This window comes from Frigoribacterium sp. CFBP 8766, from assembly GCF_014841435.1.
In the GTDB taxonomy this organism is placed as follows: domain Bacteria; phylum Actinomycetota; class Actinomycetes; order Actinomycetales; family Microbacteriaceae; genus Frigoribacterium.
Genome location: NZ_JACYTX010000007.1, coordinates 1 through 111,967, shown reverse-complemented (window position 1 = coordinate 111,967; position 111,967 = coordinate 1). Strand labels below are relative to the sequence as shown.

Below are 111,967 nucleotides of genomic sequence, written 5' to 3'. Positions count from 1 at the left end.
GCCGGAGGCGTCGGTCGCGAGGTACCGGAAGTCCGGCAGCACGCTGCTCACGTCGGTGACCTCGATGCCGAGCTCCTGCGACGCGCGCCGGGACACCGCCTCCTCGGGGGTCTCGCCCGGTGCGGGGTGGCCGCAGAAGGAGTTGGTCCAGACGCCGGGCCAGGTCTTCTTCGACAGGGCACGACGGGTGACGAGCACGCGGCCGCGGTCGTCGAGCACGTGGCAGCTGAAGGCGAGGTGCAGCGGGGTCGTCGCCGTGTGCACCGTGGCCTTCAGGTGCGTGCCGCAGGGCTCGCCGGCGTCGTCGAGCAGTACCACGAGCTCGTCGCCGCCGCTCGCGACGGGGCTGCGGAGCGCCTGGGGATGCACGGAGGTCTCGGGTGTCATGAGAGGTAGTCTGCCCTGGTGAGCGGTGAACACCAGCGCGCGGGGACGCACGACCGGCAGGGCCGTGTGGTCGGCGACCTCGCCGACCGCGACGCGCGCGACCAGTCCCGCGTCGAGGCCGTGCTCGACGACTTCTTCCGGCTGGCCAAGCGCCGGGCCGAGTCGGTCGGCTACCGGTACGTCGACCTCTGGAAGGTCCTCGAGCGCAACACGAGCGGCGGCAAGCGCTTCCGCCCTCGCATGGTCTTCACCACGTACACGGCCCTCGGCGGCCGCGACGACGAGGCCGCGGCCCGCGTCGGCGCCGCCTTCGAGCTGCTGCACACCGCGCTGATCGTCCACGACGACGTCATCGACCGCGACTTCTCGCGCCGCGGCATCCCCAACGTCAGCGGCAGCTACCGCGACGAGGCGACCACGGCGGGCATCCCCACGCCGACCGCCGAGCACCGCGGCATGTCGGCCGCGGTCATCGCCGGCGACCTCGCGCTGACGGGTGCGAGCCGCCTCCTGCTGCAGGTGCCCTGCGACGGTCCGGTCCAGGCGCGCCTCCTCGACCTGCTCGACGAGGCCGTGTTCGTCAGCGCCGGCGGCGAGATGATCGACGTCGAGCTCTCGCTCTCGGACGACCTGCCGACCGTCGACGAGATCCTCGACATGGAGCGCGCCAAGACCGCCGTCTACTCGTTCGAGGCCCCGCTGCAGGCCGGCGCCGTGCTGGCCGAGGCACCGGAGGCGGTGGTCAGGGCCCTGGGCGAGTTCGGCCGCGAGGTCGGGGTCGCGTACCAGGTCGTCGACGACCTGCTCGGCGTCTTCGGCACGCAGTCCGACACCGGCAAGACGACGCTCGGTGACCTCCGCGAGGGCAAGCGCACGGTGCTCGTCGCGCATGCGGCCACGACCGACGACTGGTTCGGCATCCGGCCCTTCATCGGCAAGGCCGACCTGTCCGAGGTCGAGGCCGAGGTCGTGCGCGGCCGCCTCGAGGCCTGCGGCGCGCGGCGCTTCGCCGAGCAGCTCGTCGAGGATCATGCTCGTCGCGCGCTCGACGTGCTCGACGGGCCCGACGTCGGCGAGGCCCTGCGCGACGCCCTGGCCCCCCTCGTCCAGGTCGTGCTGGAGCGCGTGCGGTGACCGGTCTCTCCCTCTACGACGCGACGGCCGACGGCACCGCGTCCGGCGTCATCCGCCGCTACTCGACCTCGTTCGGGCTCGCGTCGCGGCTGCTCGGCCCCGCCGTGCGCCAGCACGTCGAGAACGTCTACGCGCTCGTGCGGGTCGCCGACGAGGTCGTCGACGGGCCGGCGACGGAGGCGGGCCTGACGGCCGACGAGTCGCGTCGCTGCCTCGACGAGCTCGAGGCCGACACCGAGCGCGCGATGGCCCAGGGCTTCAGCGCCAACCTCGTCGTCCACGCCTTCGCGCGCACCGCGCGGGCGACCGGCTTCGGCTCCGAGCTGACCCGCCCGTTCTTCGAGTCGATGCGCGCCGACCTGAGCGCGAGCGAGCACGACCAGGAGTCGTTCGACCGCTACGTGCACGGCTCGGCCGAGGTCGTCGGGCTGATGTGCCTGCGTGCGTTCCTCACCGGCCACAGCTACCCGGAGTCGACGCGGGCGCTGCTCGACGAGGGCGCCACGCGGCTCGGGGCGGCCTTCCAGAAGGTGAACTTCCTCCGCGACCTCGCGGCCGACTTCGAGCACCTCGGCCGCAGCTACTTCCCCGGGGTCGACGTGACGACCTTCGACGAGGCCACGAAGCTGCGCCTCGTCGCCGACATCGACGACGACCTGCGCGTCTCGGGCGAGGTGATCCCCGTGCTGCCCGCCTCGTCGCGCCGCGCGGTGGCGCTCGCCCACGGGCTGTTCGCCGAGCTGAACCGGCGTCTCGAGGCGACCCCCGCCTCCTCGCTCATCCGGGCGCGCGTCCGCGTGCCCGACCCCGTCAAGGTGCGGATCGCGCTGCAGGCCACGGCCGGCCGCGTCGCCTCCGTCCCCGACCACCGACCCCCACCTCCTGGAGCCTCCCTGTGACGACCCCCTGGCTGAAGCGCGCCGTCGGCGACACGAGCGTCGAGCGGCACGGCCGCCGGGTCGTCGTGATCGGCGGCGGCATCTCCGGCCTGGCCAGCGCGGCGCTGCTCGCCCGCGAGGGCCACGACGTCACCGTGCTCGAGAAGAACGACCAGGTCGGCGGTCGCGCCGGCAGCTGGGAGCAGGACGGCTTCCGCTTCGACCTCGGCCCGAGCTGGTACCTGATGCCCGAGGTGTTCGACCACTTCTTCCGGCTGATGGGCACGTCCGCCGACGAGCAGCTCGACCTGGTGCCGCTCGACCCCGGCTACCGCGTCCTGTTCGAGCCCGGTGCCGACGGCACCCGCGAGGAGCCGATCGTCGTGCCGCGCGGCCTCGAGGAGAACATCGCGCTCTTCGACGGCATCGAGCCCGGCAGCGGCGACCGCATGCGCGGCTACCTGCGGTCGGCGCGCGACACCTACGAGCTCGCCAAGCAGCGGTTCCTCTACACGAGCTTCGAGACCGTCGGCCCGCTGCTCCGCGGCGACGTCGTCGTGCGGCTGCCGAAGCTCGGCCGCCTGCTGCTGCAGGACCTGGACGCGTTCGCCTCGCGGGCCGTCAAGGAGCCGCGCCTGCGGCAGATCCTCGGCTACCCCGCCGTGTTCCTCGGGTCGTCGCCGTTCGCGACCCCGAGCATGTACCACCTGATGAGCACGCTCGACCTCGACGACGGTGTGCTCTACCCCCAGGGCGGCTTGACGACCGTGATCCGGCGGATCGCGGCGGTGGCCGAGGAGGCGGGCGTCCGGATCGTCACGGAGGCGCCCGTCACCCGGGTCCTCACGTCGCCCGGGCCCGGACGCTCCGCCGTCGTGCGCGGCGTCGAGCACGGCGACGCCGAGGGCGGGCACCACGTGCTCGAGGCCGACGTGGTCGTCGGGGCGGCCGATCTCGAGCACCTCGAGACGCAGCTGCTGCCCGAGGGCCTGCGCACCTACGACTCCGACTACTGGGCCACCCGCGACCCGGGGCCGAGCGCCCTGCTGCTGTACCTGGGCGTCGAGGGCGAGGTGCCCGAGCTCGAGCACCACACGCTGTTCTTCGCGCGCGACTGGCACGAGAACTTCGACCGCATCTTCGGCGACGACAAGCGGATCCCCGACCCGCCGTCGCTCTACGTCTGCAAGCCGAGCACGGTCGACCCGTCGACGGCGCCCGCCGGGCACACGAACCTCTTCGTGCTCGTGCCGCTGCCCGCCGACCCGTCCCTCGGCGGCGGCGACGTGGGCGGCGACGGCGACCCGCTGATCGAGCGGCTCGCCGACCAGGTCATCGAGCAGATCGCCGACTGGGCCGAGATCCCCGACCTCGCGTCGCGCGTCGTGCTGCGCCGCACCCGCGGCCCGCGCGACTTCGTCGACGACGTCAACGCCTGGAGCGGCAGCATGCTCGGCCCGGCGCACACGCTCTCGCAGAGCGCGATGTTCCGTGCAGGCAACACCTCCGAGCACGTGCAGGGCCTCTTCTACGCGGGCGGCTCGGTGCGCCCGGGCATCGGCCTGCCGATGTGCCTGATCAGCGCCGAGATCCTGCTCAAGAACATGCGCGGCGACACGAGCACGGGGCCGGTGGCCGAGCCGGCCGTCGGCGCGGGCGCGGGCTCCGACGCGGGCTCCGGGGTCGTGCCCGGCGCGAGCGGCGACGCCTGATGGGCTTCGCGTACCTCGTCGCCCTGCTGATCTCGATCTTCGGCATGGCGATGCTCGACCGGCGCTTCGGCCTGTTCTTCTGGCGGGACGGCTGGCGGGCGTTCGTCACGCTGCTCGTCGGCGTCGTGTTCTTCCTCATCTGGGACATCGTCGGCATCGACGCCGGTGTCTTCTTCCGTGGCGAGACGTCGTTCATGACGGGCGTGCAGCTCGCGCCCGAGCTGCCCCTCGAGGAGGTCTTCTTCCTCGTGCTGCTCTGCTGGCTCACGATGAACCTGCTCGCCGGCTCGCGCCTCGTGCTCGACGCGCGGGAGCGCCGCCGGGCCGCGTCGGCCGCCCTCTCGACGGGCGGTGACCGCGCGTGACGTACTGGGCGATCAACGCGGTCTTCCTCGGGCTCGTGGCCGTGACGGCGGGGGCCGCGCTGCTGCTGCGCTGGGCGCGCACCCGGTCGACCCGCGCCTCCTCGACCCGTGCGTCCTCGACCCACGGCTCGCTCGCGGCCGTCGTGCGCGCGGCCGTGCTCTCGACCGCGGTGCTGCTGGTGATGACCGCCGTCTTCGACAACGTCATGATCGGCGTCGGGCTCGTCGGCTACGACGAGTCGCGCATCAGCGGTGCCTTCGTCGGCATCGCACCGCTCGAGGACTTCGCCTACGCGGTCGCGGCGCTCGTGCTGCTGCCGAGCATCTGGACCCTGCTCGGGTCGCGGAGCGAGACGGAGGCCGCGAAGGCCGCGAGGGCGTCGCGTCGCGCCGGCAGCGGCAGCGGCGCCGGCACCAGCACGCCGGACGCCGAGGAGGCGCGGTGACCGCGACCCTGAGGGCCCTGTTCTGGTCCTCCCGGCCCCTCAGCTGGATCAACACGGCGTTCCCGTTCGCGGCGGCGTACGTCCTGACCGCGGCCAGCACGCCGAGCCCGGACGCCGACGCGGGCGGCGCCTACGTCTCGCAGTCGGTCGCCGACGCCGTCGCCGACGGGTCTGCCGCGGTGCTCGTCCTCACCGGGCCGAGCCCTGCCTTCGACTTCTCGCAGGTGGACTGGCTCGTCGCGGTCGTCGGCATCCTGTTCTTCCTGGTGCCCTACAACCTCGCGATGTACGGCATCAACGACGTCTTCGACTACGAGAGCGACCTGCGGAACCCGCGCAAGGGCGGGGTCGAGGGCGCCCTGCTCGACCGGAGCATGCACCGTACGACGCTCTGGGCGGCGGTGCTCACGTGCGTGCCGTTCGTCCTGTTCCTCGTCGCGGTGGGCAGCCCGCTCAGCTGGCTGGTGCTCGCCGTCAGCCTGTTCGCGGTCGTCGCCTACTCGGCGAAGGGCCTGCGCTTCAAGGAGCGTCCGTTCGTCGACTCCGTCACGTCGAGCACGCACTTCGTCAGCCCCGCCGTCTACGGCCTCGTGCTCGCGGGGGCCACCTTCACGCCAGCGCTCTGGGCGCTGCTGGGGGCGTTCTTCCTCTGGGGGGCAGCGAGCCACGCCTTCGGCGCCGTCCAGGACGTGATCGCCGACCGCGAGGGCGGCATCGCCTCGATCGCGACCGTGATCGGTGCCCGCACCACCGTCCGGCTCGCCGTCGTCGCCTACCTGCTCGCGGGCATCCTGCTCACCTTCACCGACGCACCCGGGCCGTTCGCGGCGATCATCCCCGTGGCCTACGCCCTGAACTGCGCGCCCTGGTGGAACATCACCGACGCCGAGGCGGAGGGCGCGAACAAGGGCTGGAAGAGGTTCCTCTGGCTCAACTTCGTGTCGGGGTTCGTCACGACGATGCTGCTCATCGGGTGGGTCGCGCTGGCGTAGCCGGCGCCGCCTCGTCGGCTGCCCAGGTCTCGATCGGAGGGTCAGCCGCCGAGGTTGCCGACGGCCCTCCGCAGCACGCGGAGCGCCGTCTCGCGCTCGTCGGGGCTGACGCCCGCGAAGGCGTCCGCGCCGATGCCGAGCACCACGTCGCGCAGCTTCGCGTGCGCGACCGCACCCCGCTCGGTGAGCGAATGCCGGCTGGCGCCGAGGCCGTCGGTCTCGACCGCCACCCAACCGCTCTCGACGAGCTCGCCGAGGTCGTCGACCAGCGACTGGTCGTCGTCGGCCGGCCCGTCCGACGACGCGGTCGACCCGCTCGCGGCCGCGGAGGACTCCTCGGCGCCCGGCTCGACGCCGCGCTCGAGGGCCTCGAGCACCTGCCACTGGCGGCGCGTGACGCCGTGCTCGTCGAGCGCCTCGGCGAACCGCTGGTCGAGCAGCCGCTCGACCCGGGTCAGCCACCAGCCGACCGGCCTGTCGTCGGCACTGTCGTCGTCGCGCGTCGGCTGGTCGTCCTCGGGCCCGGGCGCAGCCGTGCGCGAGTCGTCGTCGGAGCTCCGTCGGTCCATGCGCGGCATCGTACGCCCGACGTTCACCTCGTCGAAAGGTGCGCGCCCTAGCGTCCGCAGGGTGAGCTCGCGCACGCCCTGGACCACCGCCTCCTCGTCCCGGCGTGCCCGGCGGACCGCGCCCGGTCCCGGCCCCGGTCCCGACGGGGGCGGCGGGCCCGTCGCTCGTCTCCACGACGGCGTGCGGCACCTGCGCCGGGTCCGGGGCCTGTTCCGCCGGCAGCCCCGCGCGATCTGGTGGACCTTCGCGGCCCTGCACGCCGCCGTCTTCGTCGCCCTGACGCCGTTGATGCTGCGAGGAGGCGCGGAGGGCGACCTGCCCCTGTACCGCACCTGGGCCACCGGCGCCCTCAGCGAGGGCCGCTGGCCCGTCATGGACTTCGCCTGGGTCTACCCGGCCGGCGCGCTGCTGCCCGTCGTGCTGCCGAACGTCCTGGGGGAGTCGCTCTACCAGCTCGTCTGGCTCCTCCTCGTGACGGCCGCGAACGCCGCGTCGCTCTGGCTGCTCACCGACCGCGGGCGCCGCACGGTCGACGCCCCGGCGGCGTGGTGGTGGCTGCTCGTGCTGTTCCTGCTGAGCCCGGTGGCGTTCCTCCGGCTGGAGGCCTTCAGCGCGCCTGCCGTGGTCGCGGCCCTCCTCCTGCTCGGCACCCGGCCCCGGGTGGCCGGCGCACTGCTGGCCGCGGCGACGTGGGTCAAGGTCTGGCCGGCGGCCGTCATCGCGGCCGTCGTGGTCGCGAGCCGGGGACGCGCGACGGTCGTGCGGGCGTGCCTCTGGGTGACGCTCGTCGTCGTCGCGGTGGTCGCCGTCGGCGGGGGCCTGTCGTCGGTCGACAGCTTCGTCACGATGCAGTCGGACCGGGCGCTGCAGCTCGAGGCTCCGCTCGCGACCCCGTGGCTGTGGATGGCGATGCTGGGGGTGCCCGGCGCCTCCGTGTACGAGAACGTCGGGCTCGCGACCCGCGAGGTGATGGGGCCGGGCGACACCTGGGCGGTGCACGGCAGCACGCAGGCCATGGGCGTCGTGATGGTCCTGCTCGTCGGGCTGCTGGCGGTCGCGGCGGCCGGGCGCGCCCGGGCCGGGCGTGCGGGTGTGGCGCCTGCGGGGGCCGGTCGTGCGGGGGTCGCGCCTGCGGGGGTCGACGGGACCGCCCACGCCGGGCACGAGTCCCGCCTCGTCCTGCTCGGGGCCCTGACCCTGACGATCACGCTGATCGTCTTCAACAAGGTCGGGTCGCCCCAGTACGTGCTGTGGATCGCCCCGGTCGTCGCGGCGGGACTGTGGGCGGACGCCGCCGCGTTCCGCGCCCCGGCGAGGCTCGTCGCGTGGGCGGCCGGGCTGACGACGCTGGTGTTCCCGGTGCTCTACCTGCCCTTGATCGACCTGAACCCCGTCGCCGTGGCGGTGCTCGGTGCGCGCAACGTCCTGCTCGTCGTGCTCTTCTGCTGGTGCGTGCTGCGCCTGGTCGAGGAGGCGTTGGCCGCGTGGGGCCGCGAGCTCCCGCCCCGCTGGTGGTCGCGACGGGTGCGGTCCGTCCGCGTCCCCGTCCCCGTGGCCGTCCTGGCCGACGCGACCGCCGCCTCCTCCGCGACCGCCGCCTCCTCCGCGACCGCCGCCTCCTCTGCGCCGTCGTCGGCCGTCCACAGCCGGGGCGCTCGCCGCTCCTCCTGACCGGCGTCGCTGTACCCCTGGCCGCGTCGCGGTACTGGGAATCTGGTCTGTGCCCGGGGGTCTGTGCCAGCGTTGGTGTCCTGGGCCGCTGGGGCCCGGTCGACCTCGAACTGAATGGAGCACTCATGAAGGGCAAGATCCTCTTCGTCGCCGGAGCAGCTGTGGGCTACGTGCTGGGAGCACGTGCCGGGCGCGGTGCCTACGTCAAGATCAAGTCGCAGGCCGAGAGCCTGTGGGAGAACCCCTCCGTGCAGAAGACGGTCCACCAGGCCGAGGACTTCGTGAAGGAGAACGCCCCCGTCGTGGGCAAGAAGCTGCAGGGCGCCGCCGGCGACGCGGCCTCGAAGGCCAAGTCCGTCGCCTCGAAGGCGTCCGACAAGGCCGACGACGTCGCGGACTCCGCCAAGAGCGCCGCCTCGAGCGCCGGCTCCGACAGCGAGGGCGCCGCGAAGCTGCCCGGGGTGAACGTCGGTGAGTGACCTCAAGGCACCGGAACAGAGCACCAAGAAGTCGCTCGGCTCGCTGCTCGGCAGCCTGCCCGAGCTCATCTCCCGTCTCATCAGGGGCGAGATCCAGCTCGCGAAGACCGAGCTCATCACCAAGCTGAAGGAGGCGGGGGTCGGCGCAGGACTGCTGGTCGGCGCCGCGCTCTTCGGCTTCTTCCTCCTCGCCGTGCTGATCACCGCCGGCGTGCTGGGGCTCGCCACCGTGGTGGCGCCGTGGCTCGCCGCCCTGATCGTGGCGGCCGTGCTGCTGGTGATCACCGGCGTGCTCGCGCTGCTGGGCGTCAAGGCGCTCAAGAAGGGCGTGCCGCCCGTGCCGCAGCAGGCCGTCGACAGCGTGAAGGCCGACGTGGCCGCGCTGAAGGGGACCAGCACGAAGAGCACGAGCACGAAGGGCGCGAGCGACCGATGAGCGACGACGAGAGCGACCAGAAGCCCGGCCCGCGCGAGGGCGCGAGCATCCCCGAGATCGAGCTGGACATCGCCCGCACCCGCGAGCAGTTCAAGGAGACCCTCGACGCCATCGAGGACAAGCTGAGCGTGCCGGCCCACGCCCGACGCCTCAAGGCGAGCGTCAAGCGTCGCCTCGACGACGACCCGGCACCCGTGATCGCCACGGCGGCCGCAGGCGTGGCCGGCGTCGCCGCGATCGTCGCGGGCGTCGTCAAGATCGCCCGCCGCTGACGCGACGCTGACGGACGGCAGGAGGCGCGCCTCCTGCCGTCTTCTGCATCACCCGCACCGCATCAGGCCGCCCGGCAGCACGCAGCCGGCGACGCACCCCACCCGGCGACACCCCTCTCCGCATCACCTCTCGTCCACAGGACAGGAACACGAGACCCCATGGCACAGACCAGCACACGCCGGGACCAGACGGCGCCCGAGCCGAACGACTCGCGCAAGCCCGACAGTCCCGACGACCTGCACGCGCGGTCGTGGGGCTACGTGCTCAAGAAGACCCTGCGCGAGTTCGGGTCCGACCAGTGCACCGACCTCGCGGCTTCGCTCACCTACTACGCCGTGCTCGCGATCTTCCCCGGCCTGCTGGCGATCGTCGCGCTGCTGGGCGTGGTCGGCCAGGCCGGGCCGACGACCGACGCCGTCCTCCAGCTCCTCACGCAGCTCGGCGGCGCCTCCGTGGCCGACACCCTGCGCGGCCCCATCCAGGAGCTGATCGGCTCGCAGGCGGCCGGCTTCGCCCTCGTCGCCGGTGTGCTCGGTGCCCTCTGGTCGGCCTCGGGCTACGTCGGCGGCTTCGGCCGGGCGATGAACCGCATCTACAACGTCGACGAGGGGCGTCCGATCTGGAAGCTCCGCCCGACGATGCTCGCCATCACCGCGTTCACCGTGGTGCTGATCGTGGTCGCGGGGCTCATCCTCGTGCTGAGCGGCGACGTCGCCCAGACGGTCGGCGACGTGGTCGGCCTCGGCTCGACGACGGTCTTCGTCTGGAGCATCGTCAAGTGGCCCGTGCTGCTGGTCATCGTCGTGGTCGTCGTCGCGGTGCTGTACTACTTCTCGCCGAACATCCGCCAGCCGAAGTTCCGCTGGATGAGCCTCGGCTCGATCACCGCGATCGTCATCTGGGGCCTCGCCAGCGCCGGCTTCGGCTTCTACGTCGCGAACTTCTCGAACTACAACAAGACCTACGGCTCGCTCGGTGCCGTGATCGTGTTCCTGCTGTGGCTCTGGATCACCAACCTGGCGCTGCTGTTCGGCGCCGAGTTCGACGCCGAGATCGAGCGCGGCCGCGAGCTGCAGGCCGGCATGAAGGCCGAGAAGGACATCCTGCTGCCGCCGCGCGACACCGCGCAGAGCGAGAAGAAGCAGGCGGTCGCGGCGCAGGACGAGCTCGACGGCCTCCGGCTCCGCCAGGCCGCCGCCGAGTCGATCGAGCGACAGGAGTCGGAGGAGGAGCACGACGGGAACGGCCGTCGCGGCGACGACCACGCGGACGCCGACTCCGACGACCTCGACCGGGCCAAGGCGGAGGACGACGCCGCCGACGACACCGCGAAGGCGACGGCCAAGGCGAAGCGCAAGGCCGACAAGGCGGAGGCGAAGGCCGCCGCGAAGGATCGCGACTGAGCCCGGCGCCCACGCACGCAGGAGGCCCCGACGACGTGAGTCGCCGGGGCCTCGTGCGTGCGTGGACCGCGTCCTGCTCACGGTCGAGGGACGGGACGGGGGCGGGCGAGTCCTTCGTGCACGGTCCGTCACGACGGACCGGCGGCGACGAACCCGCCCGCCGGCGGCGCGCGCCGCCGGCTAGAAGCTGAAGCCGAGCTCGCGGGGGTAGTCGCCGCGGGCGGTGAGCTGCTCGGCGGCGTCGCGCAGGTGCGACAGCGTCAGGCCCATCGTCATCGGGCCGAAGCTGACGCGCGAGACGCCCAGCTCGGCGAGGCGCGCGAGCGGCACGGAGTCCGGCCCCGAGATGACGCTGACCTTGCCGTGGATCTCGTCGAGCGCGCGCTCGACGAGGTCCTCCGTGCCCAGGCCGAGCACGAACGCGCAGTCGGCGCCGGCGTCGAGGTAGGCGTTCGCGCGACGGACGGCGTCGTCGAAGAGCGAGGGGTCGCCGGCCAGCGCGTCCACACGGGCGTTGATGACGATCGGCACGCCGGCGCGGTCGCCGGCCTGACGGGCGGCCGCGACCTTGGACACCTGGGTGTCGATGTCGTAGAGCTCCGTCTTGGACTTGCCCGTGCTGTCCTCGAGGTTGAGGCCGGCGGCGCCCTCCTCGATCAGGCGCCACACGTTGTCGAGGGTGCCGGCCGCGTCGGTCGCGTAGGCCTTCTCGAAGTCGACGGAGACGGGCAGGTCGACCGCGCGGATCACGAGCCGGACGGCGTCGAGCATCTGGTCGACGTCGAGCCCCTCGCCGTCCTCGACGCCGTGGGCCTCGCTGATCGAGTGCGATGCGGTCGCGAGGGCCCTGACCCCCGGGGCGCCCGCCACGACGCGGGCGGTGATGCTGTCCCACACGTTGGTGACCACGAGCGGGTCGCCGGGCACGTGCAGCGAGCGGAGCAGGTCGGCCTTCGCGGCCGTGGAGGAGATCGACATGGTCCCAGCCAACCGCACCCGCGCCTCCTGCGCCATCAGGGGACGAGGAGGCGCGCGTGCGGTGCGCGCCCCGCCGGGTCAGCGGCGTGCCCCGTCCAGGCCGGCAGCCAGCCGGGTCAGCGGCCGGCCCAGGCCCAGGTGCCGGTGAGGGTCGTCAGCGTGCGCTCGGTCGCTGCGGCACTGGCGGCGGCGGACGCGTCGTTCGTCGAGCCGTAGCCGAGGTCCGCGTCCGTGTCCGTGTCCGGTCCGACGGTCACGAGGGTGAGCGAGGAGGTGCGGGTCGCGTCGGCGGGGGACCACGCGACGACCACGGCGGCGGGCGTGCCGAGGTCGTCCCCGGTCGCGAGCCGGACGAGGGCGGCGGGCTGGCCGTCGAGCGTGGTCTGCTCGGGCGCGCCGACGACCGTGCCGACGCCGGGCAGCCAGCTCGGGCGCAGGGCGGCGACGGCGTCGGCGACACGGTCGGTGCTCGTCGCGGGGACGAGGCCCGCGGCGACGGCGGCGGGCACGGTCACGACCTGGACGGGCGTGACGGCGGTGTCGTCGGCCACGCCGAAGGACGTGGCGCAGGCGTCGGCGTCGCTGTCGTCACCGGACACCCACGCGTCGTCGGGGAGCGAGAACGACCAGCACGGGGTCGTCACGGCGGCGGGGTCGGCGGCGCCGTCGCCGTCGGCGTCGTCGTACCCGTCGCCCTGGCCGGGGCCGTGCGGGTCGCCGTCGAGGCCCTGCCCGGTGTCCCAGCCGTACCAGCTGCTCGCGGCCTCGTCCGCGAGGCGGGCCCCGACGGGCACGGCCACGACGAGCACGGCCACCACGGCGACGTTCGTCACGGCGGCGAGACCCGACAGCGCCAGGCCCGTGACGCCCAGGCCGAGACCTGACTGCACACGGCGGCGGCGCACCAGCGCGACGACCCCGAGGGCGACGCCGACCAGCGCGACCAGCAGGCCGACCACGGGCACGAGCCCGACGAGGAACGCACCGATGCCGACGACGAGGGCCGCGATCGCCCAGCCGCTCGCGCCGCTGCGGGCCGGCGGCTGCGCCGGCCCTGCGGGCTGCGCCGGCCCCACGGGCTGCGCGGGCTGCGCTGACCCTGTGGGCTGCGCGGGCCCTGCGTGCTCCGCGGGCCCTGCGGGCTGCGTAGGCTGCGCCGGCGGTGCGAGGGGTGCGTCAGGTGCGGAGCGGCCGAGCTCCTCGGTCGCGTGTCGATCGGCGTCGGCGGTGCCCTCGGCAGGTGTGCGGTCGTCGGTCATGCTGTCTCCTCGCGTGCGCGGCCGGCGTCCACCGGCCCGTCCTCGACGCTACGGAGCGCCGCCTCCTCGGTCGTCCGTCGCCGGTGGCTCGGGTGCGGTCCTGCAGGATGACCCGCGCCTCCTGCGCCGTCGCCCGTGCGGATGACCTGCGCGGCCGCATCACGACGAGACCCCTCGGACCCGCGCACGCCCTCGCTCGCGCGGAGGGGTGCACGCGGGTCCGAGGGGTCAGGACGCGCAGCGCGCGGGCAGCGGCAGGGCCAGCCGCCGCAGCGGCGGGCTAGTCGCGGCGCAGCACCAGCTCGTCGAGCGACAGGCGGACGCGCGGCGCGGTCTCGCGCTCGGCCAGCGCCTCGATCAGCTTGTCGGCCTCGTCGACGACGCCGACGGCGGTGACGGTGACGGGCTTCAGGTTCGCGGGCAGGTCGAACGCGGCGACCAGCTTGTCCCACTCGACGCCGGCCATCTGGTGGGTGTGGAAGCCCTCCGCGTGCGCCTGGACGCTGAGGTGCGCGACGGCCTGGCCGAGGTCGTACTCGGCGGTCGGGCGGTCGTCGCCCTCGACGGTCGAGGTCTCGGCCAGCGCGACGACCAGCGCGGAGGCGTTGCCGGCCCACATCGCGTTGAAGCTGAGCAGGGCGCCGACGATCGTGTCGAAGGTCTCGGTGCCGCGGCGGGCCACGACGAAGCGGCGGGGCTGGTGGTTCTGGGCCGACGGGGCCCAGCGGGCGGCCTCGAGCAGGGCATCGAGCTGTGCATCGCTGATCGTCGCGGTCGGGTCGAACGAGCGGGGGCTCCAGCGCTCGTCGAGCAGGTCGACGATCGGCACGCTGGTCTCGGCGGTGCGGACGGTGGAGGGGGCTGCGGAGGTGGTCTCGGAGATCGACACGGTGGACCGGCTTTCGTGGTGACGGGGGTGGGGGAGGGGCCGGCGCGACGCCGGGGCCACCGAGGTGAACCGTTGCCCTGTGCGCAAGATTCCCGACGCACGCCTAGGCGTCGCGGGGCACCGAGTGGTCAGGCAGTGTCCCCCTCGGGCCCCGGGAGGACAGCTCCTGACCACTCGCCGGCCCGCGAGACGGAGGGCGACCTAGGAGGCGCCCCGCACCTCCGCGAGGACGGCCGCGATGCGTCCCGGCACCGACGCGTCCTGCAGCGACGTCGTGTCGCCGAGCTCGCGCCCCTCCGACACGTCGCCCAGCAGGCGCCGCATGATCTTGCCCGAGCGGGTCTTCGGCAGGTCGGGGACGACGAGCACGGTCGCGGGCTTCGCCACGGGGCCGATCTGGTCGGCGACGTGGGCGCGCAGCAGGGGCGACAGCGAGCCCGGCGCGGACCCCGAGAGCGCGGCCCAGACCTGCGGTTCGGAGGCGTCGCCGGCGTCGCGCACCGCGCCTCCTGCGGGGCGGGTCGCGGGCACGACGAAGGCGGCGATCGCCTGCCCGGTGCGCGCGTCCGAGACGCCGACGACCGCCGCCTCGGAGACGAGGGGGTGGGCGACGAGCGACGACTCGATCTCGATCGTCGACAGGCGGTGACCCGACACGTTGATGACGTCGTCGACGCGGCCGAGCAGCCAGATGTCGCCGTCGTCGTCGTACTTGGCGCCGTCGCCGGAGAAGAACCAGCCCTGCCGCCAGTACTTCGCCCAGTAGCTGTCGCGGTAGCGCTCGGGGTCGCCCCAGACCGTGCGGGCCAACGACGGCGGCGTCTGCTGCACGACGAGGTAGCCGCCGGAGCCGTTCGGCACGCGCTCGCCGGCCTCGTCGACGACGGCGGTGGAGACGCCGGGCAGTGCGCGCAGCGACGACCCGGGCTTGAGCGTGTCGACGCCGGGCAGCGGCGCCATCACGGCCGCGCCCGTCTCCGACTGCCACCACGTGTCGACGATCGGCAGCTCGCCCCGGCCGAGCTGCTCGCGGAACCAGACCCACGCCTCCGGGTTGATCGCCTCGCCGACGGTGCCGAGGAGGCGCAGCGAGCTCAGGTCGAAGTCGGTCGGCAGGCCGTCGGGGAACCACGACGCGAGCGTCCGCACCAGGGTCGGCGCCGTGTAGTAGGTCGTGACGCCGTAGCGCTCGATGATCTCGAGGTGCCGGGCAGGGTGCGGGGTGTCGGGCGTGCCCTCGTAGATCACCTGCGTGAGGCCGTTCGAGAGCGGGCCGTAGATCTCGTAGGTGTGCGCGGTGACCCAGGCGAGGTCGGCCGTGCACCAGTGCACGTCGTCGGGCTTCGCGTCGAACACGGCCCAGTGCGTCCAGCTCGCGGCCGTGAGGTAGCCGCCGCTCGTGTGCACGAGGCCCTTCGGCTTCCCGGTCGTGCCGCTCGTGTACATGATGAAGAGCGGGGTCTCGGCGTCGAAGGCCTCCGGCTCGTCGGTGTCGGGCTGGGGGTCGACCACGTCGTGCCACCAGAGGTCGCGGCCCTCGGTCCACGGCACGTCGCGGGTGAGGTCGCCGGTGCGCCGCACGACGAGCACGTGCTCGACCTGGTTCTCGCCGCTCACCGCGTGGTCGGCGTTCGCCTTGACCGGCACCGCGGCGCCGCGACGGAACTGCCCGTCGGTGGTGACGAGCAGCTTCGCGCCCGTGTCCTCGACCCGGAACCTGAGCGCCTCGCCCGAGAAGCCGCCGAAGACGAGCGAGTGGATCGCGCCGATCCGCGCGATCGCGAGGGTCACGACGATCGTCTCGGCGATGACGGGCAGGTAGACGACGACGCGGTCGCCCTCGCCGACGCCGAGGCTGCGCAGCCCGTTCGCGGCCTTGACGACCTCACGCTGCAGCTGCGCGTAGGTGACGTCACGCCGGTCGCCGCGCTCGCCCTCGACGTGCAGCGCGACCTTCTCGCCGTTCCCGGCCGCGACGTGGCGGTCGACGCAGTTGACGGCGACGTTGAGGCGGCCGCCGGCGAACCAGGTCGCCTCGGGCACCGTGAGGCTGCCGTCGGCGAGCTCGCGGACCGGCTCCCACGTGTGAGCCGTGTGCCACGGGGTCTCCCACTCGAGCCGGCGGGCCTGCTCCTCCCAGAAGGCGACGGGGTCGGCCGCGGCACGCGCGTGCTCGCCGCTCGTGACGTTCGCGGCGGCGGCCAGCGCAGGAGGTGCGGGGAACGTCCGCCGCTCGTCGAGCAGGTTCGAGATGGTGTCGCGGGCGGTCGTGGTGGTGTCGCTCGGGGCCATCACCCGAGCGTACGGAGGCGCGGGCCGGCCCACCGGGCCTCCCGTCACGTCGCGTAACGGGCCGCGCTCGCCGCGTCTCGTCTCGTCTCGTCTCGTCTTGTCCCGTCTCGTTGCGAGCATCCCGTCCGACCGCGGCGCGACGGGATGCTCGGAACACGACGGGACCTGACGCGGTGGAGCCGGCCCGGGGTCACCGGCTGCACGGCACGCCCGCGCTCTCGAGCAGCGACCGGAGTCGCCGAGGGTCGCCGAGGTGCCAGGCGGTGCACCGCACGAACGCGCGCACCTCGGACTGGCGACGGATCGCGTCCTCCCGGAGCTTCTCCTTCACCACCACCTGCTCGGGCGTCAGCGACCCGCGCCACCGGCTCTGCGTGTACTTGCTCACGCCGTCGAACTCGAGGACGCAGCCCTGGTCGGGGAACCAGAAGTCGACGTGCGGGTCCCACCGGCCGCGTCCGAGCTCGAACCGTCGTTGCAGCACGGGCACGGGCGCGCCCAACCGGTGCAGCAGCACCCGGGTGCGCGACTCGCCCGCCGAGTCGGAGCGGCTGTCCGCGAAGGCCAGGGCTCGGCGGGCCCCGGCCTGGCCGCGCGCCCGCGGCCGGCGGTCCAGCGAGGCGAGCACCGCCTCCTTCGTGGTCAGCTCCCGGTGCAGCAGGTCGTCGAGGACCACGGCGACCTCCTCGAGCGACCGTGTGCCGAGGGCGAGGTCGGCCGCGGTACGGGCGGGCGTCGTGAGCCGGACCCCGCGGAGCGACGACACCTCGTCGTCCTCGAGCGGTCCCTGGTGCTTCACGAGGGCGACCGTGGACTGCGGGCCGAGGGCGTCCGGGTCGGTGACGTGCACCCGGTCGGGCCAGGCTCCGAGCACCGGCGTGCGGAGCAGCGCGGCCGCGGACAGGTGGGACACCACGTGGCGGGCGCCGGTGCGGCCGAGGGCGGACTCGACCAGCAGCACGTGGCGTCGACGGGGCGTCAGCGCGTCCCACTGGTCGGCCCGGACGTACGAGCCAGGATGGAGGCGCCGCCAGCGTCCGGCGGACGCGGCCCGTCGCAGCCTGGTCGCCTCGCGCGAGTCGGCGCCGAGGCTCGGCACCCGGACCAAGAGGGGGAGGGGGTCGTCGTCGATCACCCGACGACCCTGCCCGAACGCGCCCCTCGGCGTCGGATCCTCTCCACAGGCCGCGTCGCCCCGGGTGCGCCGCCCGTCGCGGTCGTTCGCGTCCCGTCTCGTTCCGAGCGTCCCGTCCCGTCCCGTCGAGACGGGATGCTCGGAACGAGACGGGACTCCTCGCGGTGCGGTGCGCGGTGCGGTGAGCGGGGTACGGGCGGGCAGGCCGCTTCGCGCACTCGTCACACGCCGGAAACACGGGGCCCCTAGTCTGGGGGACATCCGGCCTCGGGGGCCGCTCGACCAGGGGGCCGAGCGACCTGGTTCCTCGAGGCTCGCGCCCGTCGCCGTGCGCCCGACATCAGGAGTCACCACGTGATCAGATCCACCCGACGCCGGGGAGCGCGCTGGGCGACCGCCCTGGCGCTCACGAGCGCCCTCGTGCTCGCACCCACCGCCGCGTTCGCCGCCGACCCGGCCGTGTCGCCGGTCGGCGCCGACGGCACCGACGCCGACGCTGCAGCGTCGGGTGCGGCCGACACGGCCGCCGCGGCCGCCGCCCCGACGGAGGCCGAGGCGCCCGCCGCCGAGACGCCCGCGGTCGAGGCGCCGGCCGAGACGCCCGCTGCTGAGGCCCCCGCCCCGGAGGCTCCCGCCGCCGAGACGGAGGACGTGACCGCCGAGGTCCCCGCCGCGTCGGCCCGCGTGGTCGACGGCATCGTCATGAACTACGTCGTCAACACCACCGTGCGCAGCGCGGACGCCGTCGCGGACGCCTCCGACGCGGTCGTCGCCGCCGGCGGCGTGGTCCTCTCCGAGTACCCCGAGATCGGCGTCGTCACGGCGCAGTCCCGAGACGGCGACTTCCTCGCCACGATGCGCGGGACGCTCGGCGTCGAGTCGGCCGGGCCGACCCGCACGGCCGAGGTCGTCGACGACGAGGTCGAGGTGCCGGCAGAGGTGCCCGCGACCTCCGGCGCGACCGCGCCCGCCGCCGGCGCGACCGGCGCCGGCCCCCAGTCCCTCGACCGCCCCCTGGGCACCGAGGTCGCCCCGGTCGACCCGCTCGAGGCCCAGCAGTGGGACATGGCCGCGATCGGCGCCCCCGAGGCGCGGGAGATCGAGGACGGCGACGGCGTCGTCGTCGGCGTGCTCGACAGCGGCATCGACGTCTCGCACCCCGACCTCGCCGGCCAGGTCGACGCCTCCAAGTCGGTCGGCTGCTCCGTCAACGGCCAGCCCGACCGGTCGCAGGCCGCCTGGGTGCCCGTGGACGACTCCGAGTCGCACGGCACGCACGTCGCCGGCACGATCGCCGCGGCCGACAACGGCGTGGGCATCGTCGGCATCGCGCCGGGCGCGACGCTCGCGAGCGTCAAGGTCGTCAACTACGACGGCTTCATCTACCCCGAGTACGCGCTCTGCGGCTTCATGTGGGCCGCCGACCAGGGCTTCGACGTGACGAACAACAGCTACTACGTCGACCCGTGGGAGTTCTGGTGCTCGACCGAGGCCGACCAGGCCCCGGCGCTCGAGTCCGTGACCCGCGCCGTCGAGTTCTCCGAGCAGCAGGGCGTGCTCAACGTCGCCGCCGCGGGCAACTCGAACTACGACCTCGCGAACAAGACGCGCAGCGCCTCCGGGCCGAACGACACGACCCCGGTCGACCGTGACGTCTCGCAGGGCTGCTCCGACATCCCCACCGAGATCCCGGGCGTCGTCACCGTCGCGTCCGTCGCCGAGCAGGCCGACGGCTCGACCGCGAAGTCCTCCTTCTCGAACTACGGCGAGGGCGTCATCGACATCGCCGCCCCCGGCTCGCGCATCCTCAGCACGGTCTTCGGCGGTCTCTACGCGAGCTACAACGGCACCTCGATGGCCTCCCCGCACGTCGCGGGCGTCGCTGCCCTCCTCGCCGCGACCCACCCCGGTGCCTCGCCCGCCGAGCTGCAGGCCCTGCTCGAGCAGCAGGCCACCCCGGTCGCCGGTGCGGGCGGGCTCACCGGCTCGCGCTACTTCGGCGCCGGTCTCGTGAACGCCTTCGCGGCGGTCACCGAGGACCTCGTCCCGGCCCTCGGCCCGGTCGCGGCGGTCGCCGACGGCACGGTCCAGGCGGGTCGTCCCTTCCGCGTCCTCGGCGCGAACTTCGTCCCGGACGAGACCGTGACGGTCACCGGCCCCGACGGGGAGCCCCTCGACGGCGAGTTCATCGCCGACGCCGAGGGCCGCCTCGTCGGTCCCGCGGTGCTCAGCCCCTTCCTCCCGGCCGGTGCGACGACGCTCGAGCTGACCGGCGACGCGGGCAGCCGCGCGACGCTCGACCTGCTGGTCGAGGAGGCGGTGGCCGGGCCTGCGATCACCGCTCCCGTCGCCGGGTCCACCGTCGAGGCCGGCACCGTGACGGTGACCGGCACGGCCCAGCCGGGCGCCCTCGTCACGGTCGTCCTCGCCACGGCCGACCAGTTCGAGGGCTTCGAGCAGATGGTGACGCCCACGTCGCCCTCCGCCAGGCTCGACGTGGCGGGGGAGCCGGTCGCGTTCGACACGGACCTCGGGTTCTCGGTGTCGACGATCCAGACCGACGCGACGGGCGCGTTCACCGCCTCCTTCACCGGGGTCCCGGCTGGCGACTACGGCACCACCGCGCTGCAGGTCCTCGCCGACGGCACCTCGTCGACGTTCACCGACCCGGTGCTGTTCAGCGTCGCCGCGGCGGCCGTCGTGCCGCCGGTCACGGTGCCGGGCACCGGCGTCGTCCCCGTCACGACGCCCGCGGGCACCGGCGTGGTGCCGGTCACCTCGACGCGTGCCGGTGCCCTGGCCTACACCGGCTCGGAGCCGGGCGCGCCCCTGTCGGCCGCTCTGCTCCTCCTCGTCGCCGGTGCCGGCGCGCTCGTCGCGGCTCGTCGCCTGCGCCGTCGCGCCGACACGAGGATCGACGGCTAGGCCGCAGGGTCGCCCTGCGACCCTCGCTCGCGACGGAGCCGCTCGTCCTTCCCGGACGGGCGGCTCCGTCGCGTCGCGCGCCGCTCTGCCCCGCCCTGCCCCCTCGGCCCGAGCGGCACCCCGTGCCTAGGATGGACGCCATGCCCTGCGCCGGACGGACCCCGTGACGAAGGCCCCCACCGTCTACGACGTGGCCGCCCACGCGGGCGTCTCGATCGCCACCGTCTCCCGCGTGCTCCGTCGTCCCGACGACGTGCGTCCCGAGACGCGGGCCCGCGTGCTCGACTCCGTGCGGTCGCTCGGCTACGTGCCGAGCGGCGCCGCGCGCGGCCTCGCGGGTCGTCGCCACGGCGTGCTCGGCCTGTTCCTCCCCGGGCACGACGGCATCGACCTTCCCGAGCCCGACTGGGAGCGCGTCGCGGACGCGAGCCGCATCCCGCTGATCGACGACCGCGAGGGGCGACCGACGCCTCCTGCGCCGACCGGCACCGGCACCGGCACCGGCGCCGGGACCGGCACCGGTGCGGCGACCGACGCCCCCCGCACCGCGTCCAACCCGGCGAACCTCTACTTCGACGAGGTGCTCCGCGGCGCGGAGGTCGAGTCCTGGAGGCGCGGCTTCGCCCTGATGGTCGCCGCCGGTCGGGGCTCCAGCCGGGAGGTCATGCTCAACGACATCGCGGGTCGTGTGGACGGCCTCGCCGTCCTCGCCCAGACCGTGCCCGACGACCTGCTCGCGCACGTGTCGCGCCGCATCCCCGTCGTCGTGCTCGCCGACTCCCGTCCCGGCGACGAGCTCGACCACGTCAGCGTCGACAACGCCGCGGGCATGCGCGCCCTGACCGCGTTCGTCCTCGGGCGCACGACGGGCGAGGCGCGCGAGCCGGGCGACGCCCCTGGCGCGGTCGCCGACCTCGTCTACGTCGCCGGCCCCGGCGACTCTCCCGACGAGGCCGATCGGCACCGCGGCTTCGACCAGGCCGTCGCGGCGGCCACGGCGGCCGCCGCGCGGCAGGGCCACGGCCCGGTCCGCGTGCGCGTCGAGCGCGGCGACTTCTCGCGCGAGGGCGGCAGGCGAGCCGGGGAGGCGCTGGTCGCCTCCTCCGACCCGCTCCCGCAGGCCGTCGTCTGCGCCAACGACCAGTCGGCGCTCGGCGTGCTCGACGCGTTCGTCGCGCACGGGGTGGACGTGCCGGGCCGGGTCGCCGTGACGGGCTTCGACGGCATCGAGGCGGGACGCTTCTCGACCCCGCGCCTCACGACGGTGCGCCAGCCGATGAACGACCTCGGCCGGGTCGCGGTGCGCACCATCGTGACGCGGCTGACCGACCCGACCGCGCCTCCTCAGCGGGTGACCCTGCCGGTCGAGGTCCTGCTGCGCGAGAGCTGCCCCGCCCGCTGACCCGCCGCGGTCGACGTCGCCGCCACCGCCGTTGCGTCGCAGCGATGTATGCGCTTACACTGGCGATGCTCACCTCGACGACGAATGAGAGAACCGTGGCGATGACGCACACGCACAGACACCGCGCCCGAGCGCGCACCGCCGTGGCGGCCCTGGCCGCCGCCACCGCCGTGGTGCTCGTGGCCACCGGCTGCAGCATCCAGATCCGCAGCGAGCCCGACCCGACGATCGGCGCCGACACGATGCTGATCAACGCGGACAAGGGCAACCCGCAGTTCGAGCGGAACTTCAACCCGTTCCTCACGAACAAGCGCACCGCCTCCACGTGGATCTACGAGCCCCTGCTCGAGATCAACCCGCTCGACGGCGAGATCACGCCGTGGCTCGCGAGCGAGACGACGCTGCCCGACGCGCGCACGGTCGACATGACGATCCGCGACGGCGTCGAGTGGTCCGACGGCGAGCCGATGACGCCCGACGACGTCGTGTACACGTTCGACCTGATCAAGGCGAACCCCGCGCTCGACCTCAAGGGCGCCTGGCAGCACATCGACACGGTCGAGCAGCAGGGCGACCACGTCGTCTTCCACCTGCAGACCGACGACGTGCCGGCGATGGAGATCATCGGCCAGACGACGATCGTCCCCGAGCACCTCTGGAGCGAGGTCGACGACCCCGCGACGTACCGCAACCCCGACCCCGTCGGCACCGGCCCGTTCACGCTCGGCAACTACTCGGCGATGCAGTACTCGATGGACAAGAACGAGTCCTACTGGCAGGCCGAGAAGATCGACATCGCGCACCTGATCCTGCCCGCGACGAACAACCAGCTCGACACCGTCACGCGCGGCTACGACTGGGCGTACTCGTTCATCAGCGACGTCGAGGGCACCTGGGGCGCGGCGAGCGACACGAACTCGTACTGGTTCCCGCCGGGCGGCGTGATCGGCCTGATGCCGAACCTCACGAAGGCGCCGTTCGACGACGTCAACGTGCGGAACGGCATCGCGCTGGCGCTCGACCGCGACCAGATCGCCGAGTCGGCGACCGAGGGCTACCTCGAGCCGGCCGGGCAGACCGGGCTCATCCTGCCCAACCAGCAGGACGACCTCGACCCCTCGATCCCCGACGAGGGGGTGATCGGCCAGGACGTCGACGGCGCCCTCGCCGCGTTCGCGCAGGCCGGCTACACGCAGCAGGGTGACCAGCTGGTCGGCCCCGACGGCCAGCAGCTGCGCATGACGATCCTCACCGCCAACGGCTACACCGACTGGCTGAGGGCCGTGCAGGAGGTGCGGGCACAGCTGGGCGCGATCGGCATCGACGTGCAGATCCAGGCTCCCCAGCCTGCCGGCTACCAGTCGGCCATCGCGAACGGCGAGTTCGACATGGCGCTCGGCGGCATGGGCAACGGCAACACGTACCAGGCCTACAACACGCTGCTCAACAGCGGGTTCGCGACGCCGATCGGCGAGACGACGGCCTCGAACTTCGGCCGCTTCAGCGACCCTGCCGTCGACGAGCTGCTCGACGAGTGGAAGGCCGCGATCGACCCCGCCGAGCAGCAGCGGCTGTCGTACGCGCTTCAGAACGTCGTCTACGAGCAGAAGCCGGTCATCGGCCTCTACTACGGCGGCCTCTGGGGCCTGTTCAACGACTCGAAGTTCACCGGCTGGCCCAGCGAGGAGGACCCGTACATGGCCCCGCAGAACTACGACCAGGCGCCGCTGCTAATCTTCACGAAGCTGAAGCGCGTCGACCAGGGCGGTGACGACCAGTGAAGTACGCAGCGCAGAAGCTCGGCCTCTTCGCCCTCACCCTGTGGGCGGCGGTGACGCTCAACTTCATCTTGCCGCGGCTGATGCCCGGCGACCCCACCGACGCCGCGATCGCGAAGCTCTCGCAGAACGGCCCGGTCACCGAGGCCACCCGTGCCGCCATCGAGGCCCAGCTCGGCGTGCCCGACGGCAACGTGCTGCAGCAGTACGTCGCCTACCTCGGCCAGGTCGTCCGGCTCGACTTCGGGACGAGCTACACGTTCTTCCCCGAGACGGTCGGGCACCTCGTCGGGCAGGCGCTGCCGTACACGCTGATCCTCGTCGGCGCGTGCACCGTGATCGCCTTCGTGGTCGGCACCCTGATCGGCGTCGCCGCCGCCTGGAAGCGCGGCACCTGGCTCGACTCGCTGCCCACGCTCTCGGGCAGCTTCATGAGCACGTTCCCGTACTTCTGGACGGCCCTGCTCCTCCTCTTCTTCCTCGGCTACGTGCTGCACTGGTTCCCGACCACGGGGGCCTACGGCGCGACGACCACGCCGGGCTTCACGCCCGCGTTCGTCGGCGACGCCCTGCTGCACGCGGTGCTGCCGGCGGTGACGATCCTCGTCACGAGCCTCGGCGGCTGGATCCTCGGCATGCGGAACGCGATGATCAACACGCTCGGCGACGACTACGTGACCTTCGCGGAGGCGAACGGCCTCAAGGGCCGGACGGTCGCCGTCCGCTACGCCGCCCGCAACGCGATCCTGCCGAACCTCACCGGCTTCGGCCTCGCCCTCGGCGGGGTGGTCGGCGGCTCGATCCTCGTCGAGCAGGTCTTCGGCTACCCCGGGATCGGCTACCTGCTGTTCAACGCCGTCATCGGCCAGGACTACCCGCTGATGCAGGCCCTCTTCCTGATGATCACCGTGAGCGTGCTCGTCGCCAACTTCCTCGTCGACATCTTGTACGGCGTGCTCGACCCAAGGACCCGCCGATGACCTCCACCGTGTCCGTCCGCCTCCCCGAGGGCGGCGACCCTGCCGGCCCCGCCGCCGAGCAGGCCGCGCCCAGCGCCTGGAAGACCGTGCTGCGCACCGCCGGCGTCGTCTGGTCGAACCCCAAGGCCAAGATCGGCATCGTCGTCCTCGGCGTCTTCGTCCTGATGGCCGTGGCCGCCCCGCTGATCGCTCCGTACGGCGGCAGCGAGAACGGGTTCGAGCGCAACCAGGACGCCTCCTGGGCCCACTGGATGGGCACGACCGCCGCCGGTGAGGACGTCCTCAGCCAGCTGATCTGGGGCGCCCGCATCAGCGTGTTCGTCGGCTTCGTCGCCGGCATCGCCGCGACGCTCGTCGCCGTGGCGATCGGCCTCAGCTGGGGCTACATGCGCGGCCCCGCCGCCGAGGTCGTCGGCTTCGTCGTCAACCTGTTCCTCGTCATCCCCGGCCTGCCGCTGATGATCGTCATCGCGGCCTACCTGCAGAACGGCGGCATCGCGGTCATCATCGCGGTGATCGTCGTGACCGGTTGGGCCTGGGGCGCGCGTGTGCTGCGCAGCCAGACGCAGTCGCTGCGGTCGCGCGACTTCGTCGAGGCCGCCCGGTTCTCGGGCGAGGGCGCGACCCGCATCGTGTTCCGCGAGATCCTGCCCAACATGACGTCGCTGATCGTCGGCTCGTTCTTCGGAGCGGCCACCAGCGCGATCCTGGCGGAGGCGGGCCTCGAGTTCCTGGGGCTCGGCGACTCGTCGATCGTCAGCTGGGGCACGATCCTCTACTGGGCGCAGAACTCGAACGCCCTGCTCACCGGGCAGTGGATCCTCCTGTTCGCCCCCGGCCTCTGCATCGCCCTGCTCGCGATGAGCCTCACGCTGATCAACTTCGGCGTCGACGCCGTCAGCAACCCGCGGTTGAGAGAAGGAGGCGCCAAGCCCGTCAGGGGCGCCCGGCGCGCCGAGAAGGAGGTCGCGAAGTGAGCGACGCACGTTCCACGCCCGAATCCGCAGCTCGCTCCTCGGTCGCAGGCTCCCTCGGCGCTGGGGTCGCGGGATCGCTCCGCGATCCTCTGAGCTCCACCGCGCAGCCCGCCGCCTCCTCGACGACGACCGCCGGCGACGCCCCGCTGCTCGACGTGCGCGACCTCAGCGTCGTCTACGAGTCGGCCGCCTCGACGCCGGTGCAGGCCGTCGACCACGTCTCGTTCTCGCTGCGCCGCGGCGAGTTCGTCGGCCTGGTCGGCGAGTCCGGCTCGGGCAAGTCGACCCTCGGCTACGCGCTGACGCGGCTGCAGAAGCCGCCGGCGCGCACCAACGGCGGCAGCATCGTGTTCGACGGCGCCGACATCCGCGACCTCGACGCCGAGGCCCTGCGGCAGCAGCGCCAGGGCGGCTTCGCGATGGTGCTGCAGTCGGGCATGAACGCGCTCAACCCGGTGCGCACGATCCACAAGCACTTCGTCGACATCTTCAAGGCCCACGGCCACGTGCCGCGCGAGCGCTGGGACTCCCGTGCCGCCGAGCTCGTGCAGAAGGTCGAGCTCGACCCGAAGGTGCTCGCGCGGTTCCCCGGCGAGCTGAGCGGCGGCATGCGCCAGCGCGTCTCGATCGCCCTCGCCCTGTCGCTCGAGCCGCAGCTGATGGTCTTCGACGAGCCGACGACGGCGCTCGACGTGCTCGTGCAGCACGCCGTGATGGACACGATCATCTCGCTGCAGCAGAGCGAGGGCTTCACCGCCGTGCTGATCAGCCACGACCTCGGCATCGTGCTCGAGGCGACCGAGCGGGTGCTCGTGATGCACGAGGGCCGCATCGTCGAGGACGGCCGCCCCGCCGACGTGCTCGCCGACCCGCAGCACGAGTACACGCAGATGCTGCTGTCGCACTACGCCGACCCCCGCGCCGAGGTCGTCTCGCTGCCCGGCTTCGAGGACAGGGCGGTGCGTCGAGCCCGGGGCGAGCGCCGCGTCGACACGACCACCAGCACGCCGAGCGTCGGCACGCGCAGCACGAAGGTGGCCCAGAGCGCGATCACCGTGACCGGGGTCAGCAAGACCTACGCGCCTCCTCGTCGCGGCGAGGATCCCGTGCGGGCCGTCCGCGACGTGTCGTTCACCCTCGAGCCGGGCCAGTCGCTCGCGCTCGTCGGGCAGTCGGGCTCGGGCAAGAGCACGATCGCGCGCATGGTCACCGGCGTCGAGAAGCCGAGCGAGGGCACCATCACGTTCGGCGACGTCGACGTCACGAAGGTCCGCGGACGCGGCCTCCGCGACCTGCGCAGCGACGTGCAGATGGTGTTCCAGGACCCGTACTCGGCCCTCAACCCGCTGCACACCGTCGAGTACACGCTGACGCGGCCGGTCGTGAACTACACGGGGCTGCGAGGGCAGGAGGCGCGGCGCCGCGTCCTGGAACTCCTCGAGACGGTCGGCCTGACGCCGGTCGAGCAGTTCGCGGCGAAGCTGCCGCACCAGCTGTCCGGCGGTCAGCGGCAGCGCGTCGTCATCGCCCGGGCGCTCGCGAGCGACCCGCAGGTGATCATCGCGGACGAGCCCGTCTCGATGCTCGACGTGTCGCTGCGGGCCGGCGTGCTCGCCCTGCTCGAGGACCTCCGCGAGCAGTGGGGCGTCTCGATGCTCTACATCACGCACGACCTGCTCAGCGCGCGGCTCATCACCGACGACGTGATGGTGCTGCACGACGGCGCCGTGGTCGAGCGCGGCCGCACCGCCGAGGTGCTGCAGCGGCCGACCGACCCGTACACGGTGCGCCTGCTCGACGCCGTGCCGAACCCGCGGCGCACGCACCGCGCCTCCTAGCTCGCCCGACCACGCACCACCAGAACGGACACCCGATGCTGACCTTCCCCGACGGCTTCCTCTGGGGCGCCGCGACCGCCGCGCACCAGATCGAGGGCAACAACGTCAACTCGAACTGGTGGGTGCACGAGCACGCCCCCGGCACGACCATCGTCGAGCCGAGCGGCGACGCCGCCGACAGCTACCACCGGTTCCGCGACGACATCCGGATCCTCGCCGAGCTCGGCCTCAACAGCTACCGCTTCAGCATCGAGTGGGCGCGCATCGAGCCCGAGCGCGGCGTCGTCTCGAAGGCCGAGATCGCGCACTACCGCCGCATGGTCGAGACCTGCCACGAGTTCGGCGTCGAGCCGATCGTGACGCTGATGCACTTCACCGTGCCGCGCTGGTTCGAGCGCGACGGCTTCTGGCGCGCGCCCGACGCCGCCGACCTCTTCGCGCGGTACACCGAGCTCGCGCTGCCCGTCGTCAGCGAGGGCGTCCGCTACGTCTGCACGATCAACGAGCCGAACATCGCCGCGATGCTGGCCGGGGGAGAGGACGCGTCGAACCTCGTCGCGTACGGCCTGCCGAACCCCGACCTGCAGGTCGCCGACGCGCTGCTCGCCTCGCACCGGCGCAGCCGCGAGGTGCTGTCGCAGGTCGACGGCCTGAAGTCGGGCTGGACCGTCGCCACCCAGGCGTTCAAGGCCGTCGACGAGCCGGGCGCCGCCGAGAAGACGCGCGAGTACGGCTACGTGCGCGACGACTGGTACAGCGAGATGGCGGCGGGCGACGACTTCGTCGGCGTGCAGGCCTACACGCAGACCTTCGTCGGCCCCGAGGGTCCGCGACCGGTCGCCGAGGGGCTCGAGACGACCCTGACCGGCTGGGAGTTCTGGCCCGCCGCGGCCGCCGAGGGCATCCGCAGCGCCTGGGAGCTCAGCGGCCACGTGCCCGTCATGGTCACCGAGAACGGCATCGCGACCGCCGACGACAGCCGTCGCATCGCCTACACGCAGGGCGCGCTCGAGGGCATCCACGCCACGATCGAGGAGGGCATCGAGGTGCTCGGCTACCAGCACTGGAGCGCCCTCGACAACTACGAGTGGGCCAGCGGCTTCCGCCCCACGTTCGGGCTCATCGGCTGGGACAGGGAGACGTTCGAGCGCACGCCGAAGCCCAGCGCCCGCTGGTACGGCGAGGTCGCGCGGGCGAACGGCCTGCCCGCCGCGTCGTAGGGCGGTCACACCGCACCGCAGCGACGGTCGGGCCGCAGCGTCGGCCCGGCCGCGGCGACGGCTGCGCCGCAGCGGCGGTCGGGCCGCCGCCGGCGCCGCTCAGAACGACGTGACGCCGTACAGCGGCCGCTCGGGCCGGAGCATCGCGCGCAGCGTCTGCACGGCACCGGCCCGACGCTCCCGCACGAGCCCCGCGGCGGCGAGCGTCACCGGGTCGACGCCGCCGAGCCACAGCGAGCCGAGGGTCGCGACGTCGACCTCGAGGTCCGCGCGACGGACGGCGGCGCGCTCGACCGTGCCCGCGCCTCCTGCGCTCGTCAGCCGCCAGGTGCCCGCGGCGTGGCCGAGGTCGTCCGAGACGGCGACGGTGACGACGCCGTCGGCGGCCCACGGCCGTGCCGAGAAGGCGGCGGGCACGTCGAGCAGGCGCAGCCAGACGTGGTCCTGCTCGTGCGTCGTGGTGAGGGCCCGTGCGTCGTCCAGCGCGTGGACGAGCGGGTCGTCGAGCGGCGCGGCCGCCCACGTGATCGACGTCACGAGGTCGATCGCGAGCAGCAGCTCCCACAGCGCGAGGTACGCCTCGTCGGTCGCCGTCACGAGGTCGGCGACCTCGAGCACGGTCTCGGTCGACTTCTCGGTCACGCGGTAGACGACGTACCCGTCGACCCGACCCGAGGAGGCGCGGTGCACGGCCCCCCGCAGGCTGCGGTCGGGCTTCTGGTCCTCGCCCGTCGCGAGCCCGAGCCGCCGGTCCCAGCTGCCGACGGGCCGGTCGATCGAGCCGGGCGTGCGGGCGTGGAACCGCGCGAAGACCTCGCGGGCGACGGGCTCGAGGCGGGCGGTCGGGACGAGCTCCACGGTGCCCGTGGTCGGCGCGAGCAGGCGGACCGGACGGCGACGGTCGATCGTCACGGTGCGCTCGCGGGTCGCCGTGCCGAAGCCGAACCGGCGGTAGATGCTCGCCTCGCTCGCGGTGAGCGCCGCGACGGCGAGGCCCGCCTCGGCGGCGCGGGCGAGGTCCTCGGTCATCATGCGCCGCAGGATGCCTCGACGGCGGTGGGTGGGCTGCACCGTCACGCCCGAGATGAGGTGCGCGGGCAGCAGCGTGCCGCCGCCGACGTGCAGGGTGCGCTCGAACGACTCGAAGGTGGCGACGGGCCACTGCTCGTCGTCGAGGGTGCCGGGCCGCGGCTCGCGGGGCCAGGCGCCCGTCAGCACGCGGGCGTCGGCGACCGCGCGTCGGGCGTCGCCGGCCACGCCCTCCGGGGTGTCGATGCCCTCGTGGAACCCCAGTCGGCAGGCGGCGAACCAGGCGGCGGTCGCGTCGTCGTCGATCGCGGCGGGGAAGGTGCGGAGCTCGTAGGCGTCGTCGAAGGAGGTCACCCGTTCACGCTAGGGGGCGAGCGCCTGCCGGGCCACCATCGTGAGGAGGAGGAGCGAGCCCAGGGGCCCGATGTCCCTGGACGGGGCGGACCGCGGGGGTCAGTCGATGGCGCGCTGGACGGTCTTGACCGGCAGCATCAGCACCAGGCCGGCGAGCAGCACCAGCGCGATGCCGATGATCCCGAACCGGGTGTCGCCCGTCAGCCCGACGAACAGCGTGAAGAGCCCCGGCGCCAGGAAGCTCACCGCGCGCCCGGTCGTCGCGTAGAGGCCGAAGATCTCGCCCTCGCGGCCGGGAGGCGTCACGCGCGCCAGGAACGACCGGCTCGCCGACTGGATCGGCCCGACGAACAGGGCGAGCGCGAGCCCGAACACCCAGAACAGGTTCGTGGCCGTGCCGATCGCGAGCACCGCGAACGCGGCGACGACGAGCCCCGCCAGCGCTCCGACGATGATCGTCTTGGCGCCGACCTTGTCGTCGAGCCATCCGCCGACGAAGGTGCCGATGCCGGCGACGAGGTTCGCGCCGACGGCGAAGTAGATCACCATGCTCGGCGTGAAGCCGAACACCTGGGCGGCGATGATCGCGCCGAACGTGAACACGGCCGCGAGCCCGTCGCGGAACACCGCGCTCGCCAGCAGGAACAGCAGCACCTGGCGGTTGGTGCGCCAGAGCTTCGCGATGGTCGAGCCGAGGAGGCGGTACGACCCCACGATCCCGACCCGGGGCCGTCCCGGCGCGGCGGGCAGCTCGGGCACGCTGAGCAGCACCGGCACCGCGAAGACGGCGAACCACACGGCGGAGACGACGATCGACAGGCGGACGTCCCACGAGCCGCCGTCGGCGCCCGTCGCGACGCCGAACAGGCCGCCGCGCCCCTCGACGCCGAAGCTCTGCAGGAAGGCGACCAGGAGGAGCAGGAGCAGGACGATGCCCCCGACGTAGCCGAGTCCCCAGCCGAAGCCGGACACCTTGCCGATCGTCTTCGGCGTCGAGACCTGCACGAGCATCGCGTTGTAGTTGACGCTGGCGAACTCGAAGAAGAGGTTGCCGACGGCGAGCAGCGCGGCACCGAAGACGAGGTAGCCCGGCGCCGGGGCCACGAACACCATCGCCAGCATGGCGAGGACGACGAGTCCGGTGTTGACGGCGAGCCAGAGCTTGCGACGGCCCGAACCGTCGCTGCGCTGCCCGAGCACCGGCGCGAGCAGAGCGATCAGCACGCCGGCGATCGTCAGCGCGGTCGAGATGACGGTGGCGCTCGCGGCCAGCGCCTCGGTCTCGCCCGCCGCCGCGACGATCTCCGGGTCGACGAAGGCGCCGCTCGCGAGGTAGGTGCTGAACACGAACGAGGTGACGACGGCGTTGAACGCGGCGGAGCCCCAGTCCCACAGCGCCCACGAGACGACCCGGCGGCGGGGGATCGGGGTGGCGTCGGCGAGCGTCTGCGCTGCGGTCATGGGGGTCAACCTAGTCGGCGCCGGTGTCGCGGAGGAGGCGGCGCCTCCCTCTGGGGGCACGGCGGGGGCACGGTGCCGGTCGGGCGCGGGTCCTGCAGACCCTCACCGCACCTCCTTGAGTCGTTCTGGCTCAACTTTCAGGTTCACAGCTTGACTCGACCGACACCGTGAGTAAAGTTGATGCCAGCGGACTCAAGGTCCGCGGCAGTCTTCCCGGTCCGCCGGGCCCTCGCCCGGTCAGCCGGGCACCCCCAGACAGCACCGCACCAGAACGAAGGAGCGCCACCCATGGCACGTGCAGTAGGAATCGACCTCGGAACCACCAACTCGGTCGTCAGCGTCCTCGAGGGCGGCGAGCCCACCGTCATCGCGAACGCCGAGGGCCTCCGCACGACCCCCTCGGTCGTCGCCTTCACGAAGGACGGCGAGGTGCTGGTCGGCGAGACCGCGAAGCGCCAGGCCGTCACCAACGTCGACCGCACCATCGCGAGCGTCAAGCGCCACGTCGGCACCGACTGGAAGGTCGAGATCGACGACAAGAAGTACACCCCTCAGGAGATCTCGGCGCGCATCCTCGGCAAGCTGAAGCGCGACGCCGAGCAGTACCTCGGCGAGGACGTGACCGACGCCGTCGTCACCGTGCCCGCGTACTTCAACGACTCCGAGCGCCAGGCCACGAAGGAGGCCGGCGAGATCGCGGGCCTCAACGTGCTCCGCATCATCAACGAGCCCACCGCGGCGGCCCTCGCCTACGGCCTCGACAAGGGCAAGGAGGACGAGCTCATCCTCGTCTTCGACCTCGGCGGCGGCACGTTCGACGTGTCCCTCCTCGAGGTGGGCAAGGACGACGACTTCTCGACGATCCAGGTCCGCAGCACCTCCGGTGACAACCGCCTCGGCGGCGACGACTGGGACAACCGCATCGTCGAGCACCTCATCAAGAAGTTCAAGGACGCCCACGGCGTCGACCTGTCGACCGACAAGATCGCGAAGCAGCGCCTGAAGGAGGCGGCCGAGCAGGCCAAGAAGGAGCTCTCGTCGAGCACCTCCACCTCCATCCAGCTGCCCTACCTGACGCTCACCGCCGACGGCCCGCTCAACCTCGACGAGACCATCTCGCGCTCGCAGTTCGAGCAGTGGACCAGCGACCTGCTCGACCGCACCAAGAAGCCCTTCAACGACGTCATCAAGGAGGCGGGCGTCAAGGTCTCCGACATCGCGCACGTCGTGCTCGTCGGCGGCTCCACCCGCATGCCCGCCGTCACCGAGGTCGTCAAGTCGCTGACCGGCGGCCAGGAGCCCAACAAGGGCGTCAACCCGGACGAGGTCGTCGCCGTCGGCGCCGCGCTGCAGGCCGGCGTGCTGAAGGGCGAGCGCAAGGACGTCCTGCTGATCGACGTCACCCCCCTGAGCCTCGGCATCGAGACCAAGGGCGGCGCGATGACCAAGCTCATCGAGCGCAACACGGCCATCCCGACCAAGCGCAGCGAGACCTTCACGACGGCCGACGACAACCAGCCGTCCGTCGCCATCCAGGTCTTCCAGGGCGAGCGCGAGTTCACCCGCGACAACAAGAACCTCGGCACCTTCGAGCTGACCGGCATCGCGCCGGCCCCCCGCGGCGTGCCGCAGGTCGAGGTCACCTTCGACATCGACGCCAACGGCATCGTGCACGTGTCCGCGAAGGACAAGGGCACGGGCAAGGAGCAGTCGATGGTCATCTCGGGCGGCTCGTCGCTCTCGAAGGACGACATCGAGCGCATGGTCCGCGAGGCCGAGGAGAACGCTGCAGAAGACAAGGCGCGTCGCGAGGCCAACGAGACCCGCAACAACGCCGAGCAGCTCGTCTACTCGATCGAGAAGCTGATCAAGGAGAACGACGACAAGCTGCCCGACGACGTCAAGTCCGAGGTCCAGGCCGACGTCGACGCGCTCAAGACCGCGCTCGCCGGCGACGACGACTCCGCGATCAAGCCCGCCTTCGACAAGCTCAACGAGAGCCAGTCGAAGCTCGGCCAGGCCATCTACTCGCAGAGCCAGGGCGAGCAGGCCGGCGCCGCGGGTGCGGCCGGTGCCGACGGCGCCCCCGCCGACGGCCAGGCCCAGGGCGACGACGAGGACATCGTCGACGCCGAGGTCGTGGACGACGACGACAACGACAAGAAGTAGGACGGTCTCCCCATGGCAGACGAGAACGGCAACACGCCTGACGAGCCGGTGGTGAACGACAAGCGCCGCATCGACCCCGAGACGGGCGAGGTGCGTCCCGAGCCGGCCGCCCCCTCCGAGGACGGCGGCACCGCCGCGGTCACCGACCCCGACGAGCTGATCGAGGCCGAGGCCCCCGACGTCGAGGTGCCCGCGGGCGCCGAGGCGCCGGAGGGCGCGGCCGAGGCGGCCACCGAGATGGCGGCCGAGGGCGCCGAGCCGCTCAGCGCCGACGACGAGGCCATCCTCGACGCCGCCAGCCGCGACCTCGTCGCGGACATGCGCCAGGACATGCTCCGGGCGCAGGCCGAGCTGGTGAACTTCCGGAGGCGCGTCGAGCGCGACCGCGAGGCGAACCGCGAGGCCGTGGTCGCCGAGGTCGTGCGATCGCTCCTCCCCGCGCTCGACGACCTGGCCCGTGCCGAGAAGCACGGCGACCTGGCCGAGGGCCCGATGGTGATCGTGGCGCAGAAGATCCGCGGCGGGCTCGACAAGTTCGGGCTCGTGCAGGTCGGCGAGAAGGGCGAGGTCTTCGACCCCACCATGCACGACGCCCTGGTCCAGCTGCCGAGCGCCGACGTCACGGTGAACACCGTGGCCGACGTGATCGAGCCGGGCTACAAGATCGGCGACCGGGTCATCCGGGCCGCGAAGGTCGCGGTGCACACGCCGCAGTAGCGGCATCCGCGACGCGAGTCGCGACGGGCGGTGGGCTCCTCGAGAAGGGGCCCGCCGCCTCCCCCATTCCCCGGCGGTCGCTCCCGAGCGACGGCACAGAGACAAGAGAGGAGGTGCCGGATGGCCAGCCAGGACTGGTTCGACAAGGACTTCTACGCCGTTCTCGGTGTCTCCAAGGACGTCACGGCGGCAGAGCTCAAGAAGGTCTACCGCAAGCTCGCCCGCAAGTACCACCCCGACTCCAACCCCGGCGACGCGGCCTCGGAGGCGAAGTTCAAAGAGGTGAGCGAGGCAAACTCGGTGCTCTCCGACCCCGAGCAGCGCCGCGAGTACGACCAGATCCGGGCCATGGGCTCGGGCGCGCGCTTCACCGCGGGCAGCGGTGGCCCCGGCGGCGGCGGGGGCGGCTTCGAGGACGTCTTCGGCGGCATGTTCGGCGGCGGCCAGCAGGGCGGCGCTCGCCCGCAGTACCGCCAGCAGGGCGGCGGCGGCTTCGACGACATCTTCGGCGGCATGTTCGGCGGCGGCGGCTTCGGCCAGACGAGCGGCGGCTACCGCGGCTACGGCGGTCCGCAGAAGGGCCGCGACATGACGGCCACGACGACGCTCGACTTCCAGACCGCCGTCGTCGGCGAGACGATCTCGCTGCAGGGCGCCAACGGCCGGCCGATGAAGGTCCGCATCCCCGCGGGCGTGCACGACGGCCAGAAGATCCGGCTGCGCGGCAAGGGCGAGCCCAGCCCCGACGGCGGCGAGGGCGGCGACATGGTCCTCACCATCGCCGTGCGCAAGCACCCGGTGTTCGAGCTCGACGGCCAGAACCTGCGCCTCGACGTGCCGGTCACGTTCGCCGAGGCCGCGCTGGGCGCGACCATCGAGGTCCCGACGCTCGGCGGCGACCCCGTGCGGCTGCGCGTCGCACCCGGTACCCCGTCCGGCCGCGTGCTGCGCGTCAAGGGCCGCGGCGTCGTCACCAAGTCGGGCACCGGCGACCTGCTCGCCACCGTCCAGGTGGCCGTGCCGTCGCACCTCAGCGACAAGGCGAAGGAGGCGGTCGAGGCCCTGGCCGCGGCCCTCCCGGCCGAGAACCCCCGCGACGACCTCATCGTCAGGGCCCGCGCGCAGGCGTGACGACCATGGACGAGAACTCGCCGCTCTTCGCCATCGCGACCGCCGCCGAGCTCGCGGGCATGCACGCCCAGACGCTGCGGCAGTACGACAGGCTCGGCCTCGTCGTCCCGCAGCGGACGGCGGGCAAGTCGCGTCGCTACTCGATGCGCGACGTCGTCCAGCTGCGCGAGATCGGCCGGCTGGGCGGCGAGGGCGTCTCGCTCGAGGGCATCAAGCGGATCCTCGAGCTCGAGAACCAGGTCACGTCGCTGCAGTCGCGAGTGCGCGAGCTCGAGCGTGCCCTGGCCGACGAGCTGGTCAACCGGCCCGGCGCGCGGGTCTTCGCGGCCGGCGAGAGCGGCGTCGTGCCGCTGCGGCAGGGCATGCGCCCCCGGCGGCAGACGGCCGTGGTCGTCTGGCGCCCCGAACGCTGACGCGGCTGCCGCGCGGCCGCTCCCGCCGCCGCCTGCTGACGGCCCGGCGTCGTGGACGGAACACCCCGGAGTGGACGATGCACCCCGTCGTTCGGGGGTGCACCGTCCACTCCGGGGTGTCTCGCCACAGCGTGCCCGGTAGCCTCGTGGCGTGATCGACTTCGACCAGCTCCGCCGGTGGCCCGACGTCGAGGCCCCCGAGCTGGTCGCGCACGACGCGACCGACCGCCTCCTGCTCGACGAGGCCGCGTCACGGCTGTCCGCGGGGTTCGAGGTCGTCGTGGTCGGCGACCGGTACGGAGCCCTGACCCTGGGCACGGTCGCAGGAGGCGCCTCCTCGGTCCGAGTGCACCAGGACTCGCTCTCGGGCGAGCGCGCCCTCGCGGCCAACGCGGCCCGGCTCGACCTGTCGCTCGACTCCGTCGTGCAGCACGACCTCGACCCCGCGCTCGTCGTCGGGGCGCGGCTCGTGCTCGTGCAGCTGCCGCGCTCGCTCGACGCGCTCGACGAGGTCGCGGCCCTCGTGGCGGCCCACGCCGCCCCGGACGTGGTCGTGCTCGCGGGTGGCCGCCTCAAGCACATGACCCGCGCCATGAACGACGTGCTCGGCCGCCACTTCGGCCAGGTGTCCGCGGGGCTGGCCCGGCAGAAGTCGAGGCTGCTGACGGCCTCCGGCCCGCGACCGGGCGGCTCGGCGCCGTGGCCGCGGTCGCAGCGGCACGCCGACCTCGGCCTGACCGTGGTCGCCCACGGCGCCGCGTTCGCCGGGTCGGGGATCGACATCGGCACCCGGCAGCTGCTCGACCTCGTCGACCGGATGCCCGAGGCCGCGTCGGTCGTCGACCTGGGCTGCGGCACCGGGCTGCTCGCGGCGGCCTACGCGCGCCGGGTGCCGGGAGCGCGGGTCGTCGCCACCGACCAGTCGGCCGCGGCCGTCGCCTCCGCCCGGGCGACGATCGCCGCCGCCGGCCTGGCCGACCAGGTGGAGGTGCGGCGCGCGGACGCGGGCGACTCGCTGCCCGAGGGCGGCGCCGACCTGGTGCTGCTCAACCCGCCGTTCCACGTCGGCGCCGCGGTGCACACCGCCATCGCACAGAAGCTGTTCGACGCCGCGGCGCGGCTGCTCCGCCCCGGGGGCGAGCTCTGGACGGTCTACAACTCGTCGCTGTCGTACCGCGGCGCCCTAGAGCGCACCGTGGGGACGACGCGGCAGGTCTCCCGGTCGCCGAAGTTCACGGTCACGGCGAGCACGCGGCGCTGACGACCTGACGACCTGACGACCGACGGCCTGGCGGCGGGACGACCTGGGGCGGCTCAGGCCGTCCTGCCGCGTCAGGCGGGCTCGTCGAGGCGCAGCGACGCGTCGAGGTAGGCGAGCAGCGCCAGGGCGTACGCCGTCTCGGCGTCGTCCGCCACGTGGTGCTCGTGCTCGTCGGCCGTCGACCGCGGGCGGAGCAGCACCGTCCAGCCGAGGTGCTCGTCGCCCTCGGTCTCGTGGGTCAGCGAGACGAACGCCGGGCCGAGCAGCGTCCGCAGCTGGTCCTCCCGCGGCAGCCAGAGCGCCGCGTCGGCCGAGACCGAGTCGAGCGCCCATTCCGTCGTGCCGTTGAAGCCGAGCTCGGTGCCGGTCGGGTAGTGGTGCGCCTCGATGGTCATGTCGCTCAGCGTGAAGACGTCGGGCGCCTCGTCGGCGTCGGCGAGGTGCTCGACGACGAAGCGGTCCCCGGACGCGGGGCGCCAGCGGAGCCCGGCGGTGCGGAGGCGGCGGGCGAGGTCGACGGTGATCATCGACCCATCGTGCCCGTGCCGCCTCCGACCCTGCTCAACGAGGCGCGACCGTGACCACCAGCGCCCCCTCGGCGCGTTCACCGCGCGCGTCGCGCGGCGAGTGCAGGTAGTCGAGGGCGTAGGTCTGCCAGCCGAGCCGCCCGACCGCACGCCAGGTGCCGTCGTCCTTCACCGTGGTGCGCACCACGACCCGGCCGGCCGCGTTGACCAGCTCGACGGTGGCGCGCGCGGCGCCCTGCCCCTCGAACACGACCACGTTGTCGGGAGCCGGGACCGTGCTGCCGTCCGCGGGGGAGTCGATGCGGAACGGCCGCACGACGAGGCCGTCCCGCACGGTGAGGTCGAGGCCGATCGTGACCGGGGCGGTGCCGGGCAGCTCGTGCGTCAGGCGGAGCGACCGGGGCCCGGTGCCGAGGGGCACGGGCACCGTCCAGGTGCCCGTCCAGCCGACCGTGGCGTGGCCGAGGGGTGCGCCGGAGGCGTCGGTCACCACGACGACGGCGCCGACAGCCCCGTCTCCGTCGACGTCCACGACGCCGGCGGGCGCGGTCACGACCGCGCCCTGCGCCGGCGACGTGACGGCGAACGGGCGGGTCGCCGAGGCGCGGACGACCACGCTGACGGTGCCCGTCGTCTCGATGCGCCCGCGGACGACGTGGCGGGTCGTGAGGTCGTACCGCTGGAAGGCCAGCTGGCCGGTGCCGCGCCAGGTGCCGTCGCCGAGCACCGGGACGTTGAGGACCTGGCGGCCGTTGCCGGCGACCACGATCGCCCGCGCCCCGGGGCGGCCGGTGCCCGAGAAGGCGACCCGGCCGTCGTCGGTGACGACCGTGCTGCCGTCGACCGGCCGGTCGACGACCAGCGGGACGGGGGGATCGACGACGACGAGGTCGTAGCTGCCGCGGACGGTCGCCTCGTCGGGCGCGGTGTAGTAGCTCGTCAGCACGTACCTCTGGTGGCCCAGCCACCCGGCCGCCTGCCAGGTGCCGTCCTCGGCGACGCGGGCGTTCACCACGGCCCGCTGGGTGCCCGTCACGAGGACGACGCTGGCGCCCGGCTGGCCGGTCCCTCGGAACAGGACCGTGCCGTCCGCCGACTCGACGGTCGACGACGGCGCGGGCGACACGACCACGAGCGGAGTCGTGGCGGAGGGCTCGGCAGAGGTGGCCACGGCGGCGGCGGGCTCGGCGGTGGCAGCGACGGCAGGCTCGGCGGCAGCGGCAGCGGCAGCGGCAGCGGCATCGGGCTCGGGCTCGGGGGCGTCAGCCGACCCGTCCTCGTCCGAGGTCGTCGGCCCGGGAGGCGCGGGCGACGACGCCGCGTCGCGCGCGGGGTCGTCGGTCGCGTCCCGCTGCTCGCCGACCCGGTCGTGGGCAGGCGCGGTCGCCTCGGAGGTCGGATGCGGCACCGGTGTGGCCGGTGCGGGGCTCGTCGGCGACGCGGCGCCGAGGGTCGCCGTGAGCGTCACCCCCACGGTGGCGAGGGCGAGGGCGAGGACGGTGCGGTGAGCGGGGGCGCGCATGGATCTCCTGTCTCAGGGTGCGGTGCACCGACTGGTCTGTGATGTGCGACATTAGCCATGACACACAGCAGATCGCAAGCTGCGCGGTGCAGGGCGAGGCGACGGCAGGCGGCAGGCGGGAGGAGGGCCGGGGCTGAGGGGCGGTGACGCCGAACGGCCTCGGCCCCCGACTGGTGTGTCGGGGGCCGAGGCGAGGCTGTCGGGGCAGCCCGGGTGGGCGGGGTTAGCGAGCGGTGGTGGTGTTGCCGTCGCCGTCCGTGGTGCCGCCGATCTCGGGGGCGTCGCCGGTGTAGGTGACGGTGTTGCCGGTGCCCTCGAAGAAGAGCTTCGCGACGGGGCCGCCGAGGTCGACGGTGGCGTCGCTGGTGACGACGTAGACGGTGTCGCAGCCGTCGGGCAGGGAGATGTCCTTCTCGGCGCCGGAGAGGACGGCCTGGCCGTCGACGCACTCGTTGACGACGGGCGCGCCGTCGGCCTCGGCCGTGGCGGAGGGGGTCGTGCTCGGCGTCGGGGCCGCGTCGTCGGTGGTGGACGACGTGCAGGCGGCGAGGCCGGCGACGAGGGCGAGGGCGGCGAGGCCGCTGAGGGCGAGGCGGGTGGTGGGGCGAGTGCGCATGGGTCCNGGGTGTCGGCGCCCGGGGTGCGGGCGCCGACGAGGGGGGTGTCAGCGCGGAGGGTTACGCCGCGGCGACGGTGACGGTGGTGGTGCCGGTGGCGGAGGTGCCGCCGAGCTCGCCCGGGGTGTGGACGTAGGCGAGCGGGTAGGTCTGGAACCCGAGGCCGCCGGTGGCGGTCCAGGTGCCGTCGTGGCCGACCGTGGCGCGGGCGACGACGCGCTCCCAGGGGCCGCCGAGGTCGTTGATCAGCTCGACGGTGGCGCCGGCGGCGCCGGTGCCGGTGAAGGTGACCATGTGGTCCGGTGCGACGACGGTGGCGCCGTCAGTCGGGGCCTGGATCGCGAACGGGGCGATCACGGCATCGGTCTTGACGACCGTCACCGTGGTCGTGCCGGTGACGGGGGCGCTCCCGGGGACGGTGTAGCTGGTGCCGAGCTCGTACCACTGGTGCGAGAGGTACCCGGTCGCGGACCAGTTGCCCTCGTCGTCGACGATCGTGTCGACCACATGGCGGCCGGTGCCGGCGGTGAGGACCACGCGAGCGCCGGTCGTGCCGGTGCCGGAGAACGCGACCTGGTTGTCGGGAGCGACGACCGTGGAGGCGTCAGCGGGGGCGACGAGGGTGAAGGGGCCCTCGACTCCAGTGGACGCCTTGACCGTGATGGTCAGCGGGTGGTCGGCGGGGACGCCGGCGTGGGTGACGGTGGCGCGGAGCTCCTGCAGCCCGAAGCCGACGCTGCCGGTGCGGGACCAGGTGCCCTTGCTGTCGACGGTGGTGGTGGCGACGACGCGGCCGTTGAAGGTGTTGACGATCGCGACGGTGTCGCCGGTGGTGCCGGTGCCGGTGAAGGTGACCTGGTTCGTCAGGGCGATGACGGTGTCGCCGTCCTTCGGGTCGGTCAGCGCGAACGGCTGCTCCACGCCGTCGGAGGCCTGCAGGGTGATCGTGAAGGGGTGATCGGTGCGGGCGCCGTCACGGGTGACGACGGCCTCCAGGTTCTGGACCCCGAAGCCGACGCTGCCGGTGCGGGACCAGGTGCCGTCCTCGCCGATCGTGGTGGTCGCGATCACGCGGCCGTTGTAGGCGTTGACGATGTCGACGGTGTCGCCGGTCGTGCCGGTGCCGGTGAAGGCGACCTGGTTGTCGGGGGCGGTGAGGGTGTCGCCGTCCTTCGGGGCGGTCAGCTCGAACGGCTGCGAGACGCCGTCGGCCTCGGGGTTGATCGTGACGGTCGACGTGGTGACGTTGCCGCCCTTGCCGGTCTGGGTGACCTCGAGGACGTGCCTGCGGTCGTCGAGGTCCGTGGTCTTGAGGTTCCAGGTCTGGCTGGCGAGGACGTTCCCGCTGCCGATGACGTCGGGGTGCCCCTGCTCGCGGACGGTCAGCTCGGCGCCGGCCTCTCCGGTGCCCCGCATGGTGAGGGGTCCGCCGGTGTGGTCGGCGTCGGGGACGGGGCGGGTGACCGCGACCGCGGCGCCGTAGGCGATGGTCTCGGTGATCTCGCCGTTCTCCTCGCCGTCGATCAGCTGGTGGATGGTGACGGGGTAGTCGCCGCCGAGGTTCGGGGCGGGGATCTCGAGCTCCCAGGTGCCGTTGGTCGGGGAGGCGGGGGCCCGGTCGATCTCGGTGCCTGCGGCGTTCCCGACGATGACGGTGGCGCCGGGGTGGGCGGTGCCCGAGAGGACGGCGTCCTTCGTCCGGTCGGCGTCGAACGTGGTCGTCGCGGTCACGGGCTGCACGGCGAGGTCGATGTCGACGGTGGCGTCAGCGGTCTTCTCGCCGTCTTCGTACTGCTGGAGGGTGATCGTGTTCATACCCAGGGTCAGGCCGGTGACGGTCTTGGACCAGGTGCCCTCGTCGCTCACGAGAACCTCGACGTCGTCGTTGATGACCACCGTCGAGCCCGGGACGGCCCGTCCGGACAGCTCTGCGGTCCGAGCTGCGAGGTCGATCGAGTCCACTTTGCCCGAGAAAATCTCGATTCCCTCGAACTTCAGCGCCGCGGCAGGTGAAGCGGATACACCGAAGTAGCTGTAGGCCCCCAGCACGACCGGAGACGTGACGAACTTCCCGGAGGAGGCGATGCGAAGGCGCCCCTGCTCGTCGGTGTCGAAGGTGGTGTTCTCTGTCCCACATTCGTAGCTGGAGGTGATCATGTTGTAGCTCTGGTTCGGCAGGCCGATGCACGTCCCCGCGCTGGTCCCGTCCGGGATCCTGATGCTGAAGCCGTCCGCCTGGTCGAGGATCTGCAATTTGCGCGCGTTCGCCGCCGCTGCCTCCCTCGTGGGGTAGGTGGCGATGTTCCAGTACGAGTGCGGGTCGGGCTGGCCGTAGAACGTCGAGGGACCAGCCTGGCCGATGAGCAAGAACTCGTCGGACCCGAGTGTCGCGCCTGCCTCTGCGTCGACCGCGGCCGGGACATTCGATGCGACGGGGGCGGCGGACGCCGCCGCGGGGCCGAAGCTGAGGCCGGTGAGGATCGTGGCTGCTGCCAAGCCGATCGCCCCTGCCTTGGTGAGGGTCTTCTTCATGTGTGCATAGTTCCTTCGAACGAGGTCGGGCCCGAAATGGGTATGCGAAATATTAGACGCACGAGGGTGGCGTCCACAACCTGACGAGTGCTATGCCTTGCACATCGACACGAGCGGCGTAAAGTTGAGCCAGATCAACTCAAGTTCGAGAAAGGCACACCCGTGGCGAACATGCAGGGCGCTCCCGCCTCCACCGAGAAGCAGAAGAGCGCACTCGAGAAGTACGGCGTCGACCTGACGGCGATCGCCCGCAGCGGCAAGCTCGACCCCGTGATCGGGCGCGACGCCGAGATCCGGCGCATCAGCCAGGTGCTCACCCGCCGCACCAAGAACAACCCCGTGCTGATCGGCGAGCCCGGCGTCGGCAAGACGGCCGTCGTCGAGGGGCTCGCCCAGCGCATCGTCGAGGGCGACGTCGCCGACTCCCTGAAGGACAAGCGGCTGATCAGCCTCGACCTCGCCGCCCTCGTGGCCGGCGCGAAGTACCGCGGCGAGTTCGAGGAGCGCCTCAAGGACGTCCTCAAGGAGATCACCCAGAGCGACGGCCAGGTCATCACCTTCATCGACGAGCTGCACACCCTCATGGGCGCAGGCGGCGGCGAGGGCTCGGTCGCCGCCTCCAACATGCTCAAGCCGATGCTCGCCCGCGGCGAGCTTCGGCTGATCGGCGCGACGACGCTCGACGAGTACCGCCAGTACATCGAGAAGGACGCCGCCCTCGAGCGCCGGTTCCAGCAGGTCTACGTGGGCGAGCCGACCGTGGAGGACACGGTCGCGATCCTCCGGGGCCTCAAGGAGAGGTACGAGGCGCACCACGGCGTCACCATCACCGACGGCGCCCTCGTGGCTGCCGCCTCCTTGTCGAACCGGTACATCCCGAGCCGCCAGCTGCCCGACAAGGCCATCGACCTCGTCGACGAGGCAGGCTCCCGGCTCAAGATGGAGATCGACTCGTCGCCGGTCGAGCTCGACCAGCTCTACCGCGGCCTCGTCCGCCTGCAGATCGAGGAACTCGCGCTCAAGAAGGAGAAGGACGACGCCTCGCTCGCCCGGCTCGCGACCCTGCGCGAGACGATCGCCCAGCAGCAGGCCGCGTTCGACGACCTCAACGCCCGGTGGCAGGCCGAGAAGGCGGCGCTGCAGGGCGTCGGCACGCTCCGCAGCGACCTCAACGAGGCCCGCATCGACGCCGACCGCGCCCTCCGCGAGGGCCGCTACGAGGACGCGGCGCGCATCAGCTACGAGCGGATCCCCGACATCGAGAAGCGGCTCGCCGACGCCGAGTCGTTCGAGCAGAGCGACGAGCGCCTCGTCAGCGACAGCGTGACCGACTCCGACATCGCCGAGGTCGTCGCCGCCTGGACGGGCATCCCCGTCGGCCGGCTGCTCAGCGGCGAGACCGAGAAGCTGCTGCACCTCGAGAGCGAGCTCGGGAGGCGCCTGATCGGCCAGCGCGCTGCGGTCCAGGCCGTCAGCGAGGCCGTCCGCCGCACCCGCGCGGGCATCAGCGACCCCGACCGCCCGACCGGCTCGTTCCTCTTCCTCGGCCCGACCGGTGTCGGCAAGACCGAGCTCGCGAAGGCCCTCGCCGACTTCCTGTTCGACGACGAGAAGGCCCTCGTCCGCATCGACATGAGCGAGTACGGCGAGAAGCACAGCGTGTCCCGGCTCGTGGGCGCGCCTCCCGGCTACGTCGGCTACGAGGCCGGCGGCCAGCTCACGGAGGCGGTGCGGCGCCGCCCCTACAGCGTCGTCCTGATGGACGAGGTCGAGAAGGCGCACCCCGAGGTGTTCGACATCCTGCTGCAGGTGCTCGACGACGGGCGGCTGACCGACGGCCAGGGTCGCACGGTCGACTTCCGCAACACGATCCTCGTGCTCACGTCGAACCTCGGCTCGCAGGTCATCACCGACCCCGGCCTCAGCGACCCCGAGAAGGAGGAGCTGGTGCAGGGCATGGTCCGCCAGGCCTTCAAGCCCGAGTTCGTCAACCGGCTCGACGACATCGTCGTCTTCTCGACGCTCTCGACCGACGACCTCGGCCAGATCGTCTCGCTCTACGTCGACCGGCTCGGCCGCCGCCTCACCGACCGGCGGCTGTCGCTCGCGGTGACCCCCGACGCGCGAGCCTGGCTCGCCGAGCGCGGCTACGACCCGATCTACGGCGCCCGGCCGCTGCGCCGGCTCATGCAGCGGCAGATCGACGACCAGCTCGCCATGGCGCTGCTCGGCGGCTCGATCGTCGACGGCGACACGGTGCTCGTCGACATGGCTCCCGACGGGGAGTCGCTGAGCGTGGTGCAGCAGGTCGTGGGGGAGCCCTCGGCCGAGGTGCTGGACGACCTCGACTGAGCGGGTGTGCGCTCGAGCCGCGCGCGCGGGAGCAGGGCCGGCGCAGGAGGCGTCAGTCGGCTCGGACGGACCGCACGGCAGACTGGGGCGCATGAGCACCTGGGTGAAGATCTGCGGCCTGTCCACTCCCGAGACGGTCGACGCCGCCGTGGCGGCGGGCACCGACGCGGTCGGCTTCGTCTTCGCTCCCGGCAGCCCGCGGACGGTCGACGCCGCGACCGCACGCGCGCTGGTCGCTCGCGTGCCGGAGGGCGTGGAGACCGTGGGCGTGTTCCGCGGCCAGGAGGTGGGAGCGGTGCTCGAGCTGGCCCGCGCCTCCGGCGTCTCGACCGTCCAGCTGCACGGCGACGAGGCCCCGGCCGACGTCGCGGCCGTGCAGGCGGCGGGGTTCCGCGTGATCCGCGCGGTCAGCGCGTCGCGCTACGCGAGCGAGACCGAGGAGGAGCGGGTCGCGTTCGGCGAGGACGCCCTACTGCTCGACGCGGTCGAGCCCGGTGCCGGGGCCGTGTTCGACGCGGCGCCCCTGCTCGCCGCCCCGCCCTCGCGCCCCTGGCTGCTCGCCGGCGGGCTCACGCCCGCCACCGTCGCCGAGCTGCTGGCGGCGGCGCGCCCCGCCGGCGCCGTCGGGGTCGACGTCAGCTCGGGCGTCGAGTCGTCCCGCGGCGTCAAGGACGCGGCGCTCATCGCTGACTTCGTCGCCGCGGCCCGCACGCCCTGACCCCCTCGCTCAGCCGAGCAGGGCCCGCAGGTCGGCGACGAGGCGGTCGACGTGCTCCTCGGTCGTGTCGAACGAGCACATCAGGCGCACCTCGCCGGTCGCGCGGTTCCAGTCGTAGAAGTGGTGCACCGCCCGCAGCGGCTCGACGGCCTCGATCGGCAGCACGACGAACACCGCGTTGGCCTCGACCGCCTGGGTGATCGTCACCCCGGGCAGCGAGGCGAGCGCCGCCGCGAGCCGGGTCGCCATCGCGTTGGCACGGGTCGCCGAGCGCAGCCACAGGTCGTCCTCGAACATCGCGAGGAACTGCGCCGACGTGAAGCGCATCTTCGAGGCCAGCTGCGCGTCCATCTTGCGGAGGAAGACCAGGCCGGCCCGCGCCTCCTCGGAGAAGGTCACGACCGACTCGCCGAGGACGAGCCCGTTCTTCGTGCCGCCGAGCGAGACCGAGTCGACGCCGGCGTCGCGCGTGAGCGCCCGCAGCGTGACGCCGAGGGACGCGGCCGCGTTGGCGAGCCGGGCGCCGTCGAGGTGCACGGTCATCCCGTGCGCGTGCGAGCGGTCGGTGATCGCCCGCAGCTCGTCGGGCGTGTAGACCGTGCCGAGCTCGGTGCTCTGCGTGATCGTGACCGCGAGCGGCTGCGGGCGCTGCTGGTCGCCCCAGCCGTAGGCCTGACGGTCGATCAGCTCGGGGGTGAGCTTGCCGTCGGGCGTCGGGACGGTGAGCAGCTTGATGCCGCCGAGGCGCTCGGGCGCCCCGCCCTCGTCGGTGTAGACGTGGGCCGTGGTCGCGCAGATCACCGCGCCCCAGCGGGGCACGAGCGCCTGCAGGGCGGCGACGTTGGCGCCGGTGCCGGTGAGGACCGGGTCGAGGGAGGCGCCCTCGCCGAAGACCTCGGCCACCACCTCGCCGAGACGGCGCGTGTAGGGGTCGGCACCGTAGGAGGCCACGTGGCCGCCGTTGGCCTCGATCATCGCCTGCAGCACCTCGGGGTGGGCGCCGGCGTAGTTGTCGGAGGCGAACGTGTGGGCAGCGGGATCGTGGAGGCGCGTCACGCGTCCATCTTGCCGTGTGCCGCCCGGTCGCCGTCCGCCGCTCGATCACCGTGCGCTGCTCGGTCTTGCAACGTCTGCAGGGACACCTTGTGATATTCGAGATATAGACATAGTGTGACACCGAGCACAGTCGCCCAGCCCCGGCAGCGCTCCCGAGCCTGCCTCACCCGAGAGGTCCGCCATGTTCTTCCTGCACGCTCCCAAGCTCGTCCTCACCGGCTCGTCGTCCTCGCTCCGCGAGACCGGCGACCGAGCGGCCGCCCTCGGTGCCGAGGTCGTCGTCGTCGACTCGACGACGGTCGCCGCCCCCGACGCCGCCGCACCGTGCGTCGCCGAGCTCGACGGCTTCGACGTCGCCGTCGTCGCGGTCCCCGACCCGGCCTCGGCCGACGTCGCCCTCCGCGGCGCCGCGGCCCGGCTCGCCCCCGCCCTGCGGCACGGCGCCCTCGTCATCGTCCGGGGCGCCGCGTGCGCCGAGCCCGAGGGGCGCCGCCTCGCGGACGACCTCGCCGAGCGGTCCGGCCTCGAGATCGGCCGTCACTTCGACGTCGTCGGCCTCGACGGCGACCACGTGACGTGGTCCACGGGCGACGAGGGAGCGCAGACCGCGCGGCACCTCATGTCCCGTCTCGGCTGACGCGTCGCCCCCTGTCGGCCGCCTGCACCAGGATGGTCACATGGGCGGAGTGCTGATCGGGTTCGGGATCATCGGGGTGATCATCGCCGCCGGCTGGCTGGTCGGACGCATCGACCTGCTCGGCCCGACCGGTCACCAGGTGCTCTCGCGCCTCGTCTTCTTCGTCCTCACGCCCTGCCTGCTCTTCTCCACGATCTCGCGGGCCGACGTGCACGTGCTGTTCTCGGACCTCCTCGTGGTCTCGGCCCTCGCCTCCCTCGCCGCCGCCGTGATCTCGGTGGTGCTGCTGAGGTTCGTCCTGCGTCGCTCGGCGGCGGAGACCACCATGGGCACGATGGGCGGCGCCTACGTCAACGCGAACAACATCGGGCTGCCCGTCGCGACCTACGTGCTCGGCAGCGCGACCTTCGTGGCCCCCGTGCTGCTCTACCAGCTGCTCGTCATCACGCCGATCGTGCTGACGGTGATGGACACGGTCACGAACCGCGGCAGCAGCCTCGGGCGAGCGATCGCGCGGCCGCTGCTCAACCCCCTGTTGATCGGCTCGGCGCTCGGGGTCCTGGTCGCCGTGCTCGAGATCGAGATCCCGGACCCCGTCATGCAGCCGCTGCTGCTCGTCGGCGGCGCGGCCGTGCCGGTCGTCCTGATCTCGTTCGGGATGTCGCTCTCGGGCTCGAAGCCGCTGCAGGCGCGCGAGGGCCGGGTCGACATCGCGATCGCGACGGCCCTCAAGCTCGTCGTCATGCCCGTCGTCGCCTGGCTGCTCGGCGCGTTCGTCTTCGACCTCGGGCACGACCAGCTCTTCGTCGCCGTCGTCCTGGCCGGCCTGCCGAGCGCGCAGAACGTCTTCAACTACGCGCAGCGCTACCAGGCCGGGGTCGTGGTCGCCCGCGACACCGTGCTCGTGACGACCATCGGGTCGGTGCCGCTGCTGGTGCTGGTCGCGGCGCTGCTCAAGTAGGAGGCGCCTCCTCGGCAGGCAGGTCGCCTCAGAAGATCATCGGGCGGTCGTCGTCGAGCTCGGTGTCGAGCTCGAGGTCGACCACGACGGGGACGTGGTCGCTCGGGGCGTCGCCCTTGCGCTCGTCGCGGTGGATCGAGGCGTCCGTGACGAGGTCGGCGAACGGCTGCGACCCCATGATGAAGTCGATCCGCATGCCCTCGTTCTTGGGGAACCGCAGCTGCTTGTAGTCCCAGTAGGTGTAGCCCTCGGGCAGGCGCGGGCGGACGACGTCGGTCAGGCCGACGCGCTCGAACGCGGCGAAGGCGTCGCGCTCGGGCTGGCTGACGTGGGTGTGGCCCTCGAAGACCGAGACGTCCCACACGTCGGTGTCGAGCGGGGCGACGTTCCAGTCGCCCATCAGCGCGAGCGGCTGGTCGGGCCGCTCGGCGATCCAGGCCTCCGTCTCGGCGGCGAGAGCGGCGAGCCAGTCGAGCTTGTAGTCGTAGTGCGGGTCGCCCAGCTCGCGGCCGTTCGGCACGTAGAGCGACCACAGGCGGACGCCCTCGACCGTCACGCCGATCGCCCGCGCCTCCTTGGGCTGGTCGGGCCCCTCCTGCCCCTTGGCGAAGCCGGGCTGGGTCGGGAACGTGATCGTGACGTCGTCCATCGGCAGGCGGCTCGCGAAGGCGACGCCGTTCCACTGGCTGAGGCCGTGCAGCTCGACCTCGTAGCCCGCCTCGCGGAACGCGTCGAACGGGAACTGCTCGGGCTTGCACTTGATCTCCTGCAGGCCCACGACGTCGACGTCCTGCCGGACCAGCCAGTCGACCACTCGCCCGACTCGGGCACGGACGGAGTTGACGTTCCAGGTCGCGACGCGCATGCCGCCCACGCTACCGGCAGGAGGCGCACCCGGCCTGGGCGGAGCCTCCTGCCCTACCATTGGTCACCGTGACCGACGCACGCACGCAGCTCATCGACTACATCCGCTCCGAGGCCGTCTTCCACGGCGACTTCACGCTCACGAGCGGCAAGAAGGCGAGCTACTACATCGACCTGCGGAAGGTCAGCCTCGACCACCGCGTCGCCCCCCTGATCGGGCAGGTCGTGGTCGACCTCATCACCGAGGTGCCCGACGTGTTCGCCGTGGGCGGCCTGACGATGGGCGCCGACCCGATCGCCTCCGCCGTGCTGCACCAGGGCGTGGCGATGGGGCGCGACTACGACGCCTTCGTCGTCCGCAAGGAGCCCAAGGACCACGGCCGCGGCAAGCAGGTCGAGGGCCCGGACCTCGAGGGCAAGCGGGTCGTCGTCCTCGAGGACACCTCCACCACCGGGGGCTCGCCCCTCGCCGCCGCGAAGGCGCTGGAGGCGGTGGGCGCGGTGATCGCCGCAGTCGCCGTCGTCGTCGACCGCAGCACCGGCGCCCGCGAGGTCATCGAGGCCGCCGGCTACCCCTACTACGCGGCCATCGGGCTGGACGACCTCGGGCTGCAGCCGTGAACGACGCGCGCGACGGCCGCGGGCCGGACGGCGAGGAGGCGGAGGCGGGCCAGGAGCCGGCGGACGACACGTCGGGGCTCGACGCGGGCGACTGGCTCGCGGCGCAGTTCGCCGACGACGGCGCTGACGACGACGTGGTCGAAGGCGACGACGTGGTCGATGACGACGACGCGGTCGAGGACCGCCCGGCCGCCGACGGCGTGGCCGAGGACGACTCGGCCGAGGGCGACCCTGCCGAGCGCGGCCTGCGGACGGCGGCGACGCCGATCTCGGCCGAGACCGTCCGCTCCGCGCCGTTCACCGTGCCGCCTGCCCCCACCGCCGAGTCCGAGGTCGTGAAGAGCTCGGGCCACCCGATGGCGCTCGACCTCTCGGCGCTGGCCGGGACGATGCCGCCGCCCTCGCCGACCGAGCCGACGCCGTCCGCCGAGCCGACGCCGTCCGCCGACGGGGTCGACGGGCACGAGGCCGACCCCGTCCCGGACGAGACCGTCCGGTCGGAGGCCGTCGCGCCTCCTCGCTACGAGGTCCCGCCGGCGGTCGCGCCGCGTCCTGCGCCGGTGCCGCCCGCCGCGCTGCCGCCCGCCGACCCGTCGGCCGCGGTCGCCGGCGACGAGCCCGACACCTCGGACGGCGCCTCGGTCGAGGAGCCCGAGGCCGACCCTGCGCCGCGGGAGGAGCCCGGCCCCTTCACCGCCCTGATCACGCCTCCCGTCGCTCCGCAGCCCGTCTTCCCGTCGTCCTTCGACTGGAGCGCCCCGGCGGCGCCCGACGACCGGGCCGCGGGCCCGGACCCGGACGGAGGGTCCCGGGACGACGTCGACCTGCCGACCGCCGCGGGCGAGGACGCCGAGGAGGCGCCCGTCCCGTCGGCCGACGCGGCCGACGACGCGCAGACGCGGGCGTTCGACCTCCCGGCTGCTGCGGTCCCTGCTGCGGCTGCTGCGCCTGATCCGTCTCCGGACGCGGACGCGTCCGCGTCGTTCGAGGACGAGGCCCGATCGACACCGGCCGGGCAGGAGCCCACGTCGGCCGGGTCGGAGCCCGAGCTCGCATCCGGGCCCGAGCTCGCATCCGAGCCCGAGGTCGGGTTCGCGCCGGAGGCCGCATCCGAGCCCGAGGTCGGGTTCGCGCCCGGGGCTGAGCCTGAGTCCGAGACCGAGGCCGAACTGCCCCGGGCCTCGACCGAGCCTGCGTCGGCGCCGGAGCCCGCAGTCGACCTGGTCGAGCCCGTGGTCGCGTTCGACTCCGAGTCCACGGTCGAGCAGCCCGAGCCCGAGCCCGAGCTCGAGCTCGAGCCCGAGTCCGAGCCCGCAGCGGAGCAGACCGAGACCGCGACCGAGGTGGCGAGCGAGCCTGAGCCTTCGTTCGAGCGGACCGAGCCCGCTACCGAGTTCGCCTCGGAGCAGGAGCCCGAGCCCTCGACGGAGCTCGCCTCGGAGCCCGCGACCGCGAACGAGCCCGAGCCGGGCACGGCCGAGTCCGCGCCCGCCGAGCCCTGGTGGATCGCCGAGCACCACGAGATGACCCGGCGAGAGCGCCGCGAGGCCGAGGCCGCCGGGGTCGTCGTGCCGCCCGCGGTGGCGGCGTCCCCGGACGCTGCGGCTGCTGCGGCTGCGGCCGCCGCTGCTGACGACGAGAGCGCTGCCGGAGCCCCCGCCGCACCTCCTGCGGGCCTGCCCTTCACCGGGCCGTCGGGAGCGGCGTCCGCGCCGACGGCCGACGAGTCGGAGCCCACGTTCACCGAGCTGCTGGGCATCGTGCGACCGTCGGGCGACGCGCGCGAGTCGCTGGAGGACACCCCCGGCGACCCCGCGGCCGACGCGGGACGCAGCGACCTCGTCGATCCCGGCCCGCTGCCGGCGGGCGGGTCCTGGGCGCTGAGCGACGAGCTGCCCGTCGAGGACGCCTCGACCCCCGCCGCCGAGGGCGACGAGCTCGTGAGCCCGGCCCGGGACGACGAGCCGGTCGACCTCGACGACCCGTTCGCGGCGCTCCGGGTCGAGGCCGAGGAGGACGCCCCGGACGCGGCCACGGCGGCGCTGCCCCTCGCAGGCGCAGGCCTCGCGGGCGCAGGCCTGGCGGGCGCCGGGGCGACGGGGGCCGCCGCCGCGGCGGAGACCCCGCCGACCGCCGCCGGCGAACGCCCTCGCTCGGTGCCGCACACCGACGCCGAGCTGCCCGGGCTGAGCGTCGAGGCAGGGTCGCCGGCCGCGCCAGCGGCCGCCTCCTCGGGCGCTTCGCCCCTCGTTCCGCGCGGTGGCCCGTCCGCCCCGTCGGGGCCGTCCGGCCCCGGAGCGGGGTCGTCCGCGGCAGGGCCCGGGGGCGGCATCGCGTCGTGGTCCCGCGGCCGCAAGGTGCTGCTCGGCGTCGCCGCGGCGCTCGTGATCGTCCTCGCGCTCGTCGCGTTGTTCGTGCTCAGCCGGTCGCTCTTCGCCGGGACTCCGCAGCCGACCGAGGCCCCCGCCGCGGCCGTCGCCACCCGCACCGTCACCGCCGCGCCCGCGGAGCTCCCGCAGGAGGCGGCGGCCGGCCCGCTCTCGACGGGCACGCACCCGTGGAGCGACCTGCAGGGCGGCGAGTGCTTCTCCGCCTTCGAGAACGCGTGGCAGCAGGACTACGAGGTCGTCGACTGCGGGCAGCCGCACGTCGCTCAACTTGCCTCGATCGGCGCGCTCGACGCCGACCCGGCCGCGGCGTACCCGGGGAGCGACGCGCTGCAGTCGCAGATGTCGGTGCTCTGCACCGGGGCGAGCGCGCTCGACCTCGCCGCCGCCTCGACCTGGGCCGACGCGCAGTTCAGCGCGAGCTGGCCGTCGACCGACGCGGAGTGGGCCGCCGGGGTCCGCTCGTACTGGTGCTTCGTCGACCGCGCGAGCGGCGAGCCGATGACGACCAGCGTCGCGCCGGCCGCGGCCTGACCCGTCCCACCCGACCCGCGCCTCCTGCGCTCTGACAGCCCCCGCTGCGCCCTCGTTGCCCGCAAATGCCGACAACGAGGCCTGCAATAGCGGAATATCCCACTATTGCGGCAGTAGATCGGACCGAGTGGTCGGCATTTGCCGTCAGCGCGGGCGAAGCGGACCGTGCGGCCGGCGCAGGTGACGCGGACCGTGCGGCCGGCGCAGGTGACGCGGACCGTGCGGCCGGCGCGGGTGACGTGGGCCTTGCGGACGGCGCCGAGATGCGGACCGGCCGGCGCCGGCGCGTGTCGAGCTAGAGCTCGCTCGGCACCGTGTCGGTCTCGAGCGGCTCGGCGCGGACCAGCTCGTGCACGCCGCTCAGCACCTCGTTCGGGCGGAACGGGTAGCGGTCGATCTCGGCCTGGTCGCTGATGCCGGTCATCACGAGGATCGTGTGCAGCCCCGCCTCGATGCCGGCGACGACGTCGGTGTCCATCCGGTCGCCGATCATCGCGGTGTTCTCGCTGTGCGCGCCGATGCGGTTCATCGCCGAGCGGAACATCATCGGGTTCGGCTTGCCGACGACGTAGGGCGACTTGTTCGTCGCGGCCGTGATCATCGCGGCGATCGCGCCCGTCGCGGGCATCGGGCCGTCGGCGCTCGGGCCGGTCGTGTCGGGGTTCGTGACGATGAAGCGGGCACCGCCGAGGATCAGCCGCACCGCCTTCGTGATCGCGTCGAACGAGTAGTTGCGGGTCTCGCCGACGACGACGTAGTCGGGGTCGGTCTCGGTCATGATGAAGCCCGCTTCGTGCAGCGCGGTCGTCATGCCGGCCTCGCCGATGACGAAGGCCGAGCCGCCGGGCATCTGCGAGCGGCAGAAGTCGGCGGTCGCGAGGGCGCTCGTCCAGATGCGCTCCTCGGGCACGTGCAGGCCCGAGGCGCGGAGCCGCGCGCTCAGGTCACGCGGCGTGAAGATCGAGTTGTTCGTGAGCACGAGGTACGGCGTGCCCTCGTCCTGCCACTGCTGGATCAGCGCGGCGGCGCCGGGCAGGGCCTGGTTCTCGTGCACCAGCACGCCGTCCATGTCGGTCAACCAGCATTCGACCTCGTCGCGAGTACCCATGGGCACACCTTACTGAGCGGAGGTGGCCGCAGGAGGCGCGCTGACGCGGACGCAGGAGGCGCGCTGCCGGTCGCCCCGCCGCCCTACGCTGGCCGTCGTGACCGACGAGCCCCGCGACCCCGAGCCCGATCCCCACCGCGACCCCGCCGCCGATCCCGCAGGCCTGGTCGGCGAACCCGTCGCGGAGCCCGTCGTCGCGCACGGCGTCGGCCCGTGGCCCGGCGGCGAGGCCGCCTGGCCGACGGGCGACCACTGGGACGAGGAGCTGCTCCGCGACGGCGACCGGCGAAACGTCGTCGACCGGTACCGCTACTGGTCGCTCGACGCGATCGTCGCCGACCTCGACCTGGTGCGGAACCCGTTCCACGTCGCCGTCGAGAACTGGCAGCACGACATGAACATCGGCTCGATCGTCCGCAGCGCGAACGCGTTCGCGGCCGAGGCGGTCCACATCGTCGGGCGCAGGCGCTGGAACAAGCGGGGCGCCATGGTGACCGACCGCTACCAGCACGTGCTGCACCACCCGGACGTCGCCTCCTTCGTCGCCTGGGCGCGGGGCGCCGGGCTCGTGGTCGTCGCCGTCGACAACGTCGCTGGCTCGGTGCCGCTCGAGACGACCGCGCTGCCCGAGCGATGCGTCCTCGTGTTCGGCCAGGAGGGGCCGGGGCTCAGCCCGGAGGTGCTCGAGGCGGCCGACCTCGCCGTCGAGATCTCGCAGTTCGGCTCGACCCGGAGCATCAACGCCTCCGCCGCCGGGGCGGTCGTCATGCACGAGTGGGTGCGGCAGCACCGGTTCTAGGTCGACGGAGGCGGCGGCGTCGCGTCGAGGAGGCGGTCGGCCAGGAGGTCGCGGGTCGCCAGCGAGGTCGCCTCGGTGAGGTGCGAGCGGTCCAGCCGGACGAGACGGCCGCCCAGCACGGCGGGGCAGCGCCCGTCGGCGCAGAACCACGGCGTGACGTCGACGTGCTCGACCCGGGGGCCGGCCGCGGTCGCTGCCGCCTGCTCGGCCGCGACCTGTGCGCGCTGGGCCGCGGTGGTCGTCGTGACGCACGCGCCGGGGCTGCCGACCCGGACCGCGCAGTCGCGCACGGCCTGGCCCGCCGGAGGGGCCCCGAGCAGGACGACGCGCGGCGTGGTCGCCGCGAGCCTCCGCAGGGTCGACTCCGCCGCGTCGCGCCACTCGCGCTCGGCCGCCTCGGGCCCGACCGCGTCCGCGCGGCGGGCGAGCACGTTGACGCCGCCCGAGACGACGACGAGATCGGCTCCGGAGGCGGCCGGCAACGCGGCCATCGCCTCGCGGTCGGCCGAGCACGCGTCCTCGAACCCGGGATCGTCGTAGCGCGCGGTCGGCGGCAGGTCGACGGGCGTGCAGCCCGCGAAGGCGAGGGCGACGACGGCCCAGCCCTCGGGGACGAGGGCCGCCGCGATCCCGCTCGTCCAGCTGGCGGCCACGGAGTCGCCGACGACGACGGCGGTGCGCTCGGCGTCGTCCGGGCCCCACCGGCAGGTGCGGGCCCCGTCCGGGCTGGGGGTCGGGTCGTGGCGGCAGCCGGTGTGCGGGTCCATCGCCGGGGCGAGCGAGGTCGCGAAGGCCGAGTCGATCTCCGACCTCTCGGCCGGCGACCAGGTGTCCGCCTCGAGGGCGGCGAGCACGGTCGTCCCGGGGTCCCGCGCGGGGAGGGGCGGCACGTCGCCCCCGCCGGGGGGCTCCGAGGCGAGCCCGAGCACGGAGGCCAGCGCCGACGGCTCGCCGAGCTTGGTGGGGGAGCGGACCTGGGCGGCGGAGGACACGACGACGAGGACCGCCACCACGGCCGCGACGGCGAGGCCGGGGCGTGCGGCACGGGGAGCGCGGGCTCCGGCCGCCACGCGCCCCTGCCCCGGCGGCCGACCGGGCGCCGCCGTCGGACGTGCTGCCCCAGGGCCGCGCAGGGCGGGGCGCTCCACCCAGCGGTACGAGGCCGCGCTCAGCACGAACGTCAGCGCCACCGAGGCAGGGACCCGCCACCAGGAGTCGACGAGGGCCGAGCCGACGACGGCCACCGGGAAGTGCCAGAGGTAGATCGAGTACGACCGGCGCCCTGCCCACACCGCCGCGGGGGCGCAGAGCAGCCGCGGCGCGCCCGGCAGGTCGGCCGAGCCGAACGAGAGGACCAGGGCCGTGCCGAGCACGGCCGGCAGCGCGCCGGGCCACGGGAACGCGGCCAGGGGCTCGGTGAGGAGGAGAGAGCCGAGGACCAGCAGCATCCCCAGGCTCGTGGCCCGGGCTCGCCAGGCGACGGTCCGCACGGCGACGAGGGGCACCAGGGCGCCGCAGGCCGCGCCGACGCCGATCTCCCAAGCCCGGCCGAACGGGTCGAAGTACGCGGCCTCGATGGAGGTCGCGGTGAGGTGCCACGACCAGGCGGCCGAGGCCACGGACGCGACGAGGGCGGTGCAGCCCACGACCAGGCGCCTCCTCGTCGCGTCGCGTCGCCGGACGGCGGCGAGGACGAGCACGACGACGAGGGGCCAGACGACGTAGAACTGCTCCTCGACGGCGAGCGACCAGAAGTGCTGCAGCGGCGAGACCGGCCCGTCGTGCTGCAGGTAGTCGGTGCCGGCTGCGATGAGGTGCCAGTTGGCGCTGAAGGTCGCGGAGGTGACCGCGTCGAGCAGCACGTCGAGGGCCCGCGGCGTCGACCAGACGGCGAAGGAGGCGGCGACCGTCGCCCCGAGGACGGCCCCGGCGACCGGCAGCAGTCGGCGGGCGCGGCGGACGTAGAAGGCCCCCAGGTCGACGAGGCCGGTGCGGTCGTGCTCGTCGAGCAGGAGGCGGGTGATGAGGTAGCCCGACAGCGCGAAGAAGACGTCGACCCCGATGACCCCGCCGACCGGGACGAAGGTCAGGTGGTAGAGCACGATCACGGCGGCGAGCCACCCTCGGAGCCCTTCGAGCTCGGGGCGACGAGTGAGCGGACCGACCGTTCTGCGGCTGCGAGGCATCAGGCATTTATACCCTCCGGTCCAACCTGGTGCAATATGAGTTCCACAGGTAGGATTCCGGTACGACGTCGGCGGTCAGGGCCGGCGCTGACGGTCCCTCGAGCCGGGCGACGACCTCCCGACCCGAAGGCCCCCATGACGACCAGCTCCCGCTCCTCGTTCCGACCCGACGTCGAGGGGCTCCGGGCGCTCGCCGTGCTCGTGGTCGTGGCCGAGCACCTCGTCGGCTGGCCGTCCGGCGGGTTCGTGGGTGTCGACGTGTTCTTCGTCGTCTCCGGCTTCGTCATCACCTCGGTGCTGCTCGCCGAGCTCGACGCGACGGGGACCGTCTCCCTGACGGCGTTCTACGCCCGTCGCGCCCGGCGGATCCTGCCGGCCGCCGGCGTCGTGCTCGTCGCCGTCGTCGTCGCGGCCTGGGCGCTGTGGCTCGCGCCGCGGGCCTGGGCCACCGTCCTGGACGCCCTCGCGTCGGCGGCGTTCGTCGAGAACTGGCACCTCGTGGCGCTGGGCACGGACTACCTCGCCTCCGACGGGGCCGTGTCGCCCCTGCAGCACTTCTGGTCGCTCGCCGTCGAGGAGCAGTTCTACCTCGTCTGGCCCCTGCTCGTCATCGCCGTCGCCGTCGTCGTCCGCCTCCTGCGGCGGCCCGGAGCGACCCCGGCGCTGCTCGGTGCCGTGTTCGGGGTCGTCCTCCTGGTGTCGGTCGCCTGGTGCGCGTGGCGCACGGGCGTCGCGCCCGCCGCGGCGTACTTCGACTCGGTCGGACGCACCTGGGAGCTCGCGGCGGGCGGCCTCGCCGCGCTCGCCGCCCCCGGGGCGCGCCGTCTGCCCCGGGCGGCCCGCCGGGTGCTGACCCTGGCCGGGCAGCTCACGATCGTCGGCTCGGCCCTCGCCGTCGGGTGGGCCCTCGCCGGCCCGGCCGCGGCGTTCCCGTGGCCGTGGGCCCTCCTGCCCGTGATCGGGACCGTGCTCGTCGTCACCGCGGGCTCGGGGACGCTGGGCCCGGTCGAGTCGGTCCTCGTCTCCCGGCCCGCCCGGTGGGTCGGCCGGCGCTCGTACTCCCTCTACCTCTGGCACTTCCCCGTCATCGTGTTCGCCGCCTCCCTCGGGCTCGACGGCCCCGGGTGGGTCGTGGCCCAGCTCGCGCTGACCGTGCTGCTGACCACCGCCTCCTACCGGCTCGTCGAGCAGCGCGTGCAACGGTCCGGCTGGCTGCGCGGGGCTGCGGACCCGACGGGCGGCAGCTCGTCCGTGCGCGACACGGCTGCGGTCCCCTCCTCGGCGGTCGGACCTGCCCCCGTCCGTGCGGGCTCGCCGACGACGGCACCGAGGAGGCGCGGCGCACGAGGGCCCGTCGCCCAGGTCGCGCTCGCCGTCGTCGTGGGGACCGTCGTGGTCGGTGCCTCGGCGGCACAGCTGCGGGGGCCGGCGTGGCTGATCGACCCGGCCGCCGTCCGCGCGGTCGCCTCGCCGGGAACCTCGGGCACCCCGGGCGGCCCGGCCGCCCCCGGCGCCTCGGGCCGCGTGGTCGGCGACCCGGCCTCGTGGTCGACATCGTCGCTCCGGGCCGCCCTCGACGGCGCCGTTGCCGGTGCGGGAGACGTGCCGACGGCCGTGCTCGAGGGTGCGTTCTCGTCGGCCTCCGCGCCGCAGATCGGCCCGGAGGGGTGCCGCTACGACGTCGGGACCGACCCCGCACTGGTCGAGCCGTGCGTCACCGGGCCTGCCTCGGCCGAGCACGTGGCCGTCGTCGTCGGCGACTCGATCGCCCTCAGCTGGATGCCCGCGGTCGTCGAGGCCCTCGGCCCCGACTGGCGCGTGCTCGGGCTGGGCGTCGGGAGCTGCTCGACCGTCGAGGCCCGGTTCCACGGGGGCGACGGCGGCACCGCCTTCGCCGACGCGTGCTCCGAGAGCCGGTCGCACCTCGTGGACTTCGTCGAGCGCACCGCGCCCGATCTCGTCGTCACCTCGTCGAGCGCCGCCGGGGTCGATCGGCTCCTCAGCGGCGCGACGGGGGCGGAGGCGGCAGCCGAGTGGCGGAGCGGCACGACGTCGGGCGTCGAGCGGCTGTCCCGTGCCGGCGGCGGTGCTCGCGTCGTGCTGCTCGGAGCACCCCCTCGGGGCGCGTCGCCCGCGGCCTGCGCCACGAGGGCGACGCGCGCGGCGCTGTGCACGACCGAGGTGGAACCGCGATCCGAGGCGGCGGCGCGGGCCGAGGCCGCCGGGGTCGCCGACGCCCGTGCCGCCGGCGTCGACGTCGTCCGGGTCGACGTCGAGCCGTGGTTCACGTCGACGGACGGGCTCGTGCCCGTCACCGCGGGGCCCCTGCTCGTCCGGTCGGACGCACAGCACCTCACCGAGCAGATGTCGCGATCGCTCGCCGGCCTCGTGAGGCCGCACCTGCGGGGGAGCGCGCTCGCCCGCTGAGGCGGTCTCCTCGCGCGGCACCGTGCGGCGCGACGCAGTGCGGCGCGGGTCAGGCTCGCGAGGCGGCTCGTCGTCCGGTGCGTGGGCGGCTGTCCACCTTGTCGGCCTCGGACGGATCGTCGGCCTCGTCGGCCTGGTCGGCCTGGTCGGCCTCATCCGCCTCCTCGGCCTCGCGGGGAGCGTCCGCCCGGTCCGCCTCCTCACCAGGCTCTGCGCCCCAGCGTCGGTCGGACAGGCAGACGACGACGGCCAGCAGCAGCACCATCGTGGTCATCTTGAACGCGTCGAAGGTCATCAGCCCCGAGGTGAAGACGACGAGGCACGCGCGGACGTCGCGGCCGCCCCGGATCGCCGAGACCACGAGGGCGGCGACGACGAGGCCCGCCCCGAGGACGCCCTGCGTGGCGAGCGACGACAGCAGCTGGTTGTCGACCACGTTGAAGCCCGTGCCGAAGAAGTAGCCCTGGGCGAACAGCCGACCCTCGCTGCCCTCGCCGCTGCCGAAGAAGGCCTCGAGCGCGGGGCGGCCGACCAGTCGGGGAACGGCGGGGAAGTGCCCGGCCCGGTTGAGGAACGAGCCGGAGGACAGCAGCTCGTCGGTCCGCTGCGCGATCTCCGTCCACGACACGAGCACGACGGCGACCGCCGCGGCCGCGAGGATCGACCCGCGCTGCCACGTCGCCGATCGGCGCGAGCTCACGAGCAGGTAGGCGAGCGCGATCACGGCGGCGACGACGGCGCTCCGCGAGCCGGCCAGCACGAGGCAGGTGCCCAGCAGGACGAGCGCCGACCACCGGGGGCCGGGCGCGCGTCGGCGCCAGGTGGTGAGCAGCAGCACGAGGCCCACCATGAGCAGGGTGCTGTACGGCAGCGCGTGCGACATCGTCCCCTGCACCCGGACGGCGTCGCCGCCGAGGAGGTGGTTCTCGTTCCACAGGCCGCGTCCGGTGGCGTAGACCTTGTAGCCCCAGAGCAGGGGCTGGCCGCGCACGACCTCGACCAGGCCGGCGAGCCCCTGGAGCACGGCGACGACGACGACGCCGTCGACCAGTCGACGGCGGTCGGCGGATCCGGCCTGCGCCAGCACGACCACGACGAGCCCCGCGAGCAGGGTCGTGCGCAGCACGAGGCCGAGCCCGGGCGGGTAGGCGACGAACGTGGTGACCGACGCGCCGACGAACACGGCGACCAGCAGCACCGGGCCGGCGGCGACGCGCAGGCCGCCGGGCGGTCGCGGCGACGCCGCCGTGAAGAGCAGCAGGACGAGGCTCGCGACGACGACCGCGTCGCACACGGCCTGCGGCACGAGCGGGGACCACGCGAAGCAGTGCAGGCCGAGCACGAGCGCGACGACCGCGCCCCGGAGCGCGTCGCCGCGGACGACGGCCGCGAGCACGAAGAAGGCGGGCACCGCGAGGACGCCCGCGAGGGCGGCGAGCATCACGAGGCCGCCCCCTGCACCGAGACGATCCGGAGCGTGGCGACCAGGGAGGCGCCCTGCACGGCGACCCCGACCGCCTCGGCGAGCACGAGGGCGGAGACCGCCCCGACGGCTCCGCCGACGAGCCCGCCGAGGGCCAGCGCGGGCAGGCCCACGACGGCGGCGGCCGTGACGGCCGTCGTGATGCGCGGGGCCTCGCCGACGGAGACGAGGCCGAGGGCCGCGCCCCGCGACACGGACATGACGAGCAGCAGCACGGCGACGGAGGCGAGGAGGTGCGGGTCGAGATCGACCGTGCCGCTGAACAGCACGGGCGCGACGACGGGCATCGCGAGCACGAAGCAGACGGCGGCGACGGCCCCCGTCGCCGTGGTGAGGGCGATCGACACGGCGACCCGGCGCGCCCTGTCGTGCTCCGGCGACGAGCCGAGCCAGTTCTGCAGCCGTGCGGGCAGCGCGCCGAGCACCGCGAAGCCCATGCGCATGGGGCGGTCGGCGCCCGAGAACGCGGCCACAGACGCCGGGGCGACGAGGCCCAGCACGGCCGCCGGGAGCATCGTGTAGACCGTGCTGATCGCCCGGCCGCGGAGGATCGTGCCCCGGGAGCGGACGAGGCTCGGCACGCCGCGCAGGGCAGCGCCGGACGGGAGCAGCGGGAGGCGGCCCACGGCGGCGGCGATCGCGACGCTCGCCACGGGCACGGCCAGGAGGACCAGGCCGTAGGCGACGAGGTCGGCTCCGGCGCTCATCGCGGCGGCCGCGGCGAGGAGCAGCAGCACGCGGGGCAGGGCGTCCGAGACGAGTGCGGCGCCCGGGCGCCCGACGCCGACGAAGTACCAGGCGGGCGACGCGGCGCCGGTCAGCACCGTGCCGGCGGCGACCAGGGCAGCGGCCAGGGCGTGGTCGGCGACGACGAGGCCGGCGGCCACGGCGCAGACCGGCGCGACGACGGCCGCGGCCGCCAGCTTCGCGGCCTGGCCCGCCTGCCAGAGCGCACGTCGTCCGTCGTCGTCGGCTCGAGCGACGGCCTGCACCTGGTCGAGCGACCAGCCGAGCTCGGCGACGACGTGCCCGGCGCCCCCGACGGCGAGGGCGACCGCGACGGCGGCCCAGCCGGACGCTCCCGCCGTGGTCGTCACGGCCGGGATCACGAGCACGGGCGCGACGGAGGCCACGAGCGGCGCGAGGACGAAGAGGGCGAGATGGCGGGCCTGGGCCGCGGCGCGCCTCATCGGGTCGCGACGATCGCGAGGGAGTCCCAGCCGCGCCGGACGACGGCGGCCAGCCGCTCGTCGACGTCGGGCACGGCCCGGGAGGCCGCCGCCGGGTCGACGGCGCAGAGCGCGTCGGCCACCGACGCGGCCGACCCCGGCTCCGTCGTGACGAGCAGGGCCCCGGCGGCCGGGGCGATCTCGACGAGCGCCGGCGAGTCGGCGGTGACGACGACGCGCCCCGAGGCGAGGCCCTGCCAGACCTTGTTCGCGATCACCGAGCGTGCCTTCTCGGACGAGCCGAAGATGCCGAGGACGACGTCGGCCGCCGCGATGAGCCCGGCGAGCGCCGCCTCCGGGACCGGGTCGACGAAGCGGCAGAGGTGCTCGATCCCGAGGAGCCGCACGGCGCGTTCCGTGGCGTCGCGGGTGCCGCCGTCGCCCACGAGGGTGAGGCGGACGTCGCGCCGGCCCTGCGTCAGCGCCAGGGCCGCCACGACGACGTCGAGCCCGTGCAGGGGGATGTAGTTGCCGTACCAGAGCACCTCGAGGGTGTCGCCCGGCGCACGCGGCGGGGTGGGGACGGCCCACTCGGGCGCGCCGACGGGCAGCGACACGACGCGCGTCCCGGCGGCCGCCCTGCTCGTGACGGCCCGGCGGGCCCGGACCTCGGTGTCGACGAGCCAGACGTGGGCGGCACGGAGGGCGAGGTCGTCCTGGAGGCGGAGGAGGCGGGCGCGCAGCGACCCGGGCCGGACCCGGCCCCAGTCGCCGACCTCGGTCTCGTGCAGGCCGACGAACCCGTCGACCACGACCGTGGAGCGGGTCAGCCGCCCGACGAGCCCGACGTACGGCGCGTGCGCCAGGCGCAGCTCGCTGAGCACGACCACGTCGTGGCGCAGGGACTCGCGGACGAGCGTCGCCAGGTCGCGCAGGAGGCGCAGCGCGCGCGGGCCGCGACGGCTCGCCGTCAGCACGGTCACCTCGCACCCCTCGGCGCGGAGGTGCTCGCGGAGGCGGCGGTTGCGCGGGTAGGACGGGTCGTGCACCCGGTACTGGAGCACGCGCACCGGGCCGGTCACCGCGTGCCCGCCGACTCGCGCAGCCAGTGCGCGACGACGTCGACCGCGTGCACGATCTGCGTCACCGCGGCGGCGTACGCACGCTCGTCGCGGCCCCAGGGGTCGGGCACGTCGTCGAGCTCGGGCGAGGCCGGGGGCAGCGTCGAGCCGCGCTCGGCCACCGCGAGGCGGACGGCCTCCCGCAGCCTGCCCTCGACGTCGGGCGCGGCTCCCCGTGCCTCGGACGCGAGGCCGGCGCCGTGCTGCTCGACGACGCGGACGAGCTCGAGCAGCGTCATCGCCCGCCGGACGACGCGCGGGCGCAGCTCGATGGCCGCCCGGCGGTGCTCGCGGGCGAGGCCGAGCACGAGGTCGGCGGCCGCCAGCTGCTCGCCGGTCACCTGCGCGGCGTCGTGCGACGGGTCGAGCCCACGTGCGGACACGCTCGCGGCGATCGTCGGGGCCATCGGCTCGCCGACGACGGCACGGGTGCCGCCGCTCGACACGACGACGGGCAGCCCGGCGAGCCGGTCGCGGAGCAGCACCTCGGCGAGCGGCGAGCGGCAGATGTTGCCGGTGCAGAGCACCACGACGGCGACGGGCGCGGTCGTCACGGCGCCACCGGCCCGGTGGCCCCGGTCGTGGACCTGACGGCGCGCGAGACGTCGCGGCGGCCCGTCCCCGGGGTGCCGTCCACCGAGGCGGCCGCGACCGTGAGGGCGGGGGAGTCCCCGTAGTAGGAGTCGTAGGTCGTGTAGCCGTAGGCGTCCGCGCCCTTGGTGGGGACCATGGTCATGACGACGCCGAGGACCCGGCTGCCGACCCGGTCGAGCAGCCCGAGCGCCTGGGTGAGCTGTCCCCGCGTCGCGCGGCCCGCGCCGACCACGAGGATCGAGCCCGACGTCATCGTGCTGATGACGGCGGCGTCGGTGACGGGGAGGAGGGGCGGGGCGTCGATGATGACGTGGTCGAAGGTCGAGCTCAGCTCGTCGACGAGGGCGGCCATCGCTCGCGACCCGAGCAGCTCGCTCGGGTTCGGCGGCGTCGTCCCGGCGGCCAGCACCGTGAGGCGGCCACGCCCCCAGGGCTGCAGCACGTCGTCGAGCTCGGCACGGCCGATGAGGACGTCGGTGAGGCCCACCGTCCCGTCGAGGCCCATCAGCTCGGCGAGCCGCGGGCGCCGGAGGTCGCCGTCGACGACGACCACGCTCGCGCCCGTCTCGGCGAGGGCGATGGCGAGGTTCGCGCTCGTCGTCGACTTGCCCTCGGCGGGCAGCGCGGAGGTGAGCACCATGCTGCGCCCCCGCGTGTCGACGTCGAGGAACTGCAGGGCGGTCCGGAGGCCGCGGAAGGCCTCGGCTCGCGGGCTGCGGGGATCGGTGTGCACGAAGAGCGGGCGTGACCGGACGGTCACGTCGTAGCCGACCGCGCCGATGACGGCCGCGTCGGTCACCTGCTGCACGTCGGAGAAGCCGCGGACCTTGGTGTCGAGCAGGGACCGCAGGGCGGCCCCGCTCAGTCCGACGACGAGCCCGCCGAGCAGGCACAGGCCGAGCGTGGTCGCGAGCCGCGGGCTCGCCGGAGCGAGGGGGGAGGACGCGGGCTCGATCGTCTCGACCCGGACGGGCGTGGGCCCGCCGCCGACGGGCAGCTCGAGCTCGTCGGCGACGACCGTCGTGAAGCTCGACCCGACCGCGGACGCGATGCTGCGGGCGACCGCGGGGTCGTCGTCGCTCGCCGAGATCACGACGATGACCGTGTTGGCCGGCGAGGTGGCGGTGACGCGCTTCGCCAGCTCGGCCACGGTCGTGTCGAGGTCGAGCTCGTCGATCACGGGCTGGAGCACGCGGGCGCTCGTCGCGACGGAGAGGTACGACGTCACCTTCTGCTGTGCCGCGCTGCTGCCCTGCACGATGTCCTGCGCGCTCGACTGGTCGACGCCCTGCACGGACACGAAGACCTGGGTCGTCGAGACCCAGGAGGCCGGCAGGAGCAGGAGGGCCAGCACGCCCGCGGCGAGGCCGACGGCGACCCCGCCCGCGACGAACGACCAGCCCTTCCTGACGATGCGGACGTAGTCGGAGAGCTCCATGGGTGATCCTCGCTTCGGGGCGACGAGCCGGAGACGGCGGTCGTCCGACGCAGGGTGAGTGCTGTCACAATCTAACATTTCTCACATGTACGTCAAGCGTAGGTATCGCCGGGACCCGCAGCCGCGACGGAGGACGGTCGTCAGCGGCGCAGCGACCGCCTGAGCTCCGCCTCGTAGGCGTCGCAGACCGACTGCCAGGTGTAGGCGGCCTCGGCCCGCGCCGCTGCCGCCTCGCGCAGGCGCTGCTGCTCGGCGGGGTCGTCGAGCAGGGCGACGACCGCCTCCGCGATCGCCGCCGGCTCGGGCGGGACGAACACGCCCGCGTCGGCGAGCACCTCGCGGTTGTAGACCGTGTCGCGGGCGATCACCGGCGCGCCCGTGAACATGGCCTGCACGAGCGCGGGGTTGGTGCCGCCGACGCTGTGGCCGTGGAAGTACGCGCCGGCGTGCTGCCAGAGGGCGAACAGGCGGTCGTCGTCGCTGACGTGGCCGAGCCAGCGGACCTTGTCGTGCTCGGCGGCGAGGTCGCGGACCAGGTCGTCGAGCTCGCCGCCGTAGCCGGTCGATCCGACGATCACGACGTCGTGGTCGGCGGCGATGCGCCGGGCGGCCTCGACGAACTCGACGATCGAGTTCTCGGGCACGAAGCGGGCGACGACCAGGGCGTAGCCGCCGTGCGTCAGCCCGGGCTCGACGGGCAGCTCGCGCACGGGGTCGCCGCCGTAGGGGATGAAGGTGCCCTCGACGCCGAACTCGTCGCGCCAGCGCCGCACGATCTCGACGGCGTCGCAGACGAGCGCGTCGGCGAAGCGCGCGGAGGCGCGGGCCCCGAGCTTGAAGACGGTCTTGGCCGCCCGGCCCCACTTGGCCCGCTCCCACTCGATGCCGTCGACGTTGATGATCACGGGCACGCGGCGGAGCCGGAGCAGCGGCAGCCAGAACCCGTTCGCGACGTTCATCATCAGCACCGCGTCCGGTCGGCGCACGACGGCGTCGAGCACGGCCGTCAGCCCGTAGCTCAGGGTGCTCAGCGACCGGCTCTCGACCCCGCGGGTCGTGCGCGTGCGCACCCGGGGGTCGCGGGCGGGGTCGTCCTCGCGCACGGCGCCGTGCCTGCCGTAGACCGTGACGTCCCACCCGGCGTCCACGAGGGCCGGCGCGATCCGGCGGACGGCGGTCTCGAAGCCGCCGTAGTAGCTCGGGTAGCCGCGCGTGCCGATCACGGCCACGGAGGGCCTGCGGCCGTCGGGGGCCGCACCGTCGAGGGCACCGGAGGAGGGGCGGGGGCGAGGCGACATGGACGTCCGTTCCGAGAGGGGGCGCGCGGCGCACCACGGTACCGCAGCCCCGCGCCGCGGCCGGGCTGGCCCCCGAGCGAGGGGGATGGTACAGGCGTGTCCCCAGGAGTGCGGACACGGTGAGGTGAAAGGCGGGGTGAATTGGGCGATCGGGGCTGTTCGGGGTACACGTGTCGCCCACACTGGGACCGGGTCGCCTACTGGGACGGCAGCCCCGCCTCGGCATCCGCTCCGATCACGAGCTGGAGGGCCGATGATCGCCGAGCGCGATCGCCGAACCGACAAATGAGGATCAGCCGTGCCCGCAACTCCCGACGCCCCGACGCGCCGTGACCGCTCCGCCCGCCACGTCCGCCGCCGGCCGCGCCACCGCGCGGGCGGCAGCGCCTGGCCGCTGCCGATGCGCGTCGTCGCCGTCGTGCTCGCCGTGATCGTCCCCGTGACCGGCCTGTCGCTCGTCGACCCCGCCGAGCGCGCCGAGGCAGCCGTCGTCCAGTGGGGTACAGCCGGCGGCACCGCCCCGTCCTGGCAGGACACGGTCAACGGCGACTTCCTGCAGGTGGGCAACGGGGTGCTCGCCTGCGGCACGGCCGTCGTCTCGGGCGCCGGCACCTGCGCGAACCTGCACGCGGGCACCACGACCGCCACCAACAACGTCAACGACTACTTCTCGATGCAGGCCTCGAACACCGTCTCGGGCTTCACGACCAACTCGAGCTCCGCCTCCGTCACCATCCCCTCCGGGGCCACCGTCGCGAAGGCGTTCCTCAGCTGGAGCGCCAACACGGGCGTCTTCGCGGGGCGCACCGGAGCCGACGCGCTGCGCTGCGGCGCCCTGACGCAGAACCAGGTCATCAGCGGACAGTCGCCCCTCGCGACCCGTCCCGACAGCTCGTCGGGCTACCGCACGCAGGCGGCGAAGCTCAAGGTCGGCTCGGCCGCCGTGCGCAGCGTCCCGGCGACCGGCGTCCTCGAGGACACCGCGGCCACGGCCCCCGGCACGGCGCTCTACTACAGCGCCGGCGCCGACGTGACGGCCGCCTTCGCGGGCGCCGCCACCGGCAGCGCGCTCGCCGTCTCGGCAGGCGACATCTGGGCCCCCGTCGGGGCGGGCTGCTACGCCGGCTGGTCGCTCACGGTCGTCTACGACTACGGCACCTACGTGCCCGGCAACACCGCCTCCGAGCCGCACAGCGTCATCTACTACGAGGGCCACGTGCGCGAGGGCGCCTCCGACCCCGACCTCACCGTCGCGTTCTCGGGCTTCTCGTCGCTCGGCGCCGCCCGCTTCGGCTACACGCTCTTCGAGGGAGACCGGGGCATCACCGGCGACTACATGCGCTACAACCGCCAGGCCGGGGCGTACGCCGAGATCCCCAACGCCGCAGGGGCCCTGGACAACGTCGGCATCAGCCGGGCCGACGGCTCGACGCGCTACACGCAGACCGGGTCGGCGGCCACGCCGGTCTTCACGAACGCGAGCGTCGACGCCGCGACCACGACCCTGCCCGGCGTCCAGGCGGGCGACACCTCGATCAACCTGCAGATCGGCACCAGCGGCGACTCGTACCTGCTGCGCAGCGCCGTGCTCAGCGTGCCCACCGCCTCCTTGACGGTGGTCAAGAGCCTCGACGGCACCATCGGCGACCAGTACCGGGTCGCCACCGAGAACACGCGGTTCCAGATCACCGTGTCGAACACGGGCTCCGTGGCGCTGACGAACGTCGTCGTGGCCGATCCGGACAACCCGGAGTGCCGGAGGACCGTCGGGACCCTGGCGGTCGGCGCCGTGGTCACCTTCAACTGCACCGGCCCGCCGCCGACGCAGGCGAACCAGGTCAGCTCGGCCACCGCGACCGGCACCGCCGCCGGCAACTCCGCGGTCACCGTGACCAGCACCGGCACGACGACCGTGCACCTCAGCGCGATCGCGCTCACCAAGACGGGCGCGCTCCCCTCCGGCTCGACCGGGGCCGTCGGCGACGTCGTCACGTACACCTTCACCGCCCGGAACACCGGCGGCGGCACCCTCACGGGCGTCAGCATCACGGACACCAGCCTCCCGGGCCTCTCCGGCCTCACCTACGGCGCCTGGCCCGGCGGCACCGCCGGCACCCTCGGCGAGGGCCAGTCGGTCACGGCGACCGCGACCTTCGCCCTCACGCAGGCCGTCGTCGACGCCTCCTCGATCTCGAACACCGCCTCCGTCGTCGGCACCGACGCCGACGGCGGCCCGCAGCCCACCGCCTCCGCGACCGCCCGCACCGCCGTGCCGGCGAACCCGGCGCTCGCGCTCACGAAGACCGGCGCCCTCCCCGCCGGCAGCACCGGCCGGGCCGGCGACGTCGTGACCTTCTCCTTCACGCTGCGCAACAGCGGCAACCAGACCGTCACCGGCGCGACGATCACCGACGGCGTCGCGGGCGTCGGCACGATCGCCTACGGCACCTGGCCGGGCGGCACGGCCGGCCGCCTCGCCCCCGGGCAGCAGGTCACGGCCACCGCCCCGTACACGCTGACCCAGGCCGACGTCGACCGCGGCACCGTGCCGAACACGGCCACCGCCCGCGCGGCGTCCCCCAGCGGCGCCGCCGTCACGTCGAACACGGCCTCGACCAGCGTCGCCGTCGCCGCTGCGCCCGCCCTCGCCACCACGAAGCGGGCCGCCCTGCCCGCCGGAGCCGCGGGCGTCGCCGGCGACGTCGTCACGTACACCGTCACGTTGTCGAACACGGGCAACCAGACCCTCACGGGAGTCGCCGCGAGCGACCCTCTGACCGGTCTCTCGGCCTTCAGCTACGGCACGTGGCCGAGCGGCACCGCCGGCACCCTGCGCCCCGGCCAGCAGGTCACCGCGACCGCGACCTACACGGTGCGGCAGAGCGACGTCGACTCCGGCTCGGTCGTGAACCGCGCCACCGGCACCGGCACGCCCCCGAGCGGCGCGGCCGTCTCGTCGGCGGCCGCGGCGACGCTGCCGCTCTCGACCGGCTCGTCCGTCTCGCTGACGAAGACCGGTGCCCTCGCCGCCGGTGCCTCCGGCCGCGCCGGCGACGTCGTCACCTGGAGCTTCAGCGCCGCCAACACCGGCTCCGTCACCCTGCGCGGCGTGACGATCACCGACGCCGTCGCCGGCGTCGGCCCGATCACGTACGGCACCTGGCCGAGCGGCACCGCCGGCACCCTCGCCCCCGGGCAGGCCGTCACGGCGACCGCGTCGTACACGCTGACCCAGGCCGACGTCGACGCCGCCCGGGTGCAGAACACGGCCACCGTGCAGGGCACCCCGCCGTCCGGCGCCGTGGTGCGCCAGACCGCCACCGCCTCGGTCGACGTGGCCGCGGCGAGCACCGTCTCGCTGACCAAGTCGGGCGCGCTCGCCCCGGGCGCGACCGGCCGTGTCGGCGACGTCGTCACCTGGTCGTTCACCGTGCGGAACACCGGTGCCTCCACCCTCGACGCCGTCACGATCGCCGACCCGCTGGTGGCCGACCGCGTGGCCTTCGGCACCTGGCCGGGCGGCACCTCCGGCCGTCTCGCACCGGGCCAGCAGGTCTCGGCGACGGCCAGCTACGCGCTCACCCAGGCCGACGTCGACGCGGGCTCCGTCGTCAACACGGCGACCGCGACCGGCACCCCGGCCAACGGGCAGCGAGCGACGTCGAACGCCGCCGCGACCGTGCCCGTCGCCTCGTCGCCCGCCATCTCCGTCGCCAAGTCGGGCGTGCTCGCGGCCGACGCGCAGGGCCGCGCCGGCGACCGCGTCGACTACACGTTCACCGTCCGCAACTCGGGCAACGTCAGCCTCACCGGCGTCGCCCTGACCGACCCGCTGCCCGGGCTCTCGGCCGTCACGTACGGCACCTGGCCGGGCACCGCGGGCACGCTCGCGCCGGGCCAGCAGGTGACGGCGACCGCGCGCTACGCGCTGACCCAGGCCGACGTCGACCGGGGCAGCGTCGCGAACACGGCCACCGCCTCCGGCACCCCGCCCGCAGGAGGCGCGGTGCGCGCGAGCGGGTCCGCCCTCGTCACCGTCGCCCCGGCCCCCGCGGTCGCGCTGACGAAGTCGGTCGCGGGCACCGCGGCCCGCGCGGGCGACGTGCTCACCTACACGTTCACCGCGACGAACACGGGCAACCAGACCCTCACCTCGGTGTCGGTCGCCGACCCGCTGCCCGGCCTCTCGGCCCCGGCGTACGGCACGTGGCCGAGCGGCACCGCGGGCACCCTCGCCCCGGGCCAGCGCGTCACGGCGACCGCGACCTACGCGGTGACGCAGGCGGACGTCGACGCGGGCTCCGTCGTGAACACGGCCACCGCCTCCGGCCGGACCCCGGCGCTCGGCACCGTCCAGGGCCAGGGCTCCGCCACGGCCCCGATCAGCGCGCCCGGCTCGCTCGGCGTGACGAAGACCGGCACCCCCGCGGCCGGCTCGACGGGCGCCGCCGGCGACGTCGTCACCTACTCGTTCCGCGTCGTCAACACCGGCGCCGTGACGCTGCGCGGCGTCGCCGTGACCGATCCGCTCGCCGGTCTCTCGGCCGTCTCGTACGGCACCTGGGCCAGCGGCACCGCCGGCACCCTCGCCCCCGGCCAGGCGGTCACCGCCACGGCCAGCTACCGCCTGACGCAGGCGGACGCCGACCGGGGCAGCGTCGTGAACACGGCCACCGCCTCCGGCCGGACGCCCCAGAACGCGCTCGTGACCCAGGGCGCGACGGCCACGACCGCCGTGCCGCAGACCGCCGGGCTCGCCGTCGCGAAGAGCGGCGCCCTGCGCGCCGGGTCGACCCGCGCCGCCGGCGACGTCGCCGACTTCACGATCCGCGTGACGAACACGGGCACGGTCACGCTGGGCTCCGTGGTGCTGAGCGACTCGCTCGCCGGCCTCAGCGAGCCCGTGCTGACCTGGCCGGGCACCCCTGGCCAGCTGGCGCCCGGGCAGACCCTCGTCGCTCGCGCCTCGGCCGCCGTGACGCAGGCCGACGTCGACGCCGGCGCGGTCGTGAACACGGCGACGGCCCGCGGGGTCGCCCCGGGGGGCCAGACGACCACCGCCTCCGGCGCCGCGACCGTGCCGATCACCTCGTCGCCCGCGCTCGCGCTCACCAAGCAGGTCGCGCCCGTCGCGGGCGGCTCGGCCGGCCGCGCCGGCGACGCGCTCGAGTACCGCTTCTCCGCCACGAACCGCGGCACCGTCACCCTGACCGGCGTCGGCATCACCGACCCGCTGGCCGGTCTCGGCACCCTCGCCTACACGTGGCCGGGCGCCGCCGGCCGCCTCGCCCCGGGCGAGACCGTCACCGCCACGGCCCGCTACGTCGTGACCCAGGCCGACGCCGACGCCGGCAGCGTGGCCAACCGCGCGTCCGTGCGCGGCGCGACGCCGCAGGGCGTCCAGACGTCGGCCGAGGCGACGGCCGTGCAGCCGATCGACTCCGCCCCGGCGATCGCCCTCGACAAGACGGCCGTCGTGGCCGGCTCGGGCTCGGTCGGCAGCCGCGTCACCTACCGCTTCGACGTGACGAACACCGGCTCGCAGACCGTCTCGGGCGTCGCCGTCGAGGACCGCCTGCCCGGCCTCTCGGCCATCTCGTACGGCACCTGGCCCGGCGCGGTGAGCGGCCAGCTCGCCCCCGGCCAGACGGTGCGGGCCACCGCGACGTACGTCGTGACCCAGGCCGACGTCGACGCGGGCAGCGTGACGAACGCGGCCACCGCCTCCGCGACCGGCCCGTCCGGCACGGCCGCGACGGCCTCCGACGCGGAGACGGTGCGCACGGCCGTGGGCACCCAGGCCGTCGGCCTGACCAAGACCGAGACGCTGCGCGGCACGGCCGCCGGCGACGTGGGCGACACCGTCGACCTCGGGTACGTCGTCACCAACACGGGCACGACCACCCTCACGGGCGTCTCGGTCAGCGACCAGCAGCCCCGCGCCACGGCCGTCGTCTACGGCGCCTGGCCGGGCGGCACCGCCGGCACCCTGGCCCCCGGCCAGTCGGTGACGGCGAGCTCGAGCTTCACCCTCGTGCAGGCCGACGTCGACGCCGGCCAGGTCAGCTCGCGGGCCACGGCCGTGGGCACGTCGCCGCGCGGCGCCGTGGTGCGCGCCGACGCCGACGGACAGGTCACGACCCGGCAGGCGCCGGGCGTCCAGCTGACGAAGACCGGGGCGGTGGCCGCAGGAGGCGCCGGTGCGGTCGGCGACACGGTCGAGTGGCGCTTCGTGCTGGTCAACACCGGCACGGTGACGCTGTCCGGCGCGGCGATCACCGACGCCCTGCCCGGCATCACGACGCCCGTCGTCACCTGGCCCGGCGAGCCCGGGGCCCTCGCCCCCGGCGCCCGGGCCACCGCCACGGCGCAGTCCGTGCTGACCCAGGCCGACGTCGACGCGGGCAGCGTCGTCAACACGGCGCGCGCCACGGCGACCGCGCCCGCGCCGGGCAGCCAGACCGTCACGGCCACCGCGGCCGCGACCGTGGCCACGGCCACGAGCGCGCCCCGCCTCGAGCTGACCAAGACCGAGACCGTCACGCCGCCGGCCTCGGGCCCCACGACGGCGAACGACGGCGCCGTCTTCACCTACGTCGTCACCAACACCGGCAACGTGACCGTCTCGGGCATCTCGATCCTCGACGAGCAGGCCCGCCTCTCGGCGGTGACCTGGGGCTCGGGCACCTCGACGACCGTGACGCTGCGCCCGGGCGAGAGCGCGACGGCGACGGGCGCCTACCGCTTGACGCAGGCCGACGTCGACGCGGGCCGCATCGGCTCGGCCGCGACCGCCTCGGGCACGGCGTCCGACGGCCGGCCCGTCCAGGCGACCGCCGCAGCGGAGGCGCCCGTCACCCGGGCGCCCGCGGTCGCGCTGGCCAAGACGGCCGCGTTCGACGCGACCACCGCGAACGGCCAGCAGTCCGACGTCGGCGAGACGGTCGTCTGGTCGTTCCTCGTCACGAACCGCGGCAACACCACGCTCACCGGCGTGGGCGTGGCCGACGACATGGCGGGCGTGACCGTGCAGCTCGGGCCGTGGCCCGCGGCCGCCGGCACGCTGCTGCCGGGGGAGTCCGTCAAGGGCACCGGGCGCCACGTGGTGACGCAGGCCGACGTCGACGCGAACGACGGCCTGCTCGTCAACCGGGCCACCGCCTCCGCGTCGGCCCCCGACGGCACGACGCCCACCGGCGTCGCGAGCGCCTCGATCCAGCTCGACGCCGCCGCGCAGATCGGCCTCGTCAAGACCGAGCTCTTCGCCGACCCCGACGCCGCGGTGCACCGTGCCGGCGACCGCGTCTCGTTCACCTTCGACGTGACGAACACGGGCTCTTCGACCCTGACCGACGTCGTCGTGACCGACGACCAGGCCCGTCTCGGCGACGTCGCCCTCGCCGACGGCGGCCCGTGGACGAGCGACAGCCGCATCGCGCCCGGGCAGACGGTGCGCTTCACGGCCTCGTACACGCTGACCCAGGCCGACGTCGACGCCGGCCGCGTCCGGAGCACCGCCTCCGTGACGGCACGCTCGGTCGACGCCGCGGGCGACCGCGTCGAGGCCGCCGACGTGCGCAGCCTGCTCGTCGCCGCCGCGCCCGGCTACTCGTTCGACAAGACCGGAGCCTTCGCCGGCGGCGCGGCCGGTCGCCTCGGCGACCGCGTCGACTACGCCTTCGACGTCGTCAACACCGGCAACGTGACCCTCTACCTGATCGAGGTCAGCGACCCGCTGCCCGGCATCGGCACCATCACGTACACGGGCCTCGGCGAGGGCCGCTCGCTCGCGCCCGGCAGCTCGGCCCAGGGCACCGCGTCGTACCGGGTGACCCAGGCCGACGTCGACCGCGGCCGCGTCGAGAACACGGCGACGGCCATCGCGAACCCGCCCGCCGGCGACGCGATCACGTCGACCCGCTCGTTCACGCTCGCGACGGCCGCCCAGGCGCCGTCGATCACGCTCGACAAGCAGGAACTGCTCGAAGGAGGCGCCCGCGGCGTCGCCGGGGACGAGGTCCGCTTCTCGTACACGGTCACCAACACCGGCGACACGACCCTCAGCGACGTGCAGCTGACCGACGCCCAGCCCGGGATCTCCGAGATCGTGTTCGGCCCGTGGCCGGGCGCCGACCGCACCCTGACGCCGGGCCAGTCGATCACCGCGACCGCGACCGCCCGCCTGACGCAGGCCGACGTCGACGCCGGGGGCATCGCCTCCACGGCGACCGTCTCGGGCTCGGCGCCCGGCGCCTCGGGCGCCCCCGCCACCGTCTCTGACGATGCCGACGGCTCGGTCGCGAGCGTCCGCGAGAACGCCCTCGTGCTCGACAAGCGCGCCACCGCGACCGACGGCTCGGCCGTCGAGTCCGCGCAGCTCGGCGACACGCTGCGCTACGTCATCACGGCCCGCAACACCGGCACGACGACCCTGACGGGCGTCGCGATCGTCGAGGCCCTGGCCGACGCGACCCCGCTGCAGTACGGCACCTGGCCGACGGCCGAGGGCACGCTGCTGCCCGGCGAGGCCGTCTCGGCGACCACCGACCGCGTCGTCACGCAGGCCGACGTCGACTCGGGCTCGGCCCTGAACACGGCCACCGTGTCGGGCACGCCGCCGCCGGGCTCGGGCGACTCCCCGACCGCCCGCGCCTCGGCGAGCGTGGTCACCACCTCGGCCGCGCCCTCGATCCGCATCGAGAAGACGCAGGCTCTCGCGCCCGACGCCACCGGCGTCGCCGGCGACGTCGTGCAGTACTCGTACGTCGTCACGAACACCGGAGGGGTCACGCTGACCGGCGTCACCGTGCGCGACGGCCAGGCGCGCGTCACCGACGCCGTGTTCGGCCCCTGGCCGGGCGGCACCGCGGGCACCCTCGCCCCCGGCCGGTCGGTCACCGCGACCGCGACCCACGTGCTCAGCCAGGCCGAGGTCGACGCGGGCGGCGTGTCGAGCACGGCCACGACGCGCGGCACCCCGCCGAGCGGCGCCCGCGTCGCCGGCACCGCCGACGCGCGCACCGAGGTCGCCGAGCGGCCCGACGTCGAGGTCACCAAGACCGGCACGCTCGCCGACGGCGCGCGCGGCGTGGTCGGCGACCGCATCGACTACGAGTTCGTCGTCGTCAACCGCGGCAACGTGACCCTGAACCTGCTGACCGTGCGCGACGCCCTCGTCGGCGTCGGCGACGTCCGCTTCGGCGAGTGGCCCGGCCCGGTGGGCCAGGTCGGCCCCGGCGAGCAGGTGCGCGCCGCGGCGTCGTACACGGTCACGCAGGGCGACGCCGACGCCGGAGCGGTCGTCAACCAGGCGCTCGCCACCGCGACCCCGCCCTCGGGCGAGCCCGTCACGGGCACCGGCGTGCACACCCTCGCGCTCGCCCCGACGACGCCCGCGCTCTCGGTCGCCAAGACCCAGGTGCTGCCCGCCGACGCCGCGGGCGTGGCCGGCGACGTCGTGACGTACTCGTTCACCGTGACGAACACGGGCACGTCGACGCTGACCGACGTCGTGCTGTCCGACGCGCAGGCCGGGCTCTCCGACCTCGTCGTCGGCTCCTGGCCGACCTCGGCGGGGACGCTCGCCCCCGGGCAGAGCGTCACCGCGACGGCCACCCACGTGCTGACCCAGGCCGACGTCGACGCCGGAGGCCTCTCGTCGCCGGCCGTCGCCTCCGGCACCTCGCCGCAGGGCGACGCGGTCGCCGCGCGCACCTCCGCGTCGACGCCGCTGACCGCGCCCGCCGCCGTGTCGCTCGACAAGTCGGTGACGGACGCCGCAGGAGGCGCGGGTGCGGTCGGCGACGTCGCCCGCTACACGTTCAGCGTCGGCAACACCGGCGCCGTGACGCTCTCGGGCGTCGACGTGGCCGACCCGCTGCCGGGCCTCGGCACGATCGCCTGGACCTGGCCGGCCGCCGCGGGCGTGCTCGCGCCGGGGGAGACCGCGGTGGGCACCGCCTCCTACGTCCTCACGCAGCGGGACCTCGACGCCGGCTCCGTCGCGAACCGCGCCACGGTCTCGGCCCAGCCGGCACGCGGCGAGACCGTGCGCGCGTCGGACGCCGCGACGCTCGCGACCAGCTCCGGACGACCTGCCCTCGCGCTGACCAAGACCGAGGCGCTCACGCCGGGGGCGCGCGGCGTCGCCGGCGACGCCGTCCAGCTCAGCTGGGTCGTCACCAACCCCGGCAACCAGACCGTGACGGGCGTCCAGCTCGCCGACGACCAGGTCGGCGCCCCCGCTCCCGTCTTCGGCTCCTGGCCGGGCGGCACCGCCGGACGCCTCGCGCCCGGACAGAGCGTGACCGCCACGACCACCTACCTGCTCACCCAGGCCGACGTCGACGCGGGCGGCGTGACCAGCGCCTCCCGCGCCACGGGCACCGGCCCCGGCGGCGTGCCCGTCCGGGCCGACGCGACGGCCGGCGTCGCGGTCGACCAGGTCTCGACGATGTCGTTCACCAAGGCGGGCCGTCTCGCCGCGGGCACCACCGGGCAGGTCGGCCAGGGCGTCGACTACACGTTCCAGGTGCGCAACACCGGCACGGTCACGCTCAGCCTGCTCGACATCGTCGACGAGATGCCGGGCCTCAGCGACGTGACGTTCGACCGCTGGCCGGGCGCGATCGGCGTGCTCGCGCCGGGTGAGCGCGTCATGGGCCGGGCGGGCTACACGATCCGCCAGAGCGACCTCGACGCCGGCGGCGCGATCACGAACACGGCCACGGCCTTCGCCACCGCGCCCGACGGGACGGTCGTCCGCCGACCCGCGTCGGCCACCGTGCAGGCGGCGCCGCAGGGCCCGGTCGTGGGCCTGACGAAGGAGGCGCAGCTCGCCGAGGGCGCGACCGGTCGCGCCGGCGACCGGGTCGAGTACTCGTTCACCGTCACGAACCAGGGCAACACGACGCTCACCGGCGTCGTCCTCGCCGACGGCCAGCAGGGCCTCGGCACGATCACCCCGGGCACCTGGCCGGGCGGCACGACCGGCACGCTCGCGCCGGGCGAGTCCGTCCGGGCGACCGCCGTCTACGTGCTGACCCAGGCCGACGTCGACCGCGGCTCGGTGTCGTCCGTCGCGACGACCTCCGGCCGCTCGTCGGCGCCCGCGCAGACCGTGACCGCGAGCGACGAGAAGACCGTCGTCGTGCCGCCGCAGCCCGCGCTGGCGTTCGCGAAGACCGTCGCGCCCGCCACGGGCACGGCGCCCGGCGACGCGCTCACGTACACCTTCACCGCGACGAACACCGGCACCGTCACCCTCGACGGCGTCGTGTTCGACGACGCCCTCGTCGGGCTCTCGCCCGTGGCCGTCGCGACCTGGCCGAGCGGGACCGCCGGGCGCCTCGCGCCGGGCGAGACCGTCACCGGCACGGCGACCTACCGGGTCACCCAGGCCGACGCCGACAGCGGCTCGGTCGTCAACGCGGCGCGGGTGCTCGCCAGCCCGCCGACGGGCGCGCCGCTCACCGCGAGCAGCGCGGCCACGGCCTCCACCGCCCCCACGGCCGCCGCGATCGGCGTCGAGAAGACCGCCGCCCTCGCGACGGGCGCCGCGGGCGTGGCCGGCGACACGGTCGAGTTCTCGTACGTCGTCACGAACACCGGGACGGCCACGCTCACCGGCGTGACCCTGACGGACGCCCTGACCGCCGCCTCCCCGGTCGTCTTCGGCCCCTGGCCGAGCCCGACGAACCGCCTGCTGCCCGGCGAGAGCGTCACCGCCACCGCCCGGTACGTGCTGACCCAGGCCGACGTCGACGCCGGCGCCGTGAGCTCGTCGGCCCGCACCACGGGCACGACGCGCGACGGATCGGTCGTCGCGTCCGACGACGCCGCCGGCGTCGAGCTCGCGCGGACCGCCTCGGCCTCGGTCGACAAGACGGCGTCGTGGGTCGCCGGAGGCGCCGGTCGCGTCGGCGACGTCGCCCGCTTCACGATCGCGGTCGCGAACACCGGCACGGTGACGCTCTCCGACGTCGTCGTGACCGACCCCATGGCCGCCACGGAGGCGGACCCCTCCGGCGTCGTCGCGGCGGCGACCTGGCCGGGCACCCCCGGCACGCTCGCCCCGGGCCAGCGCGTCACCGCGACGGTCGACCGGGTCGTGACGCAGGCCGACGTCGACTCCGGCGCGCTGGTGAACGTCGCGACGCTCCGGGCCGCTCCGCCGGCCGGCGCCGGCGACCCCCTCGTCGTCCGCGACGGCGCGACCCTGGCGACGGCCGTGACCGCACCCGCGGTGTCGATCGTCAAGACGGCGACCCTCGAGCCCGGGGCCGCCGGCATGGCCGGCGACGTCGTCCGCTACGAGTACCTCGTCACGAACACGGGGGACGCGACCCTCTCGGGCGTCGTCGTCTCGGACGACCAGGCCCGCGCCTCCGTCGTCTCGTACGGCGACTGGCCCGCGGCGGCCGGCACCCTCGCGCCCGGCCGGACGGTCACGGCGACGGCGAGCTACGTGCTCACGCAGGCCGACGTCGACCGCGGCGTGGTGGCCTCGCGCGGCAGCGTCGTGGGCACGCCGCCGAGCGGCCCCGCCGTCCGCGCCTCCGAGGTGCAGGAGGTGCGCCTCGACGGCACGGCCTCGCTCGCCCTCACGAAGACGGGCGCGCTGACCGCCGGGCCCTCGGGCACGACCGGCCGCGTCGGAGACGGCGTCTCGTTCGCCTTCACGATCACGAACACCGGCGCCGTCACGGTGTCGGGCGTCGCGGTCGACGACCGGCTGAACGGCGTCTCCGCCGTCGAGCTCGGCCCCTGGCCGGGCGAGGTCGGCGTGCTCGCGCCGCGCCAGGTCGTCACCGGCACCGCGACCTACGCGGTCGTGCAGGCCGACGTCGACCGCGGCAGCGTCGTCAACGCCGCGACCGTCTCGGGCACCGCGCCGTCGGGAGCCGCCGTGCTCGCCGACGCGCGCACGACCGTGCCGCTGACGGCCGACGGGCCCCGCCTCGGGCTCGTCAAGCAGGTCGCCCTCGCGCCCGGCGCGACCGGACGCGCCGGCGACGAGGTCGTCTACACCTGGGTCGTGACCTCGACCGGAGACGTCACCGTCCGCGACGTCGCGGTCGCCGACGGGCAGCCGGACCTCAGCGACATCTCGTTCGTCTCGTGGACCGGCCAGGGCGACTTCGACCGCGTCCTCGCGCCCGGCGCCTCCGCGACGTTCACTGCCCGGCACGTGCTCACGCAGGCCGAGGTCGACGCCGGGGTGCTCGTCACCGAGGCGACGGCGACCGCGGTGGGCGACGACGCCGCGGCCACCCCGGTCTCGGCGACCGACGCCGTCCCGCTCGTCCTGCCCTCCTCGCCGGCCCTCGCGGTCGACAAGGAGGCGCGGTGGGCGGACGGCGGCTCCGGCCGCGTCGGCGACGTGGTCGAGTACCGCGTCTCCGTGGTCAACGCCGGCACGGTCACGCTGGCCGACGTCGTGGTGAGCGACCCGCTGCCCGGGCTCTCCGGGTTCACGTACACCGGCGGGACGGCCGACGGCTGGCCCGACGAGGCCGGTGTGCTGGCCCCCGGCGAGTCCGTCGTCGCCACGGCCCGGTACACGGTGACCCAGGCCGACGTCGACGCAGGCTCGGTCGTGAACGCGGCCTCCGCCTCCGGCGTGCCGCCGACGGGCGCCGCGGCCGTGGCGAGCGACGCGGCGACGATCGCGACCGCCGACGTCGCGCCGCGCCTCGCCGTGACCAAGACGCAGGCGCTGCCCGAGGGCGCCGCCGGCGTCGCCGGCGACACCGTGCCCTTCACGTTCACCGTCACGAACACCGGCTCGGTCACCCTGACCGACGTGCGGCTCGCCGACGGCCAGGCCGGTCTCGGCGACCTCGTGGTCGGCCCCTGGTCGGGCGCGGTCGGCTCGCTGGCCCCCGGCAAGAGCGTCACGGCCACCGCCGGCTACGTGCTGACGCAGGCCGACGTCGACGCCGGCGCGATCGCGTCGACCGTCACCGCGACCGGCACGCCCGTGCGCGGCCCGGGCGGCCCCGGGGTCCCGGCCGACGTCTCGGCCTCGGCCGACGGCCGCACCCCGCTCGTCGCGGACGCCGCCCTGGTCATGGCCAAGGCCGGCGCCCTGCGCGGCTCCGGCCTCGCGGGCGACGTCGTCGACTGGACGATCACCCTGCGCAACGAGGGCGGCGTCACGCTCTCGGGCGTGCAGGTCGCCGACCCGCTGCCCGGCCTCAGCCCCCTCGTGCTCGGCCCCTGGCCGACCGTCGAGGGCAGGCTCGCCCCGGGCGAGTCCGTGACGGCCGTCGCCACGTCGACGCTGACCCAGGCCGACGTCGACGCGGGCGCCGTGACCAACACGGCCACCGCCTCCTCGACCCGTCCGACCGGCGAGGCCGTGACGGCTGCCGCGCAGGCGACCGTGCGCACGGCGCCTGCCGTCGCCGGCCTCACGGTCGCCAAGACGCAGGTCATGGCCGACGGGGCGACCGGCAAGGCCGGCGACGTGCTGCAGCTCGGCTACGTCGTGCGGAACGCGGGCTCGGTGACCCTGCGCGGCGTGACGCTGTCCGACGCCCAGCCCGGCCTCTCGCAGATCGTCTTCGGCACGTGGCCGGGCGAGCCCGGCGTGCTCGAGCCCGGGCAGAGCGTGACCGCGAGCGCCACGTACGTGCTCACGCAGCGCGACGTCGACGCAGGGATCGTCACCTCCGAGGTGACCGCCACGGGCGAGGCGCCCGGCGGCGCGACCGTCGACGACGTCGCCGAGGCGGGGGTCGTGCTGCCCGGCTCGTCCAGCGTCTCGCTGCGCAAGACCGGCGCCCTCGTCGGCGAGGGCGCGGCCGGCGGGCTCGTCCGCTTCGGCTTCGAGGTCGTCAACACCGGCGACGAGACCCTGTCGGGCCTCGCGCTGACCGACGAGCTGCCCGGCCTCGGCGAGGTCGTGTTCGATCCGTGGCCCGGCGCCGAGGGCGTGCTCGCCCCGGCGCAGGGCGTGACGGCCACGGCCGACTACGTGCTGACCCAGGCCGACGTCGACGCGGGCCTCGTCCGCAACACCGCCTCCGTCCTCGGGACGACCGCGGGAGGTGCCCTGCGCGCCGACGAGGACACGACCGTCGTCACGGTGGTGCCGCGCTCGGGCGTCGAGCTGACCAAGACCGTCAGCTACGCGCCCGGCAGCGCCGGACGCCTCGGCGAGCAGCTCGACTACCGCTTCGTCGTCGTCAACACCGGCACAGTGACGCTGGTCGGCGTCGGCGTGGAGGACGAGATGCCCGGCCTCGGCGACGTACGGTACGAGTCGTGGCCCGGCGAGCCCGGCGTGCTCGCACCCGGACAGAGCGTCGTCGCGACCGCCGCGTACACCGTCACCGCCGCCGACGTGGCAGCCGGCCAGGTGTCCAACACGGCGACCGCGATCGGCACGGGCGCCGGCCCCGACGGCACGGTGCCGCCCGTGACGAGCCCCGACCCGACCCCCGACCCGACCCGCGACGACGACACCGTCGTCGTCCCGACCCACGACCGCGTGCTGGCCTTCACCGGCGACGAGGTGGCCGCCCCGGCGCTCCTCGCCCTGGTGCTGCTGGTCGCCGGCCTCGGCCTGGCCCTCACGGGCCGGCGTCGCGACCGGGACGTGCGCACGACGACCGCTCGCCCGAGAGGACACTCATGACCACCCGACCTGCCCTGCTCCGCACCTCCTCCGCCGGCTCCCGCTCCGCGCTGACCCGCTCGGCCGTGGCCGTGCTCGGGGGCGCCGCGCTCGTCGTCGCCCTCGCCGGCTGCACCGGGGGAGGCGACGGCGACGCCAGCCCGTCGCCCACGCCCTCGAGCACGGCCGCCGCGGCGCCCGCCGTCACCGACATCCAGGACGACCCGGGCACGGCGCCCGACTTCGTGGGAGCCCTGCAGGACGTGCAGCAGACCGCGTGCGAGCTCGACGGAGGCGCGTACACGGTCACCGGGACGGCCGCGAACCCCACGGACGCCGCCCAGCACTACCGGATCTACGTGTCGCTGCTCGACGGCGACCAGGCGACCCTCGGCCTGACCCAGGTCGACCTCGACGCGGTCGCCGCGGGCGAGACCGCCGAGTGGGAGGCGCAGCTCGCCGTCGACTCCGCCGACCTGAGCTGCGTGCTGCGCGTGGAGCGCTTCGCCGCGTGACCACCGTCAGCGGCGTGCCCGCGAGCGCGGCGACGGCGGAGTCCGCCGGGTCGGCGCCTGCCGCGCCGGTGCCGGTCGGCGCGTCGCCGACGGGCGTGCCGCGGCTGCCGGGCGCGACGGTCAGCCGGCCCCGGCTGCTGAGGGCCCTCGACGAGGCCTCGGGGTCGCCCGTCGTGGTGCTCCGCGGGCCGGCGGGCTGCGGCAAGACGGTGCTGCTGGCCGACTGGGCGCGCCGCCACCGTCGCGACCACGAGCGCGTGCTGTGGCTCGGCCTCGACGCGGCGCTCGACGGCGTGCCGGCCGCTGACCGGCGGCGCGCCTTCTGGGCCGCCGTGGGCCTCGCGCTGCGGGCCTCGGGACGGTCCTCGTCGGCCCTCGCGCGCCTCCTCGGCGACGACCTCGCCCCGGCCCCTTCGCGGTCCGCCCTCGTCGCGGCCGCCGCCGCCCCCGACCAGCCCCTCGTGCTCGTGCTCGACGACCTCGACCTGCTCGACGACCCGGCGGCCCGGGCCGACCTGGAGGCGGTCGTCGGCTCGGGCGGGCGGGTCAGGGCGGTCGTGGCGACCCGGTCCCGCAGCTGGCTCGAGCGGGGCGACGTCGCCGCCGCCCTCGACACCGTCGTGGTCGGGCCCGACGCCCTGGCCCTCACGCCTGCGGAGGCCGCGGTCGTCGTGGCCGGCGTGCTGCGGCGTCCCGTGGACGCCTCGCGCGTCGTCGCGCTGCACACCGCCGTGGGCGGCCACGCCGGGGCCGTCGTGGCGTCCGCGCGCGCCGTCGCCGACCGCGTCGACGCCGACCGGACCCTGCTCGTCGACCGCGGCGGCCGGTCGTTCGAGGAGGCGCTGGCCGCGTGCGCGCTCGACCACGTCCGTGCCTCGCTGGCCCGTCACCTCCGCGGCGGGCCCGCCACGGAGTTCGTGCTCCGCACCTCCGTCGTCGACTCCCTGCCCACGGCGCTCGCGGCGCGCCTCGCCGACCTGCCCGACGCCGACGCCGCGGCGGCCGCGCTCGACCGTGCGGCGGAGGACGGCCTCGGGGCCTGGCGCACCGAGAGCACGGGCGCGCACGGCGAGTTCGCCTACTACGCGGCGGTGCGCGAGGCGCTGCGGAGCGAGCTGGACGCCCGGCGGCCCGACGACGCCCGCACGCTGCGCCAGGAGGCCGTCGAGTGGGCGCTCGAGGCGGAGCAGCCGATGATCGCGGCCCGGGCCGCGGCGGCGCTGCTCGACATGCCCCTCCTCTCGCGCGTGCTGCAGCGGTCGTGGCCCTCGTTCACCCTGCGGCACGCGGCCGAGCTGGTGGGCGTGCTCGGGACGCTGCCGAGCCGGCGCACGGCCCGGCACCCCGTCGTGCTCGCGATGACCGCCCTCGCCTTCTCGACGGTGAGCATGCACCACGCCCGCGTCGCGCAGGCCCTCGAGGCCGCCGTCTCGGCCGTCGAGGAGCGCGTCGGCTCCGTCCCCGCGCCCGACCAGGCGTTCCTCCTCGCCGTCGAGGCCCAGGCGCGACGGATGCTCGGCGACGTCGCCCGCGCCCGCGCCGCCGCCGCACGGGCCGAGGGCGTGCTCGCGGCCCTGTCGCCGGCCGAGCGGGAGGAGATGGCGCCCGTCGCCTCCTTCGTGCACCAGCAGCTCGGCGTGACGGCGCTGCTCGACGGCTCGCCCGAGGAGGCGCTGCGCTCCTTCGCCGCGGCGTCGGGCGCGGCTTCGGGACCGGAGCACGCCGCGCAGCGGTCGTCGTCGGTCGGCGCCAGCGCCTTCGTGCACCTCTGGATCGGCGAGGTCGCGACCGGCCGCGCCCTGCTCGCCCAGGTGGGCGACGAGACGGCCGGCCCGGTGGCGCTCGCGCGGGCCGTGCTCGCGCTCGAGGACTTCCGCCCCCACGAGGCCCTTCGGCTCGTGCCCGACGTCGAGCCGCTGATGGCCTCGTCCGAGCACTGGCCGATCGTCCTCGCCGTACGGGCGTCCGCCATGATCTCGCTCGGCCAGACCGCCGTCGCCGGCCACCTCGTCGACCTCGACGCCCAGGCGGCGCGCTGGAGCGTCCGCTCGCCGACCGCCGGAGCGTCGAGCGACCTGCTCGCGACGACGCGGGTGCGCCTGATGCTCGCGGTCGGGCGCGTGAGCCGGGCCGAGGCGGAGCTGGAGCACCTGCCGGCCGACGACCCCGTGGTCGTCCTGCGCCGCGGGGCCGCGCACCTGCTGCGCGCCGACGCCCGACGTGCCGCCGACACCGTCTCGGGCGCGCTGCTCGCCGGCGTCCCCGACCAGCGGGTCCGGTCGCAGCTGCTGCTGCTGAGGGCGGTCGCCGAGCTGCGGCTCGACCGTGCGGCCGCGGCGCTCGCGACCTTCACTGCGGTGCTCGACGCGTTGGCCCACACCGGCCTCCGCACCGTGCTGCTGACCGTGCCCCGCGACGACCTCGAGCAGCTCGTCGCCGCGGCGACCGCGTCGGGCGACCCGCGCGCCGAGGACATGCTCGGCCCCGGCCGCTCGCTCGCCGGCGACCTGCCCGCCGACGCCATCGGCAGCTCGCTCTCGGAGCGCGAGGCGGTCGTGCTGCGCTCGCTCGCCACGGAGCGCAGCCTGCCCTCCGTCGCCGCCGAGCTGCACGTCTCCGTGAACACGGTCAAGACGCAGCTGCGGAGCGTGTACCGCAAGCTCGGCGTCTCCGGCCGCCGCGAGGCCGTGGAGGCCGCGACGCAGCGCGGCCTCATCGGCGGCTGACCCGGGAGAGGATGGACCCATGTCCTCCACGAACCTCCTCGGCGTGCCCGAGACCCTCCTGCCCGCCGACCCTGCCGTCACGGCCGACCTCGAGACGCTCTCGCTCGCCGAGGTCGTCGTCGCCCACCCGACGTCGTCGCTCGCCTGGGCCCTGCTCAGCGACGAGGCCTCCGCGCGGGGCGCCGACCTCGAGGCGTACGCCTACGCGCGGGTCGGCTACCACCGCGGCCTCGACGCCCTTCGCGGCGCCGGCTGGCGCGGACAGGGCCCCGTCCCGTGGTCGCACGAGCCGAACCGCGGGGTGCTGCGCTCGCTCTTCGCCCTCCGCCGCGGAGCCGCCGCGATCGGCGAGACCGCCGAGGTCGAGCGGCTCGGCACGTTCCTGGCGGACGCCGACCCCGCGGCCGCCCCGGCGATCGAGGCCGAGGAGGCGGGCCGACGCTGACGGCGCCCGCCGCGCCTCCTGCGCCCGCGGCTCCTGGCCCTGCGCCTCAGCCGATCAGCGACGGCCGCAGGTCGCGCAGCGTCCGCTGACGCGTCATCCGGGCCGTCGCGAGCAGCGACACCAGCAGCGCGCCGAGCATCCAGAGGGCGAGCACGCCGGCGTCGGTCCACGCCGTCGCCGTGCTGCCGCCGTACATCAGCTGACGCAGCCCGTCGGTCGCGTAGCTCATCGGCAGCACGAAGTGCAGCGCGGCGAGCGGTCCGGGCAGCGTCTGCCACGGGAACGTCCCGCCGGCGGTGACCAGCTGCACGACCATGAGCACCAGCCCCAGGAACTGCCCGACGCTGCCGAGCAGCACGTTGAGCATCATGATGATCGCCGCGAAGGTGACGCTCGCCAGGCCCATCGTCCCGAGCATGCCCCAGGTGTGCGCGACCTCGAAGCCGAGCGCCCCGCGCACGATGGCGAACAGGGCGACCATCTGCAGCACGCCGAGCAGGGCCGGCGTCAGCCAGCCGGCCGCGACCACCCGCACGGGTGCCTTCACGGCGGTGATCGCCCGCTTCGACACGGGCTTCACGATCAGGAACAGCGCGTAGATGCCGATCCACGCCGCGAGGCTGATGAAGAACGGGGCGAGCCCCGCGCCGTAGGTGCCGGCGCTCGTGAGCGGCTGGTCGTCGACGCCGACGGGGTCGCTGATCGCGGAGGCCTGGTCGTCGCGGCTCTGCTCGGTGCTCGCGGGGATCTCGCCGAGGCCGCTCTGCAGCCCGTCCCGCAGCTGCACGGCGCCGTCGTCGAGCGTCCCGAGCCCGTCGCGCAGGCTGACCGTGCCGGTGCTGAGCGTGCCGAGCCCGGTCGACAGCGAGGCCGCCCCCGTCTCGAGCGTGCCGAGGCCCGACGACAACGAGGAGGCGCCCGAGGCAGCGCTCTGCGCTCCCGTCGCCAGTGTGTCGGCCCCGGCGGCCGCGTCGGAGATGCCGCTCGTGAGGGCCGGGGTCGCCGAGGCGAGCGCCGCCGCGCCGGCGGAGACCTGGTCGGCGCCCGTCGAGAGCGCCCCGACCTGGCCGTTCAGCTGCTGCACCTGCGTGTTCGCGTCGGCCAGGCCGTCGGTGACGGGGGCGAAGTACGAGGCGACCTCGGCCGCCGAGGCGACCGCCTCCTCCTGCGTCTGTCCCTTCGAGACGAAGAGGGCGACGAGCTGACGCCCGATCGCCGCCTGCGTCTCGGGGGCGGCGTCGGCGGCGGCCTGGCTGGCCGTCGCCGCGTCGCCGACGGCCGTCGCGAGCTGCCGGTTGCCGTCGGCGACCTGGGCTGCACCGTCCGCGAGCTGCTGCGTGCTGGCGGGAAGGCCGGTCGTCTGGTCGCGCAGCTCGTCGAGCCCGGTCGAGAGGGTCGACGCGCCGGTCGCCAGCTGGGAGGTGCCGGTCGCCAGCGACCGCGCGCCCGTCGCCGCGGTGGTCGCGCCCGTCGCGAGCTGGTCCGCTCCCGACGACGCGTCGGCCGCCCCGGTCACGAGCTGGTCGGCGCCCGACACGGCGGAGTCCGCGCCGCTGACGAGCTGCGACGCCCCGTCGACCGCGCTGCCGAGGTTCGTCCGGATGTCGGCGAGGCCGACGAGCAAGGTGGACGCCGCCTCCTTGCCGACCTTCTCGGCGACCGACGCGCGGATGGTCTTGCCGGCCTGCCCCGCGATCGTCGTCGCCAGGTAGCTGTTCGTGTCGTTCGTCGCGAGGACGATCCGCGCCCGCTGCGGGTCGTCCGAGCTGGCCGAGGTCAGGTCGGCGCTGAAGTCGCGCGGGATCGTGAAGGTGAAGTCGTAGGTGCCGTCGCGCAGCCCGGCCGCGGCCTCGCCCGACGAGACGGTGTGCCAGTCGAAGTCGCCGCCGTCGACGACCTCGTCGGTCACCTGGTCGCCGTAGTTCGTCGCGGTGCCGTCGACGACGGAGCCCTGGTCCTCGTTGACGAGCGCCGCGGGCACCTGGTCGAGGTTCGCGTACGGGTCCTGGTTCGCCCACAGGTAGAGGCCGCCGTAGAGCAGCGGCACCGTCATCAGGGCGACGAGTGCGAGGCGCGCGAGCCCGGTGGAGGTCAGCCGCTGCAGCTCGGCTCGGACGATGGCGATGATCTTCACGGTCAGCGGTCCTCTCGGGTGGGGGCGACCGCGCTGTCGTCGGGTGGGGTGGTGTCGGTGTCGGTGTCGGTGTCGAGGTCGAGGTCGAGGTCGAGGTCGGTGTCGGTGTCGGCGTCAGGGGCGTCGAGGGAGGTGGTGCCCAGGTCATCGGGACCGGTCGCGTCGTCAGCGTCAGCGTCTGCGTCCGCGTCTGCGTCTGCGTCCGTTCCTCCGGCGGCGTGCTCGCCGTGCTGTCCGAAGTCGGGCACCGGCAGCGCCTCGACGGCGGCCAGCGCCGCGGCCCCGGTGATCGTCAGCACGGTGACTCCGCGGGCGACGAGGTCGTGCACGACGGCGAGCCAGGCGGCGACGTCGCCGCCGTGCCGCTCGGGCGAGGTGAGCACGAGGCCCCGCACGCCCTCGCGCAGCACGGCGAGCTCGCAGAGCAGGCGCACGCGCAGCTCCGTCGACAGCGCCTGGAGGCGGGTGCGGCGGTGCTCGGCGAGGCCGATCTCGTCGAGCAGCAGGGCGGTCGAGGCGCGGTCGCTGCGGAGGCCGGCGAGCGCGAGCTCCTCCCGGGCGACCTGCGCGACGGTGAGCGAGCCGAAGGGCTCGGCCACCGACGGGGTGTCGACCAGGGCGAAGGAGGCGCGGATCGCGGCTGCGTCGTCGCTCCCGTCCAGGGTGACCTGGCCGCTGGTCGGGGCCATGCGCCCGCCGGCGATCAGCGACGCGAGCACGGGGGCGTCGACCGTCTCGACGGCGACGAACCCGGGCGCGCCGCGGTCGGCGACGACGGTCAGCTCGGGCAGCGGCGCACCGGGCCCCTCGCCGACGGCGACGTGGTCGAGCTCGAGCCTCACGAGCGGTCCTCCGGGGTGCGCAGCGCGAGGGCCGGCGTGCTGCGGACGAGCTCGCCCGCCTCCTGCCAGCCGAGCCCGACCATGCCGAGCACGGCGAGCATCACGAGCCGGTGGCCCTCGGCGCGGTCGAGGTCGCGCACGGTCGCCTCGTCGAGCACGGCCAGCGCCGACCCCTCGACGAGGTGGGCGAGGGTCTCGACGTCGACGTCGTCGCGCATCCGGCCGTCGGCGACGCCGCGACGGACGGTCTCGAGCAGGAACGCGCGCAGCGGCGCGAGCGCCGTGCCCACGTCGCGCATCAGCGGCCCGCGCACGGTGAGCTGCGCCATGACGCGGACGTGCTCGACCTCGGCCCACAGGCGCGCGCCGAGCTCGGCGAGCTGGACGACCGGGTCGTCGGAGGGCGCCGGCACCGCGGCGGCGCCGATGCGGGCGGCACCGCGCAGGGTCACCTCGCGCACGAGGTCGTCCCGGGTCGCGAAGTGCCCGTAGACGCTGCGTCGGGACAGCCCCGCCTCGGCGGCGATCGCCTCGAGCGGGACGGCCGGGTCGACGTTGAGGAGGCGCACGGCGGCCGCCATCAGGGCCTCGCGGTTCGCGGCGGCGTCGCGTCGGGGCGCGCGGGTGGGGGAGAGGGGGGAAGACGAGGCGTGCACGACCCCGATCATACGATCTTGCACACCAGTGTGCAAGATCGTGATGGTGGGGGAGAGGGGCGAGGAGGCGTCGGTAGGGTCAGGCGATGACCCTCGAGGAGGCGGCGCGGCAGCTCTACGCCCTGCCGCCGCAGCAGTTCACCGCCGCCCGCGACGCCTTGGCCGGCGACGCGAAGTCCGACGGCGACGCCGCCCTGGCGACCTCCGTGCGCGCGCTGCGCCGCGCCTCCGCGTCCGCCTGGGCCGTCGACCTCCTCGCCCGTGACGCCCCGGACGACCTCGTCGCCCTCGCGGCCCTCGGCGGCCGGTTCCGCACGGCTCAGACCGACCGCGACCGCTCTGCCCTCTCCGCCCTGACCCGGGAGCGGAAGGAGGCGCTGGCCGGCCTCGTCGCCCGCGCCCGCCTCCTCGCGTCCGACGCGGGCCACCCGCTCTCGGCCGCGGCGCTCGCCGAGGTCGACCAGACCCTCCGTGCCGCCGTGGCCGACGCGACCGCCGCGGCCGCCGTGCGCAGCGGCCGCCTCGTGCGGGCTCTCGCCGCCGACGGCCTCGAGGAGGCGGACCTCACCGACGCCGTCGCCGGCCCTGCCCCCGAGGGAGTCGCCCCGGAGCGGCTGCGCGCAGCCGCTGCCCCCGCCGGTGACGACCACGACGACGAGGGCGGGGGAGCGACGGGATCGGCCTCTGGTGGCGGGTCACGGACACGCGGCCGGGCGGCCGCTCGGCAGGCAGCTGCCGAGGCTGCCCGACGCGCCGCCGAGGAGGCGGCCGCGGACGCCGAGCACGAGGCCGACGACGCGGAGGCGGCGCTCGCCGAGGTCGACGAGCGCGCGACCCGGCTGGCTCACGACCGGGACGACGTCCTCGATCAGCTGCGCCGCCTCCGGGACGAGTTCGCCGCCGCCGAGCGTCGCAGCGCCGAGCTGGACGACCGCGAGAAGTTCCTCACCCGCGAGCGCCGCCGTGCCGACGCCGACGCGGCTGCCGCGCGCCAGGCCGCCGACCGCGCCCGAGCAGCCCTCGCCCCCCGCGACTGACCCCGCCGGCGCAGGTCGCCGCCTGCTCTCCCGCGCAGCGAAACACCCCGGTGTGGACCGATCACCCCGCTCCTACGAGGTGTTTCGTCCACAACGGGGTGTTAGAGCGCGGCTGGCGCGTCTGCCCTAGCCCCGAGCGCCCATCAGGTGCTCGAGCGCGAGCTGCTGCAGGCGGACGAACCCGTACCCGTGGCCGCCGAAGTGCTGCCCCGCGTCGTAGTCCTCGTACGAGGCGCGGTCGGCGAGCAGCTGCTCGTAGCCCTCGCCCTCGCCGAGCGTCGGCGTCGACAGCTCCGCGACCTGGGAGGCGGCCAGCGCCTCCTGCACGTCGGGGTCGGCACGGAACGCCTGGGCGCGCTCCTTCAGGAGCAGGTACATGCGCATGTTGGCGGCGGCGGAGTCCCACACGCCCGAGATGTCCTCGGTGCGCGACGGCTTGTAGTCGAAGTGGCGAGGGCCGTCGTAGGTCGGGCCGCCCTGGGGCGAGCCGTGCTCGAGCAGGTCGACGAGCGAGAACGCGTTCTGCAGGTCGCCGTGGCCGAAGACGAGGTCCTGGTCGTACTTGATGCCCCGCTGGCCGTTGAGGTCGATGTGGAACAGCTTGCCCTGGTAGAGCGCCTGGGCGATGCCGGCCGTGAAGTTGAGGCCCGCCATCTGCTCGTGGCCGACCTCGGGGTTCACGCCGGCCATCTCGGGGTGCTCGAGCGTCTCGATGAACGCGATCGCGTGGCCGAGGGTCGGCAGCAGGATGTCGCCGCGGGGCTCGTTGGGCTTGGGCTCGATCGCGAAGCGCAGGTCGTAGCCCTTGTCGAGCACGTACTGCGAGAGCATGTCGACGCCCTCCTTGTAGCGCGACAGCGCCGCCTGCACGTCCTTCGCGGAGTCGTACTCGGCGCCCTCGCGGCCGCCCCACATGACGAAGGTCTTCGCGCCCAGCTCGGCAGCGAGGTCGATGTTGCGGAGCACCTTGCGGAGCGCGAAGCGGCGGACGCCGCGGTCGTTGGAGGTGAAGCCGCCGTCCTTGAAGACGGGTGCGCTGAAGAGGTTGGTCGTCACCATCGGCACGACGATGCCGGTCGCGTCGAGGGCGCCCTTGAGGCGGTCGATCTGCGTCTGGCGCTCCGCGTCGGTCGAGCCGAACGCGAAGAGGTCGTCGTCGTGGAAGGTCAGGCCGTAGGCGCCCAGGCGGTCGAGGTTCTCGACGGCCTCGACCACGTCGAGGTCGGGGCGGGTCGGTCCGCCGAACGGGTCGGCGCCCGTGTAGCCGATCGTCCAGAGTCCGAAGGAGAACTTGTCGTCGCGGGTGGGAGTGGTCGTCATGTCCGGGGTCCTCGTCGTCGAGAGCGTTTGTTGTCGTCTCCAACATATGCGCTCGGGGCGACGATCACAAGGGCGTCGTCGCTGCTCCTCCCCAGGGCGGGCCCAGCGCCGGCGCGTCCCCCGTCGTCGGGCGGGGAGGTTGCGTGCCCTCGCCGCCGCCCGTACTTTGTTGTTGGCCACAACGAACGTGGCGACGCGTGACGAAGGAGTCAGATGTCCCCCGACGAGACCAGCGCCGCTGCGACCCGGCTCGACGACGTCCGCCCCGACCTCGGCGTCGCGATGGTCGGCCACGGCTTCATGGGCGCCGCCCACTCGCAGGCCTGGCGCACGGCGCCCGCGTTCTTCGACCTCCCGCTGGCCCCGAGGATGACGGCGATCGTCGGCCGCGACGCCGACGCGACCCGCGCCGCTGCCGCCCGCTGGGGCTGGCAGCGCGCCGAGTCCGACTGGAGGCGCGTGGTCGAGAGCGACGACGTCCAGCTCGTCGACATCTGCTCGCCCGGCTCGACGCACGTCGAGATCGCGGTCGCCGCCCTCGAGGCCGGCAAGCACGTGCTCTGCGAGAAGCCGCTCGCCAACACCGTCGCCGAGGCCGAGCTGATGGCCGAGGCCGCCGAGCGGGCGGCCGCCCGGGGCGTCCTCGCGATGGTCGGCTTCAGCTACCGCCGCGTGCCCGCGATCACCTTCGCCCGTGACCTCGTCGCGCGGGGCGCGATCGGCGAGCTGCGCCAGGTGCGTGCCCTCTACCTGCAGGACTGGCTGGTCGACCCCGAGGGCCCGATGACCTGGCGCCTCGACAAGAGCGTCGCCGGCTCCGGCTCGCTCGGCGACATCGGCGCCCACCTCGTCGACGCCGTGCAGTTCGTCACGGGCCGGGCCCTCACCGACGTCAGCGGCCTGCTGCACACCTTCACGACCGAGCGCCCCCTGCTCGGCGAGGTCCGCGGCCTCGGCGGCACCGCCTCCTCCGAGCGCGGGCAGGTGACGGTCGACGACGCGGCCCTCTTCACGGCCAGGGTCGCAGGAGGCGCCCTCGCGACGTTCGAGGCCACCCGCGTCGCGACCGGCCGCAAGAACGCGCTGCGGCTCGAGTTCAGCGGCACGGGCGGCGCGATCGCCTTCGACCTCGAGCGGATGAACGAGCTCGAGGTCTACGACGCCGGCGCCCCGGTCGACCAGCTCGGCTTCCGGCGCGTGCTCGTGACCGAGCCCGAGCATCCCTACACGGGCTCGTGGTGGCCGACGGGTCACGGCCTCGGCTACGAGCACGCCTTCAGCCACCAGGCCCGCGACCTCGTCACGGCCATCGCGGCGGGGGAGCAGCCGACCCCCTCCTTCGCCGAGGGCCTCCAGGTGCAGCGCGTCCTCGACGCCGTCGAGCGCAGCGCCGCCGACGGCAGCCGCTGGCTCGCGACCGCGCCCTGACCCGATCCGACCCGACCCGTCCCTGCCGAGAGAAGACCCATGACCACCCCCACCACCCCCCTCCGCGTGACCGTCTGGGGCGAGAACCGCCACGAGCAGATCGAGCAGCACGTCGCCGAGCGCTACCCCACGGGCATGCACGGAGCGATCGCCGAGGGCGTCGGCGAGAACCTGCCCGACGCGCAGATCACGATCGCGACGATGGACATGCCCGAGCACGGCCTCAGCGAGGAGGCGCTCGAGCAGACCGACGTGCTCACCTGGTGGGGCCACGCGGCGCACGACGAGGTGAGCGACGAGGTCGTCGAGCGGGTGCACCGCCACGTGCTCGCAGGCATGGGCCTGATCGTGCTGCACTCCGGTCACTGGTCGAAGATCTTCACGAAGCTGATGGGCACGACCTGCACCCTCCGCTGGCGCAGCGAGCACGACCAGGAGCTCGTCTGGACCGTCAACCCGCAGCACCCGATCACGCGCGGCGTGCCGAACCCGATCGTCATCCCCGAGCAGGAGATGTACGGCGAGTACTTCGACGTGCCGACCCCCGACGAGCTGGTCTTCATCTCGGGCTTCACCGGCGGCGAGGTGTTCCGCAGCGGCATGACCTACCGGCGTGGCTTCGGCAAGGTGTTCTTCTTCAGCCCCGGCGACCAGGACTTCCCCGTCTACCACCACCGCGCCGTCCGCCGCGTGATCGCGAACGGCGTCGAGTGGGCACGCCCCGAGCGCGAGCGCGAGACGCCGACCCTGCTGCGCTACGAGACCGGCCAGTACTTCCAGGGGGCCGACTACGAAGGGGCCCTCGAGCGATGACGTTCCGCACCGTCGACAGCCGAGGAGGCGCCCTGCGCGTCGTCCAGGTCGGTGCAGGAGGCATGGGTCGGGCCTGGCTCCGCGCGCTCGCCGACAGCGCCGACGTCGAGCTGGTCGGCATCGTCGACCTCGACCTCGACGCCGCCCGGGCGGGTGCCGAGCACCACGGAGACGCGTCGCTGCCCGTCTCGACCGACCTCGGCGCGCTGATCGCCGACCTCTCGCCCGACGCGGTGGTCGACGTGACGGTGCCGGTGGCGCACCACCCCGTGACGACGCAGTCGCTGTTCGCCGGCCTGCCCGTCCTCGGCGAGAAGCCGGTCGCGCTCGACGTCGCCGAGGGGCTCTCGCTCGCGGCCGCCGCCGAGGTGACGGGCGAGCTCTTCATGGTCAGCCAGTCGCGTCGCTACGACGACCACCTGGTCGCCCTCAAGCAGCAGGTCGCCGAGCTCGGGGAGGTCGGCGTCGTCACGACCGAGTTCTTCAAGGCGCCGCACTTCGGCGGCTTCCGCGAGCAGATGGACGACGTCCTGCTGCTCGACATGGCCGTGCACCCGTTCGACTCGGTGCGCTGGCTGCTCGACGCCGACCCCGTGTCGGTCTGGTGCGAGTCGTTCAGCCCGTCGTGGAGCTGGTACCGCGGCGACGCGGCCGCGAACGCCGTCTTCGAGTTCGAGGGCGGGGTGCGCTACGCCTACTCGGGCAGCTGGTGCAGCCCCGGCGCCGAGACCTCGTGGAACGGCTCGTGGCGCGTCGGCGGCTCGGCCGGCACCGCGCTCTGGGACGGCGACGAGGCTCCCGTGCTCGCCCTCGCGGACGAGACGGGCGCCTCCTCGTCGCCCCGGCTGTCGCCCCTGCCGACCGTCGGCGACGGGATCAAGGGCTCGCTCGCCGCGTTCGTCGGGGCGCTCCGCACCGGCGACGTGCCGCACGGCGAGGTGCACGAGAACGTGATGAGCCTCGCGATGGTCGAGGCAGCGATCGAGTCGACGCGCAGCGGGCAGCGGGTCGTGATCGACGACCTGCTCGAGCGGGCGCTCGTGACAGCGATCGAGCGGGAGGCGCGCGACGACGTCCGGGCCCGCCTCGAGTCGTGGACCTCGGTGCGCGCCGCGCTGCAGGCGGTCCCCACGGCACCTGCGGCGACCACGGCAGGGGCGACCTCGTGACCCGCCGCGCGCTCGTCGTCCGCGGCGGCTGGGAGGGCCACGACCCGACCGGCACGACCGACTCGTTCGTGCCGTTCCTCGAGCGGTCCGGCTTCGAGGTCAGCCTGCACGACGGCCCGGCGGTCTACGCCGACGCCGACGTGATGCGCGACGCCGACCTCGTGCTGCAGAACGTCACGATGTCGACGATCGAGGGGGCGCAGACCGTGGGGCTCCGCGCGGCCGTCGAGGCGGGCACCGGCCTGGCCGGCTGGCACGGCGGCATCGCGGACTCGTTCCGCGGCGACGCCGACTACCTGCACCTGATCGGCGGCCAGTTCGCGGCGCACCCCGGCAAGGCCGCGGCCGACCGGGTCGGCGACGAGACGGACGGCTTCGTGCGGCACGTGATCCGCTTCACCGAGGCGGCGGCGACGCATCCCGTCACCGAGGGCCTCGACGACTTCGAGGTCGAGAGCGAGCAGTACTGGCTGCTGCACGACGACTACCTCGACGTGCTCGCGACGACCACGCAGGAGGCGCGGGCCGGCGACCCCTGGACCCGCCCGGTGACCTCGCCCGCCGTCTGGACCCGTCAGTGGGGCCTCGGCCGCATCGCCGTCGTCACCCCGGGGCACTCGCAGGCCGTGCTCGACCACCCGACCGTCCGCACGCTCGTCGAGCGCGGCCTGCTGTGGGCCTCGCGATGAGCGGCGTGGACGCGGGCGTGGCCGGCGGCGGCACGACCGGCACGAGCACGACCGGCGAGAGCACGACCGGCGGCTCGGCCGCCGCGCCGATGCGCATCGGCGTGGTCGGCGTCGGGGTCATCAGCGAGCAGTACTTCGCCTCGTTCGAGCGGCTGCCCGGTCTCGCCCTCGAGGCCGTGGCCGACCTCGACCGGGCGAGGGCCGCCTCCGTGGCGGAGCGTCTCGGCGTGCGCGCCCTGACCGTCGACGAGCTGCTCGCCGACGACCGGGTCGACGTGGTGCTGAACCTCACGATCCCGGCCGCGCACGCGGAGATCGCGCTGCGGGCGATCGCGGCCGGCAAGCACGTCTACGGCGAGAAGCCGCTCGCGCTCACGGTCGCCGACGGCGCCGCGGTGCTCGAGGCGGCCCGGGCGGCAGGGGTGCGGGTCGGCTCGGCACCGGACACGGTGCTCGGCACGGGGGTGCAGACCGCAGCCCAGCTCGTCGCCTCGGGGGTGGTCGGCGACCCCGTCGGCGCCGCAGTCTCGTGGACGGCCTCCGGGCACGAGGCCTGGCACCCCGCGCCCGACTTCTACTACCGGGCAGGGGGCGGCCCGCTGTTCGACATGGGCCCCTACTACCTGACGACGCTCGTGCACCTGCTCGGGCCGGTCGTCTCGGTGTCCGGCCTCGTCTCGCGCTCGGCCCGGCGGCGGACGATCGGCACCGGCCCCCGCGCCGGCGAGCGGCTCGAGGTCGACGTCGACACGCACGCGAGCGCGCTGCTGCGGCACGCCTCGGGAGCGACGTCGACCGTGACGGTGAGCTTCGAGGTGTGGGGCTCCCGGGCGCCGATCACCGAGCTCTACGGCACGCTCGGCACGATCGCCGTCCCCGACGCGAACATGTTCGGCGACCCCGTCGAGCTGCTCACCGCCGACGACCGCACCTGGCGCGAGGTCCCGGCCACGGCGGGCTACGGCGACGCGGGTCGCGGGTACGGCCTGGCCGACCTCGCCAGGGCGGTCGCGGCGGGGGAGCCGCACCGCGCCTCCGGCGACGTCGCCCTGCACGTGCTCGAGATCACGGAGGCGGTGGCCGCGTCGAGCGCGTCCGGCACCGTCGTGACGCTGGTCACCCGCCCGGACGTGCCGCCGCTGGTGCCGCTCGGCGCCGAGCCGCACCAGGCGTGAGCGCCCCGATACCCTGGTGACCAGGGAGGCCGCGGTGCAGGACGAGGCGAACGACACGACAGGCGCTCTGGCGACGGCGCTGCCCGATGCAGGAGGCGCCCCTCCCGCCGGTCGCGCCCGTCCCCTCCTCGATCGCCCTCGTGGGTCGAACCTCTCCTCGGTGCTCGGCATCGTGCACGGCGACGGCCCGACCTCGCGCAGCGAGCTGACGCGACTGACCGGTCTCAACCGCTCGACCATCGCCGCCCTCGTGGGCGAGCTCGTCGAGCGCGGCCTCGTCGTCGAGTCGGAGCCCGTCGCGGCGAACCGGGTCGGCCGCCCCAGCCCGGTGGTCAGCGCCTCGCCCGACGTCGTGGCCTTCGCGGTCAACCCCGAGATCGACGCCGTGACCGTCGGCCGCGTCGGGCTCGACGGGGTCGTGCAGCGCCGGGTCCGGCACGAGACGGACGGCGTCCCCACCGCGGTCGAGGCGGCGGAGATCGCGGCCCGCCTCGTCCGCGAGCTCGTCGACGAGGTGCCCGGAGCCCGGGTCGTCGGCGTCGGCGCCGCCGTGCCCGGCCTCGTGCACGCGGACGGCGGCCTCGTCCGTCTCGCGCCGCACCTCGGCTGGGTCGACGAGCCGTTCGCGCGCCTCCTGTCCGACGCCACCGGCCTGCCTGCCCGGGCGGCCAACGACGCGAGCACCGCCGTCGTCGCCGAGGGCCTCTTCGGCGCCGGCGCGGGAGCGAGCGACCTCGTCTTCCTCAACGGCGGCGCGAGCGGCGTCGGCGGGGGAGTGGTCGTCGACGGCCGCCCCCTCCGCGGCCGCGACGGCTTCGCGGGCGAGATCGGCCACACGCTCGTCGAGTCGGCCGGGCGGCTCTGCCACTGCGGCGCCGTCGGCTGCCTCGAGACCGAGGTCGGCCAGGCCGAGCTGCTGGCCGTCACCGGCCTGTCCCGCGCCCAGGCGGACGAGCTCGACGCCGCGCTGGCGACGGCGCTCGCCGAGGGCGACGCCGACGTGCGCCGCGAGGTCGAGCGCCAGGTCGACTACGTGGCCGTGGCGCTCCGCAACGTGCTCAACGCCTTCAACCCGTCGGTGATCGTGCTCGGCGGGTTCCTCGGGTCGCTGCAGGCCGCCGCGCCCGACCGGCTGCTCGACCGCGTGACCGCGCAGGCGCTGCCCGGGCCGCGCGACGGCGTGCAGCTGCGGCGGGCCGCGCTCGGCGCCGACCGGCTGATGATCGGGGCCGCCGAGCTGGCGTTCGCCGACCTCCTCGCCGACCCGGCCCGCGCCTCCTGACCCGGCCCGCGCCTCCTGACCCGGTGTCAGGCCGTGGCGGCCGCCGCGTGCCCGTGCTCGTCGCGCGTCGCCCAGACGGCGACCGCGGCGGGCCCGGCGAGGTCGACCGTGCCGTCGTCGAGCTCGACCCGCAGCGACCCCGCGTAGTCGCGGCGCTCGGCGACCCGGACGTGCGCGCCCACCCGCAGCTGCAGCGAGCCCAGGTAGCGCAGCAGCTCGGGCTCGTCGTCCGAGACGCGGACGACGTGGCCGCACTCGCCCTCGACGAACTCCTGCAGGGTGTGGGCCTCGGGCCGCACGACGGTGCCGTCGGCCTGCGGGATCGGGTCACCGTGCGGGTCGGCCGTGGGGCGCCCCAGCTCGACGTCGAACGCCTCGAGCAGGCGGTCGCTGACGGCGTGCTCGAGCACCTCGGCCTCGTCGTGCACCTCGTCCCACGCGTAGCCGAGCCGCTCGACGAGGTACGTCTCGATCAGGCGGTGGCGGCGCACCATGCCGACGGCGACGTGCCGGCCACGCTCGCTCAGGGCGATGCTGCGGTACGGCGTGTAGTCGATGAACCCGTCGCGCTCGAGCTTGCGGAGGTTGCCCGACACCGTCGACGCGCCCACCCCGAGCGTCGCCGCGATCTCGTTGGTCGTGATGCCGGGGGAGCCCTCGGCGGCCCACTCCTCGGCCTTCCAGATGACCTTGAGGTAGTCCTCGGTCATCGTCGAGCGGGTGGGTCCCGGTTCCGGTGGCATGTCCCCGATCCTAGGTCCCGCCTCCTGCGCCCGACCCTCTCGCCTCCTGTCCGTCGAGGGCGGGTCAGCTCGCTCGAGGGCGGGTCGCCGCTGACCCGCCCTCGACCTCGCTGACCCGCCCTCGGCCGATCGCAGGCGTGCAGGTCAGCGCGGCAGCGACCCGAGCGCCTGCGCCGCGCGGTAGCGCTGGCCGATCGCGGGCACGAGGTCCGGCTCCGAGGAGGCGCGGGTCGACACCGCCCACCCCGGTCGCGTCCCCGAGAGGGCCCACGCCGCCTGCCGTGCCGCACCGTCCGCGACGTACTCGCCGGGCGCGGGCACCGTGACCGGCACGTCGAGCACCTGGGCGGCGACGGCCTGCACGGCCGGGTTCAGCGCGGCGCCGCCGATCAGCAGCACGCGCCGCACCTCCACCCCCTGGTCGCGCACGGCGGCGGCGCCGTCGGCGAGGGCCGACAGCATCCCCTCGACGGCGGCACGGGCGAGGTTCTCGCGGGTGGTCGAGGCGAGCGTCAGCCCCGAGAGGGTGGCCGTCGCGTCGGGCAGGTCGGGCGTCCGCTCGCCCTCGAAGTACGGCACGAGCGAGACCCCGCCGGAGCCGGGCTCCGCGGCGAGCGCCAGCCGCGCGAACTCGTCGTGGTCGACGCCGAGCAGCGTGCCGATCGACGACAGCACGCGGGCCGCGTTGAGGGTGGCGACGAGCGGCAGGAACCCGCCGGCGGCGTCGGCGAAGCCGGCGACCGTGCCCGACCCGTCGTGGACGGGCGCGTCGGTCACGGCGAACGCCGTCCCGCTGGTGCCGATGCTGATGACGAGGTCGCCCACCCCGGCGTCCAGCCCGAGGGCCGCGCCGGCGTTGTCGCCGGCGCCCGCCCCGACGAGGACCCCCTCGGGGACCGGCCCGTGCGCGACCGTCGTGCCCGCCGCCTCCGACGGTCCCAGCACGCGCGGCAGCACGACGTCGCCAGGAGCAGGAGCAGCAGCAGGCGCCGAAGCAGCAGTCGAAGCAGCGGCTCCGTCGCGTCCCGCGGCGACTCGCCCGGTCTTCCCGAGCGCCCGCTCGAACAGCTCCAGGTCGTACGCGTCGTCGCCCGGGCTCCAGTACGAGGTGCCGCTGGCGTCGCTGCGGTCGGTGACGAGCGCCTCGAGGTCGGGGCCGAGCGGCGAGGAGGCGGCGGGCCCGTGACCGAGGAGCCGCCAGGTCAGCCAGTCGTGCGGCAGCGCCACGGCGGCGACGCGCGCGGCGGCCTCGGGCTCGGCGTCGCGCAGCCAGCGCAGCTTGGTGGCCGTGAAGGAGGCGACGGGCACCGAGCCCGTCCGTCGCGCCCACTCCTCCGCCCCGAGCTCGGCGGTCAGCTCGCGAGCCGCCCCGGCGCTGCGGGTGTCGTTCCAGAGCAGGGCGTCGCGCACGACCGCGCCGTCGGAGTCGAGCACGACCATCCCGTGCTGCTGCCCGGCGACCGAGATCGCGGCGACGTCGTCGAGGCCGCCGGCCGCGTCGATCGCCTCGACGAGGGCGTCCCACCAGGCGTCGGGCGGCACCTCGGTGCCCTCCGGGTGCCGGGCGGTGCCCTGGCGCACCAGCTCTCCGGTGGCGGTGTCGCGGATCACGACCTTGCAACTCTGGGTCGAGGAGTCGACCCCGGCGACGAGACTCATGGGGGTAGTTTGTCGTATTGCGCAACGAATTCCTAGAGCGGTGCGCGACGGGCGTGCCGCGCCTCCTCGTCGGTAGACTCAAGTGCACCTGACACGGTGCACGCGTGCCTCATCCGGGCGCGATCGCCGACCGCGAGGAGACGACCATGCCCGCAGTAGTCATCATCGGAGCCCAGTGGGGCGACGAAGGCAAGGGCAAGGCCACCGACCTGCTCGGCAGCCGCATCGACTACGTCGTCAAGTTCAACGGCGGCAACAACGCCGGCCACACGGTCGTCATCGGCGACCAGAAGTACGCCCTGCACCTGCTTCCCTCGGGCATCCTGTCGCCCGGCGTCACGCCCGTCATCGGCAACGGCGTCGTCATCGACATCGAGGTGCTCTTCGACGAGCTCGACGCGCTGATCGCGCGCGGCGTCGACGTCTCGAAGCTCAAGGTCAGCGCGAACGCGCACGTCATCACGCACTACCACCGCACCCTCGACAAGGTGACCGAGCGCTTCCTCGGCAAGCGCCAGATCGGCACGACAGGTCGCGGCATCGGCCCGACCTACGCCGACAAGATCAACCGCGTCGGCATCCGCGTGCAGGACATCTTCGACGAGGGCATCCTGCGCCAGAAGGTCGAGGCGGCCCTCGACCAGAAGAACCACCTCCTGGTGAAGGTCTACAACCGCCGCGCGATCGAGGCCGACGAGATCGTCGAGTCGCTGCTCTCGTACGCCGAGCGGCTGAAGCCGATGGTGGCCGACACGGCGCTCGAGATCCACCAGGCGCTCGAGGCCGACAAGACCGTCCTCTTCGAGGCCGGCCAGGCGACCATGCTCGACGTCGACCACGGCACGTACCCGTTCGTCACGTCGTCGTCCGCGACCGCAGGAGGCGCCTCCACCGGCTCCGGCATCGGTCCCGGCCGCATCCAGCGCGTCATCGGCATCGTCAAGGCGTACACGACCCGTGTCGGGGCAGGTCCGTTCCCGACCGAGCTGTTCGACGCCTCCGGCGAGTTCCTCCGCGCCAACGGCTTCGAGTTCGGCACGACCACGGGCCGGCCGCGTCGCTGCGGCTGGTACGACGCCCCGATCGCCCGCTACTCGGCGCGCATCAACGGCGTGACCGACTTCGTGCTCACGAAGCTCGACGTGCTCACGGGCCTCGAGACGATCCCGGTCTGCGTCGCCTACGACGTCGACGGCGTGCGTCACGACGAGGTGCCGGTGTCGCAGAGCGACTTCCACCACGCCGTGCCGATCTACGAGGAGTTCCCCGGCTGGACCGAGGACATCACCGGGGCCCGCGAGTTCAGCGACCTCCCGAAGGCCGCACAGGACTACGTCCTGGCCGTCGAGGCCATGAGCGGCGCCCGCATCTCGGCGATCGGGGTCGGCCCCGGCCGCGAGGCCGTCGTGGTCCGCCACGACCTCCTCGCCTGACCCGCCGCGGGGACGCCTCCCGTCGCCCCGCGCTCGGGCGCGCCCGCCTCAGACGACGCTGAACCCGTCCCCGAGGCGGCCGCGTCCCGTCAGCGCGAGCAGCACCTCCTCGCCGTGCCCCTGCATCGTCGCGGTCCGGGCGGCGAGCGCCGCGGTGTCGGCGACCGCGGCCGTCGGCAGCGTGTGGGCCAGCCCGGTCGCGCGTGACAGGTCGATGGTGTGCACGACGAGCTCGAACACGCGGGTCCGCAGGTACTCGCCGAGCGGGATCCCCATGCCTCCGAGCGACACGATCCGGTTCGAGGGGGCCCGGTCGAGGGCGCCGCGCGACTCGACGAGCGCCTCGGCGACCCGGGCGGCCGGGTCGTCGCCGAGCCACCGGCCGGCCTCGACGCCGCGGGCGTGCACGCCGTCCGCGTCGGTGAACTGCGAGGCGTACGCCGAGTACCAGGCCTCGGCCGACGGGATGGTCACGTCGCTCGGCTCGTCCAGGCCGAGGTAGGTCGACACCGTGAGCACAGCCCGGGAGGTGTGGCCCGCCAGGTCGCGGACGGTCCAGCGCCCGAGGCCGGGCGCGTCCCACTGCTCGGGGCGGACTCGCGAGAGGAGGTCGACGAACGACTCGGCCGACTGGCCGAAGGTGCGGGGTGTGGTCACGCTGACATCTTGCTCCGCCGCTGCCAGGATCGACGCATGACCGCGCTCGGGCCGTTGCCCTTCGTCCCCCTCGTCGGCCGTCTCGTCACGGTCGTCCCGCTCCGTCACGACGACCTGCCCGAGCTCCACCGCGCCGTCGGCAGGCCCGAGGTCTTCGCCGGGGGCTGGGGCGGCGGCGCGGCGGCGTACCGCGACGACTACGACGAGTGGGCCGAGTTCCTGCGCGGCTACCTGCCCTGGGACGAGGGGCTCGTCTGGGGCGTCCGCCGCACGGTCCCGGCCGGCGAGGTCCCCGGCGAGCTCGTCGGCACCACCACCGTCGGCCTCGTCGACCTCCGCTGCGAGAGCGCCCACGTCGGCTGGACCGCCTACGCGCCCGAGGTGTGGGGCACCGGCGTCAACGTCGAGACGAAGCTGCTCGTGCTGGGGTCGCTCTTCGACCACGGTCTCGGGCGTGTCCAGATCCAGGCCGACGCCCTGAACGAGCGGTCGCGGGCGGCGATCACGCGGCTCGGCGCGACCTTCGAGGGCGTCCACCGCCGCACGCAGCCGCGGGCCGACGGCTCGTGGCGCGACACGGCCGTCTACTCCGTCCTCGCCGACGAGTGGCCGGGCGTCCGGGATGGTCTCATGCAGCGTCTGGAGACTGTTCAGCAACCGTCCAGATGAGGGGTCGACTGTTGCTCTCATGACTTTGGAGATCGCTTACACCGCCATCGCCCACGCCACCGGCGGGGGCCGTGACGGCCACGTCCGCAGCGAGGACGACCGCCTCGACTTCGACACCCGTCCGCCCAGGGAGCTCGGCGGCTCCGGCGAGGGCACCAACCCCGAGCAGCTCTTCGCCGCGGGCTACGCGGCCTGCTTCCTCAGCGCGATGCACGGCGTCGCCAAGAAGCTCGACGTCGACACGAGCGACAGCTCGGTCAGCGCGAGCGTCGGCATCGGCGGCAACGGCGACGGCGGCTACGGCCTCGCCGTCGAGCTCGACATCTACACGCCGAACGTCCCGGCCGACCGCCGCCAGGAGCTCGCCGACGCCGCGCACCACGTGTGCCCGTACTCGAACGCCACCCGCGGCAACGTCGAGGTCACGCTGACCCTCGTCGACTGACGCAGCAGCACAGCAGCACAGCAGCAGCGAAGGAGGCGCGTCCCGCGATCGCGGGACGCGCCTCCTTCGTCCGTCCGCACCGCCCTGCGACACGGAACGTCGCCGATCGTCCCGGCCTGCCGTCGCAGCGCCCCGATAGGGTCGGGACATGGCACTCGACAGTCCCCTCGGGGCGGACAGCCCCCTCACGACCGACGACCGCGAGGCGATCGACGAGCTCTCGAGCATCCGTCAGAGCATCGACAACATCGACGCGGCGCTCGTGCACCTGCTCGCCGAGCGCTTCAAGTTCACGCAGTCGGTGGGGCACCTCAAGGCGGCGGCGGGCATGCCGGCCAGCGACCCCGAGCGCGAGCGCGTGCAGATCCAGCGCCTCCGCCAGCTCGCCGAGGAATCGCATCTCGATCCGGCCTTCGCCGAGAAGTTCCTCGGGTTCATCGTCGGCGAGGTCATCCAGCACCACCAGCGCATCGCGAACGACGCCGCCGGGTCCTCGTCCGAGGGCCGGGCGTGACCGACGCGGGAGCCGGGCTCGACGCGTCGGCCGGGCACGACCCGTCCGTGGTCGAGACCCCTGCGGCGGAGTTCCCCGCGGCGGACGTCGGCTCGCCCCAGCGCCTCTACGTCGGCTCGTACACCGCCTCCAGCGGCGGCTCCGGCGCGGGCATCACCGTGCTCGAGCGCACCGCGCCGGGTCAGCCGTGGCAGTCGGTGCAGACCGTGGAGGCCGACGACCCCTCCTTCCTGGTCGCGACCGAGGGCGCTCTGCACGCCGTGTCCGAGACGACGGAGGGGCGGGTCCTGTCGTACACCGTCTCCGCCGGTCGCCTCGTGGCCGCGTCGAGCGCCGCCTCGGGCGGGGCCGCGCCCTGCCATGTGCTGTTCGACCCCGCCTCCGGGGCGCTCGTCGTCACGAACTACGTCGGCGGCACGGTCTCCGTCCTCTCCGGCGACCCCTCGCTCACGAGCCGGGTGGCGCACACCGTCGCGCTGCCCGTCGGGCACGGCCCGGTGCAGGAGCGCCAGGAGCGCCCGCACGCCCACCAGGCCTCGCCCACCCCGTGGGGCACGCTGCTGGTCAGCGACCTCGGGACCGACCGCCTGGTCGAGGTCGCCGTCGACCCCGTCACCCTCGTGCCCGAGATCGTCGGCGTGCACCTGCTGCCCGCCGGGGCCGGCCCGCGTCACGTCGCGTGGCTGGGCGATCGCCTCGTCGTCGCCGGCGAGCTCGACGCCCGGCTGCACGTGCTCCGGCGCGTCGGCGAGAAGCTGGTCGTCGACCACTCGGTCGAGGTCTTCGAGGGCTCGTCCTCGGCGTCCGGGGTCTTCCCCTCGCACCTCGACGTGGACGGCGGACGCGTCTACGTCGCCACCCGCGGTCGCGACAGCATCAGCGTCCTCGCGCCAGGCGACGACGGCCGCCTCGAGCTCGTCGGCGAGGCTCCCTGCGGCGGCACCTGGCCGCGGCACTTCGTGATCACGCCCGGCGTGCTGTACGTCGCGAACCAGGGCTCGGACACGGTCGCCGTGCTGCCGCTCGACCCCGAGACGGGCGTCCCCGGCGAGCCCCTCGACGTCTTCACGCTCGGCAGCCCCGCCTGCATCCTCCCCGCCTGACCGGTCCCGCGGGCCCGCGCCTCCCTACCTGACCCGCCCCCGCCCCGTCAGCAAATGCCGACCGTGAGCGCCGTTCGGGCAGCGCAACAACTGGATATCCCGTCACAGCAGCCCCACCGGTCGGGTTCTGCGCTTCGTGGGTGATCGTGGACGCAGGGCTGCAGCAAATGCCGACCGTGAGCACCGCTCAGGCCGCACAACACCCGGATATCCCGCTACAGCAGCACCGCAGGTCGGCATTTGCGAGTACGCAGACACGCGCGGGCGCGAGGGCTCAGCGGAAGGGGCGGTCGGCGGCCGCTCAGCGTGCGAGGCTGCGCAGCAGCGCGACGACCTCATCGACCGAGGCGCGGCCGCGGTGCACGGCCCCGGCGGCACCGGACGCACCCGACGCACCCGATCCGCCCGACGCACCTGCAGCACCGGCAGCACCCGACGCGACCGACGCCTCCTCGAACTGCGCGGGCGTGAAGTAGAGCCCGTCCGAGACGAGGCACACGAGGCTGGCGACCGCGGGGTCGCCGACCTCGTCGAGCACGACCCGATACCAGCGGTCCTGCATGGCCGTGAGCGCGGAGACGGCCTGCGGCCAGCGTCCGCTCGCGCCGAGGCCGGCGACGGCGGTGATGCACCTGTCGAGCGGGTCGTCCACGGGGATGGCCGACCGCGAGGAGGTGCGGATGAAGTAGTCGACGACGCCGTCGGCAGCCGAGGTCATGCGTTCGACGTCGTCGTCGAGCAGCGCCTCGAGGCGGGCGACGAGCCCGTCGACCAGCGCTTCGCGCGAGGGGAAGTGGTAGAGCAGCCCGCCTTTCGAGACGTCCGCGGCGGCGGCGACGGCGTCGAAGGTGGCACTCCGCTCGCCGGCCTCGACGACGAGGTGCTCGAAGGAGTCGAGCATCTTCTCTCGGGCTGACGGGCGCGGGCTCATCCTGTTACTGTACCGTCTGGACGGTCAAGCTGTACCGTCCAGACGGTACAGCCCGCCCCGAACGCCCACCACGACCATCGAGAGACCCATGAGCACCCGCGACGACCGCCGCACCCCCGCCCCGACGACCCCCACGACGACACGCGCCCCCGCCCCCGCGCCCGCCCGCGCCGGCGCCCGCCAGTGGGCCGCCCTCGTCGTCCTGATGCTGCCGGTCCTCCTCGTCTCGGTCGACAACACGGTGCTCAGCTTCGCCCTGCCCGAGATCTCGACCGCGCTGCAGCCCTCGGCGGCCGCGCAGCTCTGGATCGTCGACGTCTACTCCCTCGTCCTCGCCGGCCTGCTCGTGGCGATGGGCTCCCTCGGCGACCGCTTCGGCCGCAGGCGCCTCCTCCTCATCGGGGCCAGCGGCTTCGCCGCGGTCTCGGTCGTCGCCGCCTTCGCCCCCACCGCCGAGGCGCTGATCGCCGCCCGCGCCGTGCTCGGCTTCTTCGGCGCGATGATCATGCCCGCCACGCTCTCGTTGCTGCGCAGCACCTTCACCGACCGCGACCAGCGCCGCCTCGCCATCGCGATCTGGGCGAGCGGCTTCGCGGCCGGTTCCGCCCTCGGCCCGATCGTCGGGGGAGCGCTCCTCGAGCACTTCGCCTGGGGCTCGATCTTCCTCATCGCCGTGCCGGTGCTGCTGCCCCTGCTCGTGGCCGCGCCGATCCTCGTCGTCGAGAGCCGCGACCCCGCTCCCGGTCCGTTCGACCTCGTGTCGGTCCTGCTCTCCCTGCTCGCGATGGCGCCGGTCGTCGCGGCGATCAAGCAGCTCGCCACGCACGGTCCGGGCCTCGACGTGCTCGCCCTCGCCGTCGTCGGCCTCACGGCGGGGTGGCTGTTCGTCCGTCGTCAGCTGCGGCGCCCGCGTCCCCTGCTCGACGTGCGGCTCTTCACGAACCCGGTGTTCGCGGGCTCGATCGTCGTGAACCTGCTGGCCATCACCTCCCTGGTGGGCTTCCTCTTCTTCACGACGCAGCACCTGCAGCTCGTCGTGGGCCTGCGGCCGCTGCACGCGGCGCTCACCCTGCTGCCCGGCCTCGTCGTCATGGTGCTGTCCGGGCTGGCGGTCGTGCCGCTCGTCCGCCGGGTCGCGCCGCGCAGCATCGTCGCCGTCGGCCTGGGCGCCGCGGCCGTCGCCTACGGAGCCGTGTGGCTGTCCGGCGCCGACGCCCCGGTGTGGGTGTTCGTCGTCAGCTTCGCCCTCGTCGGACTCGGCGTGGGAGCGGCCGAGACGATCTCGAACGACCTGATCATCGCCGCGGTCCCGGCCGAGCGCGCAGGAGCCGCCTCCGCGGTCTCCGAGACCGCCTACGAGGTCGGGGCGGTGCTGGGCACGGCCGTGCTCGGCAGCATGCTCACGGCGATCTACCGCGGGGCGCTCGTGGTGCCCGGCACGGTTCCCGCCGACGCCGCGGCGGCCGCCCGCGAGACCCTCGGCGGCGCCGTGGCCGCTGCGGAGCCCCTCGAGCCCTCGCTCGCCACGGCGCTCCTCGACGCCGCGACGCACGCCTTCGACACCGGGCTGGTCGCGACCGCGGCGGTCGGGGCCGGCGTGATGGTGCTCGCCGTCGTGGTCGCCCTCGTGGCCCTCCGCCGGGCCTCCGCGCACGACTGACCCGCAGGAGGCGCGGCGCGCGTCCCCGACGGCCTGTCCAGGAGGCGCGACGCCCGTCCCCGACGGCCGCCCGCGACCCCATGCCGGCGGCGCGGCGCCCCTCCCCGCGCAGGTACAGTGGAGGGTCACCCGCCTCGCCGACCCCAGGAGTCCCATGTCGCGCACCGTCCGCCTCGCCGCCGTCCCCGGCGACGGCATCGGCCCCGAGGTCGTCGCCGAGGCGCTCAAGGTGCTCGAGGTCGCGGCAGGCGACGACGCCTCCTTCGAGGTGACGCCGTTCGAGCTCGGCGCGACGCGCTACCTCGAGACCGGCGACATCCTCACCGACGACGACCTGGCGGCCCTCGCGTCGCACGACGCGATCCTCCTCGGTGCCGTCGGCGGCGACCCGCGCGACCCCCGCCTCACGGGCGGCATCATCGAGCGCGGCCTGCTCTTGAAGCTCCGCTTCGCCTTCGACCACTACGTCAACCTCCGTCCCACCACCGTGTACCCGGGTGTCCCGTCGCCGTTGGCCGACCCCGGCGAGGTCGACTTCGTCGTCGTCCGCGAGGGCACCGAGGGGCCGTACGTCGGCAACGGCGGCGTCCTCCGTGCCGGCACGCCGCACGAGATCGCCAACGAGGTGAGCGTCAACACCGCGCACGGCGTCGAGCGGGTGGTCCGCTTCGCCTTCGAGAAGGCGCGCAGCCGTCGGGGCCGCCTGACCCTCGTGCACAAGACCAACGTGCTCGTCTTCGCGGGCGGCCTCTGGCAGCGCATCGTCGACGCGGTCGCCGCCGAGTACCCCGACGTCGAGGTCGACTACCAGCACGTCGACGCGGCGACCATCCACCTGGTCGTCGACCCGGCCCGCTTCGACGTGATCGTCACGGACAACCTGTTCGGCGACATCCTCACCGACCTCGCCGGCGCGGTCAGCGGCGGCATCGGGCTCGCGGCCTCGGGCAACCTCAACCCGAGCGGGGCGTTCCCGAGCATGTTCGAGCCCGTGCACGGCTCGGCGCCCGACATCGCCGGCCAGCAGCGGGCCGACCCGACCGCCGCGGTCCTGTCCGTCGCGCTCCTGCTCGACCACCTGGGCCTGGAGGAGGCGGCGGCGCGGGTCCGCGAGGCCGTCGAGGCCGACATCGCCGCGCGTCAGCAGTCAGCGGGCACCCGCCGCAGCACGTCCGAGATCGGCACGGCGATCGCCGACCGCGTCGCCGCCCTCACCAGCCAGGAGGCCGCATCATGAGCCAGACCGACGACACCACCACGATCGGCGACACCGCCACGACCGGCGACGACACCGCGACGACCGCCGAGTTCGGCCTCAGCTTCGAGCTGACCCCGTCCGAGTCGGTCCGTGACAGCGCCGAGCGCGAGGTGATCCTCAGCGACCCGGGCTTCGGCAAGCACTTCACCGACCACATGGTCTCCATCCGCTGGACCCTCGACGAGGGCTGGCACGCCGCCCGGGTGCACCCGTACGGGCCGCTCCAGCTCGACCCGGCCGCGTCGGTGCTGCACTACGCGCAGGAGATCTTCGAGGGCATGAAGGCCTACCGCCACGCGGACGGCTCGATCTGGTCCTTCCGCCCCGACGCCAACGGCAGGCGCCTCCAGCGTTCGGCCCGGCGGCTCGCGCTGCCCGAGCTCTCGACCGACGACTTCGTCGAGAGCGTCAAGCAGCTGGTGCAGGTCGACAGCTCGTGGGTGCCGAGCGCCCCCGAGACGAGCCTCTACCTGCGGCCGTTCATGATCGCGAGCGAGAGCTTCCTCGGCGTGCGGGCGGCCCAGCAGGTCGACTACCACGTCATCGCGAGCCCTGCAGGCGCCTACTTCACCGGAGGCGTGGCCCCGGTCTCGATCTGGCTCACCACGAACTACGCCCGCGCGGGCAAGGGCGGCACGGGGGCCGCCAAGACGGGCGGCAACTACGCCTCGTCGCTGCTGCCGCAGCAGGAGGCCTACGAGAACGGCTGCCAGCAGGTGCTGTTCCTCGACTCGTCCGAGAGCACCTACATCGAAGAGCTCGGCGGCATGAACGTCGTGCTCGTCTACGCGGACGGCACCCTGGTCACCCCCGACAGCGACTCGATCCTCGAGGGCATCACCCGCGACTCGATCCTCGAGCTCGCCGAGGCGCGCGGCCACCGGGTCGAGCGACGCCGGGTGTCGCTCGACGAGTGGCGTGACGGGGTCGAGAACGGCGACATCGTCGAGGTCTTCGCCTGCGGCACGGCCGCCGTGGTCGTGCCGATCGCCGAGCTCAAGGGCGAGGGCTTCCACGTCGGCTCGCCCGCCGCCGAGGGCGGACCCCTCACGATGTCGCTGCGCGAAGAGCTCACCGACATCCAGTACGGGCGTCGCGACGACGTCCACGGATGGATGACGAGGCTCGACGCATGAAGATCGCACGGTTCGCGACCCCCGGAGAAGACCCCCGCTACGGCATCGTCGACGAGCGCGAGCTGATCGTGCTCGCGGGCGACCCGATGTACAGCGGCTACGAGACCACGGGCGAGCGCGTCTCGCTCCGCTCGGCCAAGCTGCTCGCGCCGGTGATCCCGCGCTCGAAGGTCGTGGGCGTGGGCCTGAACTACCACGACCACGCCGACGAGCTGGGGCAGACCCCGCCGGAGGCGCCCCTGCTGTTCCTGAAGCCGAACACGACGGTCATCGGCTTCGGCGACTCGATCCAGCTGCCGCCCGACATCGGGCAGGTCGACTTCGAAGGCGAGCTCGCCATCGTGATCGGCTCGATCGCGAAGCGCGTCAAGGCCGAGGACTACCAGGACGTGGTCTTCGGCTACACGATCGCGAACGACGTCACCGCCCGCGACGTGCAGACGGCCGACGGCCAGTGGACCCGGGCCAAGGGCTACGACACGTTCCTGCCGCTCGGCCCGTACATCGAGAACGAGTTCGACTGGAGCGACGCGACCATCGAGACCCGCGTCGACGGCGAGGTCAAGCAGCGCGAGTCGACGATGCAGATGATCCACAAGATCCCCGAGCTGATCGAGTACGTGACCGACGTGTTCACGCTCCTGCCCGGCGACGTCATCCTCACCGGCACCCCGGCCGGCATCGGCCCGTTCACCGCGGGCGAGACCGTCGAGGTCGCGATCTCGGGCATCGGCTCGCTGATCAACCCCGCCAAGAACCGCGTCTAGGCACCGTCGGTGACGACCCCGGCACCGTCCGCCGCGCCTCCGCGGCGACGGGTCCTCCCCGGGGTCGGCCTCGCGGCCGTGGTGCTCGGGGTCGCCTGGCTCGTGCACCTGGTGCTGCCGGCGGTCCCGGTCCTGACCGGCTGCGTCGTCCTCGGCATCGCCCTCGGCCAGGTCCCGGCGTTCCGGCCCGCACTCGACGGGGTGCTCGCACCCGGGCTGACCCTGTCGGCGAAGCGCCTGCTCCGCATCGGGGTCGTGCTGCTCGGGCTGAAGCTCAGCCTGGTCGACGTGGCCGGGCTCGGCTGGGCGACGGTGCTCAGCGTCGTCGGGATCCTGGTCGCCACGTTCCTGGTGACCTGGCTGCTCGGGAGGTGGGCTCGCCTCCCCGGTGACCAGCCCCTCCTGCTCGCGGCCGGCTTCTCGATCTGCGGGGCGTCGGCGATCGGCGCGATGTCGGCGGTGACCCGCGACCGCGGCAAGGACGCCGCGACACCGGTGGCCCTCGTCACCCTGTGCGGCACCGCGGCGATCGCGGTCCTCCCCGCGCTCGGCTCGGCGCTCGGACTGACGCCGGTGCAGTTCGGTGCGTGGACCGGCGCCAGCGTCCATGACGTCGGCCAGGTGGTCGCGACCGCGCAGACCGCCGGCGCCTCAGCGCTCGCGATCGCCGTCGTGGTCAAGCTCACACGGGTGGTCATGCTCGCCCCCGTGGTCGCGATCACGTCTGCGGTGGTCCGCCGCGGGGGAGGCGACGCCGGCACCCGGCCTCCCCTGGTGCCCCTGTTCGTGGTCGGGTTCCTCGCCGCGGTCGTGCTGCGCACCCTGGTCGACCTGCCGGAGGCGGTGGTCACGGGAACCGACACCGTCCAGACCGTCCTGCTCGGCCTGGCACTCGTCGGGCTCGGGTCGAGCGTCCGGCTCGAGCGTCTCGCCCGCACCGGTGGTCGCGCCGTCCTCGTCGGCCTCGGTTCCTGGGTCTTCGTCGCCGGGCTCTCGCTGCTCGTCGTCCTCGCGTTGCCGCTCAGCTGACGATGCGGCCCGTCGCCCTCGGGGCGGCCGAGCGATCGGGTCGATCCGGACGGTCGATCGCGATCGTCACCATGCCCTGGGACGCCCTGTGCCGGGCCCTGGCACGCGAACGGGGCTCGGACCCTTGATTTTCCGGGGTTCGACGTTGCGACACGCCCGGGATGCGGCAGGGTTTGGACGATGTGCCTGGTGTGCCTGTAATGTT

The 111,967-nt window shown here is 74.3% G+C and carries 82 protein-coding genes; 52 read left to right on the top strand and 30 right to left on the bottom strand.

Annotated features, from left to right (window positions below; all coding sequences use genetic code 11):
- Positions 1-387, bottom strand: a 387-nt coding sequence (gene idi, locus IFT90_RS15375; RefSeq protein WP_192043075.1) for an isopentenyl-diphosphate Delta-isomerase, incomplete at its 3' end; no start/stop codon positions are given.
- Between the two features lie 18 nt (positions 388-405).
- Between idi and IFT90_RS15370 the strand changes: the two genes are divergently transcribed.
- From IFT90_RS15370 to IFT90_RS15345, 6 genes are read left to right on the top strand one after another with little or no spacing between them, the layout of a single operon-like run.
- Complete coding sequence (locus IFT90_RS15370) at positions 406-1,521, top strand: polyprenyl synthetase family protein (RefSeq protein ID WP_371812337.1); 1,116 nt, start codon at positions 406-408, stop codon at positions 1,519-1,521.
- On the top strand, positions 1,518-2,420 hold the full coding sequence (locus IFT90_RS15365) for a squalene/phytoene synthase family protein (RefSeq protein WP_192043074.1): 903 nt from the start codon (positions 1,518-1,520) through the stop codon (positions 2,418-2,420). Before IFT90_RS15370 ends, IFT90_RS15365 begins: the two co-directional genes overlap by 4 nt.
- The gene (crtI, locus tag IFT90_RS15360) at positions 2,417-4,111 is read left to right on the top strand and encodes a phytoene desaturase family protein (protein ID WP_371812336.1); all 1,695 of its coding nucleotides are present in this window, start codon (positions 2,417-2,419) and stop codon (positions 4,109-4,111) included. Before IFT90_RS15365 ends, crtI begins: the two co-directional genes overlap by 4 nt.
- Entirely contained in the window at positions 4,111-4,476 is a 366-nt protein-coding gene (locus IFT90_RS15355; protein ID WP_192043073.1) for a lycopene cyclase domain-containing protein, read from the top strand. Before crtI ends, IFT90_RS15355 begins: the two co-directional genes overlap by 1 nt.
- Complete coding sequence (locus IFT90_RS15350; RefSeq protein WP_199861908.1) at positions 4,473-4,922, top strand: lycopene cyclase; 450 nt, start codon at positions 4,473-4,475, stop codon at positions 4,920-4,922. Before IFT90_RS15355 ends, IFT90_RS15350 begins: the two co-directional genes overlap by 4 nt.
- Positions 4,919-5,914, top strand: coding sequence for a prenyltransferase (locus IFT90_RS15345; RefSeq protein WP_371741051.1), 996 nt, complete (start codon positions 4,919-4,921; stop codon positions 5,912-5,914). The genes IFT90_RS15350 and IFT90_RS15345 overlap by 4 nt, the downstream gene beginning before the upstream one ends.
- A 41-nt stretch (positions 5,915-5,955) precedes the next feature.
- Here IFT90_RS15345 and IFT90_RS15340 read toward each other — a convergent pair whose 3' ends face one another.
- Positions 5,956-6,483: a MarR family winged helix-turn-helix transcriptional regulator gene (locus tag IFT90_RS15340; RefSeq protein WP_192043072.1), complete on the bottom strand. Its 528-nt coding sequence runs from the start codon at positions 6,481-6,483 to the stop codon at positions 5,956-5,958.
- Between the two features lie 61 nt (positions 6,484-6,544).
- On the opposite strand from IFT90_RS15340, the gene IFT90_RS15335 reads away from it, so the two are divergent.
- The 5 genes from IFT90_RS15335 to IFT90_RS15315 all read left to right on the top strand — a co-directional run bounded on the left by IFT90_RS15335 (position 6,545) and on the right by IFT90_RS15315 (position 10,746).
- Positions 6,545-8,155: a glycosyltransferase 87 family protein gene (locus IFT90_RS15335; protein WP_192043071.1), complete on the top strand. Its 1,611-nt coding sequence runs from the start codon at positions 6,545-6,547 to the stop codon at positions 8,153-8,155.
- 125 nt (positions 8,156-8,280) lie between these two features.
- Positions 8,281-8,634 (top strand): YtxH domain-containing protein, encoded by a 354-nt coding sequence (locus IFT90_RS15330; RefSeq protein WP_192043070.1) that lies wholly within the window; start codon positions 8,281-8,283, stop codon positions 8,632-8,634.
- Positions 8,627-9,070 (top strand): phage holin family protein, encoded by a 444-nt coding sequence (locus tag IFT90_RS15325; RefSeq protein WP_192043069.1) that lies wholly within the window; start codon positions 8,627-8,629, stop codon positions 9,068-9,070. Before IFT90_RS15330 ends, IFT90_RS15325 begins: the two co-directional genes overlap by 8 nt.
- Positions 9,067-9,342, top strand: a complete 276-nt coding sequence (locus tag IFT90_RS15320) for a DUF3618 domain-containing protein (protein WP_192043068.1) — start codon at positions 9,067-9,069, stop codon at positions 9,340-9,342. The genes IFT90_RS15325 and IFT90_RS15320 overlap by 4 nt, the downstream gene beginning before the upstream one ends.
- 159 nt (positions 9,343-9,501) lie before the next feature.
- Positions 9,502-10,746, top strand: a complete 1,245-nt coding sequence (locus tag IFT90_RS15315) for a YihY/virulence factor BrkB family protein (RefSeq protein ID WP_197980828.1) — start codon at positions 9,502-9,504, stop codon at positions 10,744-10,746.
- Positions 10,747-10,926: 180 nt separating this feature from the next.
- On the opposite strand, the gene IFT90_RS15310 is transcribed toward IFT90_RS15315, so the two are convergent.
- The 5 genes from IFT90_RS15310 to IFT90_RS15290 form a co-directional block, all read right to left on the bottom strand.
- Entirely contained in the window at positions 10,927-11,724 is a 798-nt protein-coding gene (locus IFT90_RS15310; protein WP_192043067.1) for an isocitrate lyase/phosphoenolpyruvate mutase family protein, read from the bottom strand.
- Positions 11,725-11,840: 116 nt separating this feature from the next.
- Positions 11,841-12,983, bottom strand: coding sequence for a hypothetical protein (locus IFT90_RS15305; RefSeq protein ID WP_192043066.1), 1,143 nt, complete (start codon positions 12,981-12,983; stop codon positions 11,841-11,843).
- Positions 12,984-13,263: 280 nt separating this feature from the next.
- The gene (locus tag IFT90_RS15300; protein ID WP_123548603.1) at positions 13,264-13,866 is read right to left on the bottom strand and encodes a nitroreductase family protein; all 603 of its coding nucleotides are present in this window, start codon (positions 13,864-13,866) and stop codon (positions 13,264-13,266) included.
- Between the two features lie 207 nt (positions 13,867-14,073).
- Positions 14,074-16,164 carry an acetate--CoA ligase gene (gene acs / locus IFT90_RS15295; RefSeq protein WP_192043065.1) on the bottom strand — a complete coding sequence of 697 codons (2,091 nt, stop codon included), beginning with the start codon at positions 16,162-16,164 and terminating at the stop codon, positions 14,074-14,076.
- 190 nt (positions 16,165-16,354) lie between these two features.
- Complete coding sequence (locus IFT90_RS15290) at positions 16,355-17,299, bottom strand: hypothetical protein (RefSeq protein WP_192043064.1); 945 nt, start codon at positions 17,297-17,299, stop codon at positions 16,355-16,357.
- Positions 17,300-17,653: 354 nt separating this feature from the next.
- On the opposite strand from IFT90_RS15290, the gene IFT90_RS15285 reads away from it, so the two are divergent.
- From IFT90_RS15285 to IFT90_RS15255, 7 genes are all read left to right on the top strand, one after another.
- Complete coding sequence (locus IFT90_RS15285) at positions 17,654-20,224, top strand: S8 family serine peptidase (protein WP_371812335.1); 2,571 nt, start codon at positions 17,654-17,656, stop codon at positions 20,222-20,224.
- 163 nt (positions 20,225-20,387) lie between these two features.
- Entirely contained in the window at positions 20,388-21,626 is a 1,239-nt protein-coding gene (locus tag IFT90_RS15280) for a substrate-binding domain-containing protein (RefSeq protein ID WP_192043063.1), read from the top strand.
- A 101-nt stretch (positions 21,627-21,727) separates the two neighbouring features.
- The gene (locus IFT90_RS15275) at positions 21,728-23,407 is read left to right on the top strand and encodes an ABC transporter substrate-binding protein (protein WP_192043062.1); all 1,680 of its coding nucleotides are present in this window, start codon (positions 21,728-21,730) and stop codon (positions 23,405-23,407) included.
- Positions 23,404-24,384 carry an ABC transporter permease subunit gene (locus IFT90_RS15270; RefSeq protein WP_192043061.1) on the top strand — a complete coding sequence of 327 codons (981 nt, stop codon included), beginning with the start codon at positions 23,404-23,406 and terminating at the stop codon, positions 24,382-24,384. The genes IFT90_RS15275 and IFT90_RS15270 overlap by 4 nt, the downstream gene beginning before the upstream one ends.
- Positions 24,381-25,361, top strand: coding sequence for an ABC transporter permease (locus tag IFT90_RS15265; RefSeq protein WP_192043060.1), 981 nt, complete (start codon positions 24,381-24,383; stop codon positions 25,359-25,361). Before IFT90_RS15270 ends, IFT90_RS15265 begins: the two co-directional genes overlap by 4 nt.
- Positions 25,358-27,199, top strand: a complete 1,842-nt coding sequence (locus IFT90_RS15260; protein WP_371812334.1) for an ABC transporter ATP-binding protein — start codon at positions 25,358-25,360, stop codon at positions 27,197-27,199. The genes IFT90_RS15265 and IFT90_RS15260 overlap by 4 nt, the downstream gene beginning before the upstream one ends.
- Before the next feature lie 35 nt (positions 27,200-27,234).
- Complete coding sequence (locus tag IFT90_RS15255; protein ID WP_192043059.1) at positions 27,235-28,419, top strand: glycoside hydrolase family 1 protein; 1,185 nt, start codon at positions 27,235-27,237, stop codon at positions 28,417-28,419.
- Positions 28,420-28,518: 99 nt separating this feature from the next.
- Here IFT90_RS15255 and IFT90_RS15250 read toward each other — a convergent pair whose 3' ends face one another.
- Both IFT90_RS15250 and IFT90_RS15245 read right to left on the bottom strand, forming a co-directional pair.
- Complete coding sequence (locus IFT90_RS15250; protein ID WP_192043058.1) at positions 28,519-29,802, bottom strand: GNAT family N-acetyltransferase; 1,284 nt, start codon at positions 29,800-29,802, stop codon at positions 28,519-28,521.
- A 99-nt stretch (positions 29,803-29,901) separates the two neighbouring features.
- A complete protein-coding gene (locus tag IFT90_RS15245; RefSeq protein ID WP_123548523.1) occupies positions 29,902-31,263 on the bottom strand; it encodes an MFS transporter in 1,362 nt (453 codons plus the stop codon).
- Positions 31,264-31,551: 288 nt separating this feature from the next.
- Between IFT90_RS15245 and dnaK the strand changes: the two genes are divergently transcribed.
- From dnaK to IFT90_RS15220, 5 genes are all read left to right on the top strand, one after another.
- The gene (dnaK, locus tag IFT90_RS15240) at positions 31,552-33,432 is read left to right on the top strand and encodes a molecular chaperone DnaK (RefSeq protein ID WP_192043057.1); all 1,881 of its coding nucleotides are present in this window, start codon (positions 31,552-31,554) and stop codon (positions 33,430-33,432) included.
- A 12-nt stretch (positions 33,433-33,444) separates the two neighbouring features.
- The gene (locus IFT90_RS15235) at positions 33,445-34,149 is read left to right on the top strand and encodes a nucleotide exchange factor GrpE (protein WP_192043056.1); all 705 of its coding nucleotides are present in this window, start codon (positions 33,445-33,447) and stop codon (positions 34,147-34,149) included.
- A gap of 120 nt (positions 34,150-34,269) precedes the next feature.
- Entirely contained in the window at positions 34,270-35,280 is a 1,011-nt protein-coding gene (locus IFT90_RS15230; protein ID WP_192043055.1) for a DnaJ C-terminal domain-containing protein, read from the top strand.
- Positions 35,281-35,285: 5 nt separating this feature from the next.
- Positions 35,286-35,693, top strand: a complete 408-nt coding sequence (locus tag IFT90_RS15225) for a heat shock protein transcriptional repressor HspR (protein WP_123548604.1) — start codon at positions 35,286-35,288, stop codon at positions 35,691-35,693.
- 151 nt (positions 35,694-35,844) lie between these two features.
- Entirely contained in the window at positions 35,845-36,954 is a 1,110-nt protein-coding gene (locus IFT90_RS15220) for a methyltransferase (protein WP_192043054.1), read from the top strand.
- 71 nt (positions 36,955-37,025) lie between these two features.
- On the opposite strand, the gene IFT90_RS15215 is transcribed toward IFT90_RS15220, so the two are convergent.
- From IFT90_RS15215 to IFT90_RS15200, 3 genes are all read right to left on the bottom strand, one after another.
- Complete coding sequence (locus IFT90_RS15215) at positions 37,026-37,481, bottom strand: pilus assembly protein CpaE (protein WP_192043053.1); 456 nt, start codon at positions 37,479-37,481, stop codon at positions 37,026-37,028.
- A 34-nt stretch (positions 37,482-37,515) separates the two neighbouring features.
- Positions 37,516-39,003 (bottom strand): hypothetical protein, encoded by a 1,488-nt coding sequence (locus IFT90_RS15210; RefSeq protein ID WP_192043052.1) that lies wholly within the window; start codon positions 39,001-39,003, stop codon positions 37,516-37,518.
- A gap of 677 nt (positions 39,004-39,680) precedes the next feature.
- Complete coding sequence (locus tag IFT90_RS15200; protein ID WP_192043050.1) at positions 39,681-42,152, bottom strand: hypothetical protein; 2,472 nt, start codon at positions 42,150-42,152, stop codon at positions 39,681-39,683.
- A gap of 162 nt (positions 42,153-42,314) precedes the next feature.
- On the opposite strand from IFT90_RS15200, the gene IFT90_RS15195 reads away from it, so the two are divergent.
- Entirely contained in the window at positions 42,315-44,504 is a 2,190-nt protein-coding gene (locus tag IFT90_RS15195) for an ATP-dependent Clp protease ATP-binding subunit (RefSeq protein ID WP_371812333.1), read from the top strand.
- A 91-nt stretch (positions 44,505-44,595) separates the two neighbouring features.
- A complete protein-coding gene (locus tag IFT90_RS15190; RefSeq protein ID WP_192043049.1) occupies positions 44,596-45,222 on the top strand; it encodes a phosphoribosylanthranilate isomerase in 627 nt (208 codons plus the stop codon).
- 9 nt (positions 45,223-45,231) lie between these two features.
- On the opposite strand, the gene IFT90_RS15185 is transcribed toward IFT90_RS15190, so the two are convergent.
- The gene (locus IFT90_RS15185) at positions 45,232-46,278 is read right to left on the bottom strand and encodes a beta-eliminating lyase-related protein (RefSeq protein ID WP_192043048.1); all 1,047 of its coding nucleotides are present in this window, start codon (positions 46,276-46,278) and stop codon (positions 45,232-45,234) included.
- A gap of 181 nt (positions 46,279-46,459) precedes the next feature.
- Between IFT90_RS15185 and IFT90_RS15180 the strand changes: the two genes are divergently transcribed.
- Together IFT90_RS15180 and IFT90_RS15175 are read left to right on the top strand one after the other, a co-directional pair.
- The gene (locus tag IFT90_RS15180) at positions 46,460-46,915 is read left to right on the top strand and encodes a hypothetical protein (RefSeq protein ID WP_192043047.1); all 456 of its coding nucleotides are present in this window, start codon (positions 46,460-46,462) and stop codon (positions 46,913-46,915) included.
- Positions 46,916-46,955: 40 nt separating this feature from the next.
- Positions 46,956-47,876, top strand: coding sequence for an AEC family transporter (locus IFT90_RS15175; protein WP_192043046.1), 921 nt, complete (start codon positions 46,956-46,958; stop codon positions 47,874-47,876).
- A 28-nt stretch (positions 47,877-47,904) separates the two neighbouring features.
- On the opposite strand, the gene IFT90_RS15170 is transcribed toward IFT90_RS15175, so the two are convergent.
- Positions 47,905-48,741 carry an exodeoxyribonuclease III gene (locus IFT90_RS15170; RefSeq protein ID WP_192043045.1) on the bottom strand — a complete coding sequence of 279 codons (837 nt, stop codon included), beginning with the start codon at positions 48,739-48,741 and terminating at the stop codon, positions 47,905-47,907.
- A 68-nt stretch (positions 48,742-48,809) separates the two neighbouring features.
- Between IFT90_RS15170 and pyrE the strand changes: the two genes are divergently transcribed.
- Both pyrE and IFT90_RS17685 read left to right on the top strand, forming a co-directional pair.
- The gene (gene pyrE / locus IFT90_RS15165) at positions 48,810-49,361 is read left to right on the top strand and encodes an orotate phosphoribosyltransferase (RefSeq protein WP_192043044.1); all 552 of its coding nucleotides are present in this window, start codon (positions 48,810-48,812) and stop codon (positions 49,359-49,361) included.
- Positions 49,358-52,282, top strand: a complete 2,925-nt coding sequence (locus tag IFT90_RS17685) for a septum formation family protein (protein ID WP_192043043.1) — start codon at positions 49,358-49,360, stop codon at positions 52,280-52,282. The genes pyrE and IFT90_RS17685 overlap by 4 nt, the downstream gene beginning before the upstream one ends.
- A gap of 295 nt (positions 52,283-52,577) precedes the next feature.
- On the opposite strand, the gene IFT90_RS15155 is transcribed toward IFT90_RS17685, so the two are convergent.
- Positions 52,578-53,390 (bottom strand): HAD-IIA family hydrolase, encoded by an 813-nt coding sequence (locus IFT90_RS15155; RefSeq protein WP_123548538.1) that lies wholly within the window; start codon positions 53,388-53,390, stop codon positions 52,578-52,580.
- 163 nt (positions 53,391-53,553) lie between these two features.
- Between IFT90_RS15155 and IFT90_RS15150 the strand changes: the two genes are divergently transcribed.
- Positions 53,554-54,189 carry an RNA methyltransferase gene (locus tag IFT90_RS15150; protein WP_192043080.1) on the top strand — a complete coding sequence of 212 codons (636 nt, stop codon included), beginning with the start codon at positions 53,554-53,556 and terminating at the stop codon, positions 54,187-54,189.
- Here the strand turns inward: IFT90_RS15150 and IFT90_RS15145 are convergent.
- A complete protein-coding gene (locus IFT90_RS15145; RefSeq protein WP_192043042.1) occupies positions 54,186-56,375 on the bottom strand; it encodes an acyltransferase family protein in 2,190 nt (729 codons plus the stop codon). The two genes, IFT90_RS15150 and IFT90_RS15145, sit on opposite strands and share 4 nt — an antisense overlap.
- 135 nt (positions 56,376-56,510) lie before the next feature.
- Here IFT90_RS15145 and IFT90_RS15140 point away from each other — a divergent pair, with 135 nt between their 5' ends.
- Positions 56,511-58,802: an acyltransferase gene (locus tag IFT90_RS15140; protein WP_192043041.1), complete on the top strand. Its 2,292-nt coding sequence runs from the start codon at positions 56,511-56,513 to the stop codon at positions 58,800-58,802.
- A gap of 49 nt (positions 58,803-58,851) precedes the next feature.
- Here IFT90_RS15140 and IFT90_RS15135 read toward each other — a convergent pair whose 3' ends face one another.
- From IFT90_RS15135 to IFT90_RS15110, 6 genes are all read right to left on the bottom strand, one after another.
- On the bottom strand, positions 58,852-60,246 hold the full coding sequence (locus tag IFT90_RS15135) for a hypothetical protein (protein WP_192043040.1): 1,395 nt from the start codon (positions 60,244-60,246) through the stop codon (positions 58,852-58,854).
- On the bottom strand, positions 60,243-61,475 hold the full coding sequence (locus tag IFT90_RS15130) for a hypothetical protein (RefSeq protein ID WP_192043039.1): 1,233 nt from the start codon (positions 61,473-61,475) through the stop codon (positions 60,243-60,245). The genes IFT90_RS15135 and IFT90_RS15130 overlap by 4 nt, the downstream gene beginning before the upstream one ends.
- Positions 61,472-62,536: a glycosyltransferase gene (locus IFT90_RS17680; RefSeq protein WP_192043038.1), complete on the bottom strand. Its 1,065-nt coding sequence runs from the start codon at positions 62,534-62,536 to the stop codon at positions 61,472-61,474. The genes IFT90_RS15130 and IFT90_RS17680 overlap by 4 nt, the downstream gene beginning before the upstream one ends.
- Positions 62,533-63,129, bottom strand: a complete 597-nt coding sequence (locus IFT90_RS15120) for a low molecular weight phosphatase family protein (RefSeq protein WP_192043037.1) — start codon at positions 63,127-63,129, stop codon at positions 62,533-62,535. The genes IFT90_RS17680 and IFT90_RS15120 overlap by 4 nt, the downstream gene beginning before the upstream one ends.
- Positions 63,126-64,607: a polysaccharide biosynthesis tyrosine autokinase gene (locus tag IFT90_RS15115; protein ID WP_192043036.1), complete on the bottom strand. Its 1,482-nt coding sequence runs from the start codon at positions 64,605-64,607 to the stop codon at positions 63,126-63,128. Before IFT90_RS15115 ends, IFT90_RS15120 begins: the two co-directional genes overlap by 4 nt.
- 140 nt (positions 64,608-64,747) lie before the next feature.
- The gene (locus tag IFT90_RS15110; protein WP_192043035.1) at positions 64,748-65,905 is read right to left on the bottom strand and encodes a glycosyltransferase; all 1,158 of its coding nucleotides are present in this window, start codon (positions 65,903-65,905) and stop codon (positions 64,748-64,750) included.
- A 298-nt stretch (positions 65,906-66,203) separates the two neighbouring features.
- Between IFT90_RS15110 and IFT90_RS15105 the strand changes: the two genes are divergently transcribed.
- The 4 genes from IFT90_RS15105 to IFT90_RS15090 are packed head-to-tail and all read left to right on the top strand — an operon-like array spanning position 66,204 to position 85,213.
- The gene (locus IFT90_RS15105; RefSeq protein WP_192043034.1) at positions 66,204-81,548 is read left to right on the top strand and encodes a DUF11 domain-containing protein; all 15,345 of its coding nucleotides are present in this window, start codon (positions 66,204-66,206) and stop codon (positions 81,546-81,548) included.
- Positions 81,545-82,042 carry an FxLYD domain-containing protein gene (locus tag IFT90_RS15100; protein ID WP_213016646.1) on the top strand — a complete coding sequence of 166 codons (498 nt, stop codon included), beginning with the start codon at positions 81,545-81,547 and terminating at the stop codon, positions 82,040-82,042. The genes IFT90_RS15105 and IFT90_RS15100 overlap by 4 nt, the downstream gene beginning before the upstream one ends.
- Positions 82,039-84,768 (top strand): LuxR C-terminal-related transcriptional regulator, encoded by a 2,730-nt coding sequence (locus tag IFT90_RS15095; protein WP_192043033.1) that lies wholly within the window; start codon positions 82,039-82,041, stop codon positions 84,766-84,768. Before IFT90_RS15100 ends, IFT90_RS15095 begins: the two co-directional genes overlap by 4 nt.
- 19 nt (positions 84,769-84,787) lie before the next feature.
- Entirely contained in the window at positions 84,788-85,213 is a 426-nt protein-coding gene (locus IFT90_RS15090; RefSeq protein WP_192043032.1) for a DUF3151 domain-containing protein, read from the top strand.
- A 46-nt stretch (positions 85,214-85,259) separates the two neighbouring features.
- On the opposite strand, the gene IFT90_RS15085 is transcribed toward IFT90_RS15090, so the two are convergent.
- From IFT90_RS15085 to IFT90_RS15075, 3 genes are read right to left on the bottom strand one after another with little or no spacing between them, the layout of a single operon-like run.
- Positions 85,260-87,347: a YhgE/Pip family protein gene (locus IFT90_RS15085; RefSeq protein WP_192043031.1), complete on the bottom strand. Its 2,088-nt coding sequence runs from the start codon at positions 87,345-87,347 to the stop codon at positions 85,260-85,262.
- A gap of 2 nt (positions 87,348-87,349) precedes the next feature.
- Positions 87,350-88,189: a hypothetical protein gene (locus tag IFT90_RS15080; protein ID WP_192043030.1), complete on the bottom strand. Its 840-nt coding sequence runs from the start codon at positions 88,187-88,189 to the stop codon at positions 87,350-87,352.
- Positions 88,186-88,845 carry a TetR/AcrR family transcriptional regulator gene (locus IFT90_RS15075; protein WP_371812332.1) on the bottom strand — a complete coding sequence of 220 codons (660 nt, stop codon included), beginning with the start codon at positions 88,843-88,845 and terminating at the stop codon, positions 88,186-88,188. The genes IFT90_RS15080 and IFT90_RS15075 overlap by 4 nt, the downstream gene beginning before the upstream one ends.
- 86 nt (positions 88,846-88,931) lie before the next feature.
- On the opposite strand from IFT90_RS15075, the gene IFT90_RS15070 reads away from it, so the two are divergent.
- Positions 88,932-89,882: a transposase gene (locus IFT90_RS15070; RefSeq protein WP_192043029.1), complete on the top strand. Its 951-nt coding sequence runs from the start codon at positions 88,932-88,934 to the stop codon at positions 89,880-89,882.
- A 126-nt stretch (positions 89,883-90,008) separates the two neighbouring features.
- Here IFT90_RS15070 and xylA read toward each other — a convergent pair whose 3' ends face one another.
- Positions 90,009-91,202: a xylose isomerase gene (xylA, locus tag IFT90_RS15065; RefSeq protein ID WP_192043028.1), complete on the bottom strand. Its 1,194-nt coding sequence runs from the start codon at positions 91,200-91,202 to the stop codon at positions 90,009-90,011.
- Positions 91,203-91,415: 213 nt separating this feature from the next.
- On the opposite strand from xylA, the gene IFT90_RS15060 reads away from it, so the two are divergent.
- From IFT90_RS15060 to IFT90_RS15035, 6 genes are all read left to right on the top strand, one after another.
- On the top strand, positions 91,416-92,630 hold the full coding sequence (locus IFT90_RS15060; protein WP_192043027.1) for a Gfo/Idh/MocA family oxidoreductase: 1,215 nt from the start codon (positions 91,416-91,418) through the stop codon (positions 92,628-92,630).
- Positions 92,631-92,669: 39 nt separating this feature from the next.
- On the top strand, positions 92,670-93,443 hold the full coding sequence (locus IFT90_RS15055) for a ThuA domain-containing protein (protein WP_192043026.1): 774 nt from the start codon (positions 92,670-92,672) through the stop codon (positions 93,441-93,443).
- Positions 93,440-94,612, top strand: coding sequence for a Gfo/Idh/MocA family protein (locus tag IFT90_RS15050; RefSeq protein WP_192043025.1), 1,173 nt, complete (start codon positions 93,440-93,442; stop codon positions 94,610-94,612). Before IFT90_RS15055 ends, IFT90_RS15050 begins: the two co-directional genes overlap by 4 nt.
- Positions 94,609-95,301: a ThuA domain-containing protein gene (locus IFT90_RS15045; RefSeq protein ID WP_192043024.1), complete on the top strand. Its 693-nt coding sequence runs from the start codon at positions 94,609-94,611 to the stop codon at positions 95,299-95,301. The genes IFT90_RS15050 and IFT90_RS15045 overlap by 4 nt, the downstream gene beginning before the upstream one ends.
- Before the next feature lie 89 nt (positions 95,302-95,390).
- On the top strand, positions 95,391-96,476 hold the full coding sequence (locus tag IFT90_RS15040) for a Gfo/Idh/MocA family protein (protein ID WP_192043077.1): 1,086 nt from the start codon (positions 95,391-95,393) through the stop codon (positions 96,474-96,476).
- A 16-nt stretch (positions 96,477-96,492) separates the two neighbouring features.
- Positions 96,493-97,758 carry an ROK family protein gene (locus IFT90_RS15035; RefSeq protein ID WP_371741046.1) on the top strand — a complete coding sequence of 422 codons (1,266 nt, stop codon included), beginning with the start codon at positions 96,493-96,495 and terminating at the stop codon, positions 97,756-97,758.
- A gap of 26 nt (positions 97,759-97,784) precedes the next feature.
- On the opposite strand, the gene IFT90_RS15030 is transcribed toward IFT90_RS15035, so the two are convergent.
- A complete protein-coding gene (locus IFT90_RS15030) occupies positions 97,785-98,501 on the bottom strand; it encodes a metal-dependent transcriptional regulator (RefSeq protein WP_192043023.1) in 717 nt (238 codons plus the stop codon).
- Positions 98,502-98,645: 144 nt separating this feature from the next.
- A complete protein-coding gene (locus tag IFT90_RS15025) occupies positions 98,646-100,160 on the bottom strand; it encodes an FGGY family carbohydrate kinase (RefSeq protein ID WP_192043022.1) in 1,515 nt (504 codons plus the stop codon).
- Positions 100,161-100,306: 146 nt separating this feature from the next.
- Between IFT90_RS15025 and IFT90_RS15020 the strand changes: the two genes are divergently transcribed.
- Positions 100,307-101,593, top strand: a complete 1,287-nt coding sequence (locus tag IFT90_RS15020; RefSeq protein ID WP_192043021.1) for an adenylosuccinate synthase — start codon at positions 100,307-100,309, stop codon at positions 101,591-101,593.
- Between the two features lie 48 nt (positions 101,594-101,641).
- On the opposite strand, the gene IFT90_RS15015 is transcribed toward IFT90_RS15020, so the two are convergent.
- The gene (locus tag IFT90_RS15015; RefSeq protein WP_192043020.1) at positions 101,642-102,250 is read right to left on the bottom strand and encodes a maleylpyruvate isomerase family mycothiol-dependent enzyme; all 609 of its coding nucleotides are present in this window, start codon (positions 102,248-102,250) and stop codon (positions 101,642-101,644) included.
- A gap of 36 nt (positions 102,251-102,286) precedes the next feature.
- Here IFT90_RS15015 and IFT90_RS15010 point away from each other — a divergent pair, with 36 nt between their 5' ends.
- The 4 genes from IFT90_RS15010 (at position 102,287) to IFT90_RS14995 (ending at position 104,981) form a co-directional block, all read left to right on the top strand.
- On the top strand, positions 102,287-102,919 hold the full coding sequence (locus IFT90_RS15010) for a GNAT family N-acetyltransferase (protein ID WP_192043019.1): 633 nt from the start codon (positions 102,287-102,289) through the stop codon (positions 102,917-102,919).
- 25 nt (positions 102,920-102,944) lie between these two features.
- On the top strand, positions 102,945-103,364 hold the full coding sequence (locus IFT90_RS15005; protein ID WP_305798191.1) for an organic hydroperoxide resistance protein: 420 nt from the start codon (positions 102,945-102,947) through the stop codon (positions 103,362-103,364).
- A gap of 148 nt (positions 103,365-103,512) precedes the next feature.
- On the top strand, positions 103,513-103,878 hold the full coding sequence (locus tag IFT90_RS15000) for a chorismate mutase (RefSeq protein WP_123548564.1): 366 nt from the start codon (positions 103,513-103,515) through the stop codon (positions 103,876-103,878).
- The gene (locus IFT90_RS14995; RefSeq protein ID WP_192043017.1) at positions 103,875-104,981 is read left to right on the top strand and encodes a beta-propeller fold lactonase family protein; all 1,107 of its coding nucleotides are present in this window, start codon (positions 103,875-103,877) and stop codon (positions 104,979-104,981) included. The genes IFT90_RS15000 and IFT90_RS14995 overlap by 4 nt, the downstream gene beginning before the upstream one ends.
- A gap of 301 nt (positions 104,982-105,282) precedes the next feature.
- Here IFT90_RS14995 and IFT90_RS14990 read toward each other — a convergent pair whose 3' ends face one another.
- Positions 105,283-105,912: a TetR/AcrR family transcriptional regulator gene (locus IFT90_RS14990; RefSeq protein ID WP_192043016.1), complete on the bottom strand. Its 630-nt coding sequence runs from the start codon at positions 105,910-105,912 to the stop codon at positions 105,283-105,285.
- Positions 105,913-106,000: 88 nt separating this feature from the next.
- Here IFT90_RS14990 and IFT90_RS14985 point away from each other — a divergent pair, with 88 nt between their 5' ends.
- From IFT90_RS14985 to IFT90_RS14965, 5 genes are all read left to right on the top strand, one after another.
- Entirely contained in the window at positions 106,001-107,572 is a 1,572-nt protein-coding gene (locus IFT90_RS14985; RefSeq protein WP_192043015.1) for an MFS transporter, read from the top strand.
- Between the two features lie 154 nt (positions 107,573-107,726).
- A complete protein-coding gene (locus IFT90_RS14980) occupies positions 107,727-108,809 on the top strand; it encodes a 3-isopropylmalate dehydrogenase (protein ID WP_192043014.1) in 1,083 nt (360 codons plus the stop codon).
- Positions 108,806-109,966 carry a branched-chain amino acid aminotransferase gene (locus IFT90_RS14975; protein ID WP_192043013.1) on the top strand — a complete coding sequence of 387 codons (1,161 nt, stop codon included), beginning with the start codon at positions 108,806-108,808 and terminating at the stop codon, positions 109,964-109,966. Before IFT90_RS14980 ends, IFT90_RS14975 begins: the two co-directional genes overlap by 4 nt.
- Entirely contained in the window at positions 109,963-110,733 is a 771-nt protein-coding gene (locus tag IFT90_RS14970; protein ID WP_192043012.1) for a fumarylacetoacetate hydrolase family protein, read from the top strand. Before IFT90_RS14975 ends, IFT90_RS14970 begins: the two co-directional genes overlap by 4 nt.
- Before the next feature lie 9 nt (positions 110,734-110,742).
- The gene (locus IFT90_RS14965) at positions 110,743-111,762 is read left to right on the top strand and encodes a putative sulfate exporter family transporter (RefSeq protein ID WP_192043011.1); all 1,020 of its coding nucleotides are present in this window, start codon (positions 110,743-110,745) and stop codon (positions 111,760-111,762) included.
- The last annotated feature ends 205 nt before the right edge of the window (positions 111,763-111,967 follow it).

Excerpts from the sequence above, each read along its gene's own strand:
- IFT90_RS15115 (WP_192043036.1), bottom strand. The coding sequence starts at position 64,607 with ATGGAGCTCTCCGACTACGTCCGCATCGTCAGGAAGGGCTGGTCGTTC.
- IFT90_RS15320 (WP_192043068.1), top strand. The coding sequence starts at position 9,067 with ATGAGCGACGACGAGAGCGACCAGAAGCCCGGCCCGCGCGAGGGCGCG.
- dnaK (WP_192043057.1), top strand. The coding sequence starts at position 31,552 with ATGGCACGTGCAGTAGGAATCGACCTCGGAACCACCAACTCGGTCGTC.
- IFT90_RS15070 (WP_192043029.1), top strand. The coding sequence starts at position 88,932 with ATGACCCTCGAGGAGGCGGCGCGGCAGCTCTACGCCCTGCCGCCGCAG.
- IFT90_RS15230 (WP_192043055.1), top strand. The coding sequence starts at position 34,270 with ATGGCCAGCCAGGACTGGTTCGACAAGGACTTCTACGCCGTTCTCGGT.
- IFT90_RS15110 (WP_192043035.1), bottom strand. The coding sequence starts at position 65,905 with ATGTCGCCTCGCCCCCGCCCCTCCTCCGGTGCCCTCGACGGTGCGGCC.
- IFT90_RS14970 (WP_192043012.1), top strand. The coding sequence starts at position 109,963 with ATGAAGATCGCACGGTTCGCGACCCCCGGAGAAGACCCCCGCTACGGC.
- IFT90_RS15215 (WP_192043053.1), bottom strand. The coding sequence starts at position 37,481 with ATGATCACCGTCGACCTCGCCCGCCGCCTCCGCACCGCCGGGCTCCGC.
- IFT90_RS15245 (WP_123548523.1), bottom strand. The coding sequence starts at position 31,263 with ATGACCGCAGCGCAGACGCTCGCCGACGCCACCCCGATCCCCCGCCGC.
- IFT90_RS15330 (WP_192043070.1), top strand. The coding sequence starts at position 8,281 with ATGAAGGGCAAGATCCTCTTCGTCGCCGGAGCAGCTGTGGGCTACGTG.
- IFT90_RS15310 (WP_192043067.1), bottom strand. The coding sequence starts at position 11,724 with ATGTCGATCTCCTCCACGGCCGCGAAGGCCGACCTGCTCCGCTCGCTG.
- IFT90_RS15190 (WP_192043049.1), top strand. The coding sequence starts at position 44,596 with ATGAGCACCTGGGTGAAGATCTGCGGCCTGTCCACTCCCGAGACGGTC.
- IFT90_RS15255 (WP_192043059.1), top strand. The coding sequence starts at position 27,235 with ATGCTGACCTTCCCCGACGGCTTCCTCTGGGGCGCCGCGACCGCCGCG.
- IFT90_RS15155 (WP_123548538.1), bottom strand. The coding sequence starts at position 53,390 with ATGGGTACTCGCGACGAGGTCGAATGCTGGTTGACCGACATGGACGGC.
- IFT90_RS15025 (WP_192043022.1), bottom strand. The coding sequence starts at position 100,160 with ATGAGTCTCGTCGCCGGGGTCGACTCCTCGACCCAGAGTTGCAAGGTC.
- IFT90_RS15060 (WP_192043027.1), top strand. The coding sequence starts at position 91,416 with ATGTCCCCCGACGAGACCAGCGCCGCTGCGACCCGGCTCGACGACGTC.
- IFT90_RS14990 (WP_192043016.1), bottom strand. The coding sequence starts at position 105,912 with ATGAGCCCGCGCCCGTCAGCCCGAGAGAAGATGCTCGACTCCTTCGAG.
- IFT90_RS15210 (WP_192043052.1), bottom strand. The coding sequence starts at position 39,003 with ATGCGCGCCCCCGCTCACCGCACCGTCCTCGCCCTCGCCCTCGCCACC.
- IFT90_RS14975 (WP_192043013.1), top strand. The coding sequence starts at position 108,806 with ATGAGCCAGACCGACGACACCACCACGATCGGCGACACCGCCACGACC.
- IFT90_RS14985 (WP_192043015.1), top strand. The coding sequence starts at position 106,001 with ATGAGCACCCGCGACGACCGCCGCACCCCCGCCCCGACGACCCCCACG.
- IFT90_RS15040 (WP_192043077.1), top strand. The coding sequence starts at position 95,391 with ATGCGCATCGGCGTGGTCGGCGTCGGGGTCATCAGCGAGCAGTACTTC.
- IFT90_RS15130 (WP_192043039.1), bottom strand. The coding sequence starts at position 61,475 with ATGAGGCGCGCCGCGGCCCAGGCCCGCCATCTCGCCCTCTTCGTCCTC.
- IFT90_RS15140 (WP_192043041.1), top strand. The coding sequence starts at position 56,511 with ATGACGACCAGCTCCCGCTCCTCGTTCCGACCCGACGTCGAGGGGCTC.
- IFT90_RS15170 (WP_192043045.1), bottom strand. The coding sequence starts at position 48,741 with ATGCGCGTCGCGACCTGGAACGTCAACTCCGTCCGTGCCCGAGTCGGG.
- IFT90_RS15340 (WP_192043072.1), bottom strand. The coding sequence starts at position 6,483 with ATGGACCGACGGAGCTCCGACGACGACTCGCGCACGGCTGCGCCCGGG.
- IFT90_RS15235 (WP_192043056.1), top strand. The coding sequence starts at position 33,445 with ATGGCAGACGAGAACGGCAACACGCCTGACGAGCCGGTGGTGAACGAC.
- IFT90_RS14980 (WP_192043014.1), top strand. The coding sequence starts at position 107,727 with ATGTCGCGCACCGTCCGCCTCGCCGCCGTCCCCGGCGACGGCATCGGC.
- acs (WP_192043065.1), bottom strand. The coding sequence starts at position 16,164 with ATGGCCCCGAGCGACACCACCACGACCGCCCGCGACACCATCTCGAAC.
- IFT90_RS15145 (WP_192043042.1), bottom strand. The coding sequence starts at position 56,375 with ATGCCTCGCAGCCGCAGAACGGTCGGTCCGCTCACTCGTCGCCCCGAG.
- IFT90_RS15175 (WP_192043046.1), top strand. The coding sequence starts at position 46,956 with ATGGGCGGAGTGCTGATCGGGTTCGGGATCATCGGGGTGATCATCGCC.
- IFT90_RS15090 (WP_192043032.1), top strand. The coding sequence starts at position 84,788 with ATGTCCTCCACGAACCTCCTCGGCGTGCCCGAGACCCTCCTGCCCGCC.
- IFT90_RS15225 (WP_123548604.1), top strand. The coding sequence starts at position 35,286 with ATGGACGAGAACTCGCCGCTCTTCGCCATCGCGACCGCCGCCGAGCTC.
- xylA (WP_192043028.1), bottom strand. The coding sequence starts at position 91,202 with ATGACGACCACTCCCACCCGCGACGACAAGTTCTCCTTCGGACTCTGG.
- IFT90_RS15100 (WP_213016646.1), top strand. The coding sequence starts at position 81,545 with ATGACCACCCGACCTGCCCTGCTCCGCACCTCCTCCGCCGGCTCCCGC.
- IFT90_RS15275 (WP_192043062.1), top strand. The coding sequence starts at position 21,728 with ATGACGCACACGCACAGACACCGCGCCCGAGCGCGCACCGCCGTGGCG.
- IFT90_RS15050 (WP_192043025.1), top strand. The coding sequence starts at position 93,440 with ATGACGTTCCGCACCGTCGACAGCCGAGGAGGCGCCCTGCGCGTCGTC.
- IFT90_RS15180 (WP_192043047.1), top strand. The coding sequence starts at position 46,460 with ATGTTCTTCCTGCACGCTCCCAAGCTCGTCCTCACCGGCTCGTCGTCC.
- IFT90_RS15055 (WP_192043026.1), top strand. The coding sequence starts at position 92,670 with ATGACCACCCCCACCACCCCCCTCCGCGTGACCGTCTGGGGCGAGAAC.
- IFT90_RS15355 (WP_192043073.1), top strand. The coding sequence starts at position 4,111 with ATGGGCTTCGCGTACCTCGTCGCCCTGCTGATCTCGATCTTCGGCATG.
- IFT90_RS15010 (WP_192043019.1), top strand. The coding sequence starts at position 102,287 with ATGACCGCGCTCGGGCCGTTGCCCTTCGTCCCCCTCGTCGGCCGTCTC.
- IFT90_RS15315 (WP_197980828.1), top strand. The coding sequence starts at position 9,502 with ATGGCACAGACCAGCACACGCCGGGACCAGACGGCGCCCGAGCCGAAC.
- IFT90_RS15020 (WP_192043021.1), top strand. The coding sequence starts at position 100,307 with ATGCCCGCAGTAGTCATCATCGGAGCCCAGTGGGGCGACGAAGGCAAG.
- IFT90_RS15305 (WP_192043066.1), bottom strand. The coding sequence starts at position 12,983 with ATGACCGACGACCGCACACCTGCCGAGGGCACCGCCGACGCCGATCGA.
- IFT90_RS15000 (WP_123548564.1), top strand. The coding sequence starts at position 103,513 with ATGGCACTCGACAGTCCCCTCGGGGCGGACAGCCCCCTCACGACCGAC.
- IFT90_RS15200 (WP_192043050.1), bottom strand. The coding sequence starts at position 42,152 with ATGAAGAAGACCCTCACCAAGGCAGGGGCGATCGGCTTGGCAGCAGCC.
- IFT90_RS15030 (WP_192043023.1), bottom strand. The coding sequence starts at position 98,501 with ATGCCACCGGAACCGGGACCCACCCGCTCGACGATGACCGAGGACTAC.
- IFT90_RS15265 (WP_192043060.1), top strand. The coding sequence starts at position 24,381 with ATGACCTCCACCGTGTCCGTCCGCCTCCCCGAGGGCGGCGACCCTGCC.